The 94780-nt window shown below is 50.6% G+C and carries 85 protein-coding genes and 8 pseudogenes; 59 read left to right on the forward strand and 34 right to left on the reverse strand.

Going from position 1 to position 94780, the window contains the following annotated elements; all coding sequences use genetic code 11:
* A partial coding sequence (locus tag JH25_RS28845; RefSeq protein ID WP_164699570.1) for a BapA/Bap/LapF family prefix-like domain-containing protein occupies nucleotides 1-485 on the reverse strand: 485 nt, incomplete at its 3' end.
* A 218-nt stretch (nucleotides 486-703) separates the two neighbouring features.
* Complete coding sequence (locus JH25_RS28445) at nucleotides 704-1798, reverse strand: AraC family transcriptional regulator (RefSeq protein WP_081883366.1); 1095 nt, start codon at nucleotides 1796-1798, stop codon at nucleotides 704-706.
* Nucleotides 1799-2361: 563 nt separating this feature from the next.
* Between JH25_RS28445 and JH25_RS00365 the strand changes: the two genes are divergently transcribed.
* Nucleotides 2362-2652: a hypothetical protein gene (locus JH25_RS00365; protein ID WP_032881410.1), complete on the forward strand. Its 291-nt coding sequence runs from the start codon at nucleotides 2362-2364 to the stop codon at nucleotides 2650-2652.
* Between the two features lie 186 nt (nucleotides 2653-2838).
* On the opposite strand, the pseudogene JH25_RS29165 reads toward JH25_RS00365, so the two are convergent.
* Together JH25_RS29165 and JH25_RS28455 are read right to left on the reverse strand one after the other, a co-directional pair.
* A pseudogene (locus JH25_RS29165) lies at nucleotides 2839-3739 on the reverse strand (tyrosine-type recombinase/integrase); the annotation flags it as partial.
* A 311-nt stretch (nucleotides 3740-4050) separates the two neighbouring features.
* A pseudogene (locus tag JH25_RS28455) lies at nucleotides 4051-4542 on the reverse strand (Tn3 family transposase); the annotation flags it as partial.
* Between the two features lie 580 nt (nucleotides 4543-5122).
* Between JH25_RS28455 and JH25_RS00360 the strand changes: the two are divergent.
* From JH25_RS00360 to JH25_RS00345, 4 genes are all read left to right on the forward strand, one after another.
* Nucleotides 5123-6832, forward strand: coding sequence for a polyurethane esterase (locus JH25_RS00360; protein ID WP_032881412.1), 1710 nt, complete (start codon nucleotides 5123-5125; stop codon nucleotides 6830-6832).
* A gap of 330 nt (nucleotides 6833-7162) precedes the next feature.
* Nucleotides 7163-7348 (forward strand): hypothetical protein, encoded by a 186-nt coding sequence (locus JH25_RS00355; RefSeq protein WP_032881414.1) that lies wholly within the window; start codon nucleotides 7163-7165, stop codon nucleotides 7346-7348.
* Nucleotides 7349-7380: 32 nt separating this feature from the next.
* The gene (locus JH25_RS00350; protein WP_032881416.1) at nucleotides 7381-7677 is read left to right on the forward strand and encodes a hypothetical protein; all 297 of its coding nucleotides are present in this window, start codon (nucleotides 7381-7383) and stop codon (nucleotides 7675-7677) included.
* The gene (locus JH25_RS00345; protein WP_032881418.1) at nucleotides 7674-7919 is read left to right on the forward strand and encodes a hypothetical protein; all 246 of its coding nucleotides are present in this window, start codon (nucleotides 7674-7676) and stop codon (nucleotides 7917-7919) included. Before JH25_RS00350 ends, JH25_RS00345 begins: the two co-directional genes overlap by 4 nt.
* Before the next feature lie 108 nt (nucleotides 7920-8027).
* Here JH25_RS00345 and JH25_RS28855 read toward each other — a convergent pair.
* A pseudogene (locus JH25_RS28855) lies at nucleotides 8028-8283 on the reverse strand (tyrosine-type recombinase/integrase); the annotation flags it as partial.
* 182 nt (nucleotides 8284-8465) lie between these two features.
* On the opposite strand from JH25_RS28855, the gene JH25_RS00340 reads away from it, so the two are divergent.
* The gene (locus JH25_RS00340) at nucleotides 8466-9623 is read left to right on the forward strand and encodes a colicin-like pore-forming protein (RefSeq protein WP_032881419.1); all 1158 of its coding nucleotides are present in this window, start codon (nucleotides 8466-8468) and stop codon (nucleotides 9621-9623) included.
* 64 nt (nucleotides 9624-9687) lie between these two features.
* Nucleotides 9688-10239: a hypothetical protein gene (locus tag JH25_RS00335; RefSeq protein WP_032881420.1), complete on the forward strand. Its 552-nt coding sequence runs from the start codon at nucleotides 9688-9690 to the stop codon at nucleotides 10237-10239.
* Nucleotides 10240-10378: 139 nt separating this feature from the next.
* Here JH25_RS00335 and JH25_RS00330 read toward each other — a convergent pair whose 3' ends face one another.
* The 6 genes from JH25_RS00330 to JH25_RS00305 all read right to left on the reverse strand — a co-directional run bounded on the left by JH25_RS00330 (nucleotide 10379) and on the right by JH25_RS00305 (nucleotide 14044).
* Nucleotides 10379-11338, reverse strand: a complete 960-nt coding sequence (locus JH25_RS00330) for a tyrosine-type recombinase/integrase (protein WP_032881421.1) — start codon at nucleotides 11336-11338, stop codon at nucleotides 10379-10381.
* Complete coding sequence (locus tag JH25_RS00325; protein ID WP_032881422.1) at nucleotides 11335-11886, reverse strand: GNAT family N-acetyltransferase; 552 nt, start codon at nucleotides 11884-11886, stop codon at nucleotides 11335-11337. The genes JH25_RS00330 and JH25_RS00325 overlap by 4 nt, the downstream gene beginning before the upstream one ends.
* Before the next feature lie 317 nt (nucleotides 11887-12203).
* Entirely contained in the window at nucleotides 12204-12545 is a 342-nt protein-coding gene (locus JH25_RS00320) for a type II toxin-antitoxin system RelE/ParE family toxin (RefSeq protein WP_032881424.1), read from the reverse strand.
* 13 nt (nucleotides 12546-12558) lie between these two features.
* Nucleotides 12559-12807, reverse strand: coding sequence for a prevent-host-death protein (locus JH25_RS00315; protein ID WP_032881425.1), 249 nt, complete (start codon nucleotides 12805-12807; stop codon nucleotides 12559-12561).
* 185 nt (nucleotides 12808-12992) lie between these two features.
* Nucleotides 12993-13340, reverse strand: a complete 348-nt coding sequence (locus JH25_RS00310) for a hypothetical protein (RefSeq protein ID WP_032881427.1) — start codon at nucleotides 13338-13340, stop codon at nucleotides 12993-12995.
* The gene (locus JH25_RS00305) at nucleotides 13337-14044 is read right to left on the reverse strand and encodes a ParA family protein (RefSeq protein WP_032881429.1); all 708 of its coding nucleotides are present in this window, start codon (nucleotides 14042-14044) and stop codon (nucleotides 13337-13339) included. The genes JH25_RS00310 and JH25_RS00305 overlap by 4 nt, the downstream gene beginning before the upstream one ends.
* A 1062-nt stretch (nucleotides 14045-15106) precedes the next feature.
* Here JH25_RS00305 and JH25_RS00300 point away from each other — a divergent pair.
* Nucleotides 15107-17461 carry a TonB-dependent receptor gene (locus JH25_RS00300; RefSeq protein WP_164699579.1) on the forward strand — a complete coding sequence of 785 codons (2355 nt, stop codon included), beginning with the start codon at nucleotides 15107-15109 and terminating at the stop codon, nucleotides 17459-17461.
* A 470-nt stretch (nucleotides 17462-17931) separates the two neighbouring features.
* Here JH25_RS00300 and JH25_RS27705 read toward each other — a convergent pair whose 3' ends face one another.
* The 5 genes and pseudogenes from JH25_RS27705 to JH25_RS00285 form a co-directional block, all read right to left on the reverse strand.
* A complete protein-coding gene (locus JH25_RS27705) occupies nucleotides 17932-19296 on the reverse strand; it encodes a hypothetical protein (protein WP_164699571.1) in 1365 nt (454 codons plus the stop codon).
* Nucleotides 19297-19467: 171 nt separating this feature from the next.
* Nucleotides 19468-19928: pseudogene (locus tag JH25_RS0127500) on the reverse strand (S8 family serine peptidase); the annotation flags it as partial.
* A 28-nt stretch (nucleotides 19929-19956) separates the two neighbouring features.
* Nucleotides 19957-21291: a TolC family outer membrane protein gene (locus JH25_RS00295; RefSeq protein WP_032881432.1), complete on the reverse strand. Its 1335-nt coding sequence runs from the start codon at nucleotides 21289-21291 to the stop codon at nucleotides 19957-19959.
* A 2-nt stretch (nucleotides 21292-21293) separates the two neighbouring features.
* Entirely contained in the window at nucleotides 21294-22607 is a 1314-nt protein-coding gene (locus JH25_RS00290; RefSeq protein WP_032881433.1) for an HlyD family type I secretion periplasmic adaptor subunit, read from the reverse strand.
* On the reverse strand, nucleotides 22604-24355 hold the full coding sequence (locus tag JH25_RS00285; RefSeq protein ID WP_164699572.1) for a type I secretion system permease/ATPase: 1752 nt from the start codon (nucleotides 24353-24355) through the stop codon (nucleotides 22604-22606). Before JH25_RS00285 ends, JH25_RS00290 begins: the two co-directional genes overlap by 4 nt.
* 229 nt (nucleotides 24356-24584) lie before the next feature.
* On the opposite strand from JH25_RS00285, the gene JH25_RS00280 reads away from it, so the two are divergent.
* Nucleotides 24585-24812 carry a hypothetical protein gene (locus JH25_RS00280; protein WP_032881434.1) on the forward strand — a complete coding sequence of 76 codons (228 nt, stop codon included), beginning with the start codon at nucleotides 24585-24587 and terminating at the stop codon, nucleotides 24810-24812.
* Between the two features lie 440 nt (nucleotides 24813-25252).
* Here JH25_RS00280 and JH25_RS00275 read toward each other — a convergent pair whose 3' ends face one another.
* The 5 genes and pseudogenes from JH25_RS00275 to JH25_RS0127505 form a co-directional block, all read right to left on the reverse strand.
* Nucleotides 25253-27496 (reverse strand): nitric-oxide reductase large subunit, encoded by a 2244-nt coding sequence (locus JH25_RS00275; RefSeq protein ID WP_032881436.1) that lies wholly within the window; start codon nucleotides 27494-27496, stop codon nucleotides 25253-25255.
* An 857-nt stretch (nucleotides 27497-28353) separates the two neighbouring features.
* Nucleotides 28354-28683 carry an STN domain-containing protein gene (locus JH25_RS00270; RefSeq protein WP_032881437.1) on the reverse strand — a complete coding sequence of 110 codons (330 nt, stop codon included), beginning with the start codon at nucleotides 28681-28683 and terminating at the stop codon, nucleotides 28354-28356.
* A gap of 60 nt (nucleotides 28684-28743) precedes the next feature.
* Nucleotides 28744-28857: pseudogene (locus JH25_RS28460) on the reverse strand (IS3 family transposase); the annotation flags it as partial.
* A gap of 91 nt (nucleotides 28858-28948) precedes the next feature.
* On the reverse strand, nucleotides 28949-29257 hold the full coding sequence (locus JH25_RS00265) for a hypothetical protein (RefSeq protein ID WP_032881438.1): 309 nt from the start codon (nucleotides 29255-29257) through the stop codon (nucleotides 28949-28951).
* 185 nt (nucleotides 29258-29442) lie between these two features.
* Nucleotides 29443-30033, reverse strand: a pseudogene (locus JH25_RS0127505) (recombinase family protein).
* Between the two features lie 252 nt (nucleotides 30034-30285).
* Between JH25_RS0127505 and JH25_RS00260 the strand changes: the two are divergent.
* From JH25_RS00260 to JH25_RS0127510, 4 genes are all read left to right on the forward strand, one after another.
* Nucleotides 30286-30528, forward strand: coding sequence for an AbrB/MazE/SpoVT family DNA-binding domain-containing protein (locus tag JH25_RS00260; RefSeq protein ID WP_032881439.1), 243 nt, complete (start codon nucleotides 30286-30288; stop codon nucleotides 30526-30528).
* Nucleotides 30528-30866, forward strand: a complete 339-nt coding sequence (gene mazF / locus JH25_RS00255; RefSeq protein WP_032881440.1) for an endoribonuclease MazF — start codon at nucleotides 30528-30530, stop codon at nucleotides 30864-30866. The genes JH25_RS00260 and mazF overlap by 1 nt, the downstream gene beginning before the upstream one ends.
* Before the next feature lie 606 nt (nucleotides 30867-31472).
* Complete coding sequence (locus JH25_RS28860; RefSeq protein WP_164699573.1) at nucleotides 31473-31697, forward strand: hypothetical protein; 225 nt, start codon at nucleotides 31473-31475, stop codon at nucleotides 31695-31697.
* Between the two features lie 1306 nt (nucleotides 31698-33003).
* Nucleotides 33004-33204 carry a hypothetical protein gene (locus tag JH25_RS0127510; protein WP_177327442.1) on the forward strand — a complete coding sequence of 67 codons (201 nt, stop codon included), beginning with the start codon at nucleotides 33004-33006 and terminating at the stop codon, nucleotides 33202-33204.
* A 213-nt stretch (nucleotides 33205-33417) separates the two neighbouring features.
* Here JH25_RS0127510 and JH25_RS00245 read toward each other — a convergent pair whose 3' ends face one another.
* A complete protein-coding gene (locus JH25_RS00245; RefSeq protein WP_032881442.1) occupies nucleotides 33418-33828 on the reverse strand; it encodes a winged helix-turn-helix transcriptional regulator in 411 nt (136 codons plus the stop codon).
* Nucleotides 33829-33914: 86 nt separating this feature from the next.
* Between JH25_RS00245 and JH25_RS00240 the strand changes: the two genes are divergently transcribed.
* A complete protein-coding gene (locus JH25_RS00240) occupies nucleotides 33915-34754 on the forward strand; it encodes an SDR family oxidoreductase (protein WP_032881443.1) in 840 nt (279 codons plus the stop codon).
* Nucleotides 34755-34846: 92 nt separating this feature from the next.
* Nucleotides 34847-36031 (forward strand): annotated as a pseudogene (gene tnpC, locus JH25_RS0127515) (IS66 family transposase); the annotation flags it as partial.
* Between the two features lie 35 nt (nucleotides 36032-36066).
* On the opposite strand, the gene JH25_RS00235 reads toward tnpC, so the two are convergent.
* Nucleotides 36067-36687, reverse strand: coding sequence for a LysE family translocator (locus JH25_RS00235; RefSeq protein WP_032881504.1), 621 nt, complete (start codon nucleotides 36685-36687; stop codon nucleotides 36067-36069).
* 206 nt (nucleotides 36688-36893) lie between these two features.
* Here JH25_RS00235 and JH25_RS00230 point away from each other — a divergent pair, with 206 nt between their 5' ends.
* From JH25_RS00230 to JH25_RS00210, 6 genes are all read left to right on the forward strand, one after another.
* Entirely contained in the window at nucleotides 36894-37256 is a 363-nt protein-coding gene (locus tag JH25_RS00230; protein WP_032881444.1) for a hypothetical protein, read from the forward strand.
* Between the two features lie 374 nt (nucleotides 37257-37630).
* Nucleotides 37631-38293: a recombinase family protein gene (locus JH25_RS0127520; protein WP_050549444.1), complete on the forward strand. Its 663-nt coding sequence runs from the start codon at nucleotides 37631-37633 to the stop codon at nucleotides 38291-38293.
* 146 nt (nucleotides 38294-38439) lie between these two features.
* Nucleotides 38440-38970: a PBECR2 nuclease fold domain-containing protein gene (locus tag JH25_RS00225; RefSeq protein WP_050549445.1), complete on the forward strand. Its 531-nt coding sequence runs from the start codon at nucleotides 38440-38442 to the stop codon at nucleotides 38968-38970.
* Nucleotides 38971-39715: 745 nt separating this feature from the next.
* Complete coding sequence (locus JH25_RS00220; RefSeq protein WP_164699574.1) at nucleotides 39716-41029, forward strand: DUF3560 domain-containing protein; 1314 nt, start codon at nucleotides 39716-39718, stop codon at nucleotides 41027-41029.
* 346 nt (nucleotides 41030-41375) lie between these two features.
* Entirely contained in the window at nucleotides 41376-41645 is a 270-nt protein-coding gene (locus JH25_RS00215) for a hypothetical protein (protein WP_032881445.1), read from the forward strand.
* On the forward strand, nucleotides 41642-42259 hold the full coding sequence (locus tag JH25_RS00210; RefSeq protein ID WP_032881447.1) for a hypothetical protein: 618 nt from the start codon (nucleotides 41642-41644) through the stop codon (nucleotides 42257-42259). Before JH25_RS00215 ends, JH25_RS00210 begins: the two co-directional genes overlap by 4 nt.
* A 134-nt stretch (nucleotides 42260-42393) precedes the next feature.
* Here the strand turns inward: JH25_RS00210 and JH25_RS0127525 are convergent.
* Together JH25_RS0127525 and JH25_RS00205 are read right to left on the reverse strand one after the other, a co-directional pair.
* Nucleotides 42394-42738: pseudogene (locus JH25_RS0127525) on the reverse strand (DUF4113 domain-containing protein); the annotation flags it as partial.
* Nucleotides 42739-42882: 144 nt separating this feature from the next.
* Nucleotides 42883-43650, reverse strand: a complete 768-nt coding sequence (locus JH25_RS00205) for a helix-turn-helix domain-containing protein (protein ID WP_032881448.1) — start codon at nucleotides 43648-43650, stop codon at nucleotides 42883-42885.
* 119 nt (nucleotides 43651-43769) lie between these two features.
* Between JH25_RS00205 and JH25_RS00200 the strand changes: the two genes are divergently transcribed.
* Both JH25_RS00200 and JH25_RS00195 read left to right on the forward strand, forming a co-directional pair.
* Nucleotides 43770-44873, forward strand: a complete 1104-nt coding sequence (locus tag JH25_RS00200; RefSeq protein WP_032881449.1) for an extracellular solute-binding protein — start codon at nucleotides 43770-43772, stop codon at nucleotides 44871-44873.
* Nucleotides 44874-44990: 117 nt separating this feature from the next.
* Nucleotides 44991-45188, forward strand: coding sequence for a hypothetical protein (locus JH25_RS00195; protein WP_032881450.1), 198 nt, complete (start codon nucleotides 44991-44993; stop codon nucleotides 45186-45188).
* 18 nt (nucleotides 45189-45206) lie between these two features.
* Here JH25_RS00195 and JH25_RS00190 read toward each other — a convergent pair whose 3' ends face one another.
* The gene (locus tag JH25_RS00190; protein ID WP_081883367.1) at nucleotides 45207-45500 is read right to left on the reverse strand and encodes a helix-turn-helix domain-containing protein; all 294 of its coding nucleotides are present in this window, start codon (nucleotides 45498-45500) and stop codon (nucleotides 45207-45209) included.
* Between the two features lie 303 nt (nucleotides 45501-45803).
* Here JH25_RS00190 and JH25_RS28475 point away from each other — a divergent pair, with 303 nt between their 5' ends.
* From JH25_RS28475 to JH25_RS00075, 27 genes are all read left to right on the forward strand, one after another.
* Nucleotides 45804-46319, forward strand: coding sequence for a transcription termination/antitermination NusG family protein (locus JH25_RS28475; protein ID WP_081883368.1), 516 nt, complete (start codon nucleotides 45804-45806; stop codon nucleotides 46317-46319).
* Between the two features lie 377 nt (nucleotides 46320-46696).
* A complete protein-coding gene (locus tag JH25_RS00185) occupies nucleotides 46697-46930 on the forward strand; it encodes a hypothetical protein (protein WP_032881452.1) in 234 nt (77 codons plus the stop codon).
* Nucleotide 46931: 1 nt separating this feature from the next.
* Nucleotides 46932-47612 carry a lytic transglycosylase domain-containing protein gene (locus tag JH25_RS00180; protein ID WP_032881453.1) on the forward strand — a complete coding sequence of 227 codons (681 nt, stop codon included), beginning with the start codon at nucleotides 46932-46934 and terminating at the stop codon, nucleotides 47610-47612.
* 43 nt (nucleotides 47613-47655) lie between these two features.
* Entirely contained in the window at nucleotides 47656-47934 is a 279-nt protein-coding gene (locus JH25_RS00175; protein WP_442961461.1) for a conjugal transfer protein, read from the forward strand.
* A 112-nt stretch (nucleotides 47935-48046) separates the two neighbouring features.
* Nucleotides 48047-48415 carry a conjugal transfer protein gene (locus JH25_RS28480; protein WP_328286751.1) on the forward strand — a complete coding sequence of 123 codons (369 nt, stop codon included), beginning with the start codon at nucleotides 48047-48049 and terminating at the stop codon, nucleotides 48413-48415.
* Entirely contained in the window at nucleotides 48396-50849 is a 2454-nt protein-coding gene (locus JH25_RS00170) for a VirB4 family type IV secretion system protein (RefSeq protein ID WP_032881514.1), read from the forward strand. The genes JH25_RS28480 and JH25_RS00170 overlap by 20 nt, the downstream gene beginning before the upstream one ends.
* A gap of 16 nt (nucleotides 50850-50865) precedes the next feature.
* Nucleotides 50866-51549 (forward strand): P-type DNA transfer protein VirB5, encoded by a 684-nt coding sequence (gene virB5 / locus JH25_RS00165; RefSeq protein WP_032881455.1) that lies wholly within the window; start codon nucleotides 50866-50868, stop codon nucleotides 51547-51549.
* A gap of 31 nt (nucleotides 51550-51580) precedes the next feature.
* The gene (locus JH25_RS00160) at nucleotides 51581-51940 is read left to right on the forward strand and encodes a hypothetical protein (RefSeq protein WP_032881456.1); all 360 of its coding nucleotides are present in this window, start codon (nucleotides 51581-51583) and stop codon (nucleotides 51938-51940) included.
* Nucleotides 51941-51950: 10 nt separating this feature from the next.
* Nucleotides 51951-52889 carry a type IV secretion system protein gene (locus tag JH25_RS00155; protein ID WP_032881457.1) on the forward strand — a complete coding sequence of 313 codons (939 nt, stop codon included), beginning with the start codon at nucleotides 51951-51953 and terminating at the stop codon, nucleotides 52887-52889.
* Nucleotides 52890-53125: 236 nt separating this feature from the next.
* Complete coding sequence (locus tag JH25_RS00150; RefSeq protein ID WP_032881458.1) at nucleotides 53126-53935, forward strand: virB8 family protein; 810 nt, start codon at nucleotides 53126-53128, stop codon at nucleotides 53933-53935.
* A 13-nt stretch (nucleotides 53936-53948) separates the two neighbouring features.
* Nucleotides 53949-54728, forward strand: a complete 780-nt coding sequence (locus tag JH25_RS00145; RefSeq protein ID WP_050549447.1) for a TrbG/VirB9 family P-type conjugative transfer protein — start codon at nucleotides 53949-53951, stop codon at nucleotides 54726-54728.
* On the forward strand, nucleotides 54715-56103 hold the full coding sequence (locus tag JH25_RS00140) for a TrbI/VirB10 family protein (protein WP_050549448.1): 1389 nt from the start codon (nucleotides 54715-54717) through the stop codon (nucleotides 56101-56103). Before JH25_RS00145 ends, JH25_RS00140 begins: the two co-directional genes overlap by 14 nt.
* Before the next feature lie 16 nt (nucleotides 56104-56119).
* On the forward strand, nucleotides 56120-57184 hold the full coding sequence (virB11, locus tag JH25_RS00135; RefSeq protein WP_050549449.1) for a P-type DNA transfer ATPase VirB11: 1065 nt from the start codon (nucleotides 56120-56122) through the stop codon (nucleotides 57182-57184).
* A gap of 71 nt (nucleotides 57185-57255) precedes the next feature.
* Nucleotides 57256-57630: a histone-like nucleoid-structuring protein, MvaT/MvaU family gene (locus JH25_RS00130; protein ID WP_032881460.1), complete on the forward strand. Its 375-nt coding sequence runs from the start codon at nucleotides 57256-57258 to the stop codon at nucleotides 57628-57630.
* 325 nt (nucleotides 57631-57955) lie between these two features.
* On the forward strand, nucleotides 57956-58318 hold the full coding sequence (locus tag JH25_RS00125) for a hypothetical protein (protein ID WP_032881461.1): 363 nt from the start codon (nucleotides 57956-57958) through the stop codon (nucleotides 58316-58318).
* 17 nt (nucleotides 58319-58335) lie between these two features.
* The gene (locus JH25_RS00120; RefSeq protein WP_032881462.1) at nucleotides 58336-58578 is read left to right on the forward strand and encodes a hypothetical protein; all 243 of its coding nucleotides are present in this window, start codon (nucleotides 58336-58338) and stop codon (nucleotides 58576-58578) included.
* A gap of 285 nt (nucleotides 58579-58863) precedes the next feature.
* Nucleotides 58864-59097, forward strand: a complete 234-nt coding sequence (locus JH25_RS00110) for a hypothetical protein (RefSeq protein WP_032881464.1) — start codon at nucleotides 58864-58866, stop codon at nucleotides 59095-59097.
* A 23-nt stretch (nucleotides 59098-59120) separates the two neighbouring features.
* Nucleotides 59121-60677, forward strand: coding sequence for a type IV secretory system conjugative DNA transfer family protein (locus JH25_RS0127530; protein WP_032881465.1), 1557 nt, complete (start codon nucleotides 59121-59123; stop codon nucleotides 60675-60677).
* A gap of 50 nt (nucleotides 60678-60727) precedes the next feature.
* Entirely contained in the window at nucleotides 60728-61114 is a 387-nt protein-coding gene (locus tag JH25_RS00105; RefSeq protein ID WP_081883370.1) for a TrbM/KikA/MpfK family conjugal transfer protein, read from the forward strand.
* Nucleotides 61115-61243: 129 nt separating this feature from the next.
* Nucleotides 61244-66214 (forward strand): Ig-like domain-containing protein, encoded by a 4971-nt coding sequence (locus JH25_RS27710; RefSeq protein ID WP_164699575.1) that lies wholly within the window; start codon nucleotides 61244-61246, stop codon nucleotides 66212-66214.
* A 32-nt stretch (nucleotides 66215-66246) separates the two neighbouring features.
* Nucleotides 66247-66513, forward strand: coding sequence for an Ig-like domain-containing protein (locus JH25_RS29465; RefSeq protein WP_442961462.1), 267 nt, complete (start codon nucleotides 66247-66249; stop codon nucleotides 66511-66513).
* A gap of 267 nt (nucleotides 66514-66780) precedes the next feature.
* Nucleotides 66781-68919 carry a type IA DNA topoisomerase gene (locus tag JH25_RS00100; RefSeq protein WP_032881471.1) on the forward strand — a complete coding sequence of 713 codons (2139 nt, stop codon included), beginning with the start codon at nucleotides 66781-66783 and terminating at the stop codon, nucleotides 68917-68919.
* Between the two features lie 62 nt (nucleotides 68920-68981).
* A complete protein-coding gene (locus JH25_RS00095; RefSeq protein ID WP_032881472.1) occupies nucleotides 68982-69464 on the forward strand; it encodes a single-stranded DNA-binding protein in 483 nt (160 codons plus the stop codon).
* Nucleotides 69465-69483: 19 nt separating this feature from the next.
* Complete coding sequence (locus JH25_RS00090) at nucleotides 69484-70227, forward strand: hypothetical protein (RefSeq protein ID WP_032881474.1); 744 nt, start codon at nucleotides 69484-69486, stop codon at nucleotides 70225-70227.
* A gap of 318 nt (nucleotides 70228-70545) precedes the next feature.
* Nucleotides 70546-71145, forward strand: a complete 600-nt coding sequence (locus JH25_RS00085) for a DUF6012 family protein (RefSeq protein ID WP_032881475.1) — start codon at nucleotides 70546-70548, stop codon at nucleotides 71143-71145.
* 113 nt (nucleotides 71146-71258) lie between these two features.
* A complete protein-coding gene (stbB, locus tag JH25_RS00080; protein WP_032881477.1) occupies nucleotides 71259-71963 on the forward strand; it encodes a StbB family protein in 705 nt (234 codons plus the stop codon).
* Between the two features lie 9 nt (nucleotides 71964-71972).
* A complete protein-coding gene (locus JH25_RS00075; protein WP_032881479.1) occupies nucleotides 71973-72551 on the forward strand; it encodes a hypothetical protein in 579 nt (192 codons plus the stop codon).
* 39 nt (nucleotides 72552-72590) lie between these two features.
* On the opposite strand, the gene JH25_RS27715 is transcribed toward JH25_RS00075, so the two are convergent.
* Nucleotides 72591-73007, reverse strand: coding sequence for a hypothetical protein (locus JH25_RS27715; protein WP_050549451.1), 417 nt, complete (start codon nucleotides 73005-73007; stop codon nucleotides 72591-72593).
* Between the two features lie 303 nt (nucleotides 73008-73310).
* On the opposite strand from JH25_RS27715, the gene JH25_RS00070 reads away from it, so the two are divergent.
* The 6 genes from JH25_RS00070 to JH25_RS00050 all read left to right on the forward strand — a co-directional run bounded on the left by JH25_RS00070 (nucleotide 73311) and on the right by JH25_RS00050 (nucleotide 79517).
* The gene (locus tag JH25_RS00070; protein ID WP_032881481.1) at nucleotides 73311-73676 is read left to right on the forward strand and encodes a plasmid mobilization protein; all 366 of its coding nucleotides are present in this window, start codon (nucleotides 73311-73313) and stop codon (nucleotides 73674-73676) included.
* 974 nt (nucleotides 73677-74650) lie between these two features.
* Nucleotides 74651-75028, forward strand: coding sequence for a hypothetical protein (locus JH25_RS29170; RefSeq protein WP_032881484.1), 378 nt, complete (start codon nucleotides 74651-74653; stop codon nucleotides 75026-75028).
* 584 nt (nucleotides 75029-75612) lie between these two features.
* Nucleotides 75613-77133 carry an LPD7 domain-containing protein gene (locus tag JH25_RS29175; RefSeq protein WP_236648104.1) on the forward strand — a complete coding sequence of 507 codons (1521 nt, stop codon included), beginning with the start codon at nucleotides 75613-75615 and terminating at the stop codon, nucleotides 77131-77133.
* 62 nt (nucleotides 77134-77195) lie between these two features.
* Nucleotides 77196-77633, forward strand: coding sequence for a hypothetical protein (locus tag JH25_RS00060; RefSeq protein WP_032881485.1), 438 nt, complete (start codon nucleotides 77196-77198; stop codon nucleotides 77631-77633).
* 108 nt (nucleotides 77634-77741) lie between these two features.
* Complete coding sequence (locus JH25_RS00055) at nucleotides 77742-78032, forward strand: plasmid replication protein RepB (protein WP_236648102.1); 291 nt, start codon at nucleotides 77742-77744, stop codon at nucleotides 78030-78032.
* Nucleotides 78033-78224: 192 nt separating this feature from the next.
* Complete coding sequence (locus tag JH25_RS00050) at nucleotides 78225-79517, forward strand: replication initiation protein (protein ID WP_032881486.1); 1293 nt, start codon at nucleotides 78225-78227, stop codon at nucleotides 79515-79517.
* Nucleotides 79518-80394: 877 nt separating this feature from the next.
* On the opposite strand, the gene JH25_RS00045 is transcribed toward JH25_RS00050, so the two are convergent.
* Nucleotides 80395-80631: a hypothetical protein gene (locus JH25_RS00045; protein WP_032881487.1), complete on the reverse strand. Its 237-nt coding sequence runs from the start codon at nucleotides 80629-80631 to the stop codon at nucleotides 80395-80397.
* A 426-nt stretch (nucleotides 80632-81057) separates the two neighbouring features.
* Nucleotides 81058-81429, reverse strand: a complete 372-nt coding sequence (locus tag JH25_RS00040) for a hypothetical protein (protein ID WP_032881488.1) — start codon at nucleotides 81427-81429, stop codon at nucleotides 81058-81060.
* Between the two features lie 329 nt (nucleotides 81430-81758).
* On the opposite strand from JH25_RS00040, the gene JH25_RS28490 reads away from it, so the two are divergent.
* Both JH25_RS28490 and JH25_RS28495 read left to right on the forward strand, forming a co-directional pair.
* Entirely contained in the window at nucleotides 81759-82121 is a 363-nt protein-coding gene (locus JH25_RS28490) for a DUF2388 domain-containing protein (RefSeq protein WP_177327443.1), read from the forward strand.
* A 69-nt stretch (nucleotides 82122-82190) separates the two neighbouring features.
* On the forward strand, nucleotides 82191-82370 hold the full coding sequence (locus JH25_RS28495) for a hypothetical protein (RefSeq protein WP_081883373.1): 180 nt from the start codon (nucleotides 82191-82193) through the stop codon (nucleotides 82368-82370).
* A 273-nt stretch (nucleotides 82371-82643) separates the two neighbouring features.
* On the opposite strand, the gene JH25_RS00035 is transcribed toward JH25_RS28495, so the two are convergent.
* On the reverse strand, nucleotides 82644-83672 hold the full coding sequence (locus JH25_RS00035; protein ID WP_032881489.1) for an AraC family transcriptional regulator: 1029 nt from the start codon (nucleotides 83670-83672) through the stop codon (nucleotides 82644-82646).
* 1588 nt (nucleotides 83673-85260) lie between these two features.
* On the opposite strand from JH25_RS00035, the gene JH25_RS28500 reads away from it, so the two are divergent.
* Nucleotides 85261-86034: a response regulator transcription factor gene (locus JH25_RS28500; RefSeq protein ID WP_081883376.1), complete on the forward strand. Its 774-nt coding sequence runs from the start codon at nucleotides 85261-85263 to the stop codon at nucleotides 86032-86034.
* Here JH25_RS28500 and JH25_RS00030 read toward each other — a convergent pair.
* The 4 genes from JH25_RS00030 to JH25_RS28870 form a co-directional block, all read right to left on the reverse strand.
* A complete protein-coding gene (locus JH25_RS00030) occupies nucleotides 86031-87176 on the reverse strand; it encodes an HlyD family efflux transporter periplasmic adaptor subunit (protein WP_050549453.1) in 1146 nt (381 codons plus the stop codon). The two genes, JH25_RS28500 and JH25_RS00030, sit on opposite strands and share 4 nt — an antisense overlap.
* 114 nt (nucleotides 87177-87290) lie before the next feature.
* Entirely contained in the window at nucleotides 87291-89402 is a 2112-nt protein-coding gene (locus tag JH25_RS00025) for a type I secretion system permease/ATPase (RefSeq protein WP_032881494.1), read from the reverse strand.
* Entirely contained in the window at nucleotides 89399-90841 is a 1443-nt protein-coding gene (locus JH25_RS00020; RefSeq protein ID WP_236648103.1) for a TolC family protein, read from the reverse strand. Before JH25_RS00020 ends, JH25_RS00025 begins: the two co-directional genes overlap by 4 nt.
* A gap of 713 nt (nucleotides 90842-91554) precedes the next feature.
* The coding region (locus JH25_RS28870; RefSeq protein ID WP_164699578.1) for an Ig-like domain-containing protein at nucleotides 91555-94780 on the reverse strand (3226 nt) is incomplete at its 5' end.

Consider the following 94780-nt stretch of genomic DNA (forward strand, 5'->3'; position numbering starts at 1 on the left):
GTGACTTCGGCCGGTGCCGTTGGTGCCGTGGTGTCTCCGGTATGGTGTCCGTTACCTGAGTGGCCTTTACCGTGATTAGCAATGACAAGCCCACCTAATGCCACCCCTCCAAGTATCCAGGCGACATTGGAGAGATCGAAACTCTCGTGAGTAATAAGAGGGTCAACAGAATTCAATTCTGTAAATACAATCGATTGCTCACTTTCAGATGAAACTGCTACGAGAAACGACTTGTCTTGCGGGGTTCTTATTACAAGGTCATTATTTGATGTGTAGGAGTTATCAGTAAAGTAGTGCTTTATTATTATTGTTTCACCTGAAGTAAAAATGATAATTAAAGATAAATTGTCTTTTCGTATGGATTGAATTTCTTCACGACCTGCTTCAATTATAATCACACATGGTGAGGATACGGTATTGTTGGCGGTGGATAAGGGCGAAGAAATATTAGTTTTCTTGTCTAGGATATATGAGTTATGAGACATGATATTTCCTTGAGAATATAGAGTGAAGGCGACGGACGGCGGTTTTAATTGCGGGCTAAGGTCTATTTATAATGAAAATTGTTATATTTCAAATAAATGTTCTGTTATTTTCGGACAGTATGTTGTGATTTGCGGACGTAGCGAGTTTTTAACGTGAATATATAATTGTCTTGGTTGTTGTTCTGTCGATTCATAGATTTAACTTGGTTTTATGTTGCTTATGTTTCGGGAGGTGTTGGCAGGTGGGAGATTTGATTGAATGTATTGTAGTTAGTAATGCTGACGCCGTGCCATCTTTTGAAGGAGTGGGCAAAGTTTGATGGGTCGCTATAACCTAGAAGATAGGAAATTTCTTGGATGGAAATTCCTCCGATTTCTAATAACGCCAATGCTTGATTTTTTCTGTAAGAGTCTAATAATGTACGATATGTGGCGCCTTCTTTTTCTAGGTTTCTTCTCAGCGTTCTCGATGATAAGTTAAGCAATTCTGCAACTTGTTCCATGCTGGGGATTTCACTTGAGTTGCTGAGTAAGTTGTTAACCTTTGATATATAAGAAAGGGAGGCATCTGTTTTTTTTATAAGGGTTTCACATTCCTTTACGCATGTATGGTTTGCTTCTGGAGAACTACTAGATAAAGGAGCGCTTAGTAAGGTGGTAGGGAGTGTAAAAGTATTGAATTGTTGTTTGAAATTAGGGGTTACTCCAAATTCTTCAGTGTAGTAAGATTCGTTTTTTGGAGGGCTGCATGTTAGGTTAACCTTGTTAAATGGCAGCTTTGATTTTGTTAAATCTCTTTGGGCTCTTAAGATTGCGCCAATGTCTCTGTTTAAGATAAAATCTTTAATTGTTTCTGGTAGGAAGTCATTTTCAGCAAGTATGTGAGAGTTTGGCCCCGCTGTCTGCAAACTAAATCTAGTGAAGGCATAGGTTAACTTTAAATAGCGGAGTCCTAAAGTGGTAGCTTTATGCAGGGTTGGACTACTCAGCATAGTAAAACCCCATGCGCCATATAAGCTTAGGCTATATTGCAGGCCTGCATTGAGCCCATCTAGGGGTTCCAGTTCTAGAGTGTTTACTATATTGGAGATAAGTATTAACTCTTGTTCGGAACTTATGTAAATATTTGGCTGTGTAAGGCTGGCTAATGTTAAGTCTGTATTTTTTAGGCAGCACTTTAAATCAGCACCTTTACCTAAAGCCCACTGCGTAATTATTTTAGCGCTGCATGATAGTCTTTGATGTGAGTAAAAGTCAGTGTAAGCCTGTTGAGGCACTTTTCCTTTAATGAAGAGTGATAGATTACGCTTCATAAGGGGTCTCTTTATCTTTGAGTCGCTTTTTCGTCTAGGGTTTTTAGTGTATAGTATAAAATAAGACCTTTAAGGTTCAATGATTTTCTTGAGTGGAAATGTCAACTATTATGAATTGTCATAAGTTGTTATAGGATTGTGAGCACACCGCAATGGTAAGTTTCATAGCATGGTGGGCCTGAGGTTGAGAGTACTCACGGGCTCCAGGTTTAGGCTTATTTAACTGGCCGCCAGGTCTGACTATCTTTATTTACAAGCTTTATTTACAAGCCTTGACCCTCATCGACCACCATCTTCAAGGCTCTCAAAACCTGCATGCTGGATAGGTTTTGGGGAAGTCTTAAAGCAATTAGCTAGTGTGCAATAGCTGCGCTTTACTCATGGCGCAAAGCTTATGTTGCCGCGTGTGCTGGATGAAACCGGCGCTTTGATCTCGGGGGGACGTAAGATTTTTGCCAGGTGCTGAGGCCTGACAAAATCTGGAAAACACGCTAAAATCAGATGTGAAGATCCTGTATTCGCCCCCAGTTTACTGAGCACTACTTACCAATGAGATTTGCAGAGTGAACACACTTAATGAATCCAACAAACACCTAGAGCAGATCCGTCGGTCGCGTCTTTTTCGATGGGCATTAGCCCTTCAGTGGTTCGGGGTCGTTATGTTTTTACTAGCGTTAGCGCTGGCTCTGTTCACTGATTTTCTCCAGGATATTCAGGGAGTTATCACTATCGCTGTTCTTGGTATGTTAGCGTTACTTTCAATAGTGCCTGCGCGTTTTATTTTGACTGTTCAACTCATGACACCTGTTGAATCTCATAACGCGGATCACAAAAAAAATCCGCCTGAAGTTTAACTGATCTTTCCGACCCCTATTATTTTTTACTTTGTGATCTTTATCGAATGATGCAATAAACCACTACTATAATTGCTCTTAACCAATCTTTTTGTGATGCGAAAGTTCTAATCTCTACGGTGCCGACGGCCCGTATAAAAGTTTCGCAACGTATCGAACGGTGCTCAGGGCCCCGTCATAAGCACATACTTTATAGGTTGGAGAATCCACGGGCCGCAGCCACGCCGGTCATACAGCTGTGGCGTGCTGATATTGGCATTTCCCACCCACTCTTGGACCTTGGCAATATTGACGTCATGTTCCAGGGCTTTGGTCGCGGCCGTCGCTCTGAGTCCGTGAACGCCTAGCCCGTCGACGTGGATGTCTGCCGCCTTGGCCTATTGCCCAACCATCGTGCAAATTCCGTTTGCGCCGACTCTGGCACTCATTATGCGGCCGCGGATCGAGCGTAACAGCGGGCTATTCCCTGGTTTACGTTTGCTGCCGCGTTCAGGTACGTATAAATGAGCTTGGCCGCGACCGGGTGCAGCTGTAAATACGGGGTCGTACTGCTTGTAGGTGCTTGATGCCATGGCGTTCCTGTATATCGCCATTCATCAATTGTACTGCCTCTTCCCGGCGCAGGCCGTGGTACAGCAGGACGGCCAAAATCGCCCGGTCCCAAATCCCTTCAATGTCCATCTATCCGCCGCCATCAGCAGCATCTTGACCCGATCGTCCCCGAGGGCTGGCGTTTTGCTTTTATTGGTTTCTACCCGGGGCCGTTTGACGCCATGCACGGCGTTGTTTTCTCCAAGAGGTGATCAAACAGGCTTGCCAGCGCCGCTAGTTTGTGTCGGATGGTGACTCCGGCCAAACCACGAGTTTCCAGTTGGGCGCGCCAGGCCAATATATGCGCCCGGGAGATCGCGCGGAATTTCTCGGCGCCGGTGAGCCCAATAAACCCGCAGAAGTCTTCTAGGTCGTTTTGATAGGCGCGGCAGGCGCGTGAATTATCGATATTAGCGAACCATTCTACCGCTGCCGGGACCGCAGCGAGCTGTTGAAACTCCACGCCGCTCAGACACCGCTCACCTACGATAAGCAGGTTTAGGGGTCGGCTTTGTCATCGTGGACCGCTGTTGTTAGGACTCGATAGGGTCATATGAGGTTGACGTACTGGTCAGATGGAATCGTAGCGCTGCCGAACCCTCTTTTACAGCCAACTTCCACCCTGTATGACTGTGCTTGCCGGCTGTTTGCTCCGTTTCATAACCTTGCCGCAGGTGAGGCTTTCACTCCTTCGATGCACGATGAGATCATTTCTGCGTAGGGTGTCGGCCAGATGACGCTCAACGGAAAAAAACGTTGCCATTGCTATTGTTTAGGAAGCCTACAGAATTCGGAAAAAATCGTAAGCTAAGGCTTACGCCTGTCGTAGCCGCCTGGATTTACCGTCTTCCGGCTCTGCCGCCAGACGTAAACGCCAGTCAGGTTGATATGCTCCCAGCCCATCGGCGACAGGTATTGATATAGGTCGATATTCACCGGTTTTTCTGTGTCAGTCAGTCCTTGGGGTGCCCGCTTCAGGTAGACGGTGTTCCACAGTACGATAGCTGCGGCTACAAGACTCAGTCCGCAGGACTGATAGCGCTGCTGTTCGAAGCTGCGATCCCTGATTTCATCATGGCAGTTGAAAAACTCCGTGCAGGTCAGGGCATTGCGCACTTCGCCTTTGTTCAACCTAGCGTGCACACGACGACATAGCTCGACGCTTTGCAATCAGTCCAGGATAAACAACGTACGCTCGATCCGGCATAGCTCCCGCAGGGCCACGGCCAGACCGTTCTGATGCGGATAGCTACCCAGCTTGCGCAGCATCAACGAGGCGGTGACAGTGCCCTGCTTGTTTGGACGGGGACTTTTGAGCACTCCATGCATCACCTGCGTCCTTGCTGGCTTTCAGGGGGAAAACAACTTTGTGATTTCATCATGAGTCTGGTACCTCATGATGCAAACGCAATCCTGGCGGACAAGTGGTGTTGCTGTTCCTGTTAGCGCGTTCCCTTCGGGCCGGGCTTCGAGCTGCGCGATGAGCCAGGCCAAAACAGCCGGCCTGTCTCACCCCTTTGGGCTTCAATCCCTAACGCATCCGGCCTCCTGCCTGCTCGCTCCGCTCCCTTAGCTGCGGCCTCGCATTGCGCCGTTGCAACGCACCTATCCGCCTGATCGACCTAACCGCCAAGGCGACAGGCACTCATCAAAGCAACAGCAAAGCACATCAAAGCAAAGCGCATCAGAGCGACTAGTAAGGAAAAGAATGCAATCAGGACAGAGCCTCACGGCCACGGAGCGTGGTTAGTGACTGAACATCGCGCCAGCTATTCATTTTTTAGGTAACGATTGACAGTGCTATCGACCCCGCCCCCCAATAAACTCCGGTCATCTGAACTGAGGGCCTATAGAAATCCATCAGAAAAGGACAAAAAGCATGGGCGTTTTCGATTACAAGAGCATGACGGGCGATCATGGAAAGGCGCTGCTGAACGATGCCTTGGCTTTATCCGAGTACGCTTATGACTCCACCGGCCAACCGCTGGCAACAGGTGGCTGGGTGCCTATTGGTGCGCAAGCCTTGGGTGTGACTCAGCATGTCGACAAGCAAGGCACCTTCTGGGGCGAGACAGCATTGGCGTCTTCCGCCAATGTTCAGGTACTGGGGCAATACAATAGCGCCGGCAAGCTGGTTGCCATGGGGATAGCGTTTCGCGGCACCTCCTTTGGGTTGACTCTGGATGGTCTGGGCGATGTGGCCAGCGATCTGGCAGCTGCCGTGCTCCCCGGATACGCCACTGACTACGCCAAACTTGCCTTTAACGCTCTACTGGATAATGTCGCCAGCTATGCTAGGGACCAGGGCTTGACCGGCAAGGACATCCTGGTCACCGGCCATAGCCTCGGCGCACTCGGAGCTAACAGCCTGGCGACCTTGAGCCACGATCACTGGGGCGGCTTCTATCAGGACGCCAACTACGTAACCTTTGCTTCACCCACTCAAAGCTCGGGTGATACGCAGGTCTTGAATATCGGCTATGAAAATGACCCGGTATTCAAAGCCATCGACGGTAAAGGCATCAATACCTCGGCGCTTTTGTGGGGCAACGACAGGGCCTGGGACTCGGCCGCCAACAACCTCACAAGCTTTACTGATAATTACGCCTCGGCTTCGGCACACTTGCCCAATAGCCTTAACTTGGGTGTCGCCAAGGCTCACTCACTGGACGGTTATGCCCAAGGCCTGGGGCGCATCGCAGCTTCGGACTTCTACGACCTGACAAACAAAGATTCGACCATCGTCGTCTCCAGCCTGTCAGACGCCATGCGTGGCACTACCTGGGTGCAAGACCTGAACCGCTACGCCGAAAAGCACACCGGCAACACTTTCATTATTGGTACCGAGGGCAACGATCTGCTCAAGGGCGGGGCCGGTAATGACTTCCTGGATGGTGGCGCAGGCAATGATCGCTTCCGCGATGACGGTGGCTACAACATCGTGCTGGGTGGCCAAGGCGATAACGTCTTCGAACTGCAAAAGCCCCTGGCCACATTCAGTTTTGCCAACGATGGCGACGGCACGCTGTACATCAACGACGCCTATGGAGGTATCAGCATGACCCGAGATATCGGTGGGCTGGTGAGCAAGGAAACCGCCTATATACCGTGGACGTCAATCCCTTGGGGCTCCCATGCCATCACTTATCAGGTGAGCGGAAACGGCCTGCTGGCCGGAACCGACTTGACGCAATACGCGACCTCGGCCAAAGGCGATGCCGGTGACAACGTCCTCACTGCCCATGCGGCCGGCGATTGGTTGTTCGGCTTGGGTGGCGACGATCACCTGATCGGCGGTCAGGGCAATGACGTGTTTGTCGGCGGGACCGGCAACGACATGATGGTTTCGGGCGGTGGCAACAATACCTTCCTGTTCAACGGCCTCTTTGGCAACGACCGGATCGAGGGCTACCAGGCTAGCGATAAATTCGTGTTCATGGGGATCCCGGGACTAGGTCAAGACTACGATTACCGCTCTCATGCCACGACGGTCGAGGACAATACCGTACTGTCGTTTGGTGATAACTCTGTGATGCTGGTGGGCGTGGGCATGACCCAATTGAACGGTGCGGGGATTTTCATCTCCTGATCTGACCCGGCGGGATACGTCGAGCAGAAGATTGGTCGCTGCTGCCGTTCAGTGGACGAGCTGATCCAGACGTTGGCCGGTGTGCATGCGATTCTGGACAAGGCCAGCCAAGTGCGAAAGAAACGCGGCCGGAACCAAGTGGTAGCCAGGGCGCTCAAGGGCGCCGCGAGTGAGCCGCTGCATTACCAATAACGCCGCTTATGTTCAAAAGGGGGTACACCCAGCGGGGGGTTGGTGCCCTTTTTAAGGCCCTCGGCAACCACACCCCCCAGGACTGGCCTACCACACCCCGGCAGACTGGTTCCCCTCAACCGACCCAGGAAAGTCACCGTGACCACAGACACTGCCGAAACGACCGAAACTTTTATCCGGGTTGGCTTTGGCAACCTCGGCAGCTATTCGCACCAATGGGCTTGGGAAGTATCAGGCAAACACGGTTATGGCTGGGGTACTGATCAATCTGAACGTGAGGCAATGCTTGAGTGCCTTGCCTACCTGCAAACACACTATCTGTAACGTCTGCCCATCACGAACAGGAACCGACCTCGATGCACATCCGCCACCAGATCCCGCCCAAGTACCGCATGGACGACCCCGGCCTGAGCGCCAAAGAACGCAACGCGGCCCGCTATCGTTTGGAGGACGGCCTAGAAGCGTGGGGCCAACGCTGGGAGCTGCTGGGCCACACCGTGCGCTGTCAGCATTGCCACGCCATGCAGCGGGCCAGCAAATCCCCACAATCGTTCAGCCACGGCGACGGCTGCGCCAATACCGGCGATTTTGCCCAGCACCCTTGGCGCGACCTGACCCAGTTGCTGGAGCAATTGCCCGAGGTGACGCCGTGAGTGCATCTGATCGCTTGGACGCTATCGATCTGCCGCCGTTGATTCGCCGTGCTGTCGATCAGCACCGGGCGCGCATCGAGCGTGCCCAGGAGCTGGCGCAACTAGCCCTGGCCCAAGAGCGCGCCGAGGGCTTTGTCGAAGGCGTGGACGTAGCGGACGCGTTGTCCCCGGCCACTGTCGAAACGTTGTCGATCAGCCTGGACGATACTGTAACGGCACGTCGTGAGATACTGGAGGCATGAATGCTTCCGCTGTAACGGGGGAGTATCGGGAAAGTGCTTACTGCCCATTAAGGCTGTTTTGGGGTGAGTCAGTAAGCACTTTACCAATGCCCCTCTGAGCCCCCCTGTTCAGTACTTCACTTTGTACGTTGGAGAATCCTCCGGTCGCTGGCCATGGCGGGTCGTGCTGATATTGGCGTGTCCCAGCCATACCTAGACCCTGGCGATATCGTCGTCATGCTCCAGCGCATTGGTCGCCGGCCGTGGCCTGCAATCCATGCAAACCCTGCACGTCGACGTGAATGCCCGCCGCTTTGGCCCACTGCGCAACCACCTTATAGATGCCATCGGTGCAAATGCCGACGCCGGTGGTACGGCAGCGCACGAATGAGCTTTGACTTTTCATCTATGCAAACGGTTATCATTACCAACATCAAGAATATATGCATAAATGCATACCTTTTGTTGACTGCTGAGCTGTACGTTTATACAGTATTTGTGTGCCTGCGACCTACGCACACCGGTTAGACAAAAAATTTAAGACTTTAAAGAAATGGAGAACGCATCATGATTAAAATTGGAGACACGTTTTATCTTACCGCACCAGTTGTAATTGATACGAATGAATACAAACCACAAACGTTCGGAGGTGGCGGCAGTGGCGACGAAAGTATAGGTAATAGCCGTCTAGGAGCATTGATCAGTGCTGCGACGCGTGCGCATATTCTTAATACGTTCCCTGCCAAAATTGCTAAAGACGTTAAAGATCAAGAAAACAATATTTTAATTAAGCTACAAGCACTACCACAAACGCTTGATGCTAATGTTTCGTCTATCGTGCAAAAAAAACCGACTCATAGTACCGCCGATACTGCCACACAGATCGGAAATTATATTGATGCAAGCAACATCCTTCTCACCCAAAAAACACAGGAGTACAATCAACAAAAAACGATTGCAGATACGTATTATTATGGTCGTGACTTTTTTAGCTACCCCACAAGTCGATTTATCTCACTTGCCATTAGCAATGGCATGGTTAATATGAGTCCTGACGTTCATTATAAAAAATGGTTTACCTCGTTGCAGGCAGCGTACGCAGCTAAATATGTTAAAAGTGAAATTGACTATCTACAGAAGCAAACTGCGTGGCTTAATACTCAGATTGACGAATTCAAAGACTCGGTTAGCTTCGCATCGGCAGTCAGCGAGCAAATTGTTACTAAGTACGGCACCCATTTGGGAAAAATCGCAAAAGACCTGCAATCAAATATTACCGGAAAGAAAATTCGCAGCTATGCAGAAGCAATGGCAACCTTTGAAAAGGTTAATGCTAATCCCCGGTTGAAGCTGAACGCTCAAGACAGGCAGGCAGTCGTCAATGCGTTGAATGTGTTAGACAAGGCTACTTTTGCCGACAATGTACGTCGCTTGGGGAAAGCATTTGGCGTCACTGGGACAATTGTGCAAGCTGATACTCTTCGGGAGAAAACGGTTTTAGGCTATCAAACAGGCGACTGGAAGCCGCTTCTGCTGGAGTTTGAGGCTATGGCTGCAGGTAAATTAGCCGGCATGGCCGCAGGCGCGATTTTGGCGTTTCTACTCTCTCTGGTCAGTGCACCAGCCGCAATTGCGGTCCCAGCGGTAGCTGTTCTAATGGCTGCTGTCGCTAGTTATCTTGACGCTAAAAAAGTTGATGAAATCAACAATATGTTTATACAATGAATTCTGTCAGCTATATTTTGAGGTCGCTCACAGTTGCGCGACCTTAATCACTTTGGAGGCTTATATGGAACAGCATGGGGTTAGATTTAAAACAATGATTATACCTTATTTTTTCATGGTTGCGACATGGATGCCATTATTTTTAATTGCTTTGATTACGCCAGATCATGCGGATAGCGAATTCTTGGTTTGCATTGAAAATTTCATTGATAGAAATCTTTTTTCTGATGTGGGTGCGTTATCAACTAACTTTCCTTTTGTTTCTAAGATAATCACAAATTACATATGTTTGGTGGCGCCCTTGTTTGCAGTTGTTTTTTGTTATTTAACCTTAAAAAAATCGACATTAGAAACAAAATTGATTGAAAATCTATCTCGATTTAAAGCACTGCTTTGCATCTTTGGGTTAACGCTTCTTGTCTTTGCATTTATTTATATTACGTACTTTGATACTACCCATCTTGAAGACTCTCGAAAGCTTGCGCTTGTAGGGAAATATAAAATACTCTACGCTGTTTACTCGTCAGGGCTGATGTTTCTATATTATGTACTTTTTCTTTTGAGCTATCTCCTTTACCGATATCTACCAAAGATGATTGTTAAGGGAAATGAATAAACAATAAAAATGGCAATCTCAGCCGGTGCTGTTGACCCCGGCCACCGTCGATGCCGTATCGATTGTTTTGGGCGAAGCGGTCACATCTCGATGGTAAATACTGGAGCAATGATTGTTTCAGGGGAAGATCCTCTCCAGTTCAATATTTTACTTTGTACGTAGGCGAATCCTCCGGACGTTGACCACGTCTGTCATACAGGCGTGTCGTACTGATATTGGCGTGACCCAGCCATACCTGCACCTTGGTGATATCGGCGTCATGCTCCAGCGCATTGGTCGCAGCCGTGGCTCGCAATCCATGCACACCCAACCCGTCAACATGAATGCCCGCCGCCTTGACCCACTGTGCAACCACCTTATAGATGCCATCGGCGCAAATGCCGGCGCCGGTGGTGCGGCCGCGGATCGAGCGGAACAGCGGACTATTCCCCGGTTCGCGGTTAGCGTCCCGTTCCAGGTACGCATGGATGCGCTCTGCCGCGACCGGGTGCAGCGGTAGATAGCGGGTCTTACCCCCCTTTCCTTTCACCTGCAAATGCTTAATGCCTCGACGCTCCTGCAGGTCGCCGGTCATCAACTGCGCGGCCTCTTCGCGGCGTAAGCCGTGGTACAGCAACACGGCCAAAATCGCCCGATCGCGTATACCTTTTAATGTCCAGCCATCCGGCGCCGTCAGCAGTAATTTAGCCTGGTCATCCCCAAGAGCCGGTGTCTTGCCCTCGTTAGTTTCCACCCGCGGCCGTTTGACCCCGTGCACGGGGTTGCCACCGGCGACGGCGTTGTTCTCTAGTAGGTGATCGAACAGGCTGGCCAGCGCAGCGAGTTTGCGCCGGATCGTGGCCCCGGCCAGGTCCCGAGCTTCCAGTTGGGCGCGCCAGGCCAGGACATGCGCACGGGTGACGACGCGGAATTCCTCTGCATCACTGATCCCCACAAAACTGCAGAAGTCGGCCAAGTCGATTTGGTAGGCTCGGCGGGTGCGCGGGTTGTCAATATTGGCGAACCATTCGGCCGCCGCCGGCACGCTGGCCAGTTGCTGGAACTCCACCGAGGTCAGGCGGCGTTCACCAGTTCTATCCTGGGTAACGGTAGGAATCATTGTTTTGCCATCGCTATTAATTGCGCCTCGATCTGTGGCCATTCTGGTGAGGCCTCCAGTTCACGAATCTTTCGCAGATGTTCGTCTTCAGGTACCAGGTGCTGCCAGCGTTGTTTAGCTGCGTTCAGCTCACTCATACCATGCAGCTGATCATCAATTAACGCGCCGGCAGCAGCAAATATTTGGCGGGTCTTATCCCAATACGTTTCCAAATGGTCGTATTGATTTACTGGAACAATCGGAATTTGGTAGGTCATCCACAGGCTCCATAATGCGGATAGCGCAATCCCCTGATGTCTGTGTGCAACATCGACTTTGATCATGTCGATGTACAGCCGATCATTCAGTGGATTGATACTGTAGTTCACATATCCAATGCGTTGACCATCAATTTGGATTCCAGCAACGTAGCTGCTACCTGGATATACAAAACTCCCCGGGATGGTCAGGGTGCTTTCCGTTACCACTCGCACGGTTGACGCGAGCTCATTCAGATTTTTTGCTGCGCGTCTATGGAAATAGTCACGCATTGGTTCAAAAGTCGACATACGGCTACCCCGTCCAATAAGTCTTGATAACGTATTTTATCACTACTTATCGAATTTGTGGTTTCCATGTCAGATTTGGTCATATTGTATAGATTATCTATCATCGACCATATTATGACTGATTTGCGTTGATTCGTTTTTTATACGAGCGCAGCAAGGACGCCCCCTCATGTCCGTTACCATAGGGCTCACAAATTGGTGGAAAATGGCAAGCGGGTTTTATTTTGCACGAAGCGCGCTGACTAATCCCCTCTCGGGGCATGGCGCTGGTGAAATGCACGCAGACTTCATCAGAAGGTTCACACGAACAATCGTTTTTACGTATGCAGTAGGCAGTAGCGAACCAGTGCATTTTCGACGCTTTGTTTATCCCGCAGCACCAGGACAACGGCGATAGCCTGGTCGGCGTCTACAATCTCGTAGAAAACCCGGTACCCATCTGTATTGAGCTCACGGTAATGCATGATGCCCAGGTCGCTGGCTTGAGGGCTGATTGGGTAGCCTAAAGGTGTGGACAATAGTTTTTTCTGAAGGGTGTCAATCACAGTTCCCAGGCGCTGGAAGGCATGGTCGAGGCTTTGATAGTCGGCCAGGTGCACAATCTGGTCTTCGATGCTCTGTTGTGCAATTACGGTGTAGCGGATTGTCAGTGTTGTCATTTAGATCTCCGTCTTATTTGTGGGCAAACCTCCTGCTCAAGCGGGCTTTCAGTTCATCAGTCGAACAATGCTTGCCTTGGGCGTACTCGCGGGAGCTCATTGCAAGCAGTTTCACAAGGGCTACCGTTTCGTCACGGCGCTTCCGCTCCGCGTAAGACTCCACAACGTATGCAGGCACACCGTTTTGCGTGACGACCATTGGCTCTTCTAGAGGCAGGTCGGATGCGTATTTTTTTAAAAAGCTAACTGTTTCAACTCGCATGAGTGAAACCTCCTACCGTGTGACGCCGCACCATCTGCAGCGCCTCTCAACCTGGAAATACCCTTAGCAAGGACGATGCTCAGGATTCCTAACGTTTGATACGCAAGGCGAATATTGCCTTGTTGGCTCCATGCTACACCATATGAAGTCTAAAAAAAGACCAATCTTTGATGTCTTCGTGTTTGTCATGTCAACATGTTATTTTGTTTTTGCGTCTCCTCAATCTCGCGCTTCAAGGCGGCCAGTGCCCTTTTGAGTGTTTCGCCTAACGGCTGATCTATCTCATCAGCTACCCGGTACAGCTCGTCCTTGGTTTCTTGCTCACCTTTAATGTTTATCTGAACGTTGCGTCCAGTTTTGTAGCGCCTTCTCGAACGTTCAACGGGGCTAGGTAAAGGGCTTGCCTGACGTCCCACAAAGCCATGAGCATTTGCCATTTGCTCGACTTCTGCGTTGCTTTGCTTCGCCTTGTGCTCGGTGACGGCTTTAGGTTCGAAGCTTTTTAAGGTATCCAGTGGATCGACACGACTCATGACAAACTCCCCTCTGGGCGTGATTGCGCCTCCGTGGTGATTCTGGCGATCACCTCCCGAGCGAATGCTTCGGCATTTTCTATAGCCTTGCCGACATTAGAAACCTCATCCTGCGGCAGCTTTCCGAGCGGCTGACGGTATGAAAACATTGCTTTGAATGCGGCTCGTTCGTTCAATTCTGTCTCAAAGAAAGGTATGCCTCCTGCTTCAAAACTTTTTCGAATATGCCTGGTATCGCGGCTCTGAATTGCAGCTGACGTGCGTGTAAACAGCACGGCGTAGGGCAATTTGTAGTCCGGTTTATGCTTCTGGATACCTCGTTCATGTGCTCGTATCAGCCCGAAAGCCCTGCTCGCCTGTTCCGCGTCCAGTTGTGATCCTTGGGTTGGTACGACCACGAAATCTGATTCTGCGATCGCGTAGGCAACAATAGTTGCCGCCGTACCCTCCAGATCTACGATTACAAAAGGCGTTTTGGTTGCTGCATCCGCGATTGTTTCGCCTATGGTCTTATCGGTGACGTCTGAGATGATCGTCATATTTTCAGGAGTCTCTCCACCTTCCGACCACGACCTAATGGGGTGATTAGGATCGGCGTCGATGACGGTGACCGAGACACGTCTGGCGATCTGCTCAGCGAGCGCTAATGCGGACGTGGTTTTCCCGGCGCCGCCTTTGGGTGAAACGAAAACAATTACTGGCATACACAGCATCCTAGTGGGTCGAGAGCCATTGACATCAGAAATGGAATCTTCATGGTATCCCCATTGAATTCTTAAAGGAAATCTATATGAATTCACTTTGGAATTCCATGAGAATTCATTGAATTCATTATTGGCTTCATGATGAATTCTCTAAGAATTCACAAATGGTATCCATTTGATTCCTAGTGGATATCTTTAGGAATTCAATGATGAATCCAAAAAAAGTATCTTCATGGAATTTATTTTGGAATTCTCCATTGGATTCTTTGATGGTATCAATCAGAATTCTTTTAAGAATTCTACCAGTAAATACTATTTTACCGAGGGGGCAGGGTGCTTTAGCACTAAATCGTGATGTCGTTGGCATATGGAACAGGAAATTAGCTCCTCTAAGCTCTCTGGCGGGGATCTCTCGGTCAGGCAATGGCTGAGGCAGTGTCAGTGCCAGAAAAGCGCTCAGGCGAGACTACAGGAGGTCAATTCTGAAGCTCTACGATGTGTTAGGTGCAACGAATCCACTGCAGCTCATCGAACCATTGGTACAGCTACACCTCATCAGCTGCCTTCGTATACCCCAATCAGGATTCGCCGGGACATTGATCGGTCCTAACGTTCCCGACTCCTGCGGCCGTTAATCTGGTCCGGCAGGTGCATAACTAAGGCGTACCTGCGGGTTGCGGCAACGCGAGAAGGTCGGTGTATTTCCCAATGATAACTGCGCTCCGCGTCGGTACTGAGCGTCTTGGGTCAGCCTGACAATTGTTCATGTCGATACACTTTTAGCAGCCGATGACATTCTTTTGGAGGCTCAAAGCCAACAGCAACGCCTACCTGCCGTTGCCGTAAATTAGATGCGTACAAGCCGCCGCATAGTCTTTTTCGGCCGACAGCTGAGTAACAATTTCACATTGAGATTCAGGTTTTTTTCCAGTTCTTCGTCTTCCGCTTCAAGTGCGATTGGTTTTCATTAGCCTTTTAGCAATCTTGCGAAATAGGACTGGGTTCGACGTGAAAAAATTGAACATTTACAACGATAAATCTTGCCGCTGGGCTCCCTTAGCTATGACGATTGTAGTTAGTACCACGCTGCCTGCTGGGTATGCTGGCGATGCCATTCATATCCATGCCCAGCCGCTGGGCGCGGCATTGAGCCAGCTAGGCCAACAGACTTCCCTGCAAGTGTTCTTTAGCCCCGAAATGGTCGCCGGTAAACAAGCCCCTGCGGTCGATGGCGAGCTCTCGCCCGAGCAAGCCCTGGGCCAATTGCTGCAAGCAAGTGACTTGGATTATGAGATTGACGCCGGCTCCGTGACCTTGCATCCAGCAAGTAAAGGTACCGACGAAGCCAGCGCGCCGCTGGAACTGGAGGTCACCGATATCAATGTGGTCGGCGACTGGCTAGGCGATGCTGATTCCGCCGTGGTGCAAAACCATCCTGGGGCGCGCACGGTGGTGCGCCGCGAAGCCATGGTGGAGCAAGGCGCAATGAACGTCGGTGATGTGCTGCGGCGTGTACCTGGAATGCAAGTGCAGGAGTCCAACGGCACTGGCGGCAGTGATATTTCCCTCAACGTCGGTGTACGTGGCCTGACATCACGCTTGTCACCGCGCTCCACCGTACTGATTGACGGCGTACCAGCTGCCTTCGCTCCGTACGGGCAGCCACAACTCTCGATGTCACCAATTTCCTTTGGCAATTTGGACAGTATTGACGTGGTGCGTGGTGGCGGCTCCGTACGTTACGGGCCGCAGAACGTCGGAGGAGTAATCAACTTCGTAACGCGCGCGATTCCTGAGAAATTCTCAGGTGATATCAGTACCACCCTGCAAACCTCCGCGCATGGTGGTTGGAAGCACGTTGAGAATGCCTTTATCGGCGGCACAGCCAGCAACGGGGTCGGCGCCGCACTACTGTATTCTGGGGTTAATGGTAACGGGTATCGCAATAGCAATAACTCAAACGACATCGATGACGTAATCTTGAAAACCCACTGGGCACCGACTGATCAAGATGATTTCTCTCTAAACTTCCACTATTACGATGCCAGTGCCGACATGCCGGGTGGCTTGACTCAGAAGCAGTTCGACGCCAATCCTTATCAATCGGTGCGCGATTGGGACAACTTCAGCGGTCGCCGTAAGGATATGTCCTTCAAGTACATCCGACAGGTAGATGATCGTACCCAGGCTGAAGTGCTGACTTATTACTCAGACAGCTTTCGCGGTGGCAACATTGCCAATCGCGATTTGAAAACTCTCAGTTCTTATCCGCGCACTTATTACACCTTCGGCATCGAGCCGCGAGTGTCCCATGTGTTCGACGTAGGCCCTAGCACCCAGGAAGTCAGTATCGGTTATCGCTATCTTAAGGAAGGCATGCACGAGCAGGCGACCAGCCTGAAACTAGTCAACAATGTGCCGACGGTGGGCGGACAAAACGATGGTCACGCCTATCAGGATCGCACCGGTGGCACCAAAGCAAATGCGTTCTACATAGATAACAAAATAGATATAGGCCAATGGACTGTCACCCCGGGGATCCGCTTCGAGCACATCCGGACCGAGTGGCATGATCATCCGGTTGTTGCTCTGAACGGCAAGCGCGCCCAGGAAAAACGTCGCCAGGTCCACAATAGCGAACCGTTGCCGGCCCTGAGTGTGATGTATCACATGTCCAGTGAATGGAAGCTGTTCGCTAACTACGAAACGTCCTTCGGCAGTTTGCAGTATTTCCAGCTGGGCCAGGGCGGAGCCGGCAATCAGACCGCCAACGGCCTGAACCCGGAAAAAGCCAAGACTTACGAAATCGGTAGTCGCTATAACGACAGCGTCTGGGGAGGCGAAGTGACGCTGTTTTACATCGACTTTTCACATGAACTGCAGTACGTCAGCAAGGATGATGTAGGTTGGACCAACCTTGGCGCTACCAAGCACACCGGTATCGAAGCATCGGCCCACTACGACTTGTCCAACCTCGACCCACGTCTCGAAGGCCTCACCGCCAACGCCGGCTTCACCTACACAAAAGCTACTTCCGAGGGGGACGTGCCGTTTAAGGGCCGTGATCTGCCGCTGTACTCCCGTGAAGTGGCGACCTTGGGCCTGCGTTACGACATCAACTGCTGGACCCATAATCTGGACGTCTACGGTCAGTCTGGTCAACGTGTACCAGGGACCGGCACTACCTATATTACTCAAGGCACAGCTAACGGCCGATACGGTGATACTCCGGGATATGTCTCAGTCAATGTGCGTAGCGGTTATGACTTCGGTGCCCAACTTTCGAACCTAAAACTGGGTGTAGGGGTAAAAAACGTCTTTGACCAGCAGCACTACACACGCTCTAGCGACAGGAATGACGGAATATACTTAGGCGAACCTCGCACGTTTTTCGTACAGGCAAGCATCGGGTTCTGATCGGTAGGAATAGTGGGTGCGAAGCTAAAAAACGAACTTCACTCCAAAACCTTGAATTTGTTGCTTGGTACTAAGAGAGACGTCACAGAAACGCTCTTGTTCCTAGCTGCAGTCATGTGAGGCTGGCTTCGCCTCCACGGTCCCACTCCAAGTACCGTAAAATTTGTTACCAATAAGTCGAAAGGCAAGGATGTACCTGATCACTGATTGGTCGTTGTTTTTAAAATGTTCGGAGCTACGCAAAATTCAGCCGCGCTGATTATAAGACCCTTATGGCCGCAACGGCGACGGTGGAGCTAGGTATAGGCTGGGACGCTCGGGTAAAAGTTCGGCAAAGATTCTTCAACCGAATTTCAATGGTTGTTATCTCATAAGTAATTTCTTGATAGATACAAGGCAACACCAAACCGTTACTTGTCAGGTGTTGCCATAATTTACGATAATCACTAGAAAAGTGATGTCAGGTAGGCTTACAAAGTCTCGACTAGAGGTTGACCAACTATTGAGGTCGGCACTTCACTAAAGTTGAAGTTTGTATAGACGCCTTTATGATCTGAGTACCATGGCATTTTACTGTCATGAGACATTAGGCTGTCGTTAACGGTTACTTGGTGCGACTCTCCTTTTAAAAAGTATTCATTACTTCCTGTTGTGCTTGATTCAATCGTGGCAAGGTCGATTTTTTCACCGTCCTTGTAGTAGATGAAATCAATACGGTCCCGGTCGTCAGCCGAAGTCCAGCTTTTATTTCCGACCTCATAAGCTGGCCCGCCCCAAGTATGCCCGGGGTCTTTAACTGGGTTAGAGTGGATTTCGCGGTAACTATCAGTATAACCTTTTGCCTCCAGCTTTTTGCTTGTGTCCCAAGCATAAATTACGCCATTATGATCGTAAAGGTTTTTAGTTGAGTCAACCCAATCAAGGTGCGAAGGCTCGTTAAAGTCTCCGACGATAACATGTGCCAATTTATTATATGCGCTATTTTCGTGAGAGTTTATAACGGCCGTTATAGCTTCTTTTCGTCCTGATTCCAGATTGACATGCTTGATAACAGCTAAATCAGTTGTTATTTTCCCAGGAGTAGGACCGTCGTTCGAAGCCCCACGTGGTAAATACGCAGCATATTTTTTATCGTTGGTATGAATTGTATCAAAATGAATGTCGCCTGAAGATGCTACCCCGTTGCTGTCCAGATCTATAACGAAGCTGCTTCCTCCTGCCGCAATTCCATTGGATTTAGTGTCTAGCATATCGTATTTGGAAATGGTAGCGGTCGTTCCATGTAGTGTATGCTTGTAAATCTCACCACCCGCCTTCGTGTTCATGTAGTCAACAATATCTTTCAGTCGAGCGTGATCACCTGAGAATAGGTTCTCGGTAGGTACGCCGCCTACTTCCTTGACAACTGCCGATAAAGCTTTGCCCACAGTGCTATCTAGTACGGATTCCGTAATGCTGCCCAGTGGTCCAATTAATCCTATTTTTGTCACCGCTTGTGTGACCATTGTTAATGGTAACTTAACCACTGCTCCAAGCACGCCGCTTGCGAGCCCACCAATGAAGTTCCCTATATCTAATGGCAACCAATTAAGTCCCCATGAAACCGTATCTTTCACAGTGTTCTGTATGGGATCTGCAATGCGATCTGGAAGGCTCTGTAGTTGGCCTGATTGTATAAGCCCACTGCTAAATTCTGGGAGAATATTTACATCAGCATTTTTTTCAAGTAGATCGTTAGCGATTATTTTTATCTGCTCCTTATACGGGATGTTCATTTTTTTTCCAGCAAAAAAGCTATTTGCTTCATACACAGAAAATGCTTTGCTAATTGACATAATTACCTCACAGTTTCAGTATTGGATTTTAGTGGTGTTAATTTAATTTGCGAAGTTAACAATATTGATGGTTCGATCTTTCTCCTTCTTTAGTTACCGTAAAATTACGATGCTGGTTGGTTTCAATCGGGATTTTCTATTGTCTTTGCCGACACAAAAGCGAATAGAAGCCGGGGTTTGGCCGAACAAGAAGCTGTCGTTGGCATTGGTGTTGCTCACATAGACTTGCGCGCTGTACGCCACGCCATGCATACCCACATCGTCATGGGTGGCGCCCATGGTGCCGTGGGAATCGTTGCTGAGGTTCAGCGCGCCCGTGGTGCTGAACGCGCTGCCATCGACATAAGTGCCGGTGGCGGTTACCGCATGGAAGCGGTTATTAGAGGCTTCCGGGTGATTGGGGTTGAAACCTGAGTCCAGCACGCCGATTTTCACGCCTTTGCCGCTGATTTCTGCAGCGTAGGCTTCATCGGCCTTCATACGCCCCAGGCCCAGTCGCTCTGGTACTCGGCCGAGCGCCAACTGGCCGGGTTACCTGGTTGCCCGGTCTCGGTGTATTGCGCCTGTCCCGCAACGGACAGCAGCAATGAACCTGCGGTGAAGGGTCTGAAACGAGGTACATCAGTAATCATTTAAACCATCCTTTTTTGTTCTGGATGCTCATTTCACAGGGCCGAAGGCCTCGTCCACCTTGGCCAGGTCGGTGTCACGCAAGTTGCCTGCGTAGTAGTGCAATTTGGTCCAGGCCATCAGGTAGTCATACCGCGCTTGGGCCAGGTCACGGCGAGTGTTGTAAAGCTGCTGTTCGGCATTCAGCGCATCGAGATTGACCCGTTCGCCGGCGAGGATGCTCTGCTTGGTTGACACCAGCAGTGCTTCGGCCGAGACCAGGGCTTTCTTGTAGGCGCGCAGTTTGCTGACGCCAGACAGGCAGGCACTGAACTGGCGCCGCAGCTCAATCAGGGTTTCGCGGGTCTTGCCTTCCAGCTCGTACTCAGCCTGCTCCATGGCACGGCTGGCCTGGCGAGTGGAAGCCGATATGCCACCGCCGGCATACAGCGGCATGCTGACTTCGACGCCGATGGTGTTGGTGTCGTAGCGCTGGTTGTAGGTATTGCCGCTGTCGGATTCTTGCTTGCGCGAACTGGCATAGACGGTGATTTTGGGCAAATGTCCGGCGCGGTTGCGTTCCACTTCATAGCGCGCCACTTCCAGGGATTGGCGCTGGGAGGCCAGCACAGGGTTATTGGTGAGCGCCAATTCATGCCAGGTGTCGTAGTTGGCCGGGATCAGGGCGAAGGCGGCAAAACTCTTGTTCAGCGGTGCCAGGCCATTGATATTCACGCTCTGCACACCGATCATCGCGCCCAACTCCCGCAGCGAGGCGTCCAGCTCATCCAGGGCCTGGATCTCTTCGGCGGTGGCCAGCTCATAGCGGGACTCGGCTTCAAGGATGTCAGTGCGTGTGCCCTCACCGGCCTTGAATAAGTGTTCGTTCTGCTGGAACTGCTGCTCGAAGGCTTTTTTCTTCGCTCGGGCAATATCGATCTGGTCCTGGGCAAACAGCGCCTGGGTGTAATAGCTCAACACCCGCACCAACAGCGCCTGACTCTTGTCGCGGAAGCTCTCATTGGCGAATAGGGCCTGGGCTACGCCTTTGCGGTAGTTGGCATAGGCTTCGTAATCGAACAACGGTTGTTGCAGGCTGAAGGTGGAGCCGTAGCTGTTGTAGTTGCGGTCGTCCCTATAACTGCCACCGCGCCCGTCGGGCAGATGCGCCTCGGAATTGTTGCGACCCTTGTTGTAGTTGTACGACAGCCTCGGCAGCAGCCCGGCGCGGCCGATGGTGCGGTTTTCCTGGCCGGCGTCACGCTCCTTGATCGCGCCGAGGAACACTGGATCGTTACGCAAGGCTTGTTCATAGATATCGAACGGGCCCATGGCCGCCTTGGCAGTACCGCACACCATAAACAGGGAAATGAACACCGATTTCATGCTCATTCCTCAGTCAACGCGGAGCCGGCGCGATCCAGCAATGGCTTGAACAGGTAATTGAGTAATGACCGCTCGCCGGTACGCACGAACATCTCGGCTGGCATGCCTGGCTTGATCACCAAGCCATGGAGTTTTTCCAGCGTCGCCTCGCTGACGCTGGTACGCAGTACGTAATACGGTGCACCGGTTTTTTCATCGAGCATCTGGTCGGCGGAGATTAGGCTGACTTCTCCCTGCACCCGGGGCGTACGGCTCTGGTTGAAGGCGGTGAACAGGATGTCGACCGGCAAGTGCGTGCCGACCTTGTCCACCAGATGCACCGGCAGATGCCCTTCCACTTCCAGGCGTGTGCCCTGGGGCACGATCTCCAGCAGGGTTTCACCGGCGCGTACCACCGCACCTTCAGTGTGCACGCTAAGGTTTACCGCGATGCCATCGGCCGGCGCGTTGATTTCGCTGTGTTGCAGGTTGAAGCCGGCGGACGTCAGTTGCTGTTCCAGGGTCAGGCTGCGCAGTTGCGCGTCGGCCAGTTGGCTGCGCACCTCCTTTTGGTATTCCTCGCTGTGCTGCTGCAATTTAAGACGCGATTCGAGGATGCCCTGCTCGATGCGTCCGCTTTCCCCGGCGTTCTGCGCCAGGTCCTGCTGCACCTGGGACAACTGACGCTGGTATTCCATCAGGCGGTTACGCGGGATATAGCCGTTCTCAGCCAAAGGTCGCAGGTTGCCGATCTGATCGCGTAGGGATTGCGCCTGAGCGGTCAGCTCACTGCGGGCACGGCGTATGCCGCCCAACTGTGACGTAGCGCCCTCGATGTTCGCACGAATACCTGCTTGTTCACGGGCGAAAGCATCACGGCGGCTGCTGAAGAGTTGGCGTTGACCTTCCAGTACCAACGCCAGGGCGGGGTCGGGATTGGCGCTCAGTTCGGCGGGAAAGGTGATGCCGGACAGATTGTCACGCTCGCTCTGCCAACGCGCCACGCTGGCCCATGCCATGCGGTACTGGGCTTGCAGGGATTGCACATCAGCCTGGTTCTGCGTCTGGTCGAGACGGAACAGCGGCTGGCCCTGCTTGACCAACTCGCCCTCCTTCACCAGGATCCGGCTGACCACGCCGGGGCTGAAGGTTTGCACGGTCTTACGCTTGCCGGACACCACCACGGTGCCCTGCACCGGAATGCCTTGGTCCAACGGTGCGAGGCTTGCCCAGAGAAAAAAACCGCCGGCGCCGACGATGGTCAGCAGCCAGCCCATTTTTACGAAGAAGCCGGCGTCGCGCTCTTTAAAGCGAGGTTCAACAGTAATGCTGCTCATGCGCCTGGATTCCTTGCGGTTGGGTACTGACGACTCAAACTGACACCGGTTTTTTCTTTCGGCGTTTCCTGCTGTCCGGACAATGCCCGTAGTACTTCCTGGCTGGGCCCGAACGCTTGCAGACGGCCATCGCCAAGCACCAACAGCTTGTCGGCCTGGGCCAGCGCCGAGGATCGGTGGGTGACCAGCACCACACTGCTGCCCTGGGCTTTCATCTGCATGATGGCGCTGGCCAACGCGGCTTCACCGACGGTGTCGAGGTTGGAGTTGGGCTCATCCAGCACGATCAGGCGCGGCCAGCCGTACAGGGCACGAGCGAGTGCGACGCGTTGCTTCTGGCCACCGGACAGCCCACCGCCGTTGTCACCCAGCACGGTGTCGTAGCCTTGGGGCAGGCGCAGGATCAACTCATGCACGCCGGCCTGTTGTGCGGCCTTGACCACCAGCTCTGGGTCGGCCTCGCGAAAACGGGCGATGTTGTCGGCGATGCTGCCGCTGAACAGCTCGATGTCCTGGGGCAAGTAGCCGATATGCGGGCCGAGATCGTCGCGGTCCCAACGGTGGATATCCGCGCCGTCCAGGCGCACGGTGCCGGCCAGGGTCGGCCAGACGCCCACCAGCACACGGGCCAGTGTGGACTTGCCGGAGCCCGACGCACCCAGCACGCCAAGTACTTCGCCGGCCGCCAAGTTGAAGCTGACTTGATGCAAGGTCGCCAGGCGTCGCCCCGGGGGGCCGGCGCTGACCTGCTCGAAACTGACGTGGCCCTTGGGTGCCGGCAAGGCCATTTGCTCGACTTCCGGCGGGAATTCGCGCAGCAGTTCATCCAGGCGCTGGTAGGCCAGTTTGGCCGAGCTCCATTGCTTCCATACGGCAATCAACTGGTCGATAGGACTGAGCACACGGCCCATGAGGATGGAGCCTGCGATCATCATCCCAGCGGTCATTTGCCCCTTGATCACCAGGTACGCACCAAGGCCCAGCACCAGGGATTGCAGGCACAGGCGCAGGGATTTGCTCAGGGAGCTGATCACCGAACCGATGTCGCTGGCCTTGTTCTGGAAACCGAGGAATTGCGAATGCACCCCAAACCAGCGCTTGCGCAGCGCGCCCAGCATGCCCATGGCCTGGATCGTCTCGGCGTTATGCAAGTGGCTGGTGGCCAACTGGGTCGACTGCTGGGAGAAGGTACTCGCCTCGCCCAAGGGTTTTTTCGTCAGGTATTCATTCAGGCAGGCCAGGGCAATCAGCAGCACCGCACCGGCGGTGGCCAGCACGCCGAGCCACACGTTGAAGAGGAAAATCACGAACAGGTAAATCGGGAACCACGGCGCATCGAAAAACGCGAACAGCGCAGGCCCGGTGATAAATTGACGGATAGCGGTCAGGTCGCCTAGGGATTGTCCGGCATGCCCCTGGCCGCGCTGCAGGTTGCGTTCGAATGCGGCTTTGTAGACGCGCAAGTTGAAACGCCGCTCCAACTGGCTACCCATGCGGATCACGACAAAACTGCGTACGACTTCCAGCAGGCCGATAAACGCAAAGAAGCCCACGACCATCAGCGTCAACATCACCAGGGTGGTTTCATTCTGGGAGGACAAGACGCGGTCATACACTTGCAGCATGTAAATTGACGGCACCAGCATCAACAGGTTAATCAATGCCGTGAAGCAACCGATGCTTATCAGCACATTTTTGTAATTGCATAAAGCTCTGAGGGGAGATCTCATTTTTTCCACGTGGACCATTACCTCTCTTGGAAACGTGACATGTGCCTTAAGCGCGCTGATCTGGGCGGGATCAACACAATCGTTGACGGTCTAGCTGTATCACTTAATATGTATGTTATATCGTTTCATTATTATGATGTGCGGTAAAAAATACCACCACGAGATGAATCGTCTCGGGTTTCGTAGACACTTCTTTGCCTTGAAAAGGCTATCCGGTGAACGATCAGAATAAGTAGGAATAGACGGCATGAAGCGATTGATTGGATACACCACACCCCAGGCATTGAGGCTCTATTTCGCGGGCTTTGCTGTGACACTGCTAGCTGGTCTGGTGGCCTCAGCAACCGATTCCAAAATTGTTCTGGCGTTGGGGGTTTCGGCAAGTCTGTTGATGTGGTGGCCGCTGGTTCGTGATCTTGTGCCGGTAGCATTCTCCGTCTTGATCCATGGTCGTTGGCCGACTCGGGACTTATGAGAAAATCACGATGAAGCACATACCAATGTTAAGCACAGAACTGAGTGCCGCTGACATGAACTCACCAGAAAGGAATCTTGCGCCATGACCTGGGATGCCCCATGAAGGCATCCCAACGCCCATGCCCTCTTGGCCTTGAAGCGATTGCACGACACCCTGTAACAAGCGTATGACGCTGTATTTGCAGCTCAGGAAGTGACACCGCGATCAACGGGGCCGGGCACGTTGCGCGGGGATGACTCAATCGGGGGTACCCCCGGGCTGCTGTCCTATCAGGAAACAACCGAGAGCGAGTGGGACGTCAGGTTCACATGTTCGCTCCTAACGGTTTCTCTTAGGACCTGATGCTATCGCCGATAAGAGCGCCGGTCAGATCCGTCGCTCAATGGACGTGGACGCGCTAAGTCGGTAGCACCAGGTGTAGTTGAGTCATCCCGTTTTTAGACAGGTTTCGCCGGCTTGCTAAACTGCACTTTGGTGATCTGCCATACCACTGCAAACGCGCCGACCAAAAACACCATATCGCCGAAGGTGCGCAGCCAGCGCAGAGTTTGCAGCAAATCCTGTTGCATGAAGGCCTCGCTGCGGGCATACCACAAGCCCTGACTGGCGCTGGCGTAAAATTGCAGAATACCGACAGGCAACAGGCTGGTGAAAATCATTATGGCTAGGCCGCCATTGAGCCCCCAGAAACCGGTTTTCATTAGCCGTTCACTGAACTGCAGATTCGGCTGTAGGTAGCGTAGGATCAACAGACAGAAACCCAATGCCAGAGAACCGTAAACGCCGAACAGCGCTGCGTGGGCATGCAGGGGCGTTGTGTTAAGACCCTGAATGTAATACAGCGAGATCGGGGGGTTGATAAGGAAACCGAACACACCGGCCCCTAGCATGTTCCAGAACGCGGTGGCGATGAAGAACTGCAGAGGCCAGCGGACTTTCGTCATCCACGGTGCACGCTTTTCGAGGTGCCAATTTTCCCAGGCTTCGTAGCCGAGCAGAATTAACGGCACCACCTCCAGTGCGCTGAAGGTGGCACCGACGGCCATCACTGGAGTGGTGGTGCCGGCGAAGTAGATATGATGAAAAGTGCCGGGGACGCCGCCGAGCATGAACAGCGACGCCGAACCCAGGGTGGCGGTGGTTGCCAGTCGTTTCGACACTAGGCCCATGTTGGTGAATATAAAGGCCAATGCGGTGGTGGCGAACACTTCAAAGAAGCCTTCCACCCACAGATGCACCACCCACCAGCGCCAGTATTCCATGATCGACAGATTGGTTCGCTCGCCGTAGAACAAACCGGCACCATAAAATAGACCAATCGCAATCACCGAACAGGTCAATAGTGCTAGCAGGTTCTTGTCACCGGGAGTACGAAGTGCTGGCACTATGGCGCGCAGCATCAGTACCAACCAGAACACAATGCCGGCGAACTTGGCGGTCTGCCACAAACGGCCTAGGTCGACATATTCATAGCCCTGATGGCCCAGCCAGAAACTCCACTTGGCCGGCATCAGTTGCGCGATGGCAAGGAAGTTACCGATGTAAGAACCCACTACCACCAGCACCAAGGCCCAAAACAGTAGGTCCACACCCAGTTTCTGGTATTTGGGGTCCTTGCCACCATTGATCAATGGTGCCAAAAACAACCCGGCGGCGAGAAAGCCGGTAGCGATCCAGAACATCGCGCTCTGCAAGTGCCAGGTGCGGGTAAGTGCATACGGGAACCACTTCGACAAGGGCAGGCCATAGAAGTCCTGGCCTTCAACGGTGTAATGCGCGGTCACTCCACCCATTAGTACTTGGAAACTGAACAACGCGCCTACTAACAGCAAATATTTTCCCAAGGCCTTTTGCGAAGGCGTCAGAGTGATCAGGCTCAGCGGATCTTGCGCGGGCACAATGGGCTCGCCCTCTTCGTGGTTGCGCAAAAATGCCCATCCCCAGACCAGAAAGCCAATCCCTGCCAGCAGTACCACGATACTGACGACCGACCAGACTATATTTTCCGCGGTGGCATTGTTATCAATCAGTGGTTCGTGTGGCCAATTGTTTGTGTAAGTCGCCGTTAGCCCTTCACGTTCGGTCGCAGCGGCCCAGGCGGTCCAAAAGAAAAAGCGAGTCATCTGCTGACGTCGTGCAGGATCAGGTAGGGTCACTTCCTTCATGGCAAAACTTTTGCGGCTGTCAATCAGCGACGGATCACCGCGGAATAGGGCGTCATAGTAAGCACCTGTCTGCTTGACCGCCTGAGTACGCCGCTCGCTGAGCACCAATGTTCCATCGACCAGACGATTCCCGCGGTACTCGTGCTTGAGTTGATGACGCAACAAGGCTTGCAGTTCGCCGTCAAGCTCGGTGTAGGGCTTGGCGTAATTCTGTTGCGCAGCTAACTCCAGCCAGGCGAGCAACTCACGGTGCAGCCAATCAGCAGTCCAGTCCGGCGCCTGATAAGCTCCATGACCCCAGATCGAACCCAATTGCATCCCCCCGATACTTTGCCAAGCAGTTTGGCCGTCAAGAATGTCTTCGGATTCAAATAACAATTGGCCGCTTGCACTTTGTACACGGTCTGGGATGGGCGGCGCCTGGCGGTAGATTTCATGCCCAAACCAACCTAGCAGGCAGAAAGTTACCCCCAAAATCCCGATCAGAGACCACCATAACTTTCGGTACTCACCCATAAATCACCTCGCTTTTATTACTAGTCTTATCAAATGTACATGCAAGTTTCTGTGGCTAAACAATGAGTATTTTGGATTCAACCCAGGTCGTTTCGGGTTTTGCCTCGACCATACATTCGATGGTTATCGGTAAGGTCATAGGTATGCCGCTATAAAACTGGTGCAGGCAGTCATCTGTGAAGCCGATCCGGATTCGCCAGTAGTGACGCGAGTTCTCTTATGAGGGGGAGGCGTTGAGCTCGATAGTTTTTAAGTTGCATGGGGTTGACCTGTTTTTATGAGATTTTCCGTGAGCCAGCGTACGGACTTGACGTCTAATCTGGCTACTGCGTTGGTCTACGTCTGTCAGCACAGGATTATTTCGGCGCATTGAGTTGCTGGCAGTACTAGCAGGCGGTTATTGAGTGCTGAAGTCGCATTGGCCTCGTAGGGGGCGTGTAAGGCAAGCAGCATGGGAGCAGTTCGATCTTAAAATTTAAATAATTTTTATTGTGATTTGAACGTTCCTTAGTATTTACCACTGGTAACCCACCCCCCGACGCTTAAATTCTAGACTAGCTCCTTCTTAGGAGAGGACACGGTAACATTAAAATTAATACAATAATCGCATGTGAAAATTTTTCATATTTCGGATTTTGGCGCATCACAATTGTTCAGAATTTGTAATTAGGTAACTTTTCAAATCACAAGCCTGTTATATTCTTATAGACCTGATCCATCATGATTATGACTTCGCAACCTTGGCGTCCATATCAAAAAACTTTGCATTTTTTCCAAGGGGGTTTAAACGGAAGAACGTGGCACCGAGTAGACCGACCTCTCAAGGTCGGGGCCGATGATTCTCTGCGAAGGCGGCATCACGGTACTGTCGTTGGATGCAGTTTAAAGCTGTCATTGGCGTTGAGCTGAAAACTTAGGCCCGTGCCCTCTGACAAACGTTCCAATCCGGCAATGGTACTGAAATTTCCTTGAAGTTCGTTGCTGTACTTACCCTCTGTGAGGGTTGAGCTGACTGCCAGATTGATTCCCGCCTGCACGCCAAAACGTGATAGCGCTTGGTCTAGAGGGCCTGCGTCGATGCTGTAGAATTGACTCTCGGACTTAGCGAAAATTGCCGTGCTGTAAAGCGGTTGCAAGCTGAGTAACAGCAGACCAAATATACGAATGACAGTTGTGGGATAAATCATACGGAGCTCCTAAAGTGTTGGCGCTGACCCACCGGGGGGGAGGCAAAAATTTTGGACTGGTTATGCCGTAAGGCCCGGACTCTCACGGTACTCAATGGGACTGAGGGCGCCGAAGGAAATCTTGATTCGTTTCTCGTTGTACCAGCGGATATGTGAATTCAGAGCGTGAGTGAATGCTGCTGTGCCGGGGAGCAATGGACCCAAAAACAACGGTTGTCCGTTACACAAGCACCGGCACTAAGCCGGTGTTTGTGTAAACGCTAATTTACGAATCTTTGTTCAAGGGGCGGGTGGAGCGACGAAACAAATCTGAGACGGACCGCTTGTGGTGACAAAAATGCGCGAGCAGATAGGCTATAAGGACATTGATCGCCACGACAGCCATGCTTCTGAGAAGAGCCTCGATAATCGGCATCTGCTGGTTGAAATACAAAAACAGCGAATTCACTATCAAAATCGTTGTATACACGGTGATGATCAAACGGTACTTGCGCGCCACTAGTGCAGGTAGGATCAATGCTATGCACAAGAACCCCCAAAGACCATTCAAAATCGCTAACGCATCAAAAATCATAAGACACCTTTCCTCATACGTTACTGCCAGATCGCCCAAGCCCCGATGCCACCTTTTTTAAGGCTCCCAGGGACCAGGGCATGAGGGGACCCGCCCAGATTTACCTATATACCATCACCGCACGCCGCCATGTACTGGGGTACGACTGGCGAACCGGTCAATGACAAGTTTCTAAAGACAATTTCCTAAACGACTGGTATTGGTTCCTTAGCTTTTGCCCTAATCCTGGTAATAGTCTGGCGCGATGTATCGAAGTCCCTGGCCAGCTTCGACACAGATACCCCAAGGCTCAGCAACTCCAACACCTCCATTTGCTTACGTCAACGCGTCACGCCTGCCCACCTTTATCCCTTGGGCTCGTGCGCGAGCTAACCCGACGTTCGTACGTCCAATCTACAGATCACGCTCAAACTCAGCGACCGCCGAGATAACGGCCATGTTCATCTTGCCCGCTGGGCTGGTTAGATCCATTCCGCCCAGGGCCAGGCCGTAAAGTCTGATCCCCTCCCCTGGCAGCTTTTCTACGGTAGATCGAATATCCATCGCATTACGGCCAAGACGATCAAGCTTCGTCACAATCAAGATATCGCCCGATTCAAGACGGTCGAGCAGCTTTACAAATCCCGGTGGTGCATTAGCGGCGATCCCTCCACTGATGCACTCAAAGGCGATTCGATACGAAATAACCGGAACCCAGCGGCTTCGATTTCCATCACTTGGTTGTCAGTTGCTTCGTCCGGGGTGCTTACCCGGGCATAGATGAACATGCGCGACATAAATTGCCCTAAAACTGTCCGAAAACTGTATGCATCGATCGCATACTGTGCGAAACGCAGTTTCTCTAGGTTGCGGATATGACTAGCGTGGGTGACGGAAAACGTTCGTTTTCGGACACCCTTAGCTGCCGCATGATGTTGCTGCTCTCCTGCAGATGACTCTTCACTATTTCACGTTGATACATTGTTGATCCTATGGATTGAAGCTGTTAAAGTATCGTCATTGTTGATACGAAAAGTGAGGGTCATCCAATGCAAGTCATTATCAAAAAATGGGGCAATAGCCCTTCTGTACGAATTCCGGCCGCAGTCATGAAGCTGGCCAAGCTATCACTGGATTCGGTGGTCGATGTTCGCGCCGAAAACGGCTGTGTGGTCATTGAGCCGATTTTTCCGCAGGAGATTAGTTTGGACGAATTGGTTGCGGGCATTAACCCAGCGAACCTGCACGCGGAGTTCAATTTTGAAGCGGCCGTTGGGAAGGAATCTTTTTGATGGTTCGGCGTTATGTCCCGGATGCCGGCGATATTGTCTGGCTGTATTTCGATCCCCAAGCGGGGCATGAGCAATCCGGCCATCGCCCGGCGGTGGTACTCAGTCCGTCCAGTTACAACCATATAACGGGCCTGATGCTGTGCTGTCCGATGACGACTCAGCTGAAGGGCTATCCCTTTGAAGTTGAGGTAGTTGGAGAGCGCTCCGGTGCCGTGCTGGCTGATCAGGTCAAAAGCCTGGACTGGAAAGCCCGTCAGGCCGAGTTCAAAGGTAAGGTTTCACCGGCAGAACTAAGCGCTGTGCGGATTCGTGCGATTGCCCTAATAGGTAAGCCATAGAAAAACCTGACTTCGGGGAGTCTTTGAACCTAAATCAATGATTATCGGCTCCTCCCCTCCCCCATAAACGGTCTTTAAGCACCGTACAGTGTCCAAAATACCCATTCCCTTGTTTGCGGACAGCCGTTCGTCCTGGACAACACTCATTTTGTCTCTGCACCTCCTATAGCTGGTTTGGCTTAACCTCGCCCATGCTCCAACCTCGGACATTCTGCAAGGAACGCTAAGGCAGAATTAAGTAAGGGGACCCTCCCCTTCTGTTGGGTCCAAGGCAGAAACGAAAAAAGACGCCATGGGCGTCTTTTTTTGTTTCGGTAAAGCAGATCCGGACACCACTTACGAACCGCCTTGCGCGGTTACGGCTTTCGCCGCTGGGAAGCGCTCAATCTCATCCGGTCAGTCGCTTCGATAAGTCAATCGAAGCGTAATACGGCGCGTATTACAAGGTTGTGCAAGAAAACGCAAGGAGGGAAGGGAGCTCCCCCCAAAAAAACAATCGCTTCCGCCTAATTCTGCAAGGACTGACCATGGAGATTGTAGGGATATTTCCAGCGGCCTTCATTTCATTTAAAATATCTCGGTCAAATGGAAGGGGAATAAGAGTACGTGTCTCGGGTTCATCATCTGCAGCAAGCGCTAGTTGCCGTTCTTTTTACCGCGAGAATTCAAGGTTTGAATCTTGATTTTCTTTGCAATCAATCCATGGGCATCTTGGCGGGCAAAAATGTCTTCGACCATAGTGATGATTTGATGATAGATGAAACGATAACCGAGATAGAACATGCTAAGCGCATTGCTGCTGAATTGGTCTCACACACCAATTTAGCGTGACTTTCACGTTACCGTTGCGCCAGGGTCCATAGAGAAAGCTCTCTCAGCTTCGCCTCAGTCGAGTCGTCAAACGCGGCGAGCAGCCGGTTCGCCTGGTCGTCTGTGATGCACGCTGCGCATGATAGACCCAGTACGAAGCCGTGAGCCCTCGCGCCGGCTTTTACCGCCAAGATAATAGATCCGGATTTTTGGATTTCGGCGATAATTTTATCTGCCTGACGAGCTACTTCGGTAGGCAGGTTTCCTCTCCAATCTGCCATTTCAAACTCCATGCATTTAAGGCATTATTGGCTCAAAGCCATCCACAGGAGCTGTACGCTCCTCTGAGCAGAATGATTATAAGAAACAAAAAAGGTTCAAGTAATTCTTCGAAAGGCTAGCACCACGTTTTCACTAATCACGATTTCGTGGCGTCAATACCTTAAGAATTCGATCAAATCATCGTCCTCCATCATCCGTGATGGCTATCTGCAGACCTTTGCTGATGATTGGCACTTGATCACGTAGCCGGATGCGCTCCATGGCCTGCTCAATCCCCAGCCTGAACTTTTTCACAATCTCTTCTCGGCGACCGCCAGCGTCTATAGCGCAGCCTTGGCTGGCCTTTCTTGTACTAATTCATGGCCATCTCTTCTATTCCGATGGATGCCAGTTTGAGCTGAGTTTTACGTTTGCGTTGCTGGATGTGGGCTATACCGCGCATGAATCGACCCTCACCTAGTGCTAGGCGCCGACCGCTTCGAAGATCCGCGCGCCGTGCGCCTCGTCCAACGGCAGGGGGTCGGGAATGGCTATCCAGGCCGAAGACACCATCTGGCTATTGTTTTCTTCGTCGCGGAGCTGCTTGTAGCAATGCGTTGATAACGCCGGCCAGGTGGTGAGATAGATAGACGCCGTTGGGAGTGGCCTTCACCGACTTGCTGCAGCAGTCTCCACGGGCGTCAATGCAGAGCGCACGGAGGTAGATAGTCCATTGCTGCGGGATAACGCACACGGCTTTGCCGATCTCCCGGATGGGGGGGCAACGACTTGCAAATGACCATACCCTGGCGGCCGCTTGGGTCAATGTTCACAACAGCGTCGTAGAGGGTTTCGGCTTATGGCCCGGCAGGAGCATGAACGACGCAAAAAGGCTCAGGCCGCTATCGCGATGATGCAAAGTAGGGAGGGCGTGTGATGGGGGCGAAATGCAAAGGGGAGTCCAGCCTCTCGCTCACGTACAGACTTCCGCAAGGCTTACGGGCGGTGAAGGCTGGTTCGGCGGATTTATTCAAGCGAAAAATCATGATCAAGAGGGGAGCAGGCCATGGCGATTGATAGGGCCGTGGCCAAGCTGTCTATTCGCGATGAGCAAATGGGTAATTTCATTTGGCTGTATTTCGGTGCGAAGTGGCCAGCGCTTCGTATTGCACGGGCGAGTGACATTGAGGAGGCCAAAGCTAGAGAGGTCATCAAGGCCGGTGTCGCTTGGGTTGACTGCGCAATTGAGGTAATTCGTTCTGCATGAATAACTTTGATCGGTCGGATGACATTATTTTTTACAGTAGGGTAGTATCAATGAGCCATCTTTTTGGGGGTATTCGCTATGCAGATGAGTGAAGCGGAAGAAAGTGGTGCAGGCCGCCGATGTCGCCAGAGGTCGACCGTTTTAGCGACTGATGAATATCTGGCATCGTCCATAAATTACATCTTCCGAAATCCCTCTCCCAAGCAGGCTTGATCAATCGTCTGCTTGGGTATCCAGTTGGCTGCGCCGCCACAACAGGATTTGCGGCAGTTTTGTTTCGATCCAATCGATCATGTTCTTAAGGTGCTCTGCGGCTTCCTCGCCTAGTGGAGTAAGGCTATATTCCACGTGCGGGGGCACTACCGGCAACGATTTCCGCTTAATCAGCCCGTCAAATTCAAGCCTCTGCAAGGTTTGCGATAGCATTTTCTCACTAATCCCGCCAATTTTGTGGCGCAGCTCGCTAAAACGGTGCACCCCTCCCTGAAGTATCACAAGAACGAGACCCCCCCAGCGGCTAGTCATGTGCTTAAGTATCTCACGGGCCGGGCAGTCCACACTCAGCACGTCTCCACGTAGAACAGCAACTGAAAACGTATTAGAAAAATCGTTGCCTGTTTTCATGATACTTACCTTTTAGTGCGTACTTACGAAAATTTTTTTCCAAAGATAAAGTGAATGCTCTTTCTTTTCCAATCAAGGTATTGGTCATGATCGCAATCACTGGAGCTTCGGGCCAACTAGGCCGTCTTGTTATCAAATTTCTGCTAGAGCGTGTCCCTGCCAACCAGATAACAGCCTTGGTCAGAGACCCGCGTAAGGTGCAAGATCTTGCTGAGATAGGTGTAGTTGTGCGCAAAGCCGACTACAACGAACCAGAGACGTTTACTACTGCGCTGAAGGGGGTTGATAAACTCCTTTTGATTTCCTCCAATGAAATGGAAAGCCGGGCTGCCCAACACCGCGCAGTGATCGATGCGGCTAAGGCCGCAGAGATAAATTTGCTCGCCTACACCAGTGTCCTGCACGCTGATGTCTCTACCTTGGGCCTAGCTGCTGATCACCGGGATACTGAAGAAGCGTTGAAAACATCTGGCGTGCCCCACGTACTGCTTCGTAATGGCTGGTACAGTGAAAACTACCTCGCTAGCGTACCAACTGCGATAGAACATGGTGTATTGCTCGGCAGCGCTGCCGATGGCCAAATTAGTTCGGCACCACGTACTGAATATGCTCAAGCGGCTGCAGTGGTTTTGACCGCTGAAGATCAGGCGGGAAAAGTTTATGAGCTAGCAGGCGATAGCAGCTTTACGTTGACCGAGCTGGCTTCGTTGATTAGTCAAAAATTTGCTAAAACTGTAGCTTATCAAAACCTCCCGCAGATTGAGTTTGAGGCGGCATTAATCAGTGCTGGTTTACCGCCCGGTTTGGCTACGCTACTCGCAGACGCCGACGCGGCGGCAGCCGAAGGAGCCCTGTTCGATGAAAGCGGGGTATTGGGCAATTTAATCGGACGCAAGACCACGCCAATTGCTGATTCTTTGAGCTAAGCGGCCAAATTAGGCGGTAGTATCACTAGGCGTGCCTCTGTGGAGCCATTGTATGCCTAAAGAAGTGAGCTACCGCCTTGAGGTTTTGAGCACCGGACAACAGCCACTGCCAGTGCGGTTGCGCCCTCAAGCGCATCAGCGAAGATGCCAGCGAAAAGCTCGACTACACGACCGGCGTGTTCACCGTCGAGCGACACATCCGTGGAAAGTGGGCCTGCGCACAATGCGAAACGTTGATCCAGGCTCCAGTACCGGCGCACGTCATCGATAAAGGCATCCCTACAGCGGGCCTGCTGGCTCACATCATGGTGGCCAAGTTCGCCGACCATCTGCCGCTGTATCGCCAAGAGAAAATTTTCGGCCGCGCCGGGCTGCCCATCGCCCGTTCGACCTTGGCGCAGTGGGTGGGCAACTGCGGCGTGCAATTACAGCCGCTGGTTGATGCGTTGCGCGAAGCCGTGCTGACGCATGGCGTCGTCCACGCGGACGAAACGCCGGTACAAATGCTGACGCCTGGCGCGAAGAAAACTCATCGCGCTTACGTCTGGGCCTATGTCACCAGTCAGTTCTCCAACCTGGCGGCGGTCGTTTACGACTTCAGCCCGAGCCGCGCTGGCGAACATGCCCGAGCCTTCTTGGGCAGTTGGAACGGCAAGCTGGTCTGCGATGACTTTGCCGGCTACAAGGCAGGCTTTGAACTGGGCGTTACGGAGATCGGCTGCATGGCCCATGCCCGCCGGAAGTTGTTCGACTTGCACGCGACCAACAAGAGCCAGGTCGCCGAAAAAGCGCTGCACTACATCGTGGCCTTGTACGAAGTTGAGCGAGAAGTCCGAGAGCTGGAGCCGGGTGATCGGCAGCGAATACGGCAGGAAAAAGCAGCGCCAATCGCCGACGCACTTCATACCTGGATGATCGCCCAAAGACAGCTTGTGCCTGAGGGTGCGGCCATCGCCAAGGCGCTGGATTACAGCCTCAAACGCTGGATAGCGCTGACGCGCTATCTCGATGACGGTGCTGTGCCCATCGATAATAACTGGTGCGAGAATCAAATCCGGCCGTGGGCTCTTGGGCGCTTGAACTGGCTGTTCGCGGGCTCGTTACGCAGCGGCAAACGGGCAGCAGCGATCATGAGTTTAATCCAGTCTGCGCGGCTTAATGGGCATGATCCGTATGCTTATCTGAAGGACGTTCTTACGCGCCTGCCGACGCAGCGGGCGAGTGAAATTGATCAGTTGCTGCCGCATAAGTGGCAACCCATCCCACCACGCAGATGAGTCGGAGACACTTATCATCATCTGCTTACTGCGGATCAAGCTCGACGTGTCATCAATAGCATTGAGGCGGCAGCCGACAACAAGCCAGCGCAGCAACGGTTGAAAATTTGCTTACCACGAGGCAGAGCGAACCAACGTCGCATATGCAATCCGATGTACGCATAGATGCCAATCGCAATCCACTCCAATACCAAAAACAGAAGACCGAGCAACGTAAGCTGAGAACCAATGTCTGCCGTTGGGTCGACGAATTGAGGCAAGAACGCGGTAAAAATCAGGATGGCTTTGGGGTTGCCTGCGGCAACGAGGAATTCCTGCCTTGCCAGCGCGCATAGACCTATCGGGGCGTTTTTTGACTCAGCTTCCGCTTGCGGTGTAGCTCTCCACAACTGGTATGCCAAGTAAAAAAGATATGCCGCGCCAACTATTTTGATCCCATAGAAGATTAGCTCTGAAGTTTGTAACACTACGGCCAAGCCTGCCGAAGCCAGCGCAATCATCACCGCGAACGCCAGCAAGCGACCAACACCTGCCATGCATGATCTGCGGTATCCGTAGCGTGTTGCATTGCTGATAGACAGCAGGTTGTTAGGCCCAGGCGCCATATTCAGGGCAAAGCAGGCGGGCAGGAATAACGCTAGCGTCGCAAGGTTCATATGGATATCCATAACCATTTTTCGTCAATCCTACAATTGAACTGCCGCGCTTGCCACCGTCCTTAGGGTCATGCTGGAGCACGTGCAGTCAGGACGCCGGCGCAATCAGAAAGGTGTGTCCCCCGGACGCTTACGAAGCTTTCTTGTGTCGTCTCAGTCCATTTACATAGAATGGGCTTTGACCATTCATGGCAAAGGGTTCACTAATGCGATGCAAAATCAAATTGTTGAATGAATTCGGCGAGTCCTGGTTTGAGGGCTCCCGAGATTTGCCTGATGAATACATCTTGAAGCTGGCGGCTGAACGAAAGCCTTTCTTCGCTGGAAAGGGTATTGAGTTTGCGGAAGACGCAATTCCCGTTTTTGGCTCAGAGCTGGTCAAGGTGGTAAAGGCAGGAAGCAGTGAGGATGTCATTGATAAAGCGGTAATTGAATTCGTATTGGCTACCGTTACGGTTCAAAGCTTTTTAGGCGCCTCGGATGAGGAATTGCTCAATCACGATTACAGCCTGGTGGTTCCTCACGATGGCACCGTTCAGTACGATCGGTTGAACATTCGACCAAACTGATTTTCCATGAACAAACGACTGTTGTCCGTTACACAAGCACCGGCGCTAAGGCGGTGCTTGTGTAAACGCCAATCCTAAACGCCTTAGCTTTTGCCCAATCGGTTTGGGCGAGATCGGTCATAATTTGGCGCAGTGTCATTTACCCCCCCTACAGGGCTGTATTGGTAAAGCGTTCATTGCCCATTTACGCTGTTCATGGGGATAGTCTTTGAACGCTTTACCAATACAGCCATGGCATGACTGGAGTCGTCACCCTGCCCTACTGGCTCAAATGGGTGGTTCTTTTCAGGATGGCTCTTTAGGGTTGCGCTTCGATCAATTGAGCCATAGCTGATAAGCTAGGTCTATTTGGGTATACCTAAATAGGCCATGTCATGACCACTCTCAATGTTGCTCGGGTGTATCTGCGCGTCAGTTCCGAAGACCAGGATCTGCAACGCCAAGAAGCGATCATTGGCAATGCTCGAAACTCGGGCTACTACGTGGCAGCGGTCTACCGTGAGAAAGCGTCGGGCGCTCGATCTGACCGGCCGGAGCTGCTGCGCATGATCGAGGACTTGCAACCAGGTGAAGTCGTCATCGCGGAGAAGATTGACCGAATCAGCCGCCTCCCCCTTGCCGAAGCAGAAAAGCTTGTTGATGCGATTAAGGCTAAGGGCGCTCGCCTGGTTGTGCCAGGTATTGTCGATCTATCAGAGTTGGCCGAGGCATCCAGTGGAGTTGCCAAGGTGGTGTTGCAGGGAATACAGGACATGCTTTTGCGGGTTGCCTTGCAAATAGCACGTAACGACTTTGAAGACCGGCGTGAACGACAGCGACAAGGAATCGACTTGGCCAAGGGGGCCGGTCGGTACAACGGGCGTCAACCGAACACCAAAATGCACGAACGGGTCATTGCCCTTAAAAGCAGCGGATGCAGCATTGCTGACACTGCCCGGCTTGCCGGCTGTAGCGTGAGCCAGGTTAAGCGTATTTGGTCACAGCGACTGGGCAAGCCTCAGGGTGACGCTCTCCCCTCCCCCATAAACGTTCTTTAAGGGGACGATAGAGAAAACGGAAAAAATCGTACGCTAAGCAAATCATGAAATCTTGTCTTGATCGGTTGCGTCGGGCAGTTGCAAACGTCTTTCTCTAGACATGGCACAATGATGACCTGACCACCGCGAAGATTGAGCGACGACGTTTGAGCACGGACACTCTCCTACCCAAGATTTCTGAAGTAAAAGGCCAACCCACGTGGGTTGATAGCAAACTTCCCGACCTGCGTACCTTGGAACGTGAGCTGCGTACACACGCACTTGAGGAAGTCACTGCGGCGACCACCCATGAAGACGCCATCGAGGTGACAGCTCAGCACCTGGGATTCATTGACCCTGCGATCTTGTCCATAACCGTCGAGACGCCTATGGGTGATGTGACGATACTGCGCAGCAGCATCTATCACATTGTCGAAAAAAGACTGGATGCCCGTGAGCGCTACGTGAAATTGGCTTTAGATACGCTCACCGGGCCGCTGGATGTCTGGAAAGTTGCCTTTTCGGACGGTACTGACCGTCTGGCTTTTATCGGCGCATATGAGTCGAAGCGGCAGATGCTAGTTAGCGTTGTGTTCTTCGATGGCCAGATGCTTTGGAATTTTATGCACACGGATGCCAAATCGCTCAACAAGCATCGCCATGGCGAACTGCTGTACAAGCGCTATACGCTTTTTTGAGGGCAAAGAAAAAGGGCTACTGGTGACAGTAACCCTTGAATTTGAAGCTTGATATTCATATACACACCCTCAAGCAGGGGTGTGGAGGTCTCACCCTACGCCGATGTTCAGCCATCGCCGGGGTTCCTACGCCAGTCATTGCCGCTGAAGGCCACTGGTTTCGCGCTCACTTGCAATCATATACAAGGTGACGCTTGTGTCAACAAAATATGATGAATGGCCGTGATTTTGCGGGACTTCCGGTGACCCCGGATGAATGCTTATCGTACGATTTTTTCCGTTATCTCTATCTTTCCAGCTCAGACGTGGTTAGGTCCAGGGCAATCAACATCGCAGATCCTCAGGGCCGTAATGGCAACGGCACACCAGTCTAACAACCTCGTTCAAAACACAATGCTGTAAAGCCCACTATCCCATCCAAGGCGAGTGTTCGTGCCTCACACTCACGCCGGTTTCACCGGCGCTTGCAGCACTACGTCCTGCAAGAACCTGTGTTCATGTCGTCGATGCCATTGGCGCTACGCCTCGCCAAGTCCCTTTCGCCTGCACTTGACGGTAGATCAGCCGGGGCACGTTTCAAGGGGCCGGCTACGCCCTACACCCTCCCCCGTTCAGACTCGCTGCGCTCCCTTAGCTGCGGCCTCGTTTTCCGCCCTTGCAACGCACCTTTTCCGGCCAATCGACCTACGTGCTACGGCGAAGGGCACTCAGCGAAGCAAGGTTCACAACTCAGGCGGAAACCGACATGAAGCACACCACACAGCAACATCAAAATCCGGCTCAAGCATCTAGCAAAGCAAGGGTTAACGGCGAACAGCCCACCCGCAAAGACCAGATGCAGCAGCAAGCCCTGGAGAACGCTGTAACCAGCCAAAGCGTGGCGAACTTTCAAGCGATCTTTGAAGGGTTTGAAGCCATGGGGATTCCTGCCGAGGCGATTAAACCGCGTGTCAACGTGTTTACGTTCAACGCTTGGAAGGCTCTAGGCCGGTCGGTCAAGAAAGGTGAACACGGGGTCAAAATCGTGACCGTGATCCCGTGCACCAAGAAAGACAAGGCGACCGGCGAAGACGTACCGGTCAAAAAAATCAAGGCAACCACCGTGTTTCATATCAGCCAAACCCAAGCCCTGGACGGCACCCCGAACGATGAGCCAACCGATAAAACCAGTGATACCCACCCTACCCCAACGGCGCCGGTGATCGAGGACACTCCCCAACCGGCCCCCGCTGTCGAGAACGTGGAACCACGGCCATTAAATGCCTATGAGCTGAAACAACAGGCACGCCGTGAGCGTTACGAAGACCGGGCCGCTAGCGCGAGCCAAGCCAGTGACTCGAACTATCAGAAAGCGCGTGACATGGCCTCGTTGATCCCCTTCGGCCAGCCTATTTTGGTGGGACACCACAGCGAGCGCCGCGACCGCAATTATCGGGGCAAAATTCACACTACATTCGGCAAGTCCTTCGCGCTCCAAGACAAGGCTAACCATTACGCCCGGAAAGCCGAAACAGTCGGCACCGGGGGGATTTCAAGCGACGACCCGGACGCCGTAACCAAGCTCACCGAGAAACTGGCCGGGCTGGAACGCTCGCAAGTACGCATGAAAGCGGCCAACAAGATTATCCGCAGCTCACAGACGACCGAGGGCAAGATTATGGCGTTGGTGGCCTTGGGGTTTTCCGAGTCGGGCGCCGCCCAGGTACTGGAAAAAGACTTTGCCGGTCGAGTTGGGTTTCCGGCCTACGCCTTGAGCAATAACAGCGCGGTTATCCGCAGCACCCAACAACGTATCAAGCAGTTAGTGGCCAACCAGCAGCGGGCGCCCGTTGAACGCAAAGGCAACGGTTACACCTATCGGGAGGACACCGAAGAAAACCGCGTGATGTTTGTTTTTCACGCCAAGCCAGACCCAGAGGCGCGGGAACAAATCCGCTTGGTCATGCATGACCACGGCTTTAAATGGAGCAGTACCCGCACCGCATGGGTACGCAAGCTGAATACAGCGGCGATTTGGAGTGCCGAGCAAGTCACGCAGAAACTAAAGAGTATCGTGTGACGTGAAGTTTTAACTTTACAAGGTTGTGAGGTTGCGGCGCCTGCACGAACGGGTCATTGCTGCCCTACCCTCTTGCCGTGACGTCATGAGGGTTTAACCCTGTACATCTATAGGGTTATAGTTCCACAACCTCACAACCTCACAAACCTATGGCGCTATGAAGCCATAAACCTGTAATCTCATAACCTTGAAAATCTACGGCTGTATGGCTTTACGAGTCTATAACGCTGTAAAGTTACAGATCTATAACGTCCTAGCTTTGTAAAGTCATAATGCTGTGGTATCGTGATTTTATAAATTCATAAAGCTCTAAAGCTAAAGAGCTATAACGTTACGAGGTTACGAAATGAAGCCAGCAAAAGGTTTAACTGACTTAGCCGCCTCGCTCACGGCCGCCGCATCCGCGCCGTTGGTGCCTCCTCTGGCCGGTACGTCTCCCAAAAACACCAGAAAAGCGGTAGCTGAAGGCGGCACCATGCAAATGACATTACGGCCAGCTCGTACCTTGCATGCGTTGTACGTAGACAGAGCGGCAGAACGGAGCAAGGCGCAAGGGCGAACCGTGACAGTTCAAGAGATCATGCTGGAGGTGTTGGAGCAGGGGGCTAAAGCATGAGCAACCTAATTTTCATTGGTGGTCAGAAGGGCGGCTCCACTAAAACAACGACTGCACATTTGATGTGCCTGGGTGCAATTTTAAGGGGCCAGCCAGCCGCTTATGTACTGACAGACCCTAATCGATCGCTCAAAACTGAGGGGCGCCCATACGGTGTAATGGATGGCAGGGACAGCAATGAACTAGCCAAAATTATTACTGCAAGCAGCAATACCAAAAATGGTTGGCTAATTGTCGACGGCGGCGGTAACAGACCTGAGCTAGATAAAGCCATTTCTACACAAGCGCAGCTCACAATTTTACCTTTTCGTGGATCAGAAGAAGACCTCGAAACCATATCTCGCGATTTGGCTGCTATGCCAAATGCGGTGGCTTTGCCTTCAGCTTGGCCAACAAACAAGCACGCCCAGGAAGCGGCACAGAAATTTATTGACGCTTTGGAGCAGGTATATCCAGGGCGTGTAATAACGAGCCCCAACTATTTCGTGAATTCGGCTTTGGAGCTTTTAGGGCAAAACCTGGACAGCCCATCGACCCCTGTGCGGAATGCGGCACGCAAGGCGTTTTCGATTCTTGCCGATACCTTTGAAAAGGCTTCGGGCACTAAAAACTGAAGGGTTGATAGACCTGCGAGCGAACATGAGCCCATACAGGGCTCATGGAGGCGCTCGGCAGCTTTGTGTGGCTCAAGACCCCAGCTTTCCAAAAAAACGTCTCTGAAACGATTGTAGGCGGTCGTTTTCTGAAGTTAAGTGCAGCGGATCTTCCACAACTGATCGAGCCTGGTGGTGTAGCTCTGACTCATCTGCTCCCGACGCATGGCCCAGTCAGGATTCGCCGGCACACTGGCTGATCGCAACGTGCCCCGACCCCAGCGGCCGTTAATCTGATCCAGCACGCCCATCACCCTGGATGCATCTGCAGGTTGTGATACTGCGAACAGATCGTCCGTGTATTCGCCCGGTTGGCATAGGTTCAGCAGCATCACTTCCGCTTTGCTGTACTTGAAGCCCGGCCGGAATACGTGATCCAGCGTCTCGACGGCGGCTTTCGTGAGTAACCGCACGTCATCGGAGGGGTAGGGCAGGTCAATCGGTGCTGGGCGTTCCCCTCGCTGCTCATCGGGCCGAATTAATGATCTGGTCAAAGTCGTAAAGGAATCTGGCTACCTTCGTCGATAGTCTTGATTATCTTAAACTTTCTGACTAAAAAAGCATTTATTTGTAATCCTTAATTTCTAAAGATTAAAAAACAAGGCAAAAAACTCTGATTGCGATTTAATATTTAATTTAGTGTATAGGTTGCGGCGATGTGCCCGGACTGTCTCTACAGAGATCAGCAGTTTTTCAGCCACTTGTCGATTGGAAAAGCCGCTAAACAATAGTTTCAATATCTCCATTTCTCTAGTTGTTAGTAAGTTATCCATTTGCTCCATGATCCCTTGCCACTTATGTGGCTGACTGTTACCTCCATCAAGAGACGTTTCGAAACACATTCGAATCTCCATGAGTGCCATTACCCATGGACGTATTAAGTCGAATATAGCAATGTTTTCCTGTGAGAATTTAATTCTGCTGCCAAGAGAGAGGCACAGTGTTCTATCGTTATCTAAGGTGACGTTGTATTGAACCTCATCTGCGGATACGTAGTGTGAAAAATACTTTTTGTAATATTCAGTCTTCTCAAAAAAAACGGGTGCTATATCTTTCAGATGAAAAAAACCGCTGTGTGGATTTTCGCGGTTAGCTATATAAAACGGGTCAAGTAAAAATAACCCCTGAACATAATCTTTAGTTAGTGCGACTCGTTCATTTTCTTCGGTTGATTCACGGAAACACAACACTTGTGCTTGCTGGGCACTGAAAATGAGCGCTACCCATGTATCCACTGCCACATGCTCGTTCACCATCTGTACAAGCGAGCCCCAGAACATAGGGGAGTTGAGCTTTGCAATCAAAGCTCCAAGTGAGCGATGCCACACGAAATTCTGAAGGGCCGCTGACATGTTCTACTCCAATCGGGTTAGTTCATCGGGGGGATTCACAACTCCTCACAAGGGCGTACATTCAAGCCTGAACACCCGAAAGCAATGGCCACGCTGTCCGCATCAGACAAGGAGTTGTTATGAATCGCTCACCATTTAAATCCCGTGTTGCATGCGTCCTGTTAAGCACTTGGGTTAGCACTGTCACCGCAGCTGGCAATCCCAGCGTGAATTTTTACACGTGGTCTGACTTCATTGCACCAGAAACCCCTTCCGAGTTCACTAAAGAAACTCATATACCTCTGATGGTGAATACGTTCAACAGCGCTGAAGTCATGCAAAGCAAGCTGATGGCTGGGCACTCAGGATATGACGTGGTGATGGCTACGTCTAACGTGCTACCCAATCTCATACGTGCTGGTTTACTCCAGGAACTAGACCGCTCACAACTGACCGGCTGGAAACACCTCGATCCAGAGATTCTGAACAAATTACAAATCAACGATCCTGAAAACCGTTACGCGGTTCCCTTCCTATGGGGCACGACAGGAATTGGCTATGACGTAGACAAGATTAAAGCCGCGTTGGGCGAAAAAGCCCCTGTGAATAGTTGGGATCTAGTGTTCAACGAAAAAAACATCAGTCAGCTCAAATCGTGCGGTGTTGCTATGCTGGATTCACCCAGCGAAATCATCTCGATAGCCCTGCACTATCTGGGGCTGCCTTCTAACAGCCAAAATCCAGATGATTATAAAAAAGCTGAAGATTTGTTAATGCGCATCAGGCCGTACATTCGTTATTTTGATTCAGGGAAGCTATCTCAAGAGTTGGCGAATGGGAATATTTGCCTTTTTGTTGGATGGGCCGGTTCTGCAAGCGTTGCTGTGGACCTTCGCGAAAAAGTCAAAAGCCCGCACAGAGTCGCTTACAGCATCCCACGCGAAGGCGCCCTGTGGTGGTCTGAAAATCTGGTGGTGGTTAAAGACTCGCCTCATCCTAATCAAGGGTTCGCTTTCATTAATTATCTTTTAAAACCTAACGTTATTGCTAAAACAGCAATTTATCTTGGGTACCCCGTAGGCAATAAAGATGCCATTATTCCATTCAGTCAAAAATTTATTGATAATCCTGAGCTAAAGCCTAGCGCCGAAGTCATTAAGACTCTGTTCCCGCTGAAGCCGCTGCCTTTGAAATATGAGCGCATTAGAACACGGACGTGGAGCAAGATTAAGAGCGGTCTTTAAAGATACAACAGATAGATTTTTAAGGGGGCAAGCTCCTATTGCGTTATAGTGATAATAGCTTTGTATTTCAAAGAAGTTAGATCGACTAAGGAATTAGGGTTTGAGTGGGGATCTGTTATGGATGCTTATGAAAGTTTACCTGTCTCGATCATTCAAGAAGAGCTGAAAGAGCTAGTCGAGTTGGTAAGACTTGACGAAAAATTTACCGTTGTGCTTGCTAGCGGCGCTATACCGCTCGATCAGTTATCAAGCAAGCATAATCAGCAGCGATTAAATCGTATTGGTGAGTTGTCAAGAAAATACGGGATTGCATAAAAATATAAAAATGCAAAGTTATATTTTTTTGAAAGTATGCGACTCGATGCAATTTTCTGCGAACTTTATAAGTTTCTCTAAGCACTCAACTGATTCCACTTGAAGAGACTTTTCATAAAGATCTTGGCGGAGTGAGATCAGTTGTGCTCTTAGAGAGTCTTGCCCGCTAGGTAGTAATTCTGCTGGAGACACATTGAGGGCCGTAGATATTCTAATCAAGTGCTCAATGTTCGGAAGGGTTTTCCCGAGTTCGTAGCGGCTGATCACTGGGGCATCGCAAGCCACTAGCTCAGCCAGATCGGCCTGGCTCATACCGCTGGCTTTTCGGAGAGCTTTGATTTTGACTCCGATTATGCGACGTAGATTGTCCACAGGCCACCATGAAAATTTAATAATTTCATAAGGTTAGCTTTATAAAAAGGTGTTGAAATACAAAAATTGTATAGTTCTATTTACTTTTTTTTGGAAAGCTTTAATTTGTTACCTGGCAACCCGCCACCCACCGGCCCTCATGGCTCGGCGGCGGGTGAAAATGATGTCCCAAGCCGATTACAGCTGCCCCTGAACCAAACGGTTCGGGATTTCGGAAGGGCGCCTGCTAGGATGGTTCTGCACATGCGAAACTGGTACGTTCTAGTTCATAATTCGTCGAATTATCAATCGCTTACAGATGCTATCAGGAAGCTTGACGTTGAGGTCTATTCGCCTTGCAGGGTCACACTTCGTAAGCGCAAGGATCGGCCTTCATCCGTACGCCGTGAGCTTCCGTTGTTCCCCGGCTATTTGCTGCTGCATTTCGACCCGGATGTGACTCATACCACCGAAATCACAGCGTTGAATAGTGCTCATGGTTTCGTTCGGTTTGGCGGTGACGCTTGTGTTGTTCAAGACTGTGTGGTCGAGACTCTAAGAGATTTGACCCTGTTACGTACTGATCGCACCGTCAGCCATGTTGAATACTGCAATCTGCCATCTGAGCTAGCCAAGTCCCTACACCTCATCATTGACATGCACTCCGAGGTCGCGCGCAAAGCTGCTTTTTTTTCGCTTCTTGCACAGGACCATGCGCTGCAACGATTAGTCAGTCGCCCAGGTGGTCGGGTGTATTCATCGGTACACCCTTTGCAATAGTTGAATACCTAAATACGAATTAGCGGGCCCGATAGCTTCGGATGGGCGCGCCGGACTTCGTGCGGTTTGCCTACTTAATTAGGCGCTTAGGGGCTGTAAGCCGCATGTCGTATGAGCCTATGACCACCCAGCAACGCTGATCGAGCTGAGTGAACAGGAAGCCCTGTAGCCACCACCGCCGAACCGCCGACCTGCAATCAGCAGCGGGATACGCGGCGGCGCCCTAGCGAAGAGGGAGTCACCGCTGACGCAACAAGCCCCGCCTGCCACCAGGAGTGAGGCGGGGTTCAACATTTCTCATCCCCACCTAATTTGTATTCACCGCCAGACCCTTGCCTGGCGGTGTTTTTGCGCTTTCCCAACCCATAGGAGTTCCCATGTCGCTACAAGAAGATGAAGCGGTATCCGCAACTACAACAACAACGAGCGTCTACGTTCGTGCAATTAGGGTCGAGGCGCTGAATAAGGCTGCTACTAAGGTCAGCTATGAAACCAACAGCCCTAAGCAAATGTCCCCGTCCGGGTTAGCTCGATACTTAATCGATAACTACTTGGAGGTGGCTGTTCAAAAACTGATTGATGAGTCCAAACAGGTCTCCAAAGGAAATTGAGATGCTCACTACCAGTGCCTTTTTGGCCCTGGCCTTGCAATGCGCACCCTCGGTACACCCTGCCACGTTAACTCCCATCGTCAAAACAGAATCCGCTTTTAATCCATGGGCCATCGGAGTCGTCGGCGGAGCTCTGCCGCGTCAACCGCAGAATCTGGAAGAAGCGGTGACGACGGTGAAAAGGTTGGTGAAAGAAGGGGCTAATTTCAGCATCGGCTTAGGGCAGATCAACCGACAACACTTCGATGTCACCAAATCGGAAGAAGTGTTTGATCCCTGCAACAACCTGCGCATGACCGCCAAGATCCTTGGCGACTGTTATGCCAGTGTCGCCACTGACAAGGGGACACAGCAGCAGGCTTTGCACAAAGCTATTTCCTGCTACTACAGCGGCAACCCACGGCGTGGCTTTAAAGCCGAGGCGCAGTTTGGCGGATCGAGTCACGTCCAACGTGTTGTTGCCAATGTCGAAAGCACCACCGTTATGGTGCCTGCTTTAACGGGGGCCGTCAGCGCTCCACAAGCACCGTTACCACCCGTAACAGCTCCCCCACAACCGACTTATGAGAGTTGGGACGTATTGCGCCAGTACCCACGCTATACGCCCGCTGCGCAGCCTTCTGTGCCTGATGTAACGCCGGAACCGCAACAAGAATCCCTCCAGGAGAAAGTCGATGTTTAACAAACGAAATCTGCAACGCGCCGCTTTGCTGGCTGTGTGCTGCATGCCAGCGCTGGCCATGGCGGCCAGCACTGGTTGGTCACAAACGCTGCAAGAGTGGGCCACCAATATTCGGCTTGCGCTCTATGCTCTGGGCGGCACCTTGGGGCTGGGTTGCCTGATGTGGTCCGGCATCAGATGGTTGATTGCCCGCGCTACCGGCGACCACTCCCACACATTCATGGACTACCTGCAACAGGTCGCAGTACTCGTTGTGGTCGGCGGCACGATGGTATTGGGGGCTGCTGCCTGGCAGGTCTTTGGCACTGGTGCGCCTGCATAACGCCTGAGCGGAGAACGTCATGTCAGCCAACGAGCCACTGAAAAAACTACGTTTCGAGAGTTACAACGCGATGAGCAGGCCCGCCATGCAGTGGGGGATTCCCATTATGCCGATGGTGGGACTGCTGATGGGGGGGCTGGCCTTTGGTGTGGCAGGCACCGTATTGCTGTCTTGGGTGTGGGGCCTGGTGTTTCTCGTGCCCTTCGCGGGCTCTTTAGCCGCCCTGCGCTTCATCTGCGCGGTTGACGCTCAATACCCCCGGCGCTTGTGGTGGTCCTGGCGTCGAATCCGCCTGAACTGGCGCTACGGCAAGCGTTTGCTACTCACCCCGTATAACCCTAATTGGAGCCAATTCTATGGGAAGCGATTTGCACAACGCCGGTTTCATCCGGCGCCAGGTCATGAAGTACCTACCCCCCGAGGTCAAAGTGCCGCTGCTGGGGTATCCCGTCCACGAAAACATGGTGACGTTGCCCGGTAGCCGACTGTTTAGTCTGATCCGGCTGAAAGGTATTTCGCATGAAATGCGAAGTGATGAAAACCTCAAACAGCAGTATTTCAAGCTCAACCGCTACTTCGTTGCACTAGGGAAAAAAGAAGGCAAAAACCTAATGCTGCAGAGCTACGTGACCAAGACGGGCATTGAGCTTAATACGGAGTACAGCCTGCCTTTACCCGCGCTGCAAGACTTCGTTGATGCCTATACCGCACCGTTCAGGGACGGCACGTTTCGTATGGTTGGCTACAGCTTGGGCCTGGTCCTGAAATATCGAGACCTCGATGACGGTATTCGGCGGATGAAAGAGTTGCTGACGATTTCCAAAACCATGCTGGCAACGTACGACCCGGCCATTATGGCCTTGGAAGAAAATAAACATGGTGCGCTGTACTCCCAAGTCGGTCGGTTTTTCAGTCTGCTGATCAATGGGCATGAACAAGACGTTCTGGTCAGTGATACACGGCTAGGGGAGGCCATCATTGATAGCGTAACCAGCTTTGGTGAATACGATTTCATCGAAAACCGGCCAAACAGGGGAGGGCGTCGTTTTGCCACCACCTACGACCTGCGTGATTACCCAGGTGGTGGTTCAGGTCCTGGTATGTGGGATGAGGCCATCGAGCAGCAGTTTGAATTTACATTGGTGCAGTCGTTTTTGTTTGAAGACCGCAACAGGGCCAAAAAAGACTTCAACAAGCACCTTGCTGACCTTGGGTCGGTCGAAGGCGAGTCCAAGCAAACGGATGAGTTGGAAAACGCTATTGAAGAAGTGACCCAGGGTGAAAAGGCCTTTGGCCGTTACCACGCGTCCTTGATCGTATTTGGCAATACCCCGGATGAGGCCATTGATAATGGAGCGAAAATGGAGTCGGTGTTTACCGTCCACGACACCGCATTTGTGCGCTCTACCATGACCAACGTCGATACCTGGTACACACAGTTCCCAGGTGTGACCGAGGCGCTGTACCCCATGATGAAGTCCACCGAAAACTTTGCGTGTGGCTTTTCCTTGCACGCCACACCAACCGGAAAGGCCAGGGGCAACCCTGTAGGCGACGGCACCGGGCTAATCCCCATGCGCACGGTCAACGACTCGTTATTCGTGCTTAACGCTCACGATAGCCCACCAGGGCAAAACAACCTGGGGGAAAAATTGCCGGGGCACTTGTCGCTCACCGGCCAAACGGGTGTAGGGAAAACGACCTGTCTCGCTACGCTGATGACGTTTTTTAGCCGTTGGGATCCGATGATTTTTTGCATCGACTACAACGAGTCGTTGAAAAATCTTTTGGGTGCGCTGGATACCCATTATTTCACCCTTTCACTTGGGGAGTTCACCGGCATGAACCCCTTCCAGTTTGATGACAGCAAAGGGCTGCGCCAATTTTTGTATGACCTGGTACTGACCTGTGCCGGCGGGGAGGACAAAACCACTGATATTGAGCAGCGCGAAATTCAGGACTCAATCGAGGCGGTGATGCAGCACAAAAACGTGCACTTTCGTGGCATGTCTTTGCTGCTGCAGAACATCACGCCACGCGGCGGCAATTGCCTGCATATGCGGTTGTCGAAATGGTGTCGCCTGGCCGGTGGCCGTGAGGGTCAATATGCGTGGGTACTGGACTCACCGAAAAACCAGTTCAACCCGCAGAGCTTTCGGCGCTTGGCGTTCGACTGTACGCAGATCCTTAAAAAGGAGTACTCAAGCAAGCACCCGGAAGTGATGGAGGTATTGCTCAATACGCTGTTCTACATGAAGCGAACGATGCATCAGGCCAGACCCGGCAGTCTGTTGATCAATGCCATGGCCGAGTATTGGGTGCCCCTGTCCTATGAAAGCACGGCGGATGCCATCAAAGAGATCTTGAAGAGCGGTCGAACCCGTGGCGAGATCCTGATGATGGACACTCAGAATCCCGAGGATGCGTTGGCAACGCCCTATGCCGCTGATGTGGTGCAGCAGGTTGTCACCTCTATTTGGCTGCCGAACACTAAGGCAGATCGCGCCGGATATGCTCGTTTCGGTGTCAAGGACAAGGTGTTTGACGCCGTGGTGGACATGCACACGCTCAGCCGTGAAATGGTGGTTTTGCAAGGCCACAACGCGGTGAAGCTGAAATTGGTCCTGGACGATCATTTGAAGTACTGGTTGCCGCTGCTTTCCACCACCGAGCAAAACGCAGACGTGGCCAAGCAGGTCCGCCAGTTGCTCGGCACAACCGATCCGAAGGTGTGGGTACCGGCGTTTTTGATGGCGGAACACGTTCGTCAGTTTTTGAACACCACCGACGCCAACGAGTGGATTCCGGCCTACCAGCAAGCGGCTGATATTGCTCAGTCCCTCCACACAACCGATGCAAGTGTCTGGATGCCGGTGTTTAAAAGGCATAGAGCCACTGAGTCACGGCCGCTCTAATACCGAGGCAAACACGATGAAGAAGACCATGATCGCGGCGGCGATAAGCGCCGCGTTGCTGACGGCTGCGCTTTCGACCTATGCAGCTGTGCCAGGCATTCCCACGCTCGATGGCACTACGGCCATGCTTTTGACCAACAACGCCATTCAACAAGCGCAAGAGGCCATGGCGGCGCTGAAAACCGCCAAGGACGGTATAAAACAAGCGAAGGCCCAGTACGACAACTTCAAAAGCATCGCCACGGGCAACGACAAGCTGGGGGATTTTTTGAACAACCCGGCGCTTAATAAGGTTCTACCCATGGGCCAATGGGCTGATGTGTATGGAACGGTTAAGGACATAGCCAGCCTGCGAGAGCGCTATGGGCTGAAATCGGATAATGTCAGTGTTCAGGCCAAGTTCGATAGATTGTTGGCCGCTGCTGATGCGCTGGAGCGTAATTACGATGCCAGCACCGAGCGAGTGCGAAACGCCGAGCAGTTAAGGGCACGGCTTAACATGGTTCAAACGCCACAGCAAAAGGAGGACTTGCAGTTGCGCTATCAACAGGAATTATTGGAACAGCAAAACCAGCAGATGCGGATGGCCAATATGCAGATGTTGGTGGAGCAACAAGACAAAATCGACAACCAAAAAAGAGCGCAGGCTTTTAGCGATTATATGAAAGGGAAAAGTAGTGTTCTCCCAAAATATGATTAAAGATAAATCTTAAAGTGTGAGTGTAATAATAATGCTTAAAAAAATACTATGTGCGATTGGTGTGGTGCTGCTCATAACATTAGTATCCGGTTGCAATAATGACAAAGGATCTGATTTTGTTGGGCGTTGGAGTAGTGGCAATCATGACGCCAAAGGACTTGCGCCACCTAGCTATTATTTAGATATTAAAAGGGATAATGATATTTATCACGTAGATGTCCAGGCAAATATCTACGACTTCATAAGTGGAGGCAGGAAGATAACCAGTAAGAAATATGAGGCCAAGGCTGAGTCAGAAACGGTTCTAAGTATGATGGGGGGGATGTTGACTATGAGGTTAGAGAATGAACGCTTGTTTTTTGGGAACGACGAGTTCATTAAATTAAAATGACGGAGAATCTATGGACTTCACAAATATAGCACATACGCTATTTCAGTCCGTTGATGCCGCCCTCAAAAGCACCTTGGTCACTGGAACGGCCAAGGTGATATTAGGCTTGGGTGTACTCTTCGGGACCATGTGGTTGATCCACTTCACGCTTAGAAATATTCAATGGCTCTACAGAGGGATGAATGTCGCCTTTGAAGAGGTTGTCCGAGAAATTGCGAAAATGGCGTTCATTGCATTCTGTGCGTTCAACGTCACCTGGTACATACAAACCATAGTTCCTTTTGTGACGGGGCTACCTAACTGGATGGGAGGCATTCTTTCGGGACAGGAGGGGGGACAGACAAATCAGTTAGATACGATGATATTGGCTTATATTGAAAATTTAAAAAACCTTACTGCGGCCATGTCCTTTAATATTGTGACAACTAGCTTTGCTGATATATGGCTTGGTATACAGGGTGTAGTATTTTATTTGTTGGCAGGGATTCCTTTCATTCTGACGGCTGTTGGCACTCTATTTGTTCTTAAAGTTTCAACAACCGTCTTGCTAGCTGTAGGACCTATATTCATTGCATTCCTGTTTTTTGACCAGACGAGGCAATGGTTTTGGGGTTGGGTGTCAGCAATAGGAGGTTTTATGCTGACTCAAGTGCTATTCGCAGTGATACTTGCCATGGAAATAGGATTTATCAATACGGTAATTATTAAGAATGGCGTAATAAATACCAGCTTGGCAGGGAATATCGCAATGCTACTTATTTTTGCGACGTTTACACTTCTGGCAACTGAACTTCCCGGCTACGCAGCTTCAATCATGGGGGGGGCTCCCACGGGAGGCGCAAGAGGACTTGGCGGAATTATCGGCAAAGTGTCCGGGGTTGGTGCTGCAAAAAAAATGGCAGGGGGTGTCGCAAAGCTTCTAGCCAAACGTGGTAATAGAATTAAGTAACGCTGTACTCCATCGCTTGTTCAAGCGATAGCAACGCTCTTCTAATTTTTGAATCTCTCGTTTTAAACAGGTAATCACTATGAATTGCAAACTCGCAATAAGCGGGCTGCTTTGTGCTGCCTTGCTGTTGGGGTGCAGCTCTGCCCCCAAGTTAGCCGAAGCCTCTGGCCCATGGCGGGATTTAAATGCACCGGCCAGAGCAAAAGACGTTAAACCCGCAACCGTTGGAGGGCAGCATGATGTTTCGAAAAAATAAAAGGCCCCGCCAACAGCTTAACCAGGTCATCGAGCAGGAACAGCACCTTGCGGCCAATGTCAGCATAGAGGCCGCTGCGGCGCGCAATATCAGTCTGTCTGAACAGGCGTATATCCACGCAGCTCGCTGGTTTGAAAGCAATGTCGCGGCAGAGCATCAACGCCGCGCACGGACCTGGAAACGCCTGGCGGGCTTTTTCGGCTTACTGGCGTTTATGTCCGTAGGCGCGGTTCTCGGGCTGACTCCACTTAAAACAGTAGAAACGTACCTGGTGCGGGTGGATAACAATTCGGGCTTTACGGACGTGGTCAAGCCAGCCAGCGAGGTTAAGTCATCCGAACAAATAGACGATGAATACTGGCTGGCTAATTACGTGCGCTTTCGTGAGAGCTACAACTTTTCGGACAATGACGCGCAGTTCTCGATGGTCGAGTTGATGTCCTACGGCACCACGTTTGCCGAGTACCGCAACTTCCAGTTGTCCTCCAAGGGCTATCTGGCGGTGCTGGGTAACAATCGGCAGATCAAAACTGACGTTAACAACGTCACCTTCCTGACCCGTGAAGATGCAAAGGGCACTGCCCAGGTGCGTCTGACCAAAACTGTGCTGGACCGTAACGGCATGCCCGATCCCGAGATTAAACCGGCGGTTTGGTTGGCCACGATCAGTTACGACTACAAAAATCCAGCCAAAAAGCGCGGTGATCAGTGGCTTAACCCGCGAGGGTTTGGCGTTCTGTCCTATTCGCCCACTCAGGAGGTTGGCGTGGGGGTGAGTCATGAGAAATAAAGTAAATAAATCCATGGCGGTTTTTGTGGGCCTTCTGCTGTCGGGCAGTGTGCAACAGGCGTTCGCTGAAAAAATGGGAGAGGGGTCTTACCAGGACCGCCGGGTGCAAACCGCGTTCTACACCCCGGACAACGTGTTTCGTATCCAAGCGGTGGTTGGGCGTACCTCACTGGTGCAGTTCCCTGCCCATGAGACGGTGTATGAAGATTCCGGGTTGATTGTGACGGGCGATCCTACGGCTTGGGCAATTGGTGCGAACAAGGCGGGCAACATCCTGGCGATCAAGCCGACCACTGATGAAGAGCCCAACACCAACCTGATCATCAATACCAACCGGCATACCTACCTGTTGGAACTGAAACTGGTTAAGCAGGTAGCGGACATGACGTATGCCCTGCGCTTTACCTATCCAGACCCACCGAAGAAGCAGGTGGCTACCCGCGATTTTAATCCTGATCCTTGCCCTGGGCCGATTAACACTTTCCAGGTGCGTGGTGATGAGTCCATTGCTCCAACGGAAGGTTGGGACAACGGCACCTTTACCTGTTTTCGCTTTGTGACCAATGCGCCCCGGCCAGCGGTGTACCAGGTACTTCCTGATGGCACAGAGACGTTGGCCAACGTACGCAATGTGCAAAACATCATGGTGGTGCATGGCGTCAGCCAGTTATTTCGTTTTCGGCTTAATTCCTTGGTGATGGAAGCCAGAGCCCGGCAGCGGGTGGGTGGCTTCTACAACTACAACGGTACCACCACGGGGGAGATTCGGGAGGTGAAGCATGCCGAACAATAAAAGCAACGACAGTCATGACGCCCCTGTGATCCAGGGTGGAGAGTTGCCGGCGGATGAACCTCGTGGACAGTCCCAGGATCAGCCTGCAAAAACAGAAAACAGCGACTTGCCCCCGGTGCACTCCGATAAAGCTCGTGGTGCCTTTGACCTGCTGAACAAGCGCCCAGGGACCGGGCAGGCCAAAAAAACGCTGTACCTCAGCATAGCCGCTATGGTGCTGGTGTTTCTCTTGATCCTGATTGGGGGATGGTGGTGGGTTATTTCGATCATGCAGGAAGGCTCCACCGACATTGATGAGAGTTCGGTCAAGGCGGATGCCACCCTCGACAGGGCCACGGGCCAAGACACCAGCATGCAACAGCTCAAGGAACAAAAGCTCAAGGAGATCCAGGCTGCAGAAGAGCAAAAGGCCAGGGATGAAGAGGCGTTAAGGCTGGCTCAAGAGCAGGCCAAGGCTGATGAGAATGGGCAGTCTGGATCCACACCAGGTGGAAATGGTCTGCCACATCAAGGAGAGGTAAGGGAAGCACCATTGACACCGACCCAGCGCAAGTTGGCCGGAGGCGTGGTGGTGACGCCTTTGATTCAGGATGCCTCAGGCTACGCTGCGCCGGTGAGCGGGGCGTCAGGATCTGTCATTGGAAATGCAGAAAATACGGCAAGTCCATTGGACGGTACGCCTGAAGGTGTTCCTGACGTGGCACAGACGGGGTTTGGGGGTGGTTTGGGTGGCGGTTCGTCATCGCGTGGCAGTTTAAACAACTTGTCTGGTACCAGTTTCGCACCTGGTAAAGCGGTACTGGCGCCGTCGCGCAAGTATCTGCTGTCGCGCAACACCTATTTCCGTTGCGTGCTGTACACCGAAATCGTGACCGATCAGCCCTCGTTGATTGAATGCCCACTGACTGAGCCTATCTATTCGGCTGACGGCTCGACCGTGCTGGCTGATGCGGGGGATCGTCTGTTCGGTGAGCAAAGTGTCGAGGTTGGTGCGGGCCAGGTCCGTGTGTTCACCAACTGGACCGAGCTTGATACGCAATCGGGTGTGCGGGCCAGACTCGCCAGTCTCGGCGCAGGGCCGATGGGGGCCAGTGGTACAGAAGCCCGGATCGATAACCACTACATGCAGCGTTTTGGCGGCGCGGTGATGCTGTCCTTCATCCAAGACGCCTTGGATGCCGCGAAAAACGCTACGCAGAAAAGTGGTAATGGCTACACGGTGAATAACAGCGAGCAGAACACCGAAAACATGGCCAATCAGGCCCTGCAAAGCACGATTGGCATCAAGCCAACGGCGCACATTTTGCCGGGCACGGTCATGACCGTGATTGTCGCCCGCGATATCGACTTCTCCTCAGTCTTTGAGAACCGTTGACAGTGAGGAAATACCGATGACAAACCTAAATGGCGAACAAGAGCCAGGTGTGGAGCGGGATGAGGATGAAAATATCCTCATCGAATCTACGTTGGTACTGGATTTTCTCGATCAGTCGGGTGTTTCCGAACGGCTTAACCGGGCGGGCACTACGGACGTGGCGATTAACCGGCCATTGGAAATCTGGATCGATACCCCCACTGGTTGGCAACGCGAGGAGGCGCCTTGGCTGACGTACAACCTGTGTTGGCGGTTGGCCAATAGCCTGGCGGCCCTCAACCACCGTGACTTGGGGGCTAAAACGCCGATTCACACGGTCGAGCTACCGGGAGGTGAACGGGGACAGATCGTCATGGCCCCGGCGTGTGAAAAGGGCACGCTGTCCATGACGTTTCGTAAGCCCTCATTGGAGCGTTTTACGCTGCAAGACTATATCGACAGCGGGCGGTTTGACGGGGCCCAGGCTATCGCGTCCACTAGGACCGACTTGGCCGACTGGCAGAAGGCTATGGTGGCGGCGCATAAAACACGAGATTGGGGCAGCTTTTTCCCGCTGGCTGTCGAGAACCGACAGAACATCATCATCTTCGGTGGGCCAGGTTCGGGCAAAACCACCTTCGGCAAATCCCTGATGGACCTGTTTCCGGTCTCGCGCCGGATGATCACCATTCAGGAAGTCAGTGAATTGCAGCTCCCGTATCACCCCAACCATGTGCACCTGTTCTACGGCGCCGTGGTGGCACCGAAAGCCCTGGTGGCAAGTTCGTTGCGTATGAAACCCGACCATCTGTTTCTGGCCGAGCTAACCGGTGATGAGGTGTGGCACTTCATTGAAATTCTGAACACCGGCACCAAGGGCACCGTGACCACAGCCCACGCCAACGACAGTGAGGCGGGTTATGCACGCGTTTGCGGGCTGGTGAAGCAGTCCGAGGTGGGCCAGGGATTGGATTACAGCTACATCGAGCGGTTGGTTAGAACCTCATTCGACGTGGTGTTGTACATGGAAGGGACTCACATTAAAGAGGTGCATTACGAACCTAAGCATAAACTGGACTTGCTCAATAGCACCAAGATTTAACTCAAGAGCTTTGTAATGTATAGTGGAAAGGTTTTTACGCCCATATAATTTATCATGTGATGGAGTTTCCTATGTCGAGAATTGCAGAACTACGCCAGCTAGAAAAAAATATTGCTGATCAACTCCAAGACCTTGAATCACTTAAAGCAGACCCTAGAATTCAAAAAGAATTAGAGTTTGAGAGTAAGTTGCGCACGCTGCTGGGTGAGTACAGCTTCAGCCTACGAACTATCATTGGTATACTGGATCCACATAGTAATTATATGATTAAAGCTGGACAGACTCAGGAAAAGAAAACCCGCAAGCAGCGGGCCACGAAGGTCTATAAGAATCCTCACACAGGAGAGGTGGTGGAAACTAAAGGCGGTAATCATGCAATGCTCAAGGCATGGAAGACCGAGCATGGTTCGGAAGAGGTAGAATCTTGGCTGGCTAGCCAGTTCTGATATTATTAATATGTCTTATATTACAGGGCCGCTCTAGGCCCTGCGATATTAATTTAAGTTATCAGATGTGACCCTTTGTCCTATTAGTTGCGGAGCTTAATAAATCTCTGTGATTTTTGTGTGCAGCTGCTTTCGACGTTTGAAATTAAACAGCTAAGTCCAATGCAGCTTAGTATTTTTGTCTAAGCGAGAGAGGTGAAAAGTAAACGGTAGTTGCGTTACTGCTTACAGTGATAGGCTTTTTTGATAGTCCAATACATGTTGATGTGTTGCATTAATTGGATTTTGCGTTTCCTCCCTTACGCCAAGATAAAGGTGAAGCCTCATGTGGTGGAAAACAACTCTATTGGTTCTTGTATTGATACTGGTGTGTTTTGTGGGTGGGTTGTATGCCGGCAGTGCCTTGTTTTTGAAGCTGACGGCAGGCAATGCCATGACGGGGCTGACCTGGCATACCCTGTGGGATGCTCGACACCTGGCACTTAATGATCGTCGAATGTTATTTGTGCCTTGGTCCTGGTGCTTGACTGCCGCAATCACATTTTTGCCGGTTGGTATCACGCTGTTCGCGTTGTATTTCAGGCTCAGCCCCACTACCTCCTTGCACGGTGATGCCCGGTTTGCCAATGCCCAAGAGTTACGCCAGTTCGAATACAAAGGTGAGTACCTAAATACCAGCAAAAAGTAATCTATGGAGAGCTAGCTATGTGCGAAAAGGACTGTCGTTGCTACCACAACTCTGAAGAATATAAAGCTTACAAAGTCATTGAGGATCAAATAGGCCAATCAACCCCGGATCAAGCTTGGGCGTTATATTTCGTCTCGGAAGGGGTTGTTCGTGAAAATATAACCACAGCGGTGATGACGCACATCGCCAATGGTAATGAGGCGCTTGCTTCTGCGTTCCCTGAGCTGGCCCATTTGTACAAGCCGCATTTAGTCGATTAGTAAAGTAGATCTGAAAGTTACGATAGGATTATTGATATGAGATTATCAATGGTTTTTGGTTATCGGCTGTTTGCAATTCGGTTAATTGCCACTAATCCCTATCGTTGTAGTGATGACTGCGCGCAGGAATACTCGGTGGTATCTGCGCTTATGGATATAAAGAACAACCAACAACAATTGTTGGAATTGCAACGCTCACACTTGTCAGTAAAAACAGAGATTCTGAAGGTGCAGCGCCTTCAATACCAAATAATGGTGGAAACCCAATAGTCGGTAGGAGGCGGTATGAAAACCGAAGCTCAACTGTCCCGAAATTTTGGCTTGCACTTGGCCCGCCGGTTTGGTCGCTTGTTTATCAGAGGGCCTCATTCAGTACAGACGCGCATTAATTTTCTGCGTGTATTTCCTTATGACCGGCAAGCCCAGGAGCAGTTTGATCTGGGCATTGTTGAAGAAGATCAAAAACGCTTGGCGCTTGGTTTAACACTGGATGAGTACCGGGCTGCTTGCAAAAAATAAACGGTGAATAAAGGGGGAGTTGTATGGCAAACAGTAGCGCGTCCTACAGTCCACAAAACCCGCAACAGCGCATAGAGGAATATCCACCCTTCCTGATCGGCAGGCACCCTATCCAAGACACGTATCTGGCCAGCTATGGGCAGCAATTTATTATGCTGGCCGCGCCTCCTGGTACAGGTAAAGGCGTGGGGGAGGTTGTTCCAAATGCACTCAGCTACCCCGATTCAATGGTCATCAATGATCCGAAATTTGAGAACTGGGAGCTGACTTCGGGTTTTAGGGCTTCGGCGGGTCACAAGGTTTTCCGCTTCTCACCTGAACGCCTTGAGACGCACCGCTGGAATCCTCTGTCGCAGATCAGTAAGGACCCGCTTTACCGGCTGGGCGAAATTCGAACCATGGCCAGCGTGCTGTTTGTGTCGAGCAACGAGAAGAACCAGGAGTGGTATACCAAGGCCAGCAACGTATTCACTGCCATCTTGTTGTACATCATGGAAACGCCAGGAATGCCCTTCACGCTGCCTCAGGCGTATGAATTAGCGTCGTTGGGGTCTGCTATGGGGGTATGGGCGCAGCAAGTCATTAACGAGCGTAATAGCGGACCTAGTGCCTTATCCGCCGAGACCTTGCGCGAACTAAATGGCGTATTCGAAGCATCAAAGAACAAGAGCAGTGGCTGGTCCACCACAGCCGATATCGTGCGCGACGTTCTGTCGATGTACGCAGAGAAAACCGTGGCTTGGGCACTCTCGCCCAGTGAAACGGAACCGCAAATCGACTTCGCCAAAGCCCGGCAGGAAAAAACCACGATCTATTTCAGCATGTCCGAAGAATCGCTGAAAAAATTTGGCCCGTTGATGAACCTGTTTTTCACCCAGGCCATTCGACAAAACTCAAAGCCGTTGCCGGAACACGGCGGGCACTGCGCCGATGGCACCCTCAAGTACAAGTTTCAACTGGCGCTACTCATGGACGAGTTCGCGATCATGGGCCGCATGGAAATCATGGAAACGGCGCCTGCACTGACACGCGGTGCGGGGCTGCGGTATTTCATCATTTTTCAAGGTAAGGATCAGATCCGTGCTGTTTACGGCACAGAGAAGGGCAACGCGATTATGAAGGCTTTTCATATCGAGATTGTCTTCGCCCCTGGTGATATCGAACTGGCTAAAGAGTACAGCGCAAGGCTGGGCAATAAGACGGTAAGGGTTAAAACCCAATCTCTAGCCAAGCGGGACCGCAATCAGACTGATAACTACAGTGATCAACCCGTACCGTTGATGCTTCCACAAGACATTAACGAATTGCCGTATGACCAGCAGCTAGTATTCATTCAGGGTACGAAAACGACTGCACCGATGAAAATCAAGGCGCGAAAGATATTTTACTATGAGGATGAAATATTGTTGGCGCGTTCAAAAATCAAACCTCCACCGTTACCTGTAGGGGATGCGACCAAGATCAACGGACTGACCGTTCCTGTACGCATGGTTGAAGAAAAAGCCGCTGTTGCATCCCCTCATGATGCACAAATGAAAGCAGAACAACTTAAACGTAACAATCCTAAAAACAAGCAATAAACCTTCCTGCACTACCAAGCGCAACTACGCGCACAACATAGGACACGACCATGAAACTCACCGTATTTACGGCGGCCCAATTGCGCTTGGCCGCTCACAAAGTTGTACCTGCTAAAAAGAGCACTCCGGTTTCACGTTCTCGGCAGTACCTAACGGGGGCGCTGCTCTCGTTGGCGGTTTTTACGACTTCGCCGGCCTTTGCCAAGGACCCTTGTAAGACCGTGATATGCATGTTTGGAAAGTTCACAGGTAATAGCGGCGGGAGTGAATGCCGCAGCGCTGAGAAAGATTACTTCAGTATAAAAATCAAGAAAAGAGGAAAGATCAAGTGGAGTAGGACAGCTGCGGCACGCGGACAATTTCTTAATAGTTGCCCTGCTGCCGATAAAAATATAAACAAAAAGATAAACGACAAGTTCGGTAGGGTGTTTGGTTAGTTTTATTCTATCTCCACTTCAAGAAGTGTCTTTCTGACTTCTTGCTTCTTACACTTTCAGGTGGGTATTAACGCTATGGCTAAATCATATCTGGGGCCGCCCGTTCGTGTGCCCGCTTTTCGGGCAGTAATGCGTAAGTTATTAACTTTGTATTTAGCTGCAAGCACTGGATGTGCCAGTACGTTACAGACAGTAACGCAGCCTAATTCTGCCCAATCGACGTTGGGCAGTAGTTCAGCTGCTGTGACGACCAGTGCAAAAAAAGCAACTGCAGCTGTATCGCATGGTACAGCAGAAAATCCTTACAACCTGCCAGAGCTGGCTAGCGCCTCGACTGACATGGAGCGGTCTAAGCAGAAGGTCAATCGATTGCTGGACGGCGTAGGTGCGAGGTCCGATCAGCAACTTGTGGCCAATCCGTTGAACAAGGACGGTAAAGGCAAGGATTTTGGCGAGTTTCAGGGCCTGGCAATGGGCTTGGCCAACTCCGCCGGCAGCCAGGCTATCAAAGACTGGTTTGCATCAAAAAAAGCCACAGCGCAACTTTCCATGGGCGCCGGTGAAAGCGGTGTGCGCTTCGGCAGTTTTGATGTACTGATGCCGTTTTATGACACGCCCAAGGATCTGATTTTTACCCAGGCCGGGTTTCGGCGTTCCAACGTCTCGACCGAAGACTACCGCTACACAATCAGCGTAGGGGGGGGCTATCGGCACACGGTGGAAAACGTGTTGTATGGAGTGAACGCGTTCTATGACCGCGACATGACGGGTAGAAATGACCGTTTTGGCTTGGGCGGCGAAGTGTGGACCGATTCATTCAAGTTTTCAGGCAACACTTATTGGCGCTTGAGCGACTGGAAAAATTCGCCCGATACAAAGTATTACCAGGAGCGTCCGGCCAATGGCTGGGATATTCGCGCCGAAGGTTATTTACCGCAGTATCCGCAGCTCGGCGGCAAGCTGATCTATGAGCAGTATTACGGTAGCGAGGTGGGTTTATTCGGGGCTTCAAGCCGTCAAAAAGACCCCCGTGCAACCACCGTAGCGTTGATCTACACGCCGATCCCTCTGATTACCCTTTCTGCGGATTATCGCCAGGGCCGAGGCGGACTTTCAGATACCGCCGTTCGGGTGGGTCTGAATTATCAGTTTGGTTCTGACCTGAACACGCAGCTTAGCCCAGCTGATATAAAAGCCAATCGGATGTTGGGCAATTCCCGTTACAACCTGATAGACCGCAAGTACGACATTATCCTGGGCTACAAAAAAGACGACGTCGTGCAAATCACCCTGCCCGCGCAACTGCGCGGCAGCCCAGGCTCTACGTTGTCGTTTCCTGTGACTATTAGCGGCAAAAACATCCGCAATTTGAGCTGGACCGGCACGGCTGGCAGCTATGCCCATCCTTATGGCGGCGGCGGCATGTCCACGTTGGTGTTACCCCCATCTGAAACGGCCCTTAATAGCTACACCTTGAAGGCGGTGGGCACCGACAGGTTTGGCCGGGTTATTCAATCCAACGTCATGCAAATCAATTTAGACAGTTTCAAGATTGGGATTGAGCGCTCCAAACCTATCGCCCTAGCTGATGGTGCAGATCCTGTGACTTTTACGGCCACTCTGCAAGAAACCAGCGGCACACCGGTTGCCAATGCGGCGATTGAGTGGAGCTTTAAGGGCGGGGCCACTGTAAAGAGCCAAGATGTCAAGACCGACAGCCAAGGGCAGGCCCGCCTAACACTGGTTAGCAAGGCTCGTACTACGGTGCAGGTTACGGCCAAAGGGCTATTGGGGACTCAAGCGCAAATCGGTGCTGAATTTGGTGCAGAACTAGCGAGTGCCCGTGTGGTGCGGTTGGTGGCAACCCCGGCAGTGGTTGTGGCCGATGGCGTGTCCATCAGTACGTTGGTTGCCACCGTTCAGGATGCCAACGGCAACTCAATAGGGGCGGGTGTCCCCATTACCTGGACTACCACGCTTGGGGAACTGTCCGCAGCGTCCAGCGTGACTAATGAGAGCGGCAAGGCCACCGTGATCCTGACTGGAAAAGTGGTAGGTGATTCGACGGTGAGAGCCGCCGCTGTGAAAGGTGCATCCACGGCCAAAGTGAGCTTTACGGCCAACAAAGCAACGGCCAAGGTGGTTAGTCTGGTGGCTACGCCGGCCTCGATCACCGCCAATGGCACGGATAGCAGTGCCTTGGTGGCGACTGTTGAAGACGCAAACGGCAACCCAGTTGGTTCAGGGGTTCAGGTTGAGTGGATCAGCAGCAGCGGCAAACTGTCCGCCGCATCAAGCGTCACCGATGCCAGTGGAAAAGCCAGGGTCACGTTGGCCGGGACCACTGCAGGCGACGCAACGGTCACAGCCAAGACCGCAGCAGGTGAGTCAATAGCCGCCGTTGCTCTATTGGCGGCCGGATCGACGGCCAAAGCGATTGGCCTAGTAGCTACGCCGACCTCAATCACGGCCAACGGCACTGACAGTAGTACGTTGGTGGTTACCGTCCAGGACGCAAGCGGTAATCCAGTCGGCGCCGGTGTTGCGGTTAACTGGTCCACCAGTACTGGCAAGCTGTCCGGTACATCGGGCGTCACCGATGCCAACGGAAAGGCCTCGGCGATGCTGACAGGCACCACGGCAGGTACTGCCACTGTGACCGCCAAGGCCGCAGCTGGTGAGTCAACAGCCACCGTTGCCCTGATGGCTGATGGGTTGACTGGGAAAGTCGTTAGTCTTGTGGCTACACCGACCTCCATCATCGCCAATGGCGCCGATAGCAGCACGTTGATGGCCACCATCCAGGATGCCCACGGCAATCCGGTCAGCGCTGGCGTGACGGTCAACTGGTTCACCAGCACTGGCAAGCTGTCCGGTGCATCGGGCGTCACCGATGCCAGCGGCAAAGCCATGGTCATGTTGACCGGCACCGCCGCAGGCAACGCAACTGTTACAGCCAAGGCCGCAGCGGGTGCCTCGACAGCCACTGTCGCCCTAGTCGCTGACGGATCAACGGCCAAGGTAATTGGGTTGGTGGCCACCCCGAGCTCGATAACGGCCAGTGGCATCGACAGCAGTACGTTGGTGGCCACTGTTCAGGATGCCCACGGCAATTCAGTCGGCGCCGGTGTGCCGGTGGGGTGGTCCAGCAGCGCGGGCGCGTTGTCCACTACTACCAGCATGACGGATGCCAGCGGTAAAGCTACCGTAGCGTTGACGGGGACCAAAGCAGGTAAGGCAACGGTCACAGCCAAGACCGCAGCCGGTGCATTGACAGCCGTTGTCGCTTTCGTAGCTGATCACACCACGGCGAAGGTGATTGGCCTGGTGGCTACACCCGCGTCGATCACCGCCAATGGCACCGACAACAGCACGTTGGTGGCCACCGTCCAGGATACGCAGGGCAATCCGGTCGGTGCCGGTGTGACGGTCAACTGGACTACCAGCACTGGCAAGCTGTCGAGCGGATCGAGCATCACAGATGCCCGCGGAAAAGCCACGGTCACGTTAACTGACACCACCGCAGGCTCTGCGAAGGTTACAGCGAAGGCAGCAGTGGGTGAAGCAACGGCGGCGGTTGCGCTGGTAGCCGATAACACCACGGCGAAGGTGATTGGCCTGGTGGCTACACCGACCTCAATCACCGCCAATGGCACCGATAGCAGTACGTTGGTGGCCACCGTCCAGGATGCACAGGGCAATCCAGTCGGTGCCGGTGTGACGGTCAACTGGTCCAGCAATATCGGCAAGGTGGACAACGCATCGAGCATTACGGATGCCAGCGGTAAGGCTACAGTGATGTTGACCGGCACCAAGGCTGGTACTGCCACTGTGAAAGCATCTGCTGTAGCGGGTGATGCAACGGCGACGGTGCAGCTAAACGCAGACTCGACCACGGCCAGGGTGGTAACCGTCACGGGTTCACCGTCCACCATAGCGGCCAACGTCGAGTACGGTATCGAGCTGGTGGCCACGATCCAGGATGCCCATGGCAACCCACTGGAAGCCGGCATAGAAGTCAACTGGTCAAGTACGTCAAGCCTGCCGCGAGGCGGTCTTATGCGGTCCACTACCCAGACGGACGAATCTGGTAAGACGCTCAACCGCTTCGGAGGCAGTACCGCAGGGCCTTATACCATTACCGCGTCAGCACCGGGCGGCAGTGCCAGCACCACGATCACGGTCACGGCTAACCTAAACAACGCCAAAGTCACCGCGTTGGTGGCTACACCCACTTCGGTTGTAGCGGATGGTTCAGCGGTCAGTGTGTTGGTGGCAACAATCAAGGATGGCAGCTCTAACCTTGTCGGCCCTGGCGTAACAGTTACTTGGTCCACAGACTTTGGTAGCTTGTCAGAGACCAGCACAGTGACCGACTCCAATAGCCAGGCGATTGTCACTTTAAGCAGTACGGATATTGGAAGCGCGACGGTAACGGCCCGATCTGTTGCCGGTTCTAATACAGCGCACGTGACGTTTATCCCAGATGCCGCAACGGCTCAGGTGGTGACGTTAACCAGCCCACGGACCGAGGTAGTAGCTGCAGGTATCGACAGTGAGGTGTTCACGGCTACGGTTAAGGACGCCCTAGGGCATTTGGTTGGGGCAGGTGTACAGGTCAACTGGCGCAACAGCGACGCACGCGGAACTATGAGTGCCACCACGTCGCTGACAGATGCGAATAGTCAGGCCAGGATGACCTTGAAGTCACCCGTCAAAGCGGGATCAACGGATATTACCGCCGAGGCCGCGAAGGGCAGTAAGACCAAGCACCTGGTGTTTATATCGGACGTTACTACCGCTCGCATTTTGAACATCGACGTGGCACCTCCTTACATCGTGTCTGACGGGGTGGATAAAACCACCTTCTACGCCAACCTAACCGATGCCAACGGCAACGGATTTAGTTCAAGCATCACACCACTGATTGTGACCTGGACTACAGACTTTGGGACGTTGAGCGGCAGTACCAGCGTGTCTAGCAATAGCAGCCAGGCCAAAATCACGTTGACGGGCAACGCCGTGGGTGTGGCTAACGTCACCGCTTCAGTGATGGCTACGGGCAGTGGTTTAAGCACCAAGTCACCAAAGTCACGCTGACGGCGGACAACCGCACGGCCAGAGTGACCAAAGTGACGGCTTCGCCTACTCCGATTCGGGCTAATGGCCTTGCTTATACGGAAATTACCGCCACTGTGCGGGATGCACGGGGAAATTTGGCTTCCAGTGTCCAGGTTTTCTGGACCACTAACCTTGGGACGCTAACGCGTACTTCTGGGTGGACGGATGCCAATGGGCAAATCACAACGCGGTTAACAGGAACTGTCTCAGGCAACGCAACAGTCACTGCTAACGCCGTTGCTGGGGGGCAATCGGCCCAAGTCGTACTCACTTATTGAGGTTGGGTATGAAGTCATTATTGGTTCATCAAGCCGAGGCTCACAGCTGTGAGCCTCGGCGCATGAAGTTCTTGTTACATGACGACCTTTACCGAGCCATTGCTCTACGTGCACAAAAGCAAAATGTCTCGCATAGGTGCATCATTGAAGAAGCGTTATCAAGTTCGCTTGAAGAAGAGCTTTCGCAGTTGAAGTTCAGCCAACCATCTACGACATCTAACTAAAACAAATTCTTTGAACAACTGTTTACCTATCAAAGGTTTAAATATGAGAGTTTTTATTGCCGAAAAACCAGGGTTAGGAAAGGTTATTGCCGAAGCCTTGGGCAATCCGCAAAACAAAGGTGGTTTTTTTCAGTGCGGTTTGGATGTTGTGACCTGGTGCATTGGGCATCTGCTAGAACTGGCGCCGCCCGAGGTGCACAACCCGGCCTACGAAAAGTGGGATGCCACGGATTTGCCGCTCAAACTGCGTCCAATAAAGTACCAGCCGATTGCGCGCACCCATGAACAGCTTAAAGTGGTAGGAGAGCTGATTGGGCAGGCGTCAGAGATCGTTCACGCTGGTGATCCTGATGACGAGGGCCAATTGCTGGTAGACGAGGTGTTGGGGTATTTCGGCAATACCCGCCCAGTAAAGCGTGTGCTGATCAACGACCTTAACGTCAATACGGCACTCAAAGCCTTGGCAAACCTCAAGGACAACCGTGAGTTTTACGGTCTGTACCAAAAGGCCCTGGCACGCAGCATCGGTGATCAGCTTTACGGCTTTAACATGACGCGGGCTTGCACTTTGGCAGCGCGGGCTAGGGGGATTAAAGGGGTCTTATCGGTCGGTCGAGTGCAGACCCCTATCCTGGGTTTGATCGTGAATCGATACCTGGCGAACAAGAACCATGCTGCCGCTAACTTCTATGCGGTCAGCGCCCATTTGACGTTTGGCGGTCGGGTCAGCGCGAAATTGGTGGTCCCGGACGATGCACCGGCAGACGACAAAAACCGAATCATCGACGAGTCATACGCCCAGGCCATCGCAACCGCTTGTCATTACGCGCCTGCGATCGTTACTCGGGCGCAGGTGGTGGAAAAGCAGGAGCTTGCCCCCCTGCCTTTTGACTTGCTGATGCTGCAAGCAGAGATCAGCAAGGAGCATGGGATTACGTCAGAAAAGACGTTAGCCATCACTCAGTCATTGCGCGATAACCACAAGGCCATCACCTACAACCGTTCAGATTGCAGTTACTTGTCTGAGGAACAGTTTTTCGATGCGCCGCAGACATTGGCGGCATTGGCCCAGGCACTACCGGATTTTGCCTTGGTTTTTGACCAGGTAGATTCACGGCGCAAAAGTCGGGCATTCAACGACAGCAAAGTGACGGCGCACACCGCGATTATCCCAACCGGCACCCAAGTGGATATCGCCAAACTATCACCCGATGAAAAGGCGGTGTACCTGGCTATCGTGAAACGTTACCTGGTGCAATTCATGCCTGCCAAGGGCTACCTGGCGGCAGAGGTGCTGTTTGAGGTGGCCGGTCATACCTTTATCGCTCGCTCGAATAAAACGACTCAGCCGGGTTGGACGGCGCTTGTTGGCAGCAGTGCTGACGATGACGACGACGCCGGAGAAACGGACGAAGCAGCCCAGTTCGACGCTCTTGCGGCTTTGAAGGCTGCTGAAAATGGTGTTTGTGAGTCCATCACCGTTTCAAAAGAGAAAACCCGTCCACTGCCGATCTACACCGAGGCCGAGTTGCTTAAAGATTTGAAGCGGGTGGCCAAGTACGTGGTTGATCCGCGCATCAAGCAATTGTTGCTGGACCGGGACAAGGGCAAGACTGGCGAAAACGGTGGTATCGGCACCCCAGCCACACGGGGCTCAATACTGACCAAGTTACAAGAGCGTGGTTTCTACGAGGTGGTGAAGAAAAAGTTCATCCCGACCTCACTGGGCTTGGAATTCATTGCGGCATTGCCTGCTATTGCCACTACGCCGGATATGACCGCCCTTTGGCATGAACAGCAACTGATGATCGAAGCCGGGGAGTTGACCGTAGACGCGTTCCTGGACGAACTGGAGCGGTTTATCGCGCACCAGGTGGGAACGGTGGATTTGGGCAATGTGCAGGCCTTGGTCAAGGACGCGCCGCCAGAACTCAACGCCAAATGCCCAATGTGCGGCGGTGAGTTGGCCGTAACGCCCAAGGTGATTGGATGCCGCAAATGCACCTTCAAGTTATGGACTGAAGTCAGCCGAAAAACGTTGACCTTCGGCCAGATCGAAACCCTGCTGACAAAAGGTAAAATCGGGGTTATCAAAGGTTTTAAGACCAAGGCAGGCAAGACGTTCGACGCCGCGTTGCGCCTCGATGGTCAGGCCAAGGTGCAGTTGGTGTTCAACCGCTGAAAATCAGGTGCGTTCTGACTTTAAAGACCTCCGCTTAAACCATATGGAAAATAGAGGAAATCATCATGCGTGGAATAAACAAAGTCACAATTTTGGGGACCTGCGGCCAGGATCCCGATGTTCGTTACCTACCGAACGGCAACGCGGTAACGAATCTGAGCTTGGCCACCAGCGAACAGTGGACTGACAAGCAAACCGGGCAAAAGGTTGAAAAAACCGAATGGCACCGGATTGTACTGTTCGGAAAAGTCGCAGAAATCGCCGGTGAATACCTGCGTAAAGGCTCGCGTGTATACATCGAGGGCAAGCTACAAACCCGTGATTGGGAGAAGGACGGTATCAAGCGGTACACGACTGAAATCATCGTGGACATGCACGGCACCCTGCAACTACTAGACGGAAAGCCAGCCGAGCAGGGCGCACGCGGGCCACAACAGCCTGACTCTGCGCAGAGGAGCAAGTCAAAGCCCGCCGCTAACAAGCCTGCACAGCCAGCCCCACAGGCCTCCGATGATGATGGTTTCGATCCAGAGATACCGTTCTAGCGAGGGAGACTGGTTTACTATGGATAAGGTTGAAGCGGAGCGGGTTGTTCAAGCGGCCCTAGAGGAGCTTGGTCTAATCGACCAGGTTAGAGTGCTTTTATTCACTGACACGAAGGAATACATCGATGCCATCGAACAAGCCGTTGGACAACCACTCGACACAGCAGCCCGCGAGCGACTCCAAAGCGTCCAAGCTGCGTACCTTCCCGTTGGACAAGCAATCTGCGTTGTGGCTTCTCAATCACGGAACGAAGCCGCTTTGCACCGATGTGTTAAGCACGAAGGACTCGGGCACTACGGAATAACCACCTTCAATCCCGACGAAAAGCGCGTGCTGTTGGGCGCGATCATGAACTCGCGTAGTGACACCCGCACGGTCGATATGCCGTTTATTGACAAGGTTCATACGCTGAAAGATTTATGGCGTGCGGTTGACGCGACCTATCCAGAAAACTCGCCAGAGATGAATGCCGAAGAAGTGTTTGCTTTCGTCGCCGAACATGCCACTGGCGACGTGTCACGAATCAGTCGCGGGGCCGTCACTCTTGACGAATTACTGTCTGATCAGCCCCAGGCGCCGTTGAGCCTCGCGCAGTTACGCGATATCACCGAAAGCGTGGCAGCGGGGATAAAACTCGGGATACGAGAGCCACAGACGGAGCCCCAGCAGAACGATGCTCAATATCGTAAGGATGTCCGCTACCGGGGGCAGGAAGACCAGACCCTGGACCAAGACGACGAATACGAGCCAGGAATGGCATGACGTCTATGCCTGAGTTGGTTTGTAACAATCCCCTCTATGAAACGTCAGGTGCCGCGCTCCCGGCTCGTCGTAACGGCTTCATCGTTGCGGCGAACGGATGCACGGGCGCAGCGCACACTTGACGATACCTCGACCACCCAAAGCCTTGCTCTGGGGTGTGGGGTAGTTTCACCACCCCGCGCTCCTGAGCCCTCTGCGGCAAGAGCGGGATAACAAGGGCGGAGCCCTTGGTTTTGGATAGACCCTTCCACCATTTTCAGCATGGACATACGCGCTCGGCATTCGGCTGCGCTCGAAAACTCATTGAGGAAATAATGAATGCTTATTCATATAACCCCGCGGATATTTGGTAACAGGGATTTTGAACCCTGTCAGCTCGTAGATTTGAACTGTGCCGAATTGGGCTTGGCGTTGAAAGCCAATGTAGAGCTGATGGCGCGTCGCCCCTATCCGAACAAAAACTACCTGGTGGCGTGTCGTAAGCGCGGACAAAAGGCGATGCAAGGATTTTTAATCGAGCGGCCTGATCCTGTACGTGAGTTCACTGTGGTGACTCGCTGGGCTGTTGCTGCTTGGCATGTTGCAACACACCGTGTTCGTTACATCGTCCTGGACGATGATTACGACACGATCAGCGACAACATAGTGTTGTGGTATGGGATGAGCGACGGCCTTGGTGGTTGGGAGTCACGCTGGCCAAAACAATACGAGGATATAGCGCCGGTCAGTCTTCAGCCCACGATGGAAGTAACACCACGTATGAAGCACCGCAGAGAGTGTGTGGATGTAATTAACGATGATGGCTTTTTGGTGGAACGCAACGAAACCTTATATCTGCCCACGCTGGAACGCGCCCGTGTGATCAATATGGAAAACTCTCTTGGAGAGCGTATCCCCGGAATTGATGCAGTTTTTTAAGACTACTTTTTACCGTTACACCTTTTGATTCGTTATCACCCTCTATTGGTTTTGACTTTCGAAACATACGTAGTATGGCTGTTTTAATACTAATATGCCAAGGAAATATTAACATGAAAGTAGCAGTGATTAATTACACTGGAAATATAGGAAAAACAACCGTTGCAGCGCACCTGTTGTCTCCGCGAATGGACGACGCACCAATTTATGCGATTGAATCAATTAATGAAACGGCGGAAGGAATTGGCCTGGATGTTGAGAAGTTGCGCGGAGACATGTTTCGCGAACTTTTACAGAAAGTCATGCTTGCAGATAGCGCAATCATCGACGTGGGCGCTTCTAACGTCGAAGATTTTATGGTCAATCTTGAAGGGTTTGAAGAGGCTCATGAAAATATTGACTATTATATTATTCCTGTCACAAGTGGTACAAAAGAACAAATTGAGTCGGTGCGCATGATCGAAAGTTTGACGGCAATTGGTATTCCTTCCGAAAAAATCAAGGTCTTATTCAACCGTGTTCAACGAGACGTAGAAAGCGAGTTTCCGATTATTCAAAACTTTCATGGACAAAATGAAACGTTCTCTCTCAATAACCGGTGTGCGATTTACGAAACTGAATTGTTTGATGCATTGTCGATTCGTCGCATGACTCTACAGGGACTAATGGCTGATGGAGTTGACTATAAAACATTGCTCAAGGATAAGACTGCGGCTGCAGGAGATCGTGAGCGGTGGTCAGATATGTATGGTCTAAAACTATTATGTAAAGGTGTGAATCGGAAGCTAGATGCTGTTTACGATGCACTATTCAGTTGAGGGCTCGCCATGATTGATGAAACCGCTCCACCTAAAACTGCACGCGAAGCGTTGATGATTGAGTTGCTAAGCGACCTCGGGAGGGTTCACGACGATATTAAGGCCATACCGGAACTGCTGAAACTATCGATTTCAGACTCTTTAGAGATTATTGCCATTGCTGTAGCTGATGCAGAATCAACCGCTCAGAAGCTTCAAGATGCTACCAAGGAAGCCATTCAAACTACGGCAACACGGGTTGCGTTTGAAGCGGGGTCAGAGCTTTCTGGTGCTATACATGTGAGTTTAGAGCGAACGTTTGATCCTGCGCTTCATAAAGCCTCAATCAAAGTTGAGGAACTGGAGAGAAGGGTCAAAGGTATTTCTGCAAATGTTCGGGACACACATGCTACACGCATGAACTATATAATTCTGGTCGGTTTTGTGTTTGCCATGATGTTGACGTTGGGGGGTGTGACCTGGCTTACCATTATTTCTAAACAAAATGATGAAACCAATAAATGGTTTTATGAAGAGTACAAAGCGCAAAGAGAGATTATCAATAGTCTGCCTGCGGATGTTAAAAAAAAGTTCGGAAAGCATCGTTAGAAAGCTGCCCTTAACGGGTAACACCTTAGTTGTGACTAATCACTTTTTGATTACTGGTTTGGATAATGCCACCCAGTCGTGTGGCTGATTCCTAATTTCTCGAAAATCTGCGGGAGTCATCGGTTTGCGTGGCCATGTTACGGGCTTTTCCAGAGGTGGTTGGTCTGTCGAGGTCTCGCTTTCTATAGCGCCGGCGCGATGCTCATCTGCATGACATTTTGTAGTGACGTTAGAGCGCTTAGCTTTACGGATGCGATATAGCGCCTTATCGAACATTTTAAGGCTCATCGCAAAGCCGTCTTTGTGGAGGACTTCCAGAACAGCTTTTCGACTCACACCGCTCTGTAAGGCCATTTCTATATCGGCATACACATCCCGTAGGCGGTCGGTTTCAGATCGACTTTCATGCATACCCGCCATTTGCTTCAAGGTTTCGCTTAGAGACAGTTTTGTCATGGTGAAACTAGACCTCCTGGGTAGTTTGCGGGTTATTTCTGGGGTATTTCAGTGTACATGTGGGCTATATCAGGGGCAAATGTGGGGTGCAAGTGGGGGACTTCAGGGGTGTTACTGGGCTGTACGAAAAAATCGGAATCAAAAGACAGGCACGTTGACGATGTATACGGGGGGATGAAGCTCCCCCCCGTATTCATCGACGCGCCAAAGGGGAAACCCCTTTGAAACCCCGCAGAGCGGAAAAGCCTGTTGTTGTTGGTCATTTTGTCAGGTTGGTCACATCATTTTTTGGTAGGAGGCTCCATGGCTGAGATCAAGAAGAAAACGTGTGTATTCCATTTTCGGACTAATGAGGAGGATGGGGCCGAAATAAAGAAAAAACTTAAAGCAGCAAAGATGTCAGCCTCTGAGTTTCTAAGGGACGTTTTTTTAAATTCTAAAGTTACGTTCAACGTCAAAGAGGCCAAGCCACTTGATTATCAAAAACTGCTGTTTGCATATAACAAGGCTAGTAATAATATCAATCAGTTAGCACACCGCATTAACCATGCTCACAGAGTTGGTATTATTAATGAAGAATTATACAGGAAGCTTATCAATCCACTTGTGAATATCGAGATCTTATTGCGGGCGGGGTTAGATAATGCTAATTCGAGTGAGAGGCTATAATGCAGGTGCACAAGAATATCTAGAAACCGGTACTAAAGCTGGTCGTGAATTTAGCCGTGATGAGCTTGATGAGCGAGTTATGCTTGATGGTGATCTTAATCTGACACGTTTGGTCTACGAAAGCATTCCTGACAAAGGTCAAGACAGGTACTTATCTATAACCTTGGCTTTTCGTGAGGATCATATCTCTCACGAGACGTTGTTAGCAGTCACGCAAGAGTTCAAACAATTTTTTATGTATGCCTACAAGAAGGAAGAATTTAATTTTTACGCGGAAGCGCATCTGCCCAAAATAAAAGAGATAAAGGACAAATCAACCGGCGATATGGTCGAACGCACACCTCATATCCATATCATAATACCAAAGTTAAATATGTTGTCCGGTACTATCTTCGATCCGGTTGGTTCTAGCTACTCGCAATCCGAAAAACACCTTGAGGCTTTTCAAGAATATATCAACCAAAAATACAACCTGGCTTCACCGCGTGAACATGTGCGCGCTGATATAAAGGATGCCGCTAGCGTGTTATCACGTTATAAAGGTGACGATTTTTATGGGAAAAGTCGTGACTTTAAACAAGGCCTTGTTAAGCAGGTCATTGAGCGTGGCGTAGTAACCCGCTCGGATTTTTACGCACTTGTTGCTGAGCACGGTGAAACACGGATTCGCAACGAAGGTAAGGACAGCGAATACATCGCAGTCAAGCTTCCCGGTGACGCGAAGTTTACCAACCTGAAAGACACCATCTTCCAAGACGACTTCATTGTCAGACGTGAGTTAAAAAAGCCTCCGCTGGACAAGAAGGTTATCCAGGACCGCTTACTAGCCTGGCCTCAGCGGGCCAAGGAAATTAAGTACGTCAGTAAAGCCACCCCGGCTTTTCGCAAGCTTTACACCGCGTCATCCCCGGATGAGCGACTTCGGCTACTGGCCGAGCGCGAGCGGACGTTCTATCAGACCTATGGAGATCGCGATGGCAGCTTATACGCTCCCGAACGGGCGAGAGATAACCAGCGAAGTTCTGCTGAAACTCAGGGCCGAGCACCTACCAGGACTTCCTCTGGCTTGCAAAACGTGCCCGGTAGCCATGTGGCAGACCACAGGGAAGGCGGATCAACCGGAGTCGGTCACGGTTCGGTGCTACTGCCCGGCGATGCACGTATTCAGTTGGGACAGTCGCAACCGGGAGGAAATTCTAGACTGCGACCGCCTATACGAGCCGGAGGAGGACGAGGATCCACCGGGGAATCAGGACGACGAACTCCCGGCGTTTCTAAGGCAGCAGATGGAGCAACGCGACGTACAAGAACGGGAGGAACAAGCCGACAACCCAAGCGAAGTAGAACCGTAGCACCGCCCCACCCTCGCAACCCCTACCGCGTCGCCGCTATTTCCGATATCGAAGTCCGCAGCCAACGGTTGTTCGCGCCTCTTAGGCTCGCAGTTGAGTCGGAACTGGTTATTAAAAAACCTAAACATAAGCCCATCGCAATTAACCGTGAGGCATCTACGGTTGCGGCTTATTTCAATCGGCAGATAGAAAACAATCAATCACTACCGCCCCAACGCAAAGCGATGCGACGGGTCAATAAACAATTTTTTGAATTACGGCGCTCGGTGTTTTCAGACGTTCGTTTAACACGACAAGACAAGGCGCAACTTGTTTCGGTGTTGACGTTTGAACGTCTGAAAGCGCGCGAAGCAATCATGAGTAATAACGCAGACATTGAGGTTAACTTTATGGGCAGCGCAGAGATTCGTCGTCTTATCAAAGATGAAAAAGAAGATCCTAGTTATTCCATCAGCAGGCCCAAAGGTCGAAAGCCTGTTGGTATACGTGAGCAGGTTCGTCGCATCGTTGATAACCTTGGTAAACAGCTAGACCCGGAGACGGCCAAGGCCCGAGAACGCGAACTAAGTGCGAACGACATTTACATGCGTAAGGCCAGGTTCAGTCAGAACGTGCATTACCTGGATAAGAAGAGTGACAAGACGCTGTTCGTGGATACTGGCAAGGCCATTTCCCTGCGCCGGACCGGCATAACTGAGTCGGGCGTGGCGGTGGCGCTGAAATTGGCTCAGGAGCGTTTTGGTAGCACGTTAACCATCACCGGCAGCGCTGAATTTAAGCATCTGGTAGTCGAGGCTGCTGCCAAGAACGGCATGGACGTGCACTTCACCGATAAAGGTATGAACCAGAGCCTCGCTGCACGGCGTGCAGAGCTTGAAATCGAACGTGACGGCCAAGGCATTGCGCCGGCAGTGCAAGAATCAAAGGCAAACGCTGTAACGCTTCAAGAGGCGCCTACCCCGATCAATTTCGTGCATAACGGGCAACCGGCGACCCTTGATCTAAGTCGCTATACAGCGGCGCCTGAGACTGTTGCGTCAGCGCAAAGCACGAGCGAACTGGTGCAACGTGAAGCTGAATGGCGCAAGAGCATGCAAATGCCAGGAGGCGACCCGTTGTCCGAGTCTGATGTGCGTTCCTCGGACACGGTGATGGGATTGAGGGGGGAAGACCACGCCATTTGGTTGGTGGCCACCAACGATAAATCGCCTGATGCCCTGGCTATGATCAGTTCCTACATGGAAAACGATAGCTACCGTGAAGCTTTCAAGGGAACTATCGAGGACTTCTATGCAAAATCGCAGAGTTTTCCGGAGTCGATTAGGGCCTTGGATGAAACGACGGATTTTGTAGTTCCATTGATTAACGATATTGAAAGCAGAAAGCGCGCTGCGTCATTGGCAGCAGACGGCAAAGTGTACATGGCCAACCCAGTCAGCAACCGGAAAGTCATTCAGGGCGAACTGGTTGACCACGGTGCAGCGCCCTATCAGAACAAGCCGGATAAGGAACAAAGTTACTTCGTCACCGTGAAAACTGACAAGGGCAACAGAACTTTGTGGGGCACTGGCTTGGCAGATGCAATGCAGCAGGTACAGCTCAAACAAGGGGAACGCGTGCGGATCGAGGACAAGGGCACCGTCCCCGTTACGCTGCAACTGTCTCAGGCAGATGGCAGTGTGGTTGAAAAGCCTGGTTATCGCCGCGAATGGACCGTCGAGCTGGACACGGTGGTGAAAGATGGACCGACTGGGGCAAATGCCACGTCTACGGCTGAGCCTGTGGCAGAGCCGTTGAGGTTTACACATATGGGTAAACCGGCCTCTTTGGGCCTACCGCTCGTGAGTAAATCCGAACCCACGCCCAGCCCAACCATTCAGAATCCGTTTGACCCCTCCCAGATAATCAGCCTGGACGACCTCATGGTTCGTATTGATCAAGAAATGGCTGTGATCAACGCGGACGATATCAATATCCAAGGCGAGGTCGCGTTGATGAACGACCTGGTGTCGCGCGTGAATGACTCCGCTGAAAAACAGCTTCTCAAAGACACGATGACCGAAAGGTACATCGGCCTACAGGAAGACGGGCCCGAAATGGATTGATTGGACCCCATGACCATCTCTCGATTAGGGATGGTTTTGTATTGGTAGTCGTGGAGACCCCCATGAAAGCAGCAGATTTGCAGGTCAAGTCAGCCCTGATTAGAGCTGGGTATGAAGGGCGCCCGATGGACTGTCGTGGCGCGCTATACGAGATATTGAAGCAGTTATTACGAGAGGACCCACGGGGTAATGATGACCTGGTGGACGGCCTGCGCTCGATTCTCAGTGAAGCAGCCGAGCGTGAGGGTTTGGCCGAGCTGGAGTCCGCTAGGTTGCATCACCCGTTTGTTAGGGCATGTCCTGAATGTGGTCAGAAGCCCGATGTGGAGCCAGTTCATCGATCCAGTACGGGAGAGGTTGTGGTGATTTGTCCGTCCTGCATGACACTGGAGGACGGAGTGGTGATGCAGGGCGGTAAGACGCTGGTCGATGCCATCGAACGCTGGAACAGCGGGGGTTGGGCGTCCTCTGCAAGTGAGCGCAAGCTGTTTTCGCTGTAGTTTCCGCGACACAAAACCACTGAAATCTGCACCAAAACCCCCGCGGCAACGACCTTTATCACGCAAAAAACTGCATGAATTTGCTTTTTCATGCAAGGACGCTTAGTCTTGACTCGTTATTACCACAACGATTCGAGGGGCGTGATGGCCGTGGATCTTTCAGCGATGCGCAAGTTGTTCAATAAGGGTGGCCTTAAGACCGCCATTGTGGCCCCTGCTGCTATGCAAAGCGGGTGGGAGCTTATTGTTGTTCATACGGACGGGACGCTGGATTACATGACGATTGCCCGGTCAGACCGCCGCAAGATTTATAAGAGTCTTGAATCGGTACATGCCGACGCTGCGAGGGTAGGGTTTGCGGAAGTGACGACTCATGTGGAGGCGATGCAAGTGGCATAGCGGAATAGCAGAAACCAAAAAGCCCGGCTGGTAACCGGGCTTTTTGGAAAAATTTTGAACAGGTATTTCTCTTTCGACGGCGAAAACCTGCTCAACAACAACAAACGGTGAGCCGATTATGGCTGGCACTGCGGCTTCCTGCAAGCTTCAGAAGGCCAACATGATTAGCTTTCCGCCAAATGGCGTAAAAAAATGGAATTAGCATCCCAAAGGGTTGGGCACGGCCAGCCGAATAGGCCAACAGCAGGGACTTATTCACCATCGGGGCGATTCTTTGAAGACGGCACGGCACTAAACCGCGTTGTAAGTGAGGCTCCGTATCTTGCGCGGTGTAGCGATAACAAGACTGCAACTCTTGTACGGCCGCGCGATTACGCGATCCGCTATCCCTACATGCAGATCAACCGCCGTGGCATGGTGTCGTGGCTAATCTTTGACCTCGATCACTCAAATTCGCTGGCTTGGGACGACGAGGGGCTACCACCGCCTAACCTGGTGGTTCGCAATAGGAACAACGGCCACTCCCACCTTTTCTATGCAATTCCCCCGGTCTGCACGACCGAAAACGCCCGAGACAAACCCATTCAGTATATGAAGGCCATCTATACGGCCTTCGCACTGCGCCTTAATGCCGATCCCGACTACAACAGCGGACCTGTCGCCAAGACACCTGGTCATCCCTGGTGGTCTACCTCAGAACTGCACAACAACGTCTACGATTTGGGCGAACTGGCTGACTATGTTGAGCTGCAGGTGTCTCCCTGGAAGACAGGTCCCAAGCTAGAAGACCTCCCGCATTCAAGGCACTGCATTCTGTTCGAGCAATTGCGCTATTACGCGTACAGCATCGTCAACCGGGAGCGCGAACGCGGGACGTTGGCGTCTTTCACGCGACTGCTAGAAGCTTTTGCACATAACCACAACAAGTTCGCTCGAAATGGCTTTAGCCAAGACTTAATGTTGTCTTCAGTGAGGGCAACAGTTAGATCCGTCGCCCGGTGGACGTGGACCCGCTATGTCGGTAGCACCAGGTGCTGTCGCGGTGCTATGGGGCTCGACAAGTCATTGCCGTTGCAAGAACGCCAGAGCCAGGCGGCCAAGCGGACCCATGAACTGCGGCACAAAGCTACTGAATCAAAGATTCGCGCTGCATGCCGAGGGCTCCAGGAGCGCGGTGAAAAGCTGACGCAAGTCACGATAGCCACTCTTGCAGGCGTTTCACGCCAGACGGTGGCCAACTACGGACACATCCTCCAAGAAGTCTCCCGGCCACAGATCATTGCTGTGCTTGGGGCTACTCCCCCCTTAAGTATCCAACCGGAAGCATACGCCGGCGCTGCTGATCGAGAATTCGAACGCACCCGTTCCTCGGGCGCTGCCGGCACACGTTCGAGTGTTAAGAATGGTGTACATCAGATAACAGCCCGGCCAGGGGCCGCTCTTGCTCCTGTTGTTTCAGGTTCTGAAAGTGAGGATTCCTCATAGTCCTTGCGATGGGGAGTGGTGTAAGTGAGTACTTCTTTATGTAAGCGGGTAAGGTTGGAGGGTTGCTGTTGTTACTGGTTTCGATCAGTGGTTGATGCCTGTCGGGATTTGGAGAGGGTTTGTCAGTTCAATTAGCGCGTTTCCTTGTGAAAAGCACTGTAGGTAGGTGCCTCGGTCTTTCCAGATTTCAATGTGAGGCGCGTAGTTTTATTTGGGCTGTTCGTGATTCGTTGTTCGTGGAGTTGGTCGAGGCTGGAGTGGCTTGTCGTCCTGGATGGCACCAGTCAGCAAGCCCATGGGTGCAGTAGCCGATTTTCAGTAAACACATGCGGTTTCAGCTGATACACGATCCTTTTGACGAATATTTGGGAGATCCAGGTAGGAAAAATTGGACACTGCTGCTGTGTAATGACATTTTTCGACTGATTTATGCATTGGTGCATATCTTTATGCTTTACGAAAAAAACTGTTGAATTTGCACTCGAAGGATTCCCCTCAGTGTGTGGAAAAACGAACCATTCGTTAAAATTTTCACTACATAAAGGAGTTTAGATATGGAAATTGGACCACCCTTTATTGATGCTCAACTCACAACGTTTTCAGCTACCTTTGGTTGTACCCGCCTAGACATCAGTTCTGCTGGGAGCAGGGTACCTACCATGGCGTTCGGGGAGCCGGGGGTGAGAACTTAGAGTGACACCAGCGCGTTTTAAAAAGTCCGGCTAGAGGGGAGGAGAGCGTTGGTTGTAAAAGTTTCGACTTGATCTGTTACCTATTTAGAACGGCAAAAATTTCGCACTCCGCCCTGAAACTCGCGTCCACTTACGAGCATGAAGTCCTGGTCTTTTAGCTCACTGTGACCACTGATTGACAATTGTCATTTCACGTTCTCGCGGTAAACCTGATTGTGCCCCACCTCGTCCTTATCGATGGTGATGCCATGCACAGCAATGGGGGCTAGCTCGATTTTTTCGCTTTTAGCGGCTTGCTTCGCAGACTTCTGACTTTCCACCTCTGCGCGTTCCGACTCAGATGCGCCGGCCTTTAGCGTGACAGGGCTCAGCAGATAGAGCCCAGACATGAGCCATGCCAATTTCTTTGGTGTAAACAGCATTAGCATTTCCTCCCCAAGAACAAACTCCCATGAAAAATCGCTAAAGACGGCGCGCAAATGAGAATGATTATTCTTGCGAGTTCAAAGAGAAACAGCCGATGACAATTGTCAACGAGGAGGAAAGATGGGTATCGAAGAAGATTCGTTTGAGAGTGTCTAGCGATGAACCAGCCGGCTAAGCAAGCATGGGCTGGAGATGTCTACAATGAGTGGGAAATTGCAGTTCAGGCGGCGATATTGATTATCTGCTGAAGTTTTTGATTGCGTTTTTCGGCGCTTAATATGCCGGTTAACGTTAGCAACGTATTGATTTTTGGTAGCTTAATTGCTCACGGCTAACTAATACATTGGCGACTAAGAAATCACAGGCATCATAGTTTTCCTTTAGGAAAGTTCAATGATGCCTGATGATTAATGGCATTAGCTTTATTTTTTTCGCTCTACATAAGGAATTTCATTGTTGATGACACCTTTAGACTCGGCATCGGCGCAGGTGGTGAAAGAATAAGCTACAACTTGATCTTTTTTATTAAACGCAATGTAATACGGCGAGGTTTTATCACCATTATTCAAATTAAAATCGTAGCACATGCCTTGAATTTTTTGTGTAGGCTGGGTTTTTATAGGCTTTGCTCCCACGGCCATAATTGAAGCCTTCGTTGCTCCGGGATTCTCAGATGCAACAACGAGTGGATCCGAACCGAAACCCCTAATAGTTTCAATCGCATCTAAGATGGAACAACCACTCAACAACATAGCCGCAAAAACAGATGCTGCAAGATTTAGCCTTTGTTTCATTTTTTACTCTCCAGGGCGTTAAGAAATCAGGAGTGAAATTTTATATAATAAGGTATTGCGAATCGATTGAAAACGGTGTTATAGTATAACAATTATGAGGGAGGTTGCAACTTTTTTTGATTCTGCAAGTGCACAAGGTTGTGAAGTGTTAAGCTATGTAAAATTGTATGAGCTTCTCATTTGGCTATCAGTGTGTGGAAGGTTTAGTCGGAGGGACATGAAATAGATTTATAAATCCTATTTTTAATTCAAACTCATATCGACTGCGTTTGAGTGCCTATTTTTTAAATATGAAAATAGAACAGTGTGTTAATAAATGATGCTTTCATATGGATGAAAAAGGTTTTAACTTTATCATTGATGATGTTTTGGTACGGATCATGTTAAAAAAATTTATGCTCTCCCTTTGTTTGGTCACTATACCAACCTCCGTAATAGCAATGAATGATTTTTGGATTGAAACTATATCCTCAGGAACTACCTTCTCTACAACTTATTTAACATCAAAAGATAGAAAAATATTAACGGCTACTGAAACTGACGCAAGTTGCTTTGTTGCTAGTGACGGCGTTATTCGTGGGCCATATATCGAAGCCGCAATAAAAAATTTTCGTTTAGCTAATCCAGGTGTTAGTGTAGAAGACTTGGATCTGGCGCAGTCTATATTGGTTAATATCTACAGCAGAAATTGAAAACCCATAGAGATTGATTGAAGAATTGAGTTCTTGATGAGCGGTATATAGTAATAGACGAGGGATGTTATGAAAAAGTATTTGCTTCTTGCTATGATTTTTAGTGGTGCTGCTGTCGTTAGTGGGTGCACTCCTACTAGTTGGATCAATGCGGCCGGCGAAGCGATGAAAGCAAAAGATAGCTACGACAAAAAAGTCATGAGTGACCGTTTAAAAAGAGCAAATGATGCTGTTATGCGAAAAAAATAGTATAGATTCTGCTATGTATTCTATCTGACTAAAAAAATGAGTGGTATTCTGAATACAAAGCACTGATATGTCGCCAAGTCCTTAGTCTTGAATAATATGATTAGTGTTGCCGGCTTGGCGGCATAAGGCAATACCGCACGTTGCGGCCATGATCAATTATTATAAAAAAACTCGGGGTAGGGCTTCTACTATCAAAAAAATCTATTGTCTTTTATACCTGGATGGTTGAAATTTACTAGTAAGTAAATTCTACTATTTGTTAACAGCGCGTTATCAAGATAAGTCTTGAGTAGATTTCGTAACGGTCATTAAATTTTTTCTATAACTCAGAGGAGTAACTTTGTACCAGCGCTTAAATGCGCGAGTAAATGCACTCTGCTCCGAGTAACCAAGTAATTGAGCTATTTCTGAAAGCAGCAGTGTAGAATCCTCTAAGTAACCCAGTGCCAGATTCAATCGTATTTGAAGAAGTATTGAGTTAAACGTTAATCCTCTCACTTTCAAGCGCCTAGAAATTGATCGCGAAGACATGTCCATTCGCTTGCAGACTGCTTCAAAGCTAGTTTCCCCTTCCTGTAACGCATGTATGATCTCTTTTTTGAGTAATGGCAGCAGCTCATCGAGCTGCGGCAGCATCTTGGCATGACTCTCAGCTTGTTGTTCCATCAATCTAAGCAGATAGGTGTCCGCGGTATTGATAGGTAACTCCAAAAGTTGCGTAGGAATAACAATAGCCATCGATGGTTGATCAAATTTTACAGGGCAATTGAGCAGTTTCTCGCAGATCTTACCGTATCTGGAGCTTCTTGGGTGTGTGAACCGCACTGAAGAAAACTGTATGTCAGGCAGCCCCGTCATTATCCGTGTCAGAGTCAGAATGCTGGCCACCATTATTTCGTCTGACAGTTGAGTAGAAGGGCTATATTCTGGGTCCCAATAGCAGCATAGACCCTCGGACTGTTGTGATACAAACATCGGAGCCTGGTTGTGCAGCAACATCTGATAGCGCTGGAAAGACATTAAGGCTTGCACAACTGTGGAGCAGGATATCGCTAGGTACCCAAGTACACCGACATGGTGTGGTCGAATCTTGAAACCAATGTGGAGACCTAGAGCGGGTCGGTGGTAAATTTTATGGATGCTGTCTAGGAAGCTCCACCAGCGTTTTATTGGGATACGCTCATGAGCCTGAGATTCGTGCAAATCCTGGCGTAGGCGAGGAGCATCCAGTGACAAATCGTCAAGAAAATCCAAAAGCAGCCCGGTAAGAGACCCTGATACGTACACGTCTGTGCCATTCATGCAAACACCTCTTACGCCGCCATTGGCGGAATATGTCAAAAATACCGATAAGAGGTCAATACATATAGGGGCTTGGTAAAGATAATAGATACGACTCAGGCGACCGCCTGGTGAGTATTTCGCTAATTTTTAAGCTTTGCTATGACTGATTTGATGATTAAATATAACCATGATTTTATGCCATTCGAGCGTATCAATTATTTAAATATCTTTAATATGATAATTCATTGAATGGACTGTTAAAAGGTAAATGGTGTATTGGTTGGGCTGGTTTGTCATGTTTAGGGTGGTTTATTCTGATGTCTGTATATATTACTAAACTATATACTAATGTAGTCTTAAGGAATGAGTTTAATATTATCGTTATGGATGCGAAAATTATTGAAAGTATGCAGGATCTAAGGGATTATGCTCTTAAGATAAATAGAGGTCATGCACATTTTTTGCGTACATCAAATACACACCTGGCTATATTTAAAAAGCCTCAAGGTTATTCAGTTGCCGAAAACATGCTAAATGGGTTTCAAATATTAAAAATATTAACTTGCTCCGAAAGTTACCTTAGGTACCAGTTGGATTGCTACAGATTACTACAGCAAGAAATTCGAGTCAAAGTTTAAACATATGTTATTGAGCTTTCTAAAGTATTGGTCAGGTGCTCTAAAGGCGACTTGATATCCGTCATATTTGAAACTCACATTCCGCATCAACTTATTATGGTGTGATATCTTAGGGGGGGGCGGTTGCTACTGCTCACTGAATGTGCGCATTCCTACTGAATATCAAAGCATAAATTCTTTGTGTGTATGTGAGCTGATGATAGTTTACTTAGGGTGTTACAGTGTTATCTACCCCTGCGTTGATTTAGGGCCGGTCTTATAAATTTATCATCCAAATAATCACTAAACGTAAAAGCGCAAAATGGCTTTTCAAGAAACAAGATAATTTGTTTGTTCGCTTTCGGGATTTTTTGCGCGTAGTCCAATAATGCATTATATCGTTTAATGTTTCCAATGATGAAGAAAAGGCAATCGCTCTGCTCGGAAATAGAGCATTTAAGTATATTTGTAATGTCAGTAAATGACATCTCACCACTACAGAGAATTACGTCAAATTTAATCTTGGCAGAGGTGGTTAGTTCGATGCTTTCGGCACAGTCGAATGCGGGAAGACTAAGAAATTGGCCTATATTACTCAATTTCATCTGGGTCTCGATCATCTGGAATGGATGATTTTCGATTACCAATATCTTTTTTTTTGAGTTACACGGCATGGACCCTCCCGGATTTGTCTATGTTCTAACTGACTGCGTGAGTAACTAGCATAAGCTCATTCTTTCAGGATCGCTTTTCTCCCTTACAAGGTCAAAAGGTGTGGGCGGCGAGCGTGATAAATTTGACAATTGTTCAGAATATTGGGTGAGTTTTTTATAAGCTTTTGTTTCACGGTCCCTATAATGATACTAAGAAACTAGGCGCAAGTCAGTAAGCGTTAGATGATTTACAAGCGCAAGACTTGCTCATTCAGACTTTGGGTTAATGAAAGATTTTGTCTGAAATATATCAACGTAAATAAAAGGTTATTAATGGTGAAGATTGCGATATTCAATGAAGACGTTGATGAACTGCAAGAACTAAGTGATATTCTTAAAATTTTGCTCCCTCACAAAGACTCTAATCGTTTCTGCAAGACGTTCTCAAGCAATAATATATTTATGAAGCAACTTCGCCGGGATACGTTCGATTTGGTTATGCTGGATTGGCAAAATTCAGGGATCAAGGGGCTGCAACTACTCCTTTGGATTCAAGAGCATATTATGCCAGCTCCACCAGTTATCGTTCTTACAGGATGTAAATGCGGACATGATGTGGTTGCTGCATTGAATGCTGGAGCTATCGATTGTATGGAGAAGCCTTTTCGAAAAGCCGAATTGCTTGCCAGATGCCACAATGCAATGCGCAACTCTAAAAGACAACATTTGTCTACAACAAGCCAGCTTGTTTTTGCAAATATCATACTTCATCCTAGCGCTCTAATAGGCTCTGTAAGTGGTCGTGCAGTATCTTTGACTAATCGGGAACTCAATCTTGCATTAATTTTACTTAGTAACCAGGGGAGGCCATTATCTCGCCAGTATTTGTATGACCACTTGTGGAGCCGCGATGAAAAATTTACCTCGCGAACACTCGATACCCATATCTATAGAATTCGGAGTAAGCTGCAACTCATTACAGAATTTGGCTGGAAATTAAACACAATTTACGGATACGGATATTGCCTAGAGCACACAGGCACTCCTTGCGATATTCATCCACCTAAGATGTTAACTGATGATTCCGAATTGAATTCGATTCAGAGTTAACGTTCACGCAGTGCTTCGCGCGCCTTATTGAATGGTTTGACCAGGTAAGAAAAAACGGTCTTCTGCCCTGTGTGGATGTCCACAGTTGCGATCATCCCTGGCACTATTGGTAGAGGCTCGCCACTCTTGCTCATCAGCGAGTCAGAGTTGGTTTGAATATAAACCCTATAGTAATAGACGTTACGGTTGACTTCGTCTTGAATAGTGTCAGGTGATATCATTAACACTTTTCCTGGCAGAGCGCCGTAAATTGAGTAGTCGTATGACGATATCTTTACGCTAGCGGGCTGACCTGGGTGAATATAAGCAATATCGCGCGGAGAGATGCGGACCTCCACTTGAAGACGCTCACCCATTGGGACAATCCGCATTATTTGGCCATTAGGAGGGATTACACCACCAACCGTGGTTACTGCGATATCTTTGATAATCCCCCGTACTGGTGATAGAAAAGTAAGGCGTGTCAATGAGTCATTTCTGCCACGCGTAATTGACGTCTGCGCTTCGATTTCCCCGTTAGCTTTCGCAAGCTCTTCTCTAGCTTTAACCATATATTGTGATTTGGCCTCAGTAAATCTATTCTGTAGGTCATTCAACTGGCGCTTCAGGCGCAATACTTCCACTCCACTTGCCGCACCTCGGTTTACTAAAGGCTCAGTCATTCGCAGCTCTTTACGCACCAGGTCCATTGCCTTATCCAATCCCGCCAGGGTGGACTCTAATCCCGATCGCCGAGAGTTGTACAAAGCTGTTTCAGCCGTCACTAGTCCCTTATCCAACTCAACCTCTGATGGGAACTTCAGTGGCGTAGAGTTTACCTCAGCTCGCAGTCTAGCCGCTGTGGCTAGCGCAGCACGCATTCTCGACGCACTTTCATCTACTGCTGATTCAACTCGTGTTCGGTCAAGCTGGGCTAGTACCTGCCCCTTCTGCACGATATCGCCTTCTTGCACAGCTAGTTTATACAGAACACCACCCTCCAAAGACTGAATCATTTGCTCCTTGGATGACGCTACAACTTTACCGGTGCCAGTTGATACTTCGCTGAGTTCAAAATAATATGACCAAGCAATGAATAACGATACGGCTAACGAGATAATCCAGATAATTCTTGAGGATCTGGGCAAAGAGTTCTCTATCATCCCGCGGCCATCAATTCGCGAGCGTGCAATTGTTCTCACATGATTATCAGTTTTGGACGTTGCCATGAAGTCTGTCTGTCTCGAAATTATGAAGTGAGATTTTGATTAAAGAGGTTACTGCGACATTATGTGCCCGAGGATTTTATCCTTACTGCCGTCCATAACGATATTTCCATCGGCGATAATAATAATGCGATCTACCCACTTGAGAACGGACATACGGTGTGTCGCTACTACCAACGTCCGTCCTGACATCCAGTTGCTAAGCCTCTCAATGACCTGAGACTCTGTGTCCTCATCCAATGCTGCGGTGGGCTCGTCTAACAATAAAATCTGTGGCTGACGAATTATAGTGCGAGCTAACAATAAGGCTTGTCGCTGGCCACCGGAGAGCCCTATCCCGCCCTCAGAAATCTGATAATCAAGGCCCTGGGGCATCGACTGTACCATTGGTAGTGCACCACAAATATTCAGGGCATTAAGGATCTCCTCATCGGTAGCCAATGGGCGCCCCATTGTTAGATTCTCCCGTAATGTGCCAAAAAACAATCGAGAGTTCTGAGTTAGTAGTCCGACATCGCGGCGTATATTAGAAGGATCGACCAATGAAACTTCAAGGCCGTCAATGCGTATACTCCCTTTTTGTGGAAGGTGCATTCCTGCGAGCATCTGTAAAAATGTTGATTTTCCTGCGCCGATTCGCCCCAACAATGCTACCCTTTGGCCTGCTTTAATTTTCAAGTTCTGGATATTTAGAGTCGGGTAACGGTCATCTTGACTGTACTGAAATTGTACACCTGTTAATTCGTAGTTGCCTTGCAGGACAGACCGTTGCAATAGCCTTGAGTTTTTTGGTTGATCGACAGGACGTTGCATTAACTCGTCAATTCCTTTGCGAGCAACTTTCGCTTGCTGCCAACGTGCAAAAATACCTGTTAGTTGTCCAAGCGGAGCCATCATACGTGAGGCAAGTATAGACGACCCTACTAAAGCACCGGTGGTCATGTCACCACTCATCACTAGGTAACTGCCCACCATCAGTACGGTAGCATAGGCTAGGCTTTGTAATTCTTGAGTCCAAGTTAATAACCAGTTTGTGATGGTTCGTTGTTTCATGCTGATATCGGCAGACACAGCATGTAGGTGGTTCCACTGGTTTTGAAAATGAGCTTCAGCACGCAGCATCTTAATATCTTCAATGCCTTCTACAGCCTCCACCAGGAGAGCATTTCTGATTGCGGCTTCGCGCATGCCATCAGTTGAGAGCTTAGCTAAAGGACGCTGCACCAGTATTCCCGGCAAGATAAGCAACGGCAGGGCAGCCAAAGCAACATATACCAAAGGTCCGCCGGTAAAATAAAGAATTATTAAAAAAAGCAATACAAACGGCAAATCGGTGACAGCACCTACAGTTGTTGATGTGATCAACTCACGGATCTGCTCTAGTTCACGAATCTGAGCAATAAAGCTACCAGTAGATTTCGAGCGAGCATCATTACGAATGCGTAGCGCATGCCCGAAAACCATATCTGTTATTTTTAGGTCTGCACGTTTTCCTATCAGATCTGACATGCGCGCGCGCGCAATACGCAGTAAAAACTCGAAGCAAATGGCTAGTCCTACCCCTCCAAATAAAACCCACAATGTCGACTCTGATCGTGCGGGCACCACCCGGTCATACACTTGCATCGAAAAAATCACTCCGGCTAACGCCAACATATTGGCTACTAACGCAGCCAAAGTTATATCGCCGTAGCGCCGCCAGTCGCGTAAAGCGATTAGCCAGAACCAGTTACTTTGATAAGGTTTTATGTAGTCATCCACCCTAGCGTCAGGAACCGAAGATTCAGGTCGCAATAGCGCTATACGCGCCGCTCTTTCGTAAAATTGCTCTGCGGTTAGTACCATCGACAATCCCTGGTCGCCGCTCATGAATAGGCTGATCTTATCTTTCCCGTCAGTTTTTTCTATCATGCCCACCTGGCCGTCGTGCAGTTCGACGATAAGGGGTTGACGCCAAGGGTCCAAAGCCCCGTCCGAGACTGGCTCAAAACGTAGCGTCAACCCCATTTGCGCTGCAATACGCTCTAGTACTGTGTCAAAAGGTACTTCTTTCTCCCACATCAGACTGACCCGAATGCCTTCTTCCGAAGCCTTCATACGGTAGTGTTTGGCTACGTTGAGCATGGCTTCAAGCCAGGATTCATACTGAAAAGGAATACTCATTGTAAAATCTCGATACCATGGATAGATGAGCCATTGAGTTTGTATGCGTCGCGATTTTTTCCAGCTGCTGCGATATAACTTACTAGGCCCGACCATAGGTCATGACGTGCACTTTCTTGATCCGCTGCAGCTTGATGTACTTCCTGTTCAGCGTTGAGCAAGTCAAGGACGGAACGAGTTCCTACAGAGTATTGCTCTTTGTAGAGCGCAAGTGTCTCTTGCATGGTTGCCATGCGCAGTCTCAAAATAGATAGGCGCTTGCGCGCTCCTAGGACTTGTTCACGTGCGTTCAGCATCTGGTTTTCTGCCGCCAGTCTGGCTTGGTTGACGGTGGACTCTGCAGCGAGAATGGCGGAATTTGCTGAATGTATCTGCGCGGAAATGCCCCCCCCTTGGTATAACAAAACCGAACTGCTTAAAGACAAAGTATTATAGCTTCCACGCCGCTCCCCGTTACTGGGGTTTGCGCCGCTAAGCGCCTGGTTCAATGATCCTTCCAGAGCAAATGTGGGGTAACGTTGTGCTTTGGCGTTTTCCAACGAACCCAGCGCAACCTGCCGATCCGATTCGGCAATTAGAACATCGGGAAGCAGGCCGTAGTTAATAGGAGTATTAAAGCTGACTAGGTCTTCAAGGCTCGAAGGTACGTCGGCGACTTTTTCGGGCAATGACGCCCCAGTCAATAACTGGAGGCGATCACGCCATTGAGCAAGTAGTGATTCAGTTTGATATAAACTCGCCTGAGCACTTTCCACCCTGGTTCTAGCCTGCACAGGGTCTGATTGAGAGCTAAGACCCGAGTTCGCGCGCAATTTTGCAGTTTCCAGTACACTTTTTACTGCCTCTACCTGTTCAGCCGCAATTTGCCGCAGTATCTGGTAGCGATGCACTGCAATAAAGGCTTCAGCGGTTTGTTGGGAAATCAGATCTACCTGCTTGAGAAACAACGCCCGTTGCTTTTGCAGGCCACCCTTGGCTTGAGTAACCTTGCCGCCAACTTTGCCAAAGTCATACAGCATTTGGGACACTGAAAGTGTAGCGACATTTGAATGACCGAACGAACTCAAGTGACCTGAGTTGATACCTGCGGATACTTGCGGGTAATAACCCGCTTCTGCGACCCCAATTTGACCCTCTTGCTGAGCTATAGTCTGCGCGGCGGTTAGTACGGTTGGGTGGTGATTAACCGCTTTCAATACCAACCCGAATAGATCCGGGCATTTGATAGCGGACAATATTTTGTCGTTACCTATATAGCGTTGGTCTCCCGAAGCCATTTCTTCAGCCAATTGCTTAGCTCCTATCCCCGCCGGCCCTTCAATAGAACTTCCGTCAAGCCAAGGTAATTCTACAGCCGCAAAAACGGGAGACAGTTGAAGTAGAAAAAGTCCAGCAAAAGTGCCGTTATAAATAAATCGCATGCCTAATAACAGCCTCATGTGAACGCCAAAGGTAAAAATTAAATTTCGTTAAGGTTACGCAAGTTAATTAAAGTTTCCGACCGCTTAGCAGAAATTGATAAGTCTAAGTGCTTATGTCGGCGAGCATTAACGTGCTATGGAAAGATAATAAAGCCTCCAGGGCAATGTCTGTCGGTGTAGATTGATGTGACGAAATAGCTTCATAGCATTGAGGGAATTTTAACATCAAATATTTTCTGTTCGCTTCAAGAGTTGTCAATTGTTCAGAATTTTTAGCTGTCGACTAATGCGGAAATTGTCGATCTGGGCATGCTGATTGAAAGCGTAAAAACGCTTTTTGGCTATTTGACTAGATAGTTAAACTATATAAAGGCTTACCTTGAAATATTTGAAGATGTTTGAAAGTCAATGTTAGTAAATTAGATTGGGGATTAAATTGATGTAGATCTTTCTCTGTCGGAGGCGTGCGTTTGACTATTACTTTCGCTCAGTTTTAGGCGAGCATTAGAATGCGATGTCTGGAATAAGACGTTAATGATGGGTAATTGCCATATTTGCACAGGCTGAATCTCTTGTATTTGACCTGGGGGTTGGATATTTACGCATAAATAGAGTGAGGAAAGTATGAAAACTCGATCAGAGATTTAAAGATGATCAAAAAAAGCGGCCCAAAAATATACTGTTTTTAGGCCGCTATTTTTTTATTCGCAAATGGCTGTCTGTGTTTTACTTCAACCGTTTAGATTTTGAAAAGTTACGTTAATTAGCTGGTCTACTATCAATTGCCCTTGATGGTTGCCTAGAGTATTATAAATATCATAGTTATGCCCATTGTGTGAGACCTGCATGCTTGGTTTGTTTATCCATTTATCAGCATCAGTAATAACCAGCTCATCACCTTTTTCACCGTCGATCAGTAATTGATGTCTAGAGATGATATTGTCTAGGGACTTATCGAAATTCTTAGAGTTATACGTGTTCGTTGTGCTACTCATATCCATAACGTCTAGCAGAGAAAGGGTTAGTTTGGTCGGAGCGCCATTCTTGAGGTCGATCGCTTCGATGTTCGATATCCTAGACATACCGATACCCGTGCTAGTGAATCCGATGCCAGAATTACTAATTGATGTTAAATCTACATTAACCACATCTTTATCAAAAGCTAACGTATCGATTCCATTCCCCCCATCTATTCTGGAGATCCTACCATTAAAACCAAGTGAACTATCATAACCTTCGGCAAGGCTAATAATATTTCCGGTATTTATTACAATCCGATCATCGCCAGAACCTGCATATATTATATCCTTGCCACCATTTCCGATGAGGGTATCTGAATGTGATGTTCCCACAATAAAATTACTTCTATCATTTCCGGTTGCTGTTCCGCCAGCATCTACGACAACAGTCGGCTCTGCCCCTAACGAGGCGCCCCCGGAAAGCAGTTTACCAATCAAAGAGTATGAGCTAATAAATACGTCCGCTAGCCCATCACCATTGTAATCACTCATTCCATTTATACTTGAGCCATCCGCTTGATCTTCTAATATCACAATACCTTGACTCGCGAGCATAACCTTGCTTCCCGTAATACCGTTTGATGGGTCCTCTGCGGGAATATTGATGCTATTGCTATCAGTCTTACCAAATATGATATAGCTGTTGTTGTTTGTGTATGTTGTCTCTTTAACTGGTGACGTGCTCTTGTTATCTAGTTTTGATGGATTTCCATAGGTCGAAAAAGCGATATCTGATAAGCCATCTCCGTTAACGTCACCAAGACCGGCTACCGCGCTCAATGACGTAAGCTGATTCGCTGCTAGATGCGTATTTATAAGGAAGCCTGATCCTGAAAGCATATTTGATTCGGTTAGCTCTATTGGTCCTTTTGAGGTGCCGCCAAAAATCACATATGGACGCATCCCGTCGTTAACTACAACATCTGCATATCCGTCTCCGTTTACGTCTCCTGCGGCGCTTACAGCTTGGACTAAGTTGGTAGCCCTAGAGTTATTATCGGTAATCCATTTCCTGTCAGGAGACACCGAAACGCCGTTTGGGTTGCCAAAGTAGATTCCTGCAGCCGTCACCATATCGCCGATACCATCACCATTGAAGTCCCCGATAGCATCTACTATTTGACTGCCACTATAATTTGCAGCGTGGTCAGTTCCAGATTTATTATCTGTGTAGGTCGTAATGCCAAAGTTTAGCTCAGGCGAAACTGGCATTTTTTTTGCATCTTGGTTTCCATAGTGAATTACGGATTTTTGTGTGCTGCCATTTCCGCCGTATCCTACTTTTACGAAGTCTGAAAGTCCGTCACCATTTAGATCTCCTGCAGCACCAATTGAATATCCACTAGGGATTTTAATTGCAGGAGATAAAGTTGCGGTCGTACCGCCAAGATATATGTCTAAGTTTCCATAAGTGGTGCCAGTTGTGTTTCCAAACATAATACCTAAATCTTTTAAGCCATCTCCATTTATGTCGCCTAGCCCTGCTTGGTGATAAGCGTATGAGTTGGTAGCCCCTCCTAGGTAAACAGGTTTGGTTAGGTCTGGACCAAGAAGAATGTCTATATAACTTAAGCTATAGGGAGATGCTAAAAGGTCATCATACCCATCCCCATTTATATCGCCCGACCTGGAAGTGGACCATACGTTTTTCTCACCAATGTTTTTGGGCTCTTCAACTGGCCCGTTGACGAATATAGAAGTGGTATCGCTTATTTTGCTTATATTTCCTGCGCTGTCAGTTGAATCAATAGTAAATTCGTGCTGTCTGTTAACAAGGAAGTTTGTGTTGTACTCCCATCTTCCAGAGTCATTAGTCTTTGCGGTACCTATTTTTGTAGTTGCTTTGTCCACGATGTCATAAATTGATATCGTTGAGTTTTTCTCAGCGATACCATGTAGTGTCAAGGTGTTATCTGTCGTGTTATATATGTGGGTTCCTTCATTGATAACGTTATTTTTCGATGAGGTTTGTTGTGTTTCCGTATAAGAGGTGATTTGAGGCTTTGTCGGCGAAAGCGTATCTAGAGTTATGGTTTTTTCTGAGGAGGAAATAAGTTGGTTGCTTTCGTCGCTTATTTTAGCGATGTATTTATATTCGTCATCTGGGCCGGCGATTTCGAGTTTGACTTCCCACTTTCCACTTTTCGATTTTGTTGTTGTTAAGTAGTGCTCCTCTCCTTTAGAGTCTACGGAGAATAGGAAAATGTAATTTTCAGTTGTAGCATTTTCTAATCTGCCGCGAATTATTGGGTTTCTATCATTGGTCGGGATATCTACTGTGAATTCACCTGTTTGGTTTTCTACGGAGTCGATATAGGTTTCTATATTTATTTTGTTGTTTTGTTCTTTGGAGGTAAAGTTTGTTTCGACAACTTCACTAGTATTACCTGAAATGTCGCGCGCCGTTGTGATTATTTTTCCGTTAGGTTGCGGCGTTGTGCTTGTTGATGAGAACTCGCCAGCACTATTAGCGGTCACTGTAACTTGAGTTTTGTCGGGCATTGTTATTGTAATGGTTGAAGTGGGCTCTGCTTTTCCAGATATAACTAATAATCCTTCAGTATTTGTTTTTAGATAGATGGTTGGTGGTGCTGGTGGAGTGTGGTCATCGGTATTCACGCCGTTGTAGTTTGCGGTGCTTTCTTTACTTTTATTACCTGCGATATCAGTCGATACAGCGGAAATAGTTCCTTCCGGTATTTGTTGTTTACTAATTCCTGAATAATGACCGTTTTTATCAGCCATAATCCGAATGTCGGTTTGATCTGTGAGATTGATAATTACAAAGCTATTTGGTTCTGCATCGCCACTTATCTGGGCATATCCATCGACTGTTGTTTTTACATTAATTGTAGGTGCCATCGGTGGCGTGGTATCTCCGGCAAACGGAGTCACCGTGGCTGCACTGGTGTTGCCGGTGGCGTCCTTGGCGACTACC

Source organism: Pseudomonas sp. BRG-100 (genome assembly GCF_000737955.1).
GTDB lineage: Bacteria > Pseudomonadota > Gammaproteobacteria > Pseudomonadales > Pseudomonadaceae > Aquipseudomonas > Aquipseudomonas synxantha_A.

What these genes read in the sequence shown, in the direction of transcription:
- JH25_RS28445 (WP_081883366.1), bottom strand. Translation starts at nt 1,798, where the DNA reads ATGAAGCGTAATCTATCACTCTTCATTAAAGGAAAAGTGCCTCAACAG.
- JH25_RS00360 (WP_032881412.1), top strand. Translation starts at nt 5,123, where the DNA reads ATGGGCGTTTTCGATTACAAGAGCATGACGGGCGATCATGGAAAGGCG.
- JH25_RS00350 (WP_032881416.1), top strand. Translation starts at nt 7,381, where the DNA reads ATGCACATCCGCCACCAGATCCCGCCCAAGTACCGCATGGACGACCCC.
- JH25_RS00340 (WP_032881419.1), top strand. Translation starts at nt 8,466, where the DNA reads ATGATTAAAATTGGAGACACGTTTTATCTTACCGCACCAGTTGTAATT.
- JH25_RS00335 (WP_032881420.1), top strand. Translation starts at nt 9,688, where the DNA reads ATGGAACAGCATGGGGTTAGATTTAAAACAATGATTATACCTTATTTT.
- JH25_RS00330 (WP_032881421.1), bottom strand. Translation starts at nt 11,338, where the DNA reads ATGATTCCTACCGTTACCCAGGATAGAACTGGTGAACGCCGCCTGACC.
- JH25_RS00325 (WP_032881422.1), bottom strand. Translation starts at nt 11,886, where the DNA reads ATGTCGACTTTTGAACCAATGCGTGACTATTTCCATAGACGCGCAGCA.
- JH25_RS00320 (WP_032881424.1), bottom strand. Translation starts at nt 12,545, where the DNA reads ATGACAACACTGACAATCCGCTACACCGTAATTGCACAACAGAGCATC.
- JH25_RS00315 (WP_032881425.1), bottom strand. Translation starts at nt 12,807, where the DNA reads ATGCGAGTTGAAACAGTTAGCTTTTTAAAAAAATACGCATCCGACCTG.
- JH25_RS00310 (WP_032881427.1), bottom strand. Translation starts at nt 13,340, where the DNA reads ATGAGTCGTGTCGATCCACTGGATACCTTAAAAAGCTTCGAACCTAAA.
- JH25_RS00305 (WP_032881429.1), bottom strand. Translation starts at nt 14,044, where the DNA reads ATGCCAGTAATTGTTTTCGTTTCACCCAAAGGCGGCGCCGGGAAAACC.
- JH25_RS00300 (WP_164699579.1), top strand. Translation starts at nt 15,107, where the DNA reads ATGACGATTGTAGTTAGTACCACGCTGCCTGCTGGGTATGCTGGCGAT.
- JH25_RS27705 (WP_164699571.1), bottom strand. Translation starts at nt 19,296, where the DNA reads ATGTCAATTAGCAAAGCATTTTCTGTGTATGAAGCAAATAGCTTTTTT.
- JH25_RS00295 (WP_032881432.1), bottom strand. Translation starts at nt 21,291, where the DNA reads ATGAAATCGGTGTTCATTTCCCTGTTTATGGTGTGCGGTACTGCCAAG.
- JH25_RS00290 (WP_032881433.1), bottom strand. Translation starts at nt 22,607, where the DNA reads ATGAGCAGCATTACTGTTGAACCTCGCTTTAAAGAGCGCGACGCCGGC.
- JH25_RS00285 (WP_164699572.1), bottom strand. Translation starts at nt 24,355, where the DNA reads ATGGTCCACGTGGAAAAAATGAGATCTCCCCTCAGAGCTTTATGCAAT.
- JH25_RS00280 (WP_032881434.1), top strand. Translation starts at nt 24,585, where the DNA reads ATGAAGCGATTGATTGGATACACCACACCCCAGGCATTGAGGCTCTAT.
- JH25_RS00275 (WP_032881436.1), bottom strand. Translation starts at nt 27,496, where the DNA reads ATGGGTGAGTACCGAAAGTTATGGTGGTCTCTGATCGGGATTTTGGGG.
- JH25_RS00270 (WP_032881437.1), bottom strand. Translation starts at nt 28,683, where the DNA reads ATGATTTATCCCACAACTGTCATTCGTATATTTGGTCTGCTGTTACTC.
- JH25_RS00265 (WP_032881438.1), bottom strand. Translation starts at nt 29,257, where the DNA reads ATGATTTTTGATGCGTTAGCGATTTTGAATGGTCTTTGGGGGTTCTTG.
- JH25_RS00260 (WP_032881439.1), top strand. Translation starts at nt 30,286, where the DNA reads ATGCAAGTCATTATCAAAAAATGGGGCAATAGCCCTTCTGTACGAATT.
- mazF (WP_032881440.1), top strand. Translation starts at nt 30,528, where the DNA reads ATGGTTCGGCGTTATGTCCCGGATGCCGGCGATATTGTCTGGCTGTAT.
- JH25_RS0127510 (WP_177327442.1), top strand. Translation starts at nt 33,004, where the DNA reads ATGGCGATTGATAGGGCCGTGGCCAAGCTGTCTATTCGCGATGAGCAA.
- JH25_RS00245 (WP_032881442.1), bottom strand. Translation starts at nt 33,828, where the DNA reads ATGAAAACAGGCAACGATTTTTCTAATACGTTTTCAGTTGCTGTTCTA.
- JH25_RS00240 (WP_032881443.1), top strand. Translation starts at nt 33,915, where the DNA reads ATGATCGCAATCACTGGAGCTTCGGGCCAACTAGGCCGTCTTGTTATC.
- JH25_RS00235 (WP_032881504.1), bottom strand. Translation starts at nt 36,687, where the DNA reads ATGAACCTTGCGACGCTAGCGTTATTCCTGCCCGCCTGCTTTGCCCTG.
- JH25_RS00230 (WP_032881444.1), top strand. Translation starts at nt 36,894, where the DNA reads ATGCGATGCAAAATCAAATTGTTGAATGAATTCGGCGAGTCCTGGTTT.
- JH25_RS0127520 (WP_050549444.1), top strand. Translation starts at nt 37,631, where the DNA reads ATGACCACTCTCAATGTTGCTCGGGTGTATCTGCGCGTCAGTTCCGAA.
- JH25_RS00220 (WP_164699574.1), top strand. Translation starts at nt 39,716, where the DNA reads ATGAAGCACACCACACAGCAACATCAAAATCCGGCTCAAGCATCTAGC.
- JH25_RS00215 (WP_032881445.1), top strand. Translation starts at nt 41,376, where the DNA reads ATGAAGCCAGCAAAAGGTTTAACTGACTTAGCCGCCTCGCTCACGGCC.
- JH25_RS00210 (WP_032881447.1), top strand. Translation starts at nt 41,642, where the DNA reads ATGAGCAACCTAATTTTCATTGGTGGTCAGAAGGGCGGCTCCACTAAA.
- JH25_RS00205 (WP_032881448.1), bottom strand. Translation starts at nt 43,650, where the DNA reads ATGTCAGCGGCCCTTCAGAATTTCGTGTGGCATCGCTCACTTGGAGCT.
- JH25_RS00200 (WP_032881449.1), top strand. Translation starts at nt 43,770, where the DNA reads ATGAATCGCTCACCATTTAAATCCCGTGTTGCATGCGTCCTGTTAAGC.
- JH25_RS00195 (WP_032881450.1), top strand. Translation starts at nt 44,991, where the DNA reads ATGGATGCTTATGAAAGTTTACCTGTCTCGATCATTCAAGAAGAGCTG.
- JH25_RS00190 (WP_081883367.1), bottom strand. Translation starts at nt 45,500, where the DNA reads ATGAGCCAGGCCGATCTGGCTGAGCTAGTGGCTTGCGATGCCCCAGTG.
- JH25_RS28475 (WP_081883368.1), top strand. Translation starts at nt 45,804, where the DNA reads ATGCGAAACTGGTACGTTCTAGTTCATAATTCGTCGAATTATCAATCG.
- JH25_RS00185 (WP_032881452.1), top strand. Translation starts at nt 46,697, where the DNA reads ATGTCGCTACAAGAAGATGAAGCGGTATCCGCAACTACAACAACAACG.
- JH25_RS00180 (WP_032881453.1), top strand. Translation starts at nt 46,932, where the DNA reads ATGCTCACTACCAGTGCCTTTTTGGCCCTGGCCTTGCAATGCGCACCC.
- JH25_RS00175 (WP_442961461.1), top strand. Translation starts at nt 47,656, where the DNA reads ATGCCAGCGCTGGCCATGGCGGCCAGCACTGGTTGGTCACAAACGCTG.
- JH25_RS28480 (WP_328286751.1), top strand. Translation starts at nt 48,047, where the DNA reads ATGGTGGGACTGCTGATGGGGGGGCTGGCCTTTGGTGTGGCAGGCACC.
- JH25_RS00170 (WP_032881514.1), top strand. Translation starts at nt 48,396, where the DNA reads ATGGTGACGTTGCCCGGTAGCCGACTGTTTAGTCTGATCCGGCTGAAA.
- virB5 (WP_032881455.1), top strand. Translation starts at nt 50,866, where the DNA reads ATGAAGAAGACCATGATCGCGGCGGCGATAAGCGCCGCGTTGCTGACG.
- JH25_RS00160 (WP_032881456.1), top strand. Translation starts at nt 51,581, where the DNA reads ATGCTTAAAAAAATACTATGTGCGATTGGTGTGGTGCTGCTCATAACA.
- JH25_RS00155 (WP_032881457.1), top strand. Translation starts at nt 51,951, where the DNA reads ATGGACTTCACAAATATAGCACATACGCTATTTCAGTCCGTTGATGCC.
- JH25_RS00150 (WP_032881458.1), top strand. Translation starts at nt 53,126, where the DNA reads ATGATGTTTCGAAAAAATAAAAGGCCCCGCCAACAGCTTAACCAGGTC.
- JH25_RS00145 (WP_050549447.1), top strand. Translation starts at nt 53,949, where the DNA reads ATGGCGGTTTTTGTGGGCCTTCTGCTGTCGGGCAGTGTGCAACAGGCG.
- JH25_RS00140 (WP_050549448.1), top strand. Translation starts at nt 54,715, where the DNA reads ATGCCGAACAATAAAAGCAACGACAGTCATGACGCCCCTGTGATCCAG.
- virB11 (WP_050549449.1), top strand. Translation starts at nt 56,120, where the DNA reads ATGACAAACCTAAATGGCGAACAAGAGCCAGGTGTGGAGCGGGATGAG.
- JH25_RS00130 (WP_032881460.1), top strand. Translation starts at nt 57,256, where the DNA reads ATGTCGAGAATTGCAGAACTACGCCAGCTAGAAAAAAATATTGCTGAT.
- JH25_RS00125 (WP_032881461.1), top strand. Translation starts at nt 57,956, where the DNA reads ATGTGGTGGAAAACAACTCTATTGGTTCTTGTATTGATACTGGTGTGT.
- JH25_RS00120 (WP_032881462.1), top strand. Translation starts at nt 58,336, where the DNA reads ATGTGCGAAAAGGACTGTCGTTGCTACCACAACTCTGAAGAATATAAA.
- JH25_RS00110 (WP_032881464.1), top strand. Translation starts at nt 58,864, where the DNA reads ATGAAAACCGAAGCTCAACTGTCCCGAAATTTTGGCTTGCACTTGGCC.
- JH25_RS0127530 (WP_032881465.1), top strand. Translation starts at nt 59,121, where the DNA reads ATGGCAAACAGTAGCGCGTCCTACAGTCCACAAAACCCGCAACAGCGC.
- JH25_RS00105 (WP_081883370.1), top strand. Translation starts at nt 60,728, where the DNA reads ATGAAACTCACCGTATTTACGGCGGCCCAATTGCGCTTGGCCGCTCAC.
- JH25_RS27710 (WP_164699575.1), top strand. Translation starts at nt 61,244, where the DNA reads ATGCGTAAGTTATTAACTTTGTATTTAGCTGCAAGCACTGGATGTGCC.
- JH25_RS00100 (WP_032881471.1), top strand. Translation starts at nt 66,781, where the DNA reads ATGAGAGTTTTTATTGCCGAAAAACCAGGGTTAGGAAAGGTTATTGCC.
- JH25_RS00090 (WP_032881474.1), top strand. Translation starts at nt 69,484, where the DNA reads ATGGATAAGGTTGAAGCGGAGCGGGTTGTTCAAGCGGCCCTAGAGGAG.
- JH25_RS00085 (WP_032881475.1), top strand. Translation starts at nt 70,546, where the DNA reads ATGCTTATTCATATAACCCCGCGGATATTTGGTAACAGGGATTTTGAA.
- stbB (WP_032881477.1), top strand. Translation starts at nt 71,259, where the DNA reads ATGAAAGTAGCAGTGATTAATTACACTGGAAATATAGGAAAAACAACC.
- JH25_RS00075 (WP_032881479.1), top strand. Translation starts at nt 71,973, where the DNA reads ATGATTGATGAAACCGCTCCACCTAAAACTGCACGCGAAGCGTTGATG.
- JH25_RS27715 (WP_050549451.1), bottom strand. Translation starts at nt 73,007, where the DNA reads ATGACAAAACTGTCTCTAAGCGAAACCTTGAAGCAAATGGCGGGTATG.
- JH25_RS00070 (WP_032881481.1), top strand. Translation starts at nt 73,311, where the DNA reads ATGGCTGAGATCAAGAAGAAAACGTGTGTATTCCATTTTCGGACTAAT.
- JH25_RS29170 (WP_032881484.1), top strand. Translation starts at nt 74,651, where the DNA reads ATGGCAGCTTATACGCTCCCGAACGGGCGAGAGATAACCAGCGAAGTT.
- JH25_RS29175 (WP_236648104.1), top strand. Translation starts at nt 75,613, where the DNA reads ATGCGTAAGGCCAGGTTCAGTCAGAACGTGCATTACCTGGATAAGAAG.
- JH25_RS00060 (WP_032881485.1), top strand. Translation starts at nt 77,196, where the DNA reads ATGAAAGCAGCAGATTTGCAGGTCAAGTCAGCCCTGATTAGAGCTGGG.
- JH25_RS00050 (WP_032881486.1), top strand. Translation starts at nt 78,225, where the DNA reads ATGGAATTAGCATCCCAAAGGGTTGGGCACGGCCAGCCGAATAGGCCA.
- JH25_RS00045 (WP_032881487.1), bottom strand. Translation starts at nt 80,631, where the DNA reads ATGCTGTTTACACCAAAGAAATTGGCATGGCTCATGTCTGGGCTCTAT.
- JH25_RS00040 (WP_032881488.1), bottom strand. Translation starts at nt 81,429, where the DNA reads ATGAAACAAAGGCTAAATCTTGCAGCATCTGTTTTTGCGGCTATGTTG.
- JH25_RS28490 (WP_177327443.1), top strand. Translation starts at nt 81,759, where the DNA reads ATGGATGAAAAAGGTTTTAACTTTATCATTGATGATGTTTTGGTACGG.
- JH25_RS28495 (WP_081883373.1), top strand. Translation starts at nt 82,191, where the DNA reads ATGAAAAAGTATTTGCTTCTTGCTATGATTTTTAGTGGTGCTGCTGTC.
- JH25_RS00035 (WP_032881489.1), bottom strand. Translation starts at nt 83,672, where the DNA reads ATGAATGGCACAGACGTGTACGTATCAGGGTCTCTTACCGGGCTGCTT.
- JH25_RS00030 (WP_050549453.1), bottom strand. Translation starts at nt 87,176, where the DNA reads ATGATAGAGAACTCTTTGCCCAGATCCTCAAGAATTATCTGGATTATC.
- JH25_RS00025 (WP_032881494.1), bottom strand. Translation starts at nt 89,402, where the DNA reads ATGAGTATTCCTTTTCAGTATGAATCCTGGCTTGAAGCCATGCTCAAC.
- JH25_RS00020 (WP_236648103.1), bottom strand. Translation starts at nt 90,841, where the DNA reads ATGAGGCTGTTATTAGGCATGCGATTTATTTATAACGGCACTTTTGCT.